Raw genomic sequence first — 115343 nt, forward strand, 5'->3', positions numbered from 1 at the left:
TCTCGGGGCAGCCGCATCTTTCGGTCACGCCAGATCGCGGAAAGGAATTCTCGAAACATGCTCAACTCAGCAAGGAACTGAAGCGTGTGACGTTCTACTTTCCTGCTCCGCACCATCCATGGGAGCGCGGGACCAACGAGAATACCAATGGGCTTCTGCGGGAGTTCTTCCCGAAAGGCAAGGACATCACGGATACGCCAGAGGATTACATCCAACGGAAGTACCATGAGTTGAACCTGCGCCCTAGGAAGTGCCTTGGCTACAAAACACCATATGAGGTCTATTTCTCAAAGGTGTTGCACTTAGCTTGACAATTCGCCAACAAAAGAAGCGGATCTGCTGGAAATGGAGTTTCCGGCTTATGACCTGGTGCCAGTGGAAGTGACAGACGAAATGGAACAGGCTCTTGGTTCCAGACCACTTGAAGCCTTCATGGGAAGGGATTTGCTTTGCGTGATGGAGGATGAAAAGACAGTACGAGAACTTACACCGGATCTGGAAAGAGTAAAACAGATAGCTGGCTTGCTTCTTCATGTTACTGCCGCGGGAATGGATACAGATTGTGTTTCTCGCAGTTTTGCTCCGAAACTGGGTGTTGCCGAAGACCCGGTTTGTGGATCGGGCCATTGTCATATCATCCCTTATTGGGCAGATTTGCTTGGTAAAGACAAGCTGATAGCATATCAGGCGTCCAAACGCGGTGGGACACTTTATTGTCGGCGTGAAGGAAAAAAGATCTATATGGCTGGTAAAGCAGCGCTTTACTCGGTCGATGAATTGTTTGTAGAGTAATTTCAGTGTATGCTTCGATATATTCGAATCAAATATTAAAAAAAACTGAAAGTAATAACGAACCTGTGCCAGAGATTCCAGGGAATAGACCGTATAAGGAATCCAGTGCAGGTCTGAGCCCAAAAGCAAATGCTTCATGCTCTGCATGTGGACTATGTGCAGATACATGTCCTGCAGGAGTGATTGACAGGAAAAATCCCAAAATGACAGATAAAAGTAAATGTATTTCATGTATGCGGTGCGTAGCTGTCTGTCCAAAGCATGCTCGGAAGGTAAGTGGCTTCATGACGGCAGTTGCGGGAATGGCAATTAAAAAGGCTTGTTCATTCCGAAAAGAATGTGAATTGTTCTTATAAATCGGGATTTAACAGACAGAATTCTGGACGTAAAGGAGCTGATTATATAGTAAAAATATAAAATTAACGACATAAAATACAAAGATGATTATATTAAAATATGTTATAATTATCTATAGAGGGAGGTGAGTTCCATATGTTTGCTAAAGATGTTCTTCGCATCTTGCAGGTTTCTAGGCCGCCGCTCACGAAGTATATCAAGACAGGATTATCCGTGTCCATGTCATGCCAAACGGCCATTACGACTACAACGAGGAAGATGTCTACAAGTTCCTCAAAAAAGATGTGAAGCGCAAAATCAAGAAGTTTCGAGGATATCGTGAGCCTGTTGCATTGCTACTCTATGAAGCTGTATTCCAATCGCAATAGGCTGCAGAAGATCAAGGAGGCGATAGAGGATGATGAAACGAGTGGAACACCATCGGCTTAAACCCTCGTCACCGTTCTACGCCATGCTGCGCGAATTCTGCCATCGTTCCAAGAACCTCTACAATCATGGGAACTTCCTGATCCGTCAGGCGTTCATCAAGGATAGCAAATGGCTGCGCTATGGCGAAGTCGACCGTTTGCTGAAGGGGGACGCAGACTACCCCGACTATCGGGAGATGCCGACTGCGCAGACGGCGCAGCAGACACTCCGCATTTTAGATAAGAACTGGACATCGTTCTTCGCGGCCCTCAAGGACTGGAAGGCCCATCCCGAGAAGTACAAGGGACGGCCAAAACTGCCGAAGTACAAGCCGAAGGACGGCTATTTCCCGCTGGTGCTGACGAACCAGAACTGCAAGCTCAAGGACGGAATCATCCGTTTTCCCAAGACCTTCCAAGGGTTCACGGTAAAGGCCATCTTTGTCAGTCAGCCTGATGCTGTCTTCAAACAGGCACGCATCATCCCGCATGGCGGGGAAATCGATCTGGAACTCGTCTATGAGATTCCAGAGGTCGAGGAGAAAGAGAACAATGGAAGATACGCCGCCATCGACATCGGCGTCGACAATCTCGCGGCACTGGCCTGGAACACAGGCGAGCGACCTGTCCTGCTCAAGGGGACGCCGCTCAAGTCAGTCAACCAGTACTACAACAAGCAGATGGCCAAGCGCAGGAGCATCTGTGAGCGGATGAATGGCGTCCATTCATCGAAGCGAATCGCGCGGCTCACAGCGAAGCGTAATCGCAAGGTCGAGGATTACCTGCACAAAGCGAGTCGCAAGGTCATCGACTTGTGCGCGGGGCAGGACGTGTCGGTACTGGTCATCGGCAAGAATAAGGGCTGGAAACAGGAAGCGAATCTTGGGCGCAAAGTCAACCAGAGCTTTGTGCAGCTGCCTTTCGCCCGCTTCATCCAGATGCTGCAGTACAAGGCCGAGTCAATCGGCATGAAGGTCGTGCTGACTGAGGAGAGCTATACGAGTGGCACTTCCTTCTTGGATGACGAGGCACCGATCAAAGCCTGCTATGACAAATCACGCCGGGTTCATCGCGGCCTGTTCTTGGCAAACGATGGCCAACGCATCAATGCCGATGTCAATGGTGCTTACCAGATCATGCGAAAAGTATTCCCGAATGTGAACGCAGACGGGATAGAGGGCGTAGCGTTGCGCCCAGCTGTAGTAACTCTTTCGATGAGCGCTCGCCGCGGCTCCGGCTGTGCCTGATGTGAGAAAGAGTGAACAGCGAAATTTATTAAAAATACGAATATCATTATTTGGTATTTATAATAAATATAACGTCGGCCAGCTGATCAAGATGTACGCATTCGCCATCGGCGACTGGTCCAAACTGCTCATTGCCGTGATCGCGTTCCTCTGCATGTTCGGCACGACGCTCACCGTTATCGATGGGTATTCCCGTGCCAATAATGAGGCGCTGCGCCTCCTGATGAAAAAGGATCAGAGCTCGGCTCGCAACCTCAATATCTGGATGACGGTCACGTCCCTTGTCGGCATTGTCATCATTGCCGGATTCATGAGCGATGTGGCAACGCTTCTCTACTTCGCGATGATCTGCTCCTTTGTTTCGACGCCGTTCTTTGCGCTGTTGAACTTCTCCCTCGTGCGGAGCGGAGCGCATAAAGTCACGGGCGGCCTGTTCTGGCTCGGTGTCTTCGGCTTCCTGTATCTTGCAGGCTTTACCATTCTCTTCATTGTCTACGAGGCAGGACTGCTCAAATAAAATGAACCGTCAAAGCTCCACTGCTCATGCAGCGGAGCTTTTTTGATGCACATTTTTGGCGCAAGATACTCTCATTGTTTACACCACGAGACGTTGTTGCAGGACTTTTGGCTATACATCTCGAATTTTTTGATTGTTAGAGTAGGTAGGGGTCGTTGTGTTAGGGGATGTGTTTTGTGAAGAATCAACAAGGTCCGATTGTTGTCCAAGGTGCGATGAGCGTGGAGACGCAGCATATCATCGACCAGATGACGGAAGTCCGGGAGGAGCCGTTTGGGCCATTCCGGTGTGCGCGTGGAGTATTTGAAGGACATGGGCTTGTAGTCTGTGAGACGCAGTGGGGCATGGCCAATGCGTCAGCTTTGGCGGCGCTTGCCATTGCACGGTATCATCCTCAGGCAATCATCAGCCAGGGAATGGCTGGCGCCCATGATGCATCGCTGTCTGTTTACGACATCGTGCTCGGGGCGCGGACAGCAAATTCTTCTGCCTGGCAGACGTATTATCGCGCGGCTGGCGCGGGAGTCGATTACCGCGGGCTGAAACAGCTCGGTGTCTTTGCTTGGGACAAGGATCGGAAGGAATTCCTGCAGGAGGTCTATCATGAGGGAAGCCCCACTCTGCTTGCTGCTGCCCGTCGTGCTGCTGCAAGGTACGAACATGGCAGGGTAGTCGAGGGAACCATCACGACGTGCGACAGCTGGAACTGTGAAGTGGATCGCATCGATTTCCTGCATGGATTCTATGGCTCATTGGCAGAGGAGATGGAGGGAGATGCTGTCGCGCAGGTCTGCCAATCATTCGATGTGCCATTTCTCGATGTGCGCATCATCTCGAATAGCATCTTGTTGAACCAAGATCCATGGGATCTTGGGACTGGACCTGTATGTCAAGAGTTTGTACTCGCGTTGCTGCGAGAATATTGGCTCGACGTGTCTTGCATTGGAGCACTTTAAGATGTTTTAGATTGGAGATGTTTTGCATGGGTATGGGTACGGTATTGCTTGTTGTGCTGGTTGTCGGTGCAGCTGTATTCTTGAGGAATCGACTGCAGAGGAGCAAGGCGTCGAAGCCGGTGGAAAGTGTCTCGGCTCGTCCGGAGGAGAAGCGGGATTTGTCGGCAGCACCCATGGAGAAGAAGGTGCATCCGCAGGGGGGATCGCGGACGGCTGTGGCTGGGCCGCGTTTGACGGCGGAGCAGTGTCGGGAACTGGCGAAAATCCATCGGCAGAATATGCTGAACCGGCAGCACGACAGCCGTATGGCGGCGGCAGCGGCGGTGGCCGGTGCTGTGGCTGGCGCGGCGCTGATGCATCATCACGATGCGGAGGCGCAGCAGGCGCAACTCGACCAGATGGCTGCGGCGCAGCGCGCACAGCAGCAGTTGGATGCAGATACATACGATGCGGATGACTATGATGCAGATGATATGGATGGTTACAGTGATGTTGCAGACGACTACGATGCAGATGATCAGGCCGATGCCACTGAGGATCCCGATGACCATGATGCGGATGACGATGGCCTGAGCGACGACGGTGTCGACTGGGATGCTGACTGGTCGGTCGACGATGACAACGATTATGGGAATGGTCAGTCGGATTACAGTGATTACGGCAATGACGACTACGGCAGCTATGGCGACTATTCCGGTTCTGACTATGATGATGACTATGGTGGCTACGGTGGAGATGACTGCAGTGGCGGCTATGATGGCGGCGATTATGGCGGTGGTGATGACTATGGCGGCGACGACGGCGGATTCTGATGGAGGTGAATCGCATGAATAAGGGTGGGTTCAGCTGGAAGACCTTGCTCGGCATCACGAATGCGAAGCGCCAGTTTGCGCGGCAGACGGGTATCCCGACGACGAAGTCGGGCGTCGAGCGCAAGGTCGGTCGCATGGTGCTCGACTTGCTGTTTGGCAAAAAGAAGAAGGGCTGAGGCAGGATTTCGCGGCTGTCTGGCGAATGTAACTGCAATACGAAATTTACAAATTTACATCGAAGCTAAAGTTCAGTCAGAAAGAAGAATCGCTATGTCAATCGAGAGAGTCCTGTCGTTTTTGGAGCAGAAGGGGATGGCGGACCGCGTCATCACGTTTGAGGCGTCGACGGCGACGGTGGAACTGGCGGCACAGGCGCTTGGCGTGGAGCCTGGGCACATTGCCAAGACGATGTCATTCCTCGTGGACGGCGCGCCGCTGCTCGTCGTCCTCGCGGGGGATGTGCGCGTAGACAACCACCGCTTCAAGGAGGCGTTCCATAAGAAAGGGCGCATGATCCCCTTCGACCAGGTGGAGTCATTCATCGGTCATGCGCCGGGCGGCGTCTGCCCGTTCGCAATCAAAGAGGGGGTGCCGGTCTACCTCGATGGATCGCTGCACCGCTTTGAGACGGTCTATCCCGCTGCGGGAAATGATCACAGTGCCGTGCGCCTGACACCGGAGGAGCTTTTTCGCATCATACCGGCAGAGGGATGGGTCGATGTTGCGAAGAGATGATGTTTGACGGCGAGACTTTTATGTCTGTCGAGTGGAAACGGGCGCCGTTTGCTGAAAAATGTTTCGTGAGGATGCGGATGGATGCCGCAGATTTGCTATGGATATCTCGGAATCTATGATATAATGGAAGGCATCACAGCTAAGAGAGGGGCAAGTTGAATGGAAATGCAAATGGAATTCATCCGTAAGTTACCGACACCGCAGGAGCTCATGGAGCAGTTTCCGATAGATGACCGTGTCAAGAAGATCAAGGTGCAGCGCGACAAGGAGATCGCGGACATCATCACGGGCAAGGACAACCGCTTCCTGCTCGTCATCGGTCCGTGCTCGGCAGATAACGAGGAAGCTGTACTCGACTACGTGCATCGCCTCGTGCCGGTTCAGGAGCAGGTCAAAGACAAGATCTTCATCGTGCCGCGCCTTTACACGAGCAAGCCGCGCACGATTGGCATCGGCTACAAGGGCATGCTGCATCAGCCGGATCCGGAGGGCAAGGAGGACATGCTCGGCGGCATCATCGCGATCCGCGAGATGAATGCGCGCGTCGTGCGTGAGACGGGCTTCACGTGTGCAGAGGAAATCCTCTACCCAGAGATCTACCGCTACTTGTCAGACCTGCTGTCGTACGCAGCTGTCGGCGCGCGCTCCGTCGAGGATCAGTTCCACCGCATGATTGCGAGCGGCATTGGCATCCCGGTCGGCATGAAGAACCCGACGTCGGGAGATATCTCGGTCATGCTCAACTCGATTGAAGCGGCACAGCACTCGCAGGAGTTCCTGTTCCGCGGCTGGGAAGTCCGCACGCAGGGCAACCCGCTGGCGCATGCCATCCTGCGCGGCTATGTCGACAGCTTCGGCAACAGTCTGCCGAACTACCACTACGAGAACCTGCGCTCGCTCTGCGAGGCATACCACAAGCGCAATCTCGTGAACCCGGCTGTCATTGTCGACACGAATCATGCGAACTCGGGCAAGAAGTATCTCGAGCAGATCCGCATCGCGAAGGATGTCGTCAACAGCTGCAAGATCTCGTCGGATATCCGCACGCTCGTCAAGGGCCTCATGATTGAGAGTTACATCGAGGACGGTGACCAGAAGATCTGCGAGGGCACGTACGGCAAGTCCATCACGGATCCGTGCCTCGGCTGGGACAAGACGCAGCAGCTCATCTTCGACCTCGCGGAGATGCTCTGATTGCGCTACTGGCCAATCAGATAACCGAATCAGAGTCAAAAGGAGCCTGCCACAGATTGTGTGGCAGGCTCCTTTTTCTGAGTGCTTGAACTGAATCAGAATTTGTCGACGAGCTTGTAGCCCTTGCCGCGCAGGAATGTCTCGGCCTCTGGCTCCTGCGTCTTGAAGATGACGACCGGCTGGCTGGCCTGGCGGTCATAGGAGATGTAGAGGTAGTCGAGCGAGACATTGGCCTCTTCAAGGTGTTTGAGAATCGCGTCGAGGCTGCCCGGCGTGTCGCCCATCTCGACGGCGATGACCTTGTCGATGTGGCACTGGTAGCCGGCTTTCTTGAGCTCGGCGAGTGCGCGCTCTGGGTCCGTCAGGACGAGGCGGATGATGCCGAACTCAGCGCTGTCGCTGGCGAGCATGGAGTAGATGTTGACGTCCGCTGCTGCGAGCACAGCCGTCATCTTGCGCAGAGCGCCTTTTGTGTTTTCGGCGAATACAGAAACTTGATTGAGCATAGAGTCGTGATCTCCTTTTGTGAATCTTGAAGTTGATGAACGATGAATATAGCGATTGCTACGATTGCTATGTCCATTCTATCATAACGCCTGCCAGAACGCAAAGGCCTTGCACAGATAAGGTGTAATGTTGTTACATGAAGCTGGCTCATCATTCAGGCGAGGAGGTTCAGCAGCACGGTCACGATGGAGGAGTTGACGAAGTCGACGATCAGGGCACCGATCAGCGGGATGACGAAGAAGGCGGTCGGGGCTGGGCCGAAGCGCTCGACCATGACGGACATGTTGGCGATGGCGTTCGGCGTGGCGCCGAGGCCGAAGCCACAGGTGCCCGCTGCCATGACGGCGGCCTCGTAGTTGCGGCCCATGACGCGGAAGATCAGGAACTTGGCGAAGAGCGCGAGGAAGAGCACCTGGCTCAGCAGCATGACCATCATCGGGATGGCGAGGTCGGAGAGCTGCCAGAGCTTGAGACTCATGAGGGCACACGAGAGGAAGATGGTCAGGCCGAGGTTGCCGAGGACTTCGCTCTCGCGCTGGTAGATCTTGTAGGCGTGCGTGTAGTCGGAGATGTTGCGGATGATGGCGGCTACGAGCATGGAGCCGATGTAGTTCGGGAAGACGAGGCCGGCGCTGATGAAGAGCTGGCTGATGACGGTGCCGAGGCCCATGGCAATGAGCAGGTGCGCGAGGGCGTTCATGAAGCGGTAGTTGTTGATGCTCTGCCCCGCGCGCTTCTCTTCGTCGATGGCCTTGCGCTCGCCGTGGGCGGCCTGCTCGAGCTTCTCGAGCTCGTCGCTCGTGTTGGCTGGGTCGAGGCGCTCCTCTTCGGCGACGCTCGTGAGGCCGTAGCGGCGCACGAGGAATTCGCCCATCGGGCCGCCGAGCAGGCTGCCGGAGACGAGGCCGAAGGTGGCAGCGGCAAAGGCAATCGTCGTCGCGTTGTCGAGGCCGACGCTCTCAAGGACAGGGCCGAAGGAACCGGATGTGCCGTGTCCGCCGACCATCGGGATGGAGCCCGTCGCGAGCCCCATGAGCGGGCTCAGGTCGAAGACGTGCGCCAGGGCGATGCCGATGGCGTTCTGGCACAGGATCAGGAGGGCGGTGAGCACGGCCATCTTGGCGACGAGCGAGCCGCCCTTGCGTATCAGGCTGATGCTGGCCGTGTAGCCGATGCTCGTGAAGAAGAGCATCATGAAGACGTTCTGCATGACGGTATCCTGGCGATACGTCCAGATGCCGTTGACGTAGAGGATGTCGTTGAGGATGGCGAAGAGGATGCCGCCAATGACAGGGGCCGGGATGCAGTAGCGGCGCAGGAAGGGAATCTTGAGGCGCAGGAGTACGCCGATGTAGTAGACCGCCGTGGCGGCAGCGAGTGTCTGGTAGATGTTGAGATCGATGTTCATGATGGGGACTTCCTTTGCTGAGTATTCTTGCCTACGTGTAAATCTGTAACGTGGCTATTATCATACCAAAAAATCATTGGAGATACAACACTTTTGTTATAGGTTGCACAAAAGTATTTTGCACGGCCGCGCGCGGCAGCCTTCGGAAATCTATTGCATTACGCGGGGAAAGCATGTATAATAAGTGAGTAATTTTAGTTTGCAAGTGAGGATACGACAGGTATCCCTTTTCTTTTATAGGAGGCAGATTACACAGAATGAGTATGATGACTAATGATAAGCTCCGCAATATCGCGATCATTGCACACGTCGACCACGGCAAGACGACGCTGGTCGATGCCATGCTGAAGCAGAGCCATGTATTCCGCTCGAATGAGCAGGTGGCTGAACGCGTCATGGACTCGGGCGATATCGAGCGCGAGCGCGGCATCACGATTCTTTCGAAGAACACGGCCATCATGTACAACGGCATCAAGATCAACATCGTCGACACCCCGGGCCACGCTGACTTCGGCGGCGAGGTCGAGCGTGTCCTCAACATGGTCGACGGCGTTCTCCTGCTCGTCGATGCATTCGAAGGCCCGATGCCGCAGACGAAGTACGTCCTGCGCAAGGCCCTGGAGCAGAAGCTGAAGCCGATTGTCGTCATCAACAAGATCGATAAGCCGAACCAGCGCGTGGACGATGTCTACGATGAGGTCCTCGAGCTCTTCATGGAACTCGATGCCGATGACGATCAGCTCGACTTCCCGGTCATCTACGCGACGGCTCGCGATGGTATTGCGAAGTACAGCATGGACGATGACAGCACGAACCTCGAGCCGCTGATGGAGACGATTGTCAAGGAAATCCCGGCTCCGCACGGCGATCCGGACGGCCCGCTGCAGATGATGGTCACGACGCTCGAGGCAGATGCCTTCGTCGGCCGCGTCGCTGTCGGCCGCATCAGCCGCGGCACGGCTCGCACAAATCAGAATGTCGTGCTCATCAACGGCGATCAGGAGATCCGCGCGAAGATTGGCAAGGTCTTTGTCTATCAGGGCATGCAACGCATCGAAGTGCCGGAAGCCAAGATGGGCGAGATCGTCGCACTGACGGGTCTCGGTGATGTCAGCATCGGCTACACGGTCGCTGACGCTGAGAAGCCGGAGGCACTGCCGGCCATCCGCATCGACGAGCCGACACTCTCTATGACGTTCGGTGTCAACACGAGCCCGTTCGCCGGCCGTGAAGGCCAGTTCGTCACGAGCCGCCATCTGCGCGACCGCCTGTTCAAGGAAGTTGAGACGAACGTCGCCATGAAGGTCGAAGAGACGGATTCGCCGGATGTCTTCAAGGTATCGGGTCGCGGCGAGTTGCATCTCTCGATCCTCATCGAGGAGATGCGCCGCGAGGGCTACGAGCTGCAGGTCGGCAAACCGGAAGTCGTCTACAAGACGATCAATGGCCAGCTCTGCGAGCCAATCGAGAACCTGACGGTCGAGGTACCGCAGGAGTACATGGGCGCTGTCATGGAAGGCCTCGGCACGCGCAAGGCTGAGCTCACGAACATGACGGAGACGGCTGGCTACATGCGCCTCGAGTTCACGATCCCGGCGCGCGGCCTCATCGGTTTCCGCTCCGAGCTCCTGACGAGCACGAAGGGCAACGGCATCATGAACCACGTCTTCCACGGCTATGCACCGTACAAGGGTGACATCCCGGGCCGTACACGCGGCTCCCTCGTCGCCTTCGAGCAGGGTGAGACGACGGGCTACGGCATCTACACGCTGCAGGATCGCGGCACGATGTTCATCGGACCGAACGAGCAGGTCTACGAAGGCATGATTGTCGGCGAGAACTCCCGCGAGAACGATATCGACATCAATCCGTGCAAGAAGAAGAACGTCTCCAACATGCGTACGTCTTCTTCGGATGAGGCCATCCGCCTGACGCCGCCGCGCATCCTTTCGCTCGAGCAGGCCATCGAGTACATCAACAGCGATGAGCTCGTCGAAGTCACGCCAGAGCACATCCGCCTGCGCAAGGCTATCCTCGACCGCACGATCCGCGGCCGCAACGCCAAGAACGCGCGCAAGGGCTGATTCGGCACTTCGCAATAAGAATAAAAATGAGAGAAAACCTGTCGGAAATGAAATTTTTCGGCAGGTTTTTTGCAATTTCTGTCGAAATGTGTTATCATGTTGATAGTTAAATCCAGTTTTATACACATGTGTGTGTGGATAATATGAATTCAGGTGGAAGGACGAGATGTTATGAGTGGGATGGAGACGATCAAAGGCAAGTTCCAGGGCCTCATCGATGTATTGATGCCGTGGGAAGACGTAGAGGTAGAGGATAGCAAGGAAGCTGCTGGCGAGAAGAAACAGCAGCAGGTTTCGGCTAGGCAGTCTCATGCGGCAGCACAGGAGTACAAAGTCTCGGGCGGCGACTCGATCTATGTCGAGCGCACGGAGGCACAGGAGCCTGCACCGTCTCTCCGCACCCGCGCGCGCGTGCAGCACCCGCAGCTGACGGTCCACACGACGAAGATCCCGGAGCTGCGCGTCCAGATCTACGTGCCGGAGAACTTTGACCAGGTCACGGACATCGCGGACAATCTCAAGGCCGGCAAGGCTGCTGTTGTCAACTACGAGCGCGTTGCCGCTGAAGAGCAGCGTCGCATCTGTGACTTCGTCAACGGTGCCTGCTATATCGTCAACGGCTGCGCAAAGCGCATCTCGGAGCAGATCGTGCTCTACGCACCGGAAGGCGTCGATGTCGCAGAAGCGATGCCGGCAGAACTCAAGGACTGATACTTGATCCAATAGAACCACGGATTCATGCCAGCCTGCCTCAAGGGGCAGGCTGTTTTATGTTGCAGTAGATAAAAGAGAACCAGAACACCAGAAAAGGGGAATTTTGATGAACAAGAACCATGAAGGACAGAACGAGGTGCTCGAGGGCGTGCTCGCGGAGTTTGCCAAGCTGGCTGCTATCCCGCGCAAATCCGGTCACGAGCAGGCTGTCAGCGATTTCCTGAAGTCGTATCTCAGCGAGCTCGGCTTTACGGTCATGCAGGACGAGGCGAACAACATCATCGCGGACAAGAAGGCGACGGCTGGCTTCGAGAAGGCGCCGCTGACCATCCTGCAGGGCCACATGGACATGGTCTGCGTGGCGGAAGAAGGCTATGATTACGATCCGCTCAAGGATCCCATCAAGCTCGTGCGCACGGAGGAGTACCTCTCGGCTGAGGGCACGAGCCTCGGCGCGGACGATGGCATCGGCGTGGCAGAGGCCATCTACATCATGAAGACGGCGAAGGACCACGGCCCGCTGCGCCTGATCGTCACGACAGATGAGGAGCAGAGCATGAAGGGGGCCATCCGCCTCTCGGCAGAGCATCTCAAGGATGCCTCGTTCCTCATCAACTGCGACAGCGAGAATTACGATGAGCTGACAGTCGGCAGCGCGGGCAGCGTCGACCTCGACTTCACGCGTGCGCTAAAGCGCGTGGAGCCTGAGACGCCTTTCGCCTGGAAGATCGAGGTCAAGGGGCTGCTCGGCGGCCATTCCGGCGAGCGCATCGGCGACGGCCGCGGCAATGCCATCCGCACGCTCGCGATGATTCTGACAGCACTGCAGGCGAAAGGCGAGGTCGAGCTCGCATCCTTTGATGGCGGCAAGGCGCGCAACGCCATCCCGAACGATGCGGCGGCCGTCTTTGTCACGGATCTCCCGAAAGAAGAGATTGAGGCGGTCATCAAAGACCAGCAGGAGCGCTTCAAGAAGATGTACGGCAATGTCGAGCCGCAGATCCTCGTGCCGCTGACGAGCGTCGAGGCGCCGCAGCAGGTCCTGACGGCGGGCGATGCAAAGCGCCTGCTGAACCTCCTGACGATCCTGCACACGGGTGTCTACGCAATGTCGACGGTCATCCCGGGGCTCGTCGAGACGAGCGCCAACCTCGGCGTCGTCAACATGACGGCGGACGAGGTGGAAGTCCAGTTCTTCCCGCGTTCGGCCGTCGACCAGAAGCTCGACGAGTTCCGTCAGTACGCTGAGACGGTCGCAGAGCTCACGGGCTTCACGGCGCACATCGGCACGCAGTCGCCGGGCTGGAAGGAGAACAAGGATAGCCGCCTCGCCAAGATTGTGGCAGAGACGTTTGCTGAGCAGAACGGCAAGCCGATGAAGGTCGAGACGATCCACGCTGGACTCGAGTGCGGCTGGCACTTCCGCAAGAACCCGCAGCTCGACATGGTCTCGATTGGTGTGACGACGAAGGACATCCACAGCCCGAAGGAGCATCTTGTGCTCGCGACGGTCAAGCCGCAGGTCGACCTCATCGTCGAGACACTGCACAAGATTGCCGTGCTTTGAGCCGGTATCTGCCAGCGCTGTGAGACAGATCTGACAGAGATAGACCACATATAGTTGATGCCGCATGGGGAAAGCTCCTCCGTGCGGCATCTTTGTATTGCCGTTCCTCTATGGCCTGTGTCATGGACAAGCGAGCCCATTTTTGATACAATAAAGCATTGATTATGAGATAGACAGCAAAGAAAAGGACGGAAAAGAACGTATGAACATGATAGATGGCAAGCTGCACCGCTATGCGTACCTCCTGGTCTATGGATGCCAGATGAACCAGAGCGATGCAGAGCGCATGATGGGACAGCTCCGCACGATCGGCTATGAGCGGACGGAGTCGATGGAGGAGGCTGACCTCATCCTCATCAACACGTGCTGCGTGCGCGAGACGGCGGAGGACCGCGTCTACGGCAAGATCGGTGAGATCAAGCGCCTCAAGCGCGAGCGCCCGGAGCTGATTTTCGGCATCACGGGCTGCATGGCGCAGAAGGAGGGCGATGCGCTCATCAAGCGCGCACCGCACATCAACTTCGTGCTCGGCACCAACAAGGTCCACGAGCTCACACGCGTCGTGCAGGAGATCCAGGCGGAGCGCGGCCACGTCGTCGATGTCCAGCTCGGCGAGACGGAACTGCCGGACGATGTGCCGGTCGCACGTGCGGGCAGCCTCTCGGCCTGGGTGCCGATCATGTACGGCTGCAACAACTTCTGCACGTACTGCATCGTGCCGTACGTGCGCGGCCGCGAGCGCAGCCGCCTGCCGGAGGACATCGTGCGCGAGGTCGAGGAAGCCGTGAAGAACGGCTATGAGGAAGTCACGCTGCTCGGCCAGAATGTCAACTCCTATGGCAAGGACCACAAGCTTGCGGACTTCGCGGATCTTCTGAAGATGGTCGATGAAGTGCCGGGCATCCGCCGCGTGCGCTTCATGACGTCGCATCCGAAGGACCTCTCCGACAAGGTCATCGCAGCCATACGCGACGGCGAGCATCTCTGTGAGCACATCCACCTGCCGGTCCAGTACGGCAGCAACCGCATCCTCAAGGCGATGAACCGCGTCTACACGGTGGAGTCGTACCGCGACCTCGTGCGCCGCATCCGCGCGGCCATCCCTGAGGTGAGCCTGACGACGGATCTCATCGTCGGCTTCCCGGGCGAGACAGACGAGGACTTCCAGCAGATGCTCGACTTCCTGCGCGAGATCCGCTACGATTCGGCCTACACCTTCATCTACTCGAAGCGGTCGGGCACTCCCGCGGCGACGATGGAGAACCAGGTCGAGGAGTCGGTCAAGAAGGAGCGTTTGAATGCGCTCATGGCCGTGCAGAACGAGATCAGCCTCGCCATCAACGAGAAACTGCTCGGCAGGACACTGGAGGTCATGGTCGAAGGCCCAAGCAAGAACGATGCATCCGTCTGGATGGGCCGCACGCGCACCAACAAGATTGTCTTGTTCGCGCATGCGGGCGAGAAGCCGGGCGACTTCATCGACGTTCGCATCACGCACCCGCAGACCTGGGTCCTCAAGGGCGAGCGCGTATAGTAAAACGATAAGAGAAATGACAGGCGTGCTGGCATCGTGTCAGCACGTCTTTTATCCAGGAGGTGTACGTATCGATGGAAATGACGCCGATGATGCAGCAGTATCTCGCGACAAAGGAACAGAATCCGGGCGCGATCCTGTTTTTCCGCTTAGGCGATTTTTATGAGATGTTCTTTGAAGATGCCAAGCTCGTCTCGAAGGAGCTTGGCCTGACGCTGACGAGCCGCAGCAAAGGACAGGATGCGCCGATGTGCGGCGTGCCGTATCATGCAGCCGAGACGTATGTCAACAAGCTCGTCAAGCGCGGCTACAAGGTGGCCATCGCCGAGCAGATCGGCGACCCGAAGGCGAAGGGCCTGACGAAGCGCGAGGTCATCAAGGTCGTGACGCCGGGCACGATCCTCTCGGAGTCGGCCCTGCAGGCGACGCAGAACAACTACATCGCGCTCATCTATGAAGCGGGCGAGAAGATCGTGCTCGCCGGTGCCGACATCTCGACGGGCGAGTGCTTCTACGGCATCTACGAGGGCGGCAACCGCCTGCAGATGCTCCTCGATGAACTCTACCGCCTGATGATGCCGGAGCTCCTCGTTGTCGGCGAGCCGTCATTTGCAGATGCGCTCAAGGAGTTCGCTGCTCTGCGCCTGCCGCACTGTTCGTTCACGCCGATTGCGGAGATCTCGCACAACGTCGAGGACCGCATCGTCGAGCACTTCGAGGCGGCGCAGCGACCGGCGCAGGAAGAGGCGCAGGAGGCAGTGGCGACGCTGCTCGACTACCTGCACGAGACGGTCCGCACAGACCTCACGCAGCTCAACCAGCTGGCGTACCTCGATGCCTCGGAGAATCTCGTCGTCGACACGTACACGCTGCGCAATCTCGAGATCACGCGCAACCTGCGCGACGGCGGCAAGAAGAACACGCTCTTAGACGTCCTCGACTTCACGGAGACGGCGATGGGTAGCCGCCTCCTGAAGAAGTGGCTCGAGTACCCGCTTTTGAGCATCGCGGGCATCACGCAGCGCCTCGATGCCGTCGAGGAACTCGTCCGTGATTTCTCGCTGCGCGGCGGCGTGCGCGACGGCTGCCGCGAGATCCACGACTTCGAGCGCCTCCTGACGCGCATCGAGGTCGGCACGGCCAATGCGCGCGACCTCATCGCGCTCAAGGTCTCTCTGCGCTGTCTGCCAGGGATCCGCGAGAAGCTGAAGGGGGCAAAGTCTTCGATGCTCAAGCAGGCCGAGGCGAAGGTGGAGACCTTCGATGATCTCGTCGACCTCTTGGAGCGCGCGATTGTCGAGGACCCGGGCATCAGCCTGCGCGAGGGCGGCATCATCAAGACGGGCTACAACGAGGAGCTCGACGAGTACCGCCGCATCTCGCACGACAGCAAGGCGATGCTGCAGGAGATTGAGGAGCGCGAGAAGGAGCAGACGGGCATCAAGGCGCTGAAGATCGGCTACAACAAGGTCTTCGGCTACTACATCGAGGTGCGCCACAGCGGTGCGGACCGCGTGCCGGACCGCTACATCCGCAAGCAGACGCTCGCGAATGCTGAGCGCTACATCACGGAGGAGCTCAAGGAATTCGAGACGAAGATCCTCGGCGCGCAGGAGAAGATCGTCCACATCGAGTACAATCTCTTCACCGATGTGCGCGAAGAAGTCAAGGCGCACCTGACGGAGATCCAGCAGACGGCGCATGAGATCGCGCTCGTCGATGTGCTCGCGAGCCTCGCGGAGGCGGCCAGCACCTACAACTACGTGCGCCCCTCGATGCGGACGGACGGCGTCATCGACATCAAGGACGGCCGCCATCCGCTCGTCGAGCGCATCCTGACGCGCGACCTCTTCGTGCCGAACGACGCGCATCTCGACCACAAGGACTGCGAGATCATGCTGATCACGGGACCGAACATGGCGGGTAAGTCGACGTACATGCGCCAGGTGGCTCTCTTGACGCTCATGGCGCAGATCGGCAGCTTCATCCCCGCGCGCGAGGCCGCCATCTCGCCGGTCGACCGCATCTTCACGCGCATTGGCGCGAGCGACGACCTCGTCAGCGGTCAGAGCACCTTCATGGTCGAGATGAATGAAGTCGCGCAGATCCTCAAGTACGCGACGAAGGACAGCCTTGTCATCCTCGATGAGATTGGCCGCGGCACGAGCACGTTCGACGGCATGAGCATCGCGCGCGCCGTCATCGAGCACATCGAGAAGAAGGTCCACGCCAAGACGCTCTTCGCGACGCACTATCACGAGCTCACGGACCTCGAGGATGATAAGATCAAGAATTTCTGCGTGGCCGTCAAGGAGCGCGGCAACCAGGTCGCCTTCCTGCGGCGTATCGTGCGCGGTGCGGCCGACAAGTCGTACGGCATCCATGTCGCGCGGCTCGCGGGCCTGCCGAAGTCGGTCACGAGCCGCGCCGAGGAGATTCTCGCGATGCTCGAGGCGGAGGCGCCGGACGCAACGGCCGCTGCCAGAGCGGAGCAGGCGGAAGGCCGTGCGGCAAAGGCCGAGCCTGCTGCACAGGATATGGGCTCTCTCTTTGCCTCGAGCCTCAGCGACACCTTGCTCGCGCTCGATGTCATGACGATGACGCCGCTCGAGGCGATGAATGAGCTCTACCGCCTGCAGGAGCAGGCCAAGAGGGAGGCTGGTAAAGCATGACGATGATCCATGTACTTGACGACAATACCATCAACAAGATTGCGGCTGGCGAAGTCGTGGAGCGGCCGGCGTCTGTCATCAAGGAGCTCGTCGAGAATGCGATGGATGCGGGCGCGACTCGCATCGAAGTCGAGATCATGGCGGGCGGTACGAGCTTCATGCGCGTGACGGACAACGGCCGGGGCATGAGTGCGGAGGACGCGCACCTCGCGATCCTGCGCCATGCGACGAGCAAGATCCGCGAAGTCGGTGACCTCAATACCGTCGGTACGCTGGGCTTCCGCGGCGAGGCCCTGCCGACGATCGCGTCCGTCTCGCGCTTCACGCTCTTGACGCGCCGCGAGGGTGACGACCTCGGCACGCGCGTGACCATCACGGGCGGCAAGGAGCCGGACTTCATCGAGGCGGGCTGCAATATCGGCACGACGGTCAAGGTAGAGGACCTCTTCTTCAATACGCCGGCGCGCAAGAAATTCCTCAAGACGAATCACACGGAGGGCTCGCGCATCAACGATTTCATCGTCAAGCTCGCGCTCTCGCGTCCCGACATCGAGTTCCACTTCATCAACAACAACAAGATGTCCGTCGTGACGCCTGGCACGGGCAACCTCTACGACACGATACAGGCCATCTATGGCGGAAAGACAGCTGACTCTCTCCTGGGGCTCACGCTTGAGGACGAGGACATCAAGATCTCCGGCTACATCACAAAGCCGTCGATGCTCAAGAGCAGCCGCGCCTGGCAGACGTACATCGTCAATTCGCGCATCATCCAGAACCGCGCAATCGCCAAGGCCATCGACAATGCCTACAAGTCTCTGATCCCGAAGAGCGGCTTCCCACTGGCGGTCCTCTGCATTGAGGTGCCGCAACGCACGATCGATGTCAACGTGCACCCGCAGAAGAGTGAGCTCAAATTCGAGGACGAGAGCCGCGTCTTCAAGGCCGTCTACAAGGCCGTGCTCGACGCCATCCGCCCGGCAGGGCGGGGCCTTGGCGAAGTGGCTGCCGTCGTGGAGAAGCCGGAGCAGCACGTGACGATGGAGCCCATGCAGTTCGTGCCGGCGACAGAGCCGCTCGCTGAGCCCATCATCCCGCAGTGGCCGCAGGCTGAGGCGCGCCCTGCAGGGCAGCCAGCGGTGCAGCGAGCTCAGCCCAAAACAATCTATGAGGCCGTGCATCGCACGGCGCCCATCTCTGCTCGTACTATGGCGGGCTTCTCGGCCGCGCAGCAAAGCCTGCGCGAGGAGCGCGGGGCGGCAGCGATGCCTGACTCAAGCGTTCTTGATCACCCGGGCATGGTGGCGGAATCGTCGGCCCCGGCCATGAAGTCCGGTGTCGACGCAGAGGCTTCGCCATGCCAGGAAGGGGAGGTCCTCCAGTACGATGGCTCGGTCGTGCCAATCGGCCAGGTTGACCTGACCTACATCATCGCGCAGGACGCCAAGGGGCTCTACATCGTCGACCAGCACGCGGCGCACGAGCGCATCCTGTTCGACAAGTTCTCGGCGATGGCGGGCGACATCCCGTCGCAGCAGTTGCTTGTCCACCAGATCTTGAGCTTTGACCGCAAGGAGGCGGAGCTCGTTGCGTCGCATCAGGAGCTCTTTGCATCGCTCGGCTTCCATATGGAGATGAGCGGCAATCAGGAATTCCGCCTCATCGAGGTGCCCGCCGATGTGCCCGTCAGTGAGGCAGAGGATATCATCCGCGAGATCCTGACGAATCTCATGGACATGCACGAGACGACGGCGAAGGAAATCCGCCAGGCCTGCCTCGCGACGACGGCCTGCCGTGCGGCCATCAAGGCCGGCGAGGAATTGAGCTTCCGCCAGATGCAGATCATCCTCGATGCGCTCGCGCACACGGCGTTCCCCTACACCTGCCCGCACGGCCGCCCGACCATCCTGAAGTTCAGCAGTGAAGAGCTGGCCAAGATGTTCAAGCGCACGGGCTTTGGCTTTTGAGTTTATATATTTGGAGGATGATACGATGGTTCAGGCAATCGCAACGACGGGCCGCAAGTGCACGGATGATGCCGTCTCCCTGGCAAAATGGGCGGCGGAGCACGCGAAGATCCCCTATGTGCCGCGCGCGAATCTCTCGGGCCAAGCCCTGCGCGAGCGCTACGGGGTCGACTTCATCCTGATCGCGAAGCAGGGGCTGCTGACGCTCTCGACACCGGCAGGCGATCTCTTCTTCCACCCGAATATGGCGCATCTGCGCCTCAAGAACCTGCGCTTCGGCAGCGCGGGCACGGGCGACCGCATGGTCGAGGCCATGGGCCTTTCGCACGGCATGAGCGTGCTCGACTGCACGCTCGGCTTCGGCGCCGATGCAATCGTCGCGAGCTTTGCCGTGGGCCCGGAGGGAAAGGTCACGGGCATCGAGTCGCAGCCGCTCATCGAGACGGTCGTCGGCTACGGCCTCGCGCACTTCAAGGCGGAGAACTGGCCGATACAGGAGGCCATGCGCGGCATCGAGACGGTCTGCGCAGATGCCTTCTCGTACCTGAAGCAGCAGGAGGATGACTCGGTCGACGTCGTCTACTTCGATCCGATGTTCCGGCATCCGCTGCTCGAGAGCCGCAGTCTCTCGCCGCTGCGCACGGTGGCCAACCACGCACCCGTCTCGCCGGCGATGATCGAGGAGGCCTGCCGTGTCGCAAGGCGCCGTGTCGTCTTCAAGGAGAACGCGCGCAGCCTGGAGTTCGAGCGGCTCGGCTTCACGCAGATCATGGGCGGCCGCTACAGCAAGGTCCACTACGGCGTGCGCATCCTCTGAGCATCCTTCTGAGGATGTTTCCCGATACACTTTTTTGAGGCACTTCCTGCGGGAAGTGTCTTTTTACATTGATTTATGTGCTTCTTGATGATACAATAAAAAAGAATGATTTGATCGGATAAAAACTTCATACTACCATTCCTGCGCGACGTTCATCATGACAGATGCCTTGCATCGTTCGAGGCAGCACGGATTTCTTGTCATGTTCAGGGGAGCGTCCCCTTAGCGCGTCATAAGAGTTGGAATGAGACGATAGGGGATTTCTATCCAGCAACTATACACGACGTATATCAAAATAAAGATGTATCATAAATTTGGCATTTGCATTCTGCTATGAGATGCAGCAAACACTTTGGAGGTGTACTTTTTGGCTAAAGGAGCACAGAAATTACAGATCATCCCTCTCGGAGGCCTGGGGGAGATCGGCAAGAATATGACAGTCATCCGCGTGGATGACGAGATTCTCGTCATTGATTCGGGCCTGATGTTCCCGGATGAGGACATGCTCGGCATCGACCTCGTCATCCCGGACATCAGCTACCTCATCGAGAACAAGGATAAGATCAAGGCCATCGTGCTGACGCACGGCCACGAGGATCACATCGGCGCACTGCCGTACGTCCTCAAGAAAATCAATGTGCCGGTCTACGGCACGCGCCTGACGCTCGGCATCCTCGAGGGCCGCCTCAAGGAGAACGGCGTTGACTCGAGCAACCTGCACTCGGTCATGCAGGGCGACATCATCAATGTCGGCTGCTTCAGTGTCGGCTTCATCCGCGTCAATCACTCGATCCCTGACGCCGTCGGCCTCTCCATCAAGACGCCGGTCGGCATGATCGTGCACACGGGCGACTTCAAGCTCGACTACACGCCGATTGACGGCAAGATGACGGACTTCCGCCGCTTCTCCGACCTCGGCAACCGCGGTGTCCTCGTGCTCATGGCGGATTCGACGAATTCGGAGCGCGAGGGCCATACGCCGTCGGAGCGCACGGTCGGTGCGGCATTTGACCGCGCTTTCCACAATGCGCGCGGTCGCATCATCGTCGCGACGTTCTCGTCGAACGTCCACCGCATCCAGCAGGTCATCGACACGGCTGTGCGCTACAAGCGCCACGTCGCCGTGCTCGGCCGCAGCATGGTCAACGTCGTCAACATCTCACTCGAGCTCGGCTACATCACGGCGCCTGAAGGCACGATTGTCGATATCGACGAGATCCACAACTACCGCATGGAGCAGATGGTCATCATCACGACGGGCAGCCAGGGCGAGCCGATGTCGGCTCTGACGCGCATGTCGATGTCCGACCACCGCAAGGTCGGCATCGTGCCGGGCGACACGGTCATCATCTCGGCTACGCCGATTCCGGGCAACGAGAAGCTCGTTTCGAAGACGATCGACAACCTCATGAAGCTCGGCGCCAACGTCATCTACGGCCGCAATCAGGGCATCCACGTCTCGGGCCATGCGAGCCGCGAGGAGCTCAAGCTCATGCACAATCTCGTGCGCCCGAAGTTCTTCATCCCGGTCCACGGCGAGTACCATCACCTCGTGCAGCACGCCCGCCTCGCGCGCGAGCTCGGCATGCCGAAGGAGAATATCTTCATCAGCGAGAACGGTCAGATCCTGGAGTTCACGCGCGATAAGGGCCAGGTGGCCGGCAAGGTCACGGCTGGCATGGTCATGGTCGATGGCCTCGGCGTCGGCGATGTCGGCAACATCGTGCTGCGCGACCGCCGCCAGCTCTCGCAGGACGGCATCCTGATCGTCGTCGTCACGATGAACAAGCAGACGCACCGCGTCGTCGCAGGGCCGGACATCGTCTCGCGCGGCTTTGTCTATGTGCGCGAGTCTGAAGCGCTGATGGACGAGGCCACGGCACGCGTGCAGCAGGCACTCGACCGCTGCGAGGACGAGAAGGTCAAGGAGTGGGCCGCCATCAAGTCGAATGTGCGCGATGCGCTGGGCCGCTACCTCTTCGAGAAGACGCGCCGCCGCCCGATGATCCTGCCAATCATCATGGAAGTCTGAGCGTACCATCGTACCATATGGAATCTGAGCCGGAGCTGCGTCTCCGGCTTTTCTGCTGATTGTATCACATAGACCGTATCACAAGAGGAAAACGGGAAGGAGTGAAAGCATGCCGTTTACCCACCTCCATGTCCACACGGAATACAGCCTGCTCGACGGTGCGAGCCGCATCAAGGAGCTCATCAAGACGACGAAAGAGCTCGGCATGGACAGCATCGCCATCACCGACCACGGCGCCATGTACGGCGTCATCGACTTCTACAAGGAAGCCAAGAAGCAGGGCGTGAAGCCCATCATCGGCTGCGAGGTCTACGTAGCCCCGGGCGCGCGCCAGGAACACCGCGAGGTCAATGGTGTGCGCTATTACCACCTGATCCTGCTCGCGGAGAACCAGACGGGCTACCGCAATCTCGTTAAGCTCGTCTCGCTGGCCAACATCGAGGGCATGTACTACAAGCCGCGCGTCGACAAGGATCTCCTGCGCCAGTACCATGAGGGCATCATCTGCCTGTCGGCCTGCATCGCCGGTGAGATCCCGCGCGCCATCCTGCAGGACAACCTCGAGCATGCCGATGCGCTCGTGCGCGAGTACCTCGAGATCTTCGGCCGCGAGAACTTCTTCCTCGAGATCCAGAACCACGGCCTGCCGGAGGAGCGCAAGGCAAACGCCGCACTCGTCGAGCTTGCGAAGAAGTACGATGTCGGGCTCGTCGCGACGAACGACCTGCATTACGTGCACCGCGAGGACAGCGAGTTCCACGACATCCTGCTCTGCATCCAGATGAACAAGACGTTCGACGACCCCGACCGCATGCGCTTCCCGAGCGACGACTACTATCTGAAATCGCCGGAGGAGATGGCGGCGCTCTTCCCGGACCTTCCGGAGGCCATCGCCAACACCGAGAAGATTGCCGCGCGCTGTGAGGTCGACTTCACCTTCGGCCAGCTGCAGTTGCCGTACTACCCAATCCCCGCGCCGTATGCCGACGATGAAGCGTATCTGCGCCACCTCTGTGAGGAGAACTTGCCGCGCCGCTATGGGGCGGTCACGGAAAGGATCCGTGAGCGCCTCGAGTACGAGCTCGGCATCATCCACCGCATGGGCTACGACAGCTACTTCCTCATTGTCTGGGACTTCATCAACTACTCGCGCGAGCACGGCATCGGCGTCGGTCCGGGGCGCGGTTCGGCCGCAGGCAGCATCGTCGCCTACCTGCTCGGCATCACGGACCTCGACCCGCTGCAGTACGACCTGCTCTTTGAGCGCTTCCTGAATCCGGAGCGCGTGACGATGCCGGATATCGATGTCGACTTCGACTACATCCAGCGCGGCAAGGTCATCGACTACGTCAAGGAGCGCTACGGCTACGATCACGTCGCGCAGATTGTCACCTTCGGCACGATGGCGGCGAAGGGCGCTATCCGCGATGTCGGGCGCGTGCTCAACCTGCCGTACGCCGAGGTCGCAGAGATCGCGAAGCTTGTGCCGAACGAGCTCAAGATCACGCTCGACAAGGCGATGCAGGAGTCAGCCGACTTCCGCAAAGCGTACGAGAGTAGCGAGGACATCCGCCGCCTCATCGACCTGGCGCGCAAGATTGAGGGCCTGCCGCGTCACTCATCGACGCATGCCGCCGGTGTCGTGATTGCGCGCCACCCGCTGACGGACTACGTGCCGGTCTCCATCTCGGAGGGCACGCTCGTCACGGAGTACGACAAGGACCACGTCGAGGAGCTCGGCCTCCTCAAGATGGACTTCCTCGGCCTGCGCACGCTGACGGTCATCAGCGATACGATCGCGAACATCGAGAAGAGCCGCCACGAGACGGTCGACATCGAGAAGATCCCATTGACGGACGAGCTGACCTCGAAAATGCTCTGCGAGGGTAAGACGGGGGCGGTGTTCCAGATGGAGTCGGCCGGCATGACGCAGCTCGTGCGCGATCTCGCACCGGAGAACTTCGCCGACCTCATCCCGCTCGTCGCCCTCTACCGCCCGGGCCCGCTCGGCAGCGGCATGGTCGAGGATTTCATCAAGGGACGCCACGGGGAAAAGGAAGTCACCTACATGCACCCACTCTTAGAGCCCATCCTCAAGGAGACGTTCGGTGTCGTGCTCTACCAGGAGCAGGTCATGCAGATCGTGCAGGTGCTCGCGGGCTTCACGCTCGGCCAGGCAGACCTCCTGCGCCGCGCGATGGGCAAGAAGAAGCACGAGATCCTGATGGCGCAGAAAGAGAACTTCCTCGCCGGCTGCGAGAAGAACCACATCGAGGCAGGGCTTGCCAACACGATCTTCGATCTCTTGACGCACTTTGCCGACTACGGCTTCAATAAGTCGCACAGTGCGGCGTATGCGCTCGTCGCCTGGCAGACGGCTTATCTCAAGGCGCACTACCCGGCAGAGTTCATGGCGGCGATGCTCACGAGCATCATGGACACGCCGAAGGTTGCGACGTACATCGAGCTCTGCCGCCGCATGGGCATCAAGATCCTGCCGCCGGACATCAATGCGAGCTCTGCGTACTTCAGCGTCGACGGGGCAGCCATTCGCTTTGGCCTCGCTGCCGTGCGCAATGTCGGCGAGACGGCCATCGAGAACGTCGCGCGCATCCGCGAGGACGGCGGCCCGTTCAGCTCGCTCTCCGACTTCTGCCGCCGCGTCGACATGCGCGTTGTCAACCGCCGCGTCATCGAGAGTCTCATCAAGTGCGGCGCGTTCGACTCGTTCGGCGCGAAGCGCAGCCAGCTCCTGGCCATCTTGCCGCAGACTGTCATGGAAGCAGCCCAGCAGCAGAAGGACGCGGTGAGCGGCCAGATGGGACTGTTCTCCGACGAGACGATCGAGGAGACAGGCATGCTGCAGCTGCCGGACATCGATGAGGTGCCGAAGGCGGAGCTGCTGAACTGGGAGAAGGAGGCGACGGGCTTCTACATCACGGGCCATCCCTTGGACCAGTACGCCGCGAAGCTTGAGAATCTGCCGCACATCGGCAGCCTGCAGCCGGATGCCGTGCGCGACAAACAGGTCGTGCGCATCGGCGGCATGCTGACGGAGGCGAAGCGCATCACGACGAAGAAGGGGGACACAATGTGCTTTGCGACGGTCGAGGATTTTACCGACTCCGTCGAAGTCACCGTCTTCCCGCGCACGTTCTACCAGAACATGAACCTGCTCGTGCCAGATACGCCTGTCGTCGTGCAGGGCCGCATCGACATGACGGACGAGTCGGTCAAGATCATCGCTGATTCTGTCTGGGCGCTCAAGGACTACCGCTTTGCCTATTACATCGAGCTGCCACCGGGCGGCCTTCCGGAGACGAAGCGTGAGGAGATGAAGCAACTCATCGTTGCGCACCACGGCGCATACGCGACATTCTTCCACTCGGGCGGCCACTGGCAGAAGGCCCGCGAGAATTTCTGGCTCGATGACGCGGCGGAGACATTCCAGCGGCTCGAGTCCATCGTCGGTGCGAGCAAAGTCCGGAAGCGCTGAGCGCGCCTTGTTGCGGGAAGCGGAAATGGATGATAGAATAAGGATGATTTGTCCTTCTCTTGAGGGAAAATGAGGGAACATAAGGAGTTTGAAACGATATTGAAACAGAGGACTATCGGCCGTCTCCTGCTCGCGGGCGGGCTTGCGCTGGCACTCATCGTGCCGCAGCTCACCGCCACGCCTGCTCAGGCAGAGGCTGTCTATGATATCAAAGAGATGCCGCGCCCGGATATCCCGGGGCTCGTCATCAGCCCCGATGACCCGCTGCAGAACCTGACGGCGCGCTCGGCCGTCGTCATCGACGCCGCGTCGGGCCAGGTGATCTACGAGCGCAACAAGGACGAGCGCCGCTTCCCGGCGAGCACGACGAAGATCATGACGCTCATCCTGGCGCTCGAGCACTCGAACATGGATGACATGGTGACCGTCAGCAGCAATGCGGCCGGCACGGAGGGCTCCACGCTCTGGCTCGAAGCGGGCGAGAAGATCCGCATGGGCGACCTGCTCTACGGCATGATGATGCACTCCGGCAACGATGCGACCGTCGCTGTCGCCGAGCACATCGCGGGCTCTGTCGACAAGTTCGCCGTGATGATGACGGAGAAGGCGCACGAGATTGGCGCCGTCAACACGAACTTTGCCAATGCCAATGGCCTGCCGCGCGACGACCACTACACGACGGCCTACGACCTCGCGAAGATCACGGCTTACGGCTACCGCGTGCCGGGTTTCGAGAAAATCGTCAGTACGAAGGAGATCGACTTCGACTGGGTCAAGGACTCGTCGCATCACCTGCGCAACGAGAACCAGATGCTCTGGCTCTACCGCGGTGCGAACGGCGTCAAGACGGGCTACACGGATGCCGCCGGCCGCTGCCTCGTCTCGGGCGCGAAGAAGGACGGCCTGCAGCTCGTCGCCGTCGTGCTCGACTCGGTCTACATGTGGAACGACTCTATCAAGCTGCTCGACTACGGCTTCGCGCATGTGGAGCCGGATACGATCGTCCATGAGGGCGATGTAGCGGGCTATGCAAGTGTCGCGGGCGGCACGGGCCGCAAGCTGCCACTCATGGCCGCTGAGACGCTGACGCTTGCCAAGCTCAAGGGCGAGGGCGAAGCCTACAAGACGCGCATCGAGGCCGATGGCCTGCGCGCCCCCATCAAGGAAGGCGATACCGTCGGACGTCTCGTCGTGGAACTCGACGGCAAGGAAGTCGCTTCGACCGATCTGCTCGCCGGAGCGGACGTCACGCGCCGCTCGTTCTTCCTGACCGTCTGGAACTTCCTGCGGTCACTGGTGAAAGGATGATGGCGATGGCAGAAGAACGCTTGCAGAAGATCATCAGCCAGGCCGGCATCGCCTCAAGGCGCGCGGCGGAGAAGATGATCTTGGAGGGCCGCGTCAGAGTTGACGGCAAAGTCGTGCGCGAGCTCGGCACGAAGGTCGATTCCGCAGCACATGCCATCACGGTCGATGGCAGGGCAATCGGCGGGGTGGAGCATCATGTCTACCTGCTCTTGAACAAGCCGAAGGGCTATCTCTCGACGGCGAAGGATGACCGCGGCCGCCGCACGGTGCTCGACCTCCTGCCGGAAGTGAAGGAGCGCGTCTACCCGGTCGGCCGCCTCGACAACAACACGGAAGGGCTCTTGCTCATCACGAATGACGGCACCTTGATGAACGGCCTCCTGCATCCGCGCTTTGAGGTCGAGAAGACGTACCATGCGGGCGTGACTGGGCAGCTGACGGAGGAAAAGCTTCAGATGCTCCGGGATGGACTGCTGCTCGAGGACGGTATGACGGCTCCAGCGAAGGTCAGCCTGCTCCCTGAGCGCGAGCTCAGTGAGCGCGAGCGCGGTTTCACGCGCGTGTCTATCGCGATACACGAGGGGCGCAATCGCCAGGTCCGCCGCATGTTCGCAGCCGTCGGCTGTGATGTCAAGGCCTTAAAGCGCGTGCGCTTTGCCGACCTGACGCTGAAGGGCGTCGCGCGCGGCCATCACCGCACCCTGACGCAGGAAGAAGTCAGCAGGCTCTACAGATTGGCGGGGTTAACGAGATGAAACAGATTCTAGTCATAGGAGCCGGCCCAGCCGGCATGATGGCCGCCATCCGCGCGGCCGAGAACGGTGCGGCGGTCACTCTGCTCGAGAAGATGAAGCGGCCTGGCCGCAAGATGATGATCACGGGCAAGGGGCGCTGCAACATCACGAATGCCGCCGATGTGCCAGAGATCATCCGCAACATCCACGGCAACGGCGCCTTCCTCAACAGCTCGATGCGCGCCTTCGATAATCAGGATGTCATGGAGTTCTTCCGGCAGCAGGGCGTGCCCGTGAAGGTCGAGCGCGGTAATCGCGTCTTCCCCGTCAGCGACAAAGCACAGGACGTCGTCGACGCGATGGTGCATCGGCTGCATGAGCTCGGCGTCCGCATCGAGCTCGAGATGCCCGTCGCGGACATCCTGTTGCAGGAGGGGCGCGTGGCGGGCGTGCGCACGAAGTCGGGCGCGCACTACAAGGCCGATGCCGTGATCCTTGCGGTGGGCGGTGCCTCGTATCCGGGCACGGGCTCGACGGGCGATGGCTACGAGATGGCAAGGAAGCTCGGCCACACGGTCGTGCCGCTGCGCCCGTCGCTCGTGCCGCTCGAGACAGAAGAAGAGTGGGTCAAAGATGTCCAGGGCCTATCGCTTCGCAATGTCCGCGCGACACTTCTCGCTGGCGGCGAGAAAGTGCAGGAGATGTTCGGCGAGATGATGTTCACGCACTTCGGTGTGACGGGCCCCATCATCCTCTCGATGAGCCGCAGGGCGGCCAAGTGCCTTGCCGAGGGGAAGTTCGTCGAGCTCGAGCTCAACCTCAAGCCGGCGCTGACGCCGGAGAAGCTCGATGCGCGCATCCAGCGCGACTTCGGGCAGCACATCCGCAAGTCGCTGAAGAACGGTCTCTTGGACCTCCTGCCGCATAAGCTCATCGAGCCGGTGCTTGACTGCGCCTACCTCGACCCGGAAAAGCCGGTCCACCAGGTCACGGCGGAGGAGCGCCACCGCCTCGCGGAGACGCTGCAGCACTTGACGCTGACCATCACGAAGACGCGGCCGCTCGCTGAGGCCATCGTGACGGCTGGCGGCGTTTCCGTGCGGGAGATCAATCCGAAGACGATGGAGTCGAAGCTCGTGCCGGGCCTCTACTTCGCCGGCGAGGTCGTCGATGTCGATGCCTACACGGGCGGCTACAACCTGCAGGCGGCCTTCTCCATGGGCAATGCGGCCGGCTGCTGGAGTGTCTGGAACGACGATTGATGCGCTATTGAAGTATGATTGATGAATGGAGTGGAGGAACCTCTATGGAAAACACGAAGACGATTGCAAAGGCAAGGCAGGGGTTGCGCGGCACGATCGAGATCCCCGGCGACAAGTCCATCTCGCACCGCAGTGTCATGTTCTCGGCGCTCGGCTCGACGCCCGTGCACATCACGAACTTCCTGCACGCGCAGGACTGCCTCTCGACGGCGGCCTGCATGAAGGCGCTGGGCGCCTCTGTCGAGTTCGAGTCGGAGACGTCTCTTGTGGTCTGCGGCCACGGCCTGCACGGCCTCCGCGAAGCTTCCACAATCATCGATGCGGGCAACTCGGGCACGACACTGCGCCTCATGATGGGCATCCTTGCGCCGCAGCCGTTCTTGACGACCTTCACGGGCGATGCCTCGCTGCACAAGCGCCCGATGGGCCGCGTCATCAAGCCGCTCTCGGCGATGGGCGCAAAGATCTACGGCCGCGAGAAGAACACGAAGCTGCCCATCACGATCGTGCCGGCTGAAGGGAAGTTGCATGGCATGCTCTACGAGAGCCCTGTCGCGAGCGCACAGGTCAAGTCGGCCATCCTGCTTTCCGGCATGTACGCGGACAGTCCGACGACTGTCGTCGAGCCCTTCACCTCGCGCGACCACACGGAGCGCATGCTCGAGGCCTTCGGCGTCGAGACGAAGAAGGATGGCACGGCTGTGACGATTGAGCCCGTCGAATCGTTCCATGCGCCGTCATCCATCGAGGTCCCGGGCGACATCAGCTCGGCGGCCTACTGGCTCGTCGCGGGATCCGTCGTGCCGGGAAGCCACCTGCTCCTCAAGAACGTCGGCGTCAATCCGACGCGCACGGGCATCCTCGATGTCCTCGAGGCGATGGGCGCCAAGATTACGCTGGAGAACGAGCGCGTGAGCGGCGGCGAGGCGGCAGCTGACATTCGCGTCGAGGCGGCGAAGCTCCATGGCACATCGTTCGGCGCCGAGATCATGCCGCGCCTCATCGATGAGATCCCGGTCCTCGCAGTGGCCGCGCTCTTTGCAGAGGGCGACACGGTCATCACGGGGGCCGGTGAGCTCCGCGTCAAGGAGACGGACCGCCTGCAGGCTGTCACGGACGAGTTCAACAAGCTCGCGCCGGGTGCTGTCGAGGCGAGCAAAGATGGTCTCGTCATCCACGGCGGAACGAAGGTGCGGGCGGCAACCTGCTTCTCGTACGATGACCATCGCATGGCGATGTCGCTTGCTATCCTCGGCGCGGCCGGAGAGGGCGCCGAGATCGAGCGCCCCGAGTGCGTGACGATCTCGTACCCGGCCTTCTACGATACGCTGGCCCGCCTGCAGGCATGAGTGCAGTACATATCAATTTGATTTGGGGGAATCTGTCTTGAAGAAACTCGTAGTAGCAATCGACGGGCCGGCGGGCGCCGGCAAGAGCACGGTCGCACAGCTCGCAGCCAAGGAACTGGGTTATACCTACATTGACACGGGGGCCATGTACCGCGCCGTGGCTTGGAAGGTCCTGCAGCAGGGCGGTGAGGTCACGGATGAGAAGATCCTCGCTGTCGTCCCCGACATCGACGTGGACCTCTCGTATGAGAACGGCAAGACGACGGTGCGCGTCGACGGCCAGGACGTCACGAGTGAGATCCGCACGCCGGAGGTCAGCCACATTGTCTCGAAGGTAGCTGCGCTCGGCCCCGTGCGCGAGAAGATGGTCGACCTGCAGCGCAAGATGGCAGAGCGCGGCGGCGTGCTCATGGACGGCCGCGACATCGCGACGAATGTGCTGCCGGGCGCTGATGTCAAGATCTACCTGACGGCCTCTATCGCGGAGCGCGCAAACCGCCGCTACAAGGAATTGCGAGAGAAAGGTCTCGCTGTTGACCTCGCGGATATCGAGCACGACATCGCCGCGCGCGATAAGGCCGACATGGAGCGCGAGATTTCGCCGCTCGTCCAGGCAGATGATGCGACGCTCCTCGATACGACGGGCATGACGATCCCGGAGGTCGTCGCGCGCATCATCGGAATGTGCAGGTGATACGATGCTTTACACGACACTCCGCATCATCTTTGCCGTCATCTTTCAACTGCTGTTCCGCGCCAAGACGTACGGCAAGGAGAACCTGCCCGCAGAAGGGCCCGTCATCCTCGCAGCCAACCACATGAGCAACTGGGACCCGCCGCTCCTCGCGACGTTCCTGCCGCGCCCCGTCTCGTACATGGCGAAAATCGAGCTCTTCGAGCACCCGATCTTCGGCGCGGCCATTCGCCGCTGCCATGCCTTCCCCGTGAAGCGCGGCGCGGCAGACCGCGGCGCCATCAAGGCGGCCGTCAATGTGCTCAGGCAGGGCCGTGTGCTCGGCCTCTTCCCAGAGGGCACGCGCAGCAAGGACGGGAAACTCCACAAGGCCGAGGCCGGCGTCGGCCTGCTCGCCGCGATGAGCGGTGCTCCTGTCGTGCCGGCCTGTATCGTCGGTACGGACCGCATCATGCAGAAAGGCGGCTTCCTGCCAAAGCTCTCCATCATGTACGGCGAGCCGATGCATTTCACGGGCGATAAACGCGACAAGGAGCAGCTTGAGGCCTTTTCGCAAGAAATCATGGCTCATATCGCGGTCATGCGCGAAGAAATTGAAAAAATTTCCTAAAACCATTTGCCTGACGCCCCCATGCATGATATACTAGGCTATAGATTGTAAAAAAGCCTTCTGGGCGTCTTTGCAATAATATGATTTATGGTGGTAGATGTATGGAAGTCATCTTAGCAGATTATCTTGGCTTTTGCTATGGCGTCAAGCGCGCCATCAAGATTGCCAGGGAGAATGCTTCTGCTGACGGGACTGCCTGTACGCTCGGACCCATCATCCACAATCCGCAGATGGTCGACAGGTTGCGCCGCGAGGGCGTCGGCTCGGTAGACAGTCTCGAGGAGATGGAGAAGGGGACCGTCATCATCCGCTCGCACGGCGTGGGCCCCGCGGTCTACGACGAGGCGAAGGCCCGCGGACTCGAGCTCGTGGACGCGACATGCCCGCATGTCAAGAAAGCGCAGCTCTCGGCCAAGGAGCTCGTGGATGAAGGGTACAGTGTGGTCATCATCGGAGAGAAGAACCATCCGGAGGTCAAGAGCATCTTCGAGTGGTCATCCGGAAGAGCACAGATCATCGAGACCGAGGAAGAAGCCGATGGGATAGAGCCCTGCGGCAAGCTCGGCATCGTATGCCAGACGACGTTTTCTGGAGCGCGCTTCCGTCAGATTGTCATGCGCCTTCTTGAGAAGTCCAGGGACATCAAGATCCTGCGAACCATCTGTACGGCGACAGACCAGCGACAGGCCGCTGCCATAGATCTTGCCAGCAAGGTTGACCTCATGCTGGTCATCGGCGGCAAGAACAGTGCCAACACGACAAGGCTCGCACAGCTTTGTTCCGAGAAGTGCCTGACTTACCACATCGAGACTGCAGCGGAGCTGCACGACGAGTGGTTTGACAAAATAAAGAAAATTGGTATTACAGCTGGTGCTTCTACACCGGACTGGATTATCAAGGAGGTATATAAAAAGTGTCAGAACAGATGAACATGGAAGAGTTATTAGCACAGGAGTCCCTGCCGGATATCCAGGAGCGCACCACTGTAAAAGGTAAGGTCATCCAGGTAAACCGCGACGAGGCTTATGTCGATATCGGATACAAGCAGGAGATCGCAATCCCGAAGCGCGAGCTGGCTTACCCGGCTCCGGAGTCCGCTGAGGACGTCGTCAAAGTCGGCGATGTCATCGATGTCTATGTCGTTTCCCTCGGTGGCGACAACGGCGGCATCCTCTCCAAGGTAAAGGCTGACCGCATGGTCGCTTGGACGGAGATGGAGAAGAAGAAGGAAGCTGGCGAGACGGTCCAGGCGAACATCACGCAGGTCGTCAAGGGCGGCCTCGTGGCATCCGTCGATGGCCTGCGCGGCTTCATCCCGGCATCCCAGATGGAACTCCACTTTGTCAAGGACCTCTCCATCTATGTCGGCCAGACGGTCGAGGCGGAGATCATCGAGATCGATGTCCACAAGCAGCGTCTCGTCCTCTCCCGTCGTGCTCTCCTCGAGGCTGAGCGCGAGAAGAAGGAAGCGGAAGTATTCTCCACGCTCGAGGCTGGCCAGACGGTACGCGGCACGGTCAAGCGCCTCGTCGACTACGGTGCATTCATCGATATCGGCGGCGTAGACGGCCTTGCACACATCTCCGACCTCGCTTGGCACCGCGTCAAGCATCCGTCGGATGTCCTCGAAGTCGGCCAGGAGCTCGACGTCTATGTCAAGAGCGTTGATCCGGAGAGCAAGCGCATCTCCCTGTCCGTCAAGGACACGATGCGTGATCCGTGGTACGACTCCGCTGAGAAGTACAGCGAAGGCCAGATCATCGAAGGCAAAGTCATCAAGCTGACGGACTTCGGTGCATTCATGGAGATCGAGCCGGGCTTCGATGGCCTGATCCCGATGGGCGAGCTCGCAGACAAGCGCATCGAGCGCGCCGATGAAGCCGTTCATGTCGGCGACATCGTCCGCGTCAAGATCCTCCGCATCGACACGAAGCGCAAGCGCATCTCGCTGTCCATCACGAAGGCTCGCGACTGAGCGATTGGGACTTGCGTCTAAAATAAGATAAGACATTCTGAGGAGTGATGATTTATGCATCACTCCTTTGTTTGTAGTGCAAGAGAGTAAGAATATGAGCAAATATTATCCAGGTATCATCCTGCGCGTCTATCCGGGCAGCCTCGCAGAAGAGCTCGAACTCGTGCCGGGCGACAAGATTCTCGAGATCAACGGGCAGGGACTGCGCGACATCATCGATCTGAGCTTCGCGATGGCGGACGAGGAGATCGACATGCTCGTCGAGCATGCAGATGGTGAGCAGGAGATGATCTCATTCGAGAAGGAAATCGACGAAGAGCTCGGTGTCGAGTTCGAGTCGGCCGTCTTTGACGGCATCCGCAACTGCGCGAATCACTGCTACTTCTGCTTCGTCGATATGATCGCGCCGAACATGCGCCAGAGCCTCTCCATCAAGGATGACGACTACCGCCTGTCGTTCCTCTACGGCAACTTCGTCACGATGACGAACATGGGGCCGAATGACTTCCGGCGCATCAAGCAGTTCCATCTCTCGCCGCTCTTTGTCTCCGTGCAGTGCATGAACCCCGAATTGCGCGCGCAGATGCTGCGCTGCCCCGGTGCGGCGAAGATCGCGGAGCAACTCGACCATCTCGAGGAGGCGGGGGCCGACTACCATACGCAGGTCGTGCTCTGCGCTGGCCTCAATGACGGCGCAGAGCTCGAGCGCACGATACGCGAGGTTGTCGCGCGCCGCCCGCACGCGCTGTCGCTGGCCATCGTCCCCGTTGGCATCACGAAGTACCGTACAGATCCCTTCCCCTTGCACCAGTTCGATGCAGAGGGAGCGGCGCGCGTCATCGACGAAGTCGAGAAGTGGCAGAAGAAGATCCAGCAGGAGGAGGGGCGCACCTTCATCTACCTCGGCGATGAGTTCTACTTCCTCGCGGGCCGCCCTGTGCCGCCGACTTCGTTCTACGACGGCTTCCCACAGCTCGACAACGGCATCGGACTCACGCGCAACTTCATCAACGACTGGGATAAGGAGTCCAATGCGCACGAGGAAATCGCATCGTATGAAGAGCCTGTCTATCTCGATGTCGTCACGGGCACGGCCGTCGCGCCTGTCATGCAGGAGCTCGCGAAGAAGGCGGAAGATGCGCATGCAAATCTTCATGTGCGCATTGTGCCGGTCAAGAACGAGCACTTCGGCACGACAGTTAACGTCTCTGGCCTCTTGACAGCGCATGACATCATGGCGGCCCTGAAGCGCCTCGATGGTCCGCGCGCGGGCATCCTGATCCCTGAGCCCGCCCTGCGCTCGGGCGAGGACATCTTCCTCGACGACGTGAGCCTCTCATCCATGCGCGAGGCGTTCCCCGAAAGCCGCATCGAGCCCGTGCAGACGGGCGCGGATTATTACCGCGCCCTGATGGACTGGCCGCACTACGCGAAGCGCCGTGCGGGTGAGACGGCCTATATGTGGCAGAGCAACGCGGGCTACACCAAGAATATCCAGTATTGATTCATATTTTTATTTTATAGAGAAAGAGGGATGAATATGAGCAAACCAATCGTGGCGATTGTCGGCCGCCCGAACGTCGGCAAGTCCACGCTCTTCAATCAGATCGGCAAGAAGCGCGTCTCCATCGTCGACGACATGCCGGGCGTCACGCGCGACCGCATCTATCTCGACGCGGAGTGGCTCAACCAGCACTTCACGATGATCGACACCGGCGGCATCGAGTTCGATGAGAGCAACCACATCCTCAAGTCGATGCGCCAGCAGGCACAGCTGGCCATGGAGGAGGCCGACGTCATCCTGTTCCTCGTCGACGGCCGCTCCGGCCTGACGACGGCAGATGAAGAGGTCGCGCGCCTGCTGCGCAGCACGAAGAAGCCGGTCATCCTCGCGGTCAATAAGATTGACAGCCCGCAGCGCGCGATGGACGTCTACGAGTTCTACAATCTGGGCCTCGGCGATCCGATCCCCATCTCGGCATCGAATGCGATGAATCTCGGCGATCTGCTCGACGCAATCGTCGCGGCCTTCCCGAAGAAGGTCGAGGAGAGCAAGGATGAGGATGAGATCCGCATCGCCGTCATCGGCCGCCCGAATGTCGGCAAATCCTCCATCGTCAACGCGATCCTCGGCGAGGACCGCGTCATCGTCAGCGACGTGCCGGGCACGACGCGTGACGCCATCGACACGCACTTCACGAAGGACGGCATGAAGTTCACGCTGATCGACACGGCAGGCATGCGCCGCCGCGGCAAGATCGAGGAGGCCGTCGAGCGCTACAGTGTCATGCGCTCGCTGCGCGCCATCGACCGCGCCGATGTCGTGCTCATGATGATCAACGCCTTCGAGGGCATCACGGAGCAGGACAAGAAGATCGCGGGCTATGCACACGAGTCGGGCAAGGGCGTCGTCATCGTCGTCAACAAGTGGGATATCTACCCGGATAAGGACGATAAGTCGACGCTGCGCTTCACCGAGGAACTGCGCGACAAGCTCGGCTTCCTGCAGTACGCGCCGGTGCTCTATACCTCGGCTCTGACGGGCCAGCGCGTCGCGCGCGTGACGGACCTCGTGCGCTACGTGGCCGAGCAGCAGGCGATGCGCATCAAGACGAGCGTCCTCAACGAGCTCATCCGCGATGCCGTTTCCATCAACCCGCCGCCGATGCACCGCGGCCGCCAGCTCAAGATTCTCTTCATGACGCAGACGGACATCTGCCCCCCGAAGTTCATTATCTTCGTCAACGATCCGGAGCTCATGCACTTCTCGTATCTGCGCTTCATCGAGAACCGTCTGCGCGAGCAGTTCGGCTTTGAGGGTACGCCGCTGCGCCTCATCGTGCGCGCGCGCAAAGAGGAGGAGGATTACTGATGGCATCGGTCCTCCTCGTCTGCCTCGCGAGCTACCTTTTGGGCTCCATCCCGAACGGCCTCGTCTTCGGCAAGCTCATCTGGCACGTCGACCTGCGCGAGCACGGCAGCCACAACATCGGGGCGACGAATGCCTGGCGCACGCTCGGCAAGGGGCCGGGCTTCCTGATCTTCCTGCTCGACTTCCTCAAGGGCGCCCTTAGCGTCGGAATAGCGGAAGTGTTTGCGCCTCTGCCGCTCGTCATGGTCATCGCAGGCATCCTGGCCATCGTCGGCCACTCGTGCTCGCTCTTCCTGCACTTCAAGGGCGGCAAGGGCGTGGCGACGGGCCTCGGCGTCATCGCGATGCTCATGCCGCTGCCGAGCCTCATCGTCTTCCTCGTCTGGCTCGCCATCGTCATGGTCACGAAGTACGTCTCGCTCGGCTCGTGCATCGCGGCGGCACTCGTGCCGATCCTCTCGTATGCCTGGGGCTATCCGGGTGTCTACACGGCCTTCGGCGTGCTCGCAGCGGCCTTCATCATCATCCGCCACAAGGCCAATATCGTCCGCTTGATGAATGGCACCGAGAACAAGATCCACGCCGGTCACCGCGACTGACCTGAAAAGTGTCATGTGACCGTATCTAGTTTTGCTACAGATGTTTACAGCCTGCGCATGCAGGCTGTTTTTTTGCACAAAATGGTGAGAAAGTTAACATTTTGTGAAATCCATCCATATGATTTGGACAAATCCGGAAATTTCATTGGCATTTGTGCACATCTTATGGTATACTATCCTTTGTCAAAAGAATAGTATCCATTGGAGGCGTAATATATGAACAAGGAGAAAAGCGGATTCTTCCTCGTCCGCGAGGAGATCCTGCCAGAGGCAATCAAGAAGACCATCCGTGTCAAAGAGATGCTCAAGCGTGGCGATGCGCGCACGATCAACGAGGCCGTCGAGAAGATGGAACTCTCGCGCAGTGCCTACTACAAGTACAAGGACTATGTTTTCCCGTTCTACGAGGCGAGTCGCAACAAGATCGTCACGCTGACGCTGCTCCTTGAGCACAAGAAGGGCGTCCTCTCGAGCGTGCTCAACACGATCTCGGCAGACTCGGGCAGTGTCATGACGATCAACCAGGGCATCCCGCTGCAGGGTGTCGCCAATGCCACAGTCTCCATTGAGACGGCCAACCTCTCGGTCGATCTCGAAGCTCTGCTTGATAAGCTCCGTATGGTCGATGGCGTCAAGCGCCTCGAAGTCCTCGGACAGTCGTAAGGAAAGAAGGTGTGTCGGATGGAAAAAGTCATTAAAATCGGTTTGCTCGGGTCCGGTACGGTGGGCTCTGGTGTTATCCAGGTGCTCGAGATGAATCGGCCGCAGATTACGGAACGCGTCGGCACACCGATCGAGATCAAGACGGTGCTCGTGCGCGATGTCAAGAAGCCGCGCCCGCAGCTCGGGCATCTGCATCTCACAGACAAGATCGAGGATATCCTCGAGGATCCGGAGATCGATGTCGTCGTGGAGCTCATGGGCGGCATCCACCCCGCGCGTGAGTACATGCTGCGCGCGATGGAGGCAGGCAAGAGTGTCGTGACGGCCAACAAGGATGTCGTCGCACAGTTCGGCAAGGACATGTTCGCGATGGCAGAGGAAAAAGACGTCGACTTCCGCTTCGAGGCGAGCGTCGGCGGCGGCATCCCCATCATCACGCCGCTCAAGCAATGCCTGACGGCCAACCGCATCACGGAGATTCTCGGCATCGTCAACGGCACGACGAACTACATGCTGACAAAGATGACGGAGTGCGGTGCCGACTATGACACCGTCCTCAAGGAGGCACAGGCCAAGGGTTACGCCGAGGCGAACCCGTCAGCAGACGTCGACGGACTCGACGCGGCGCGCAAGGCGGCCATCCTCTCGTCGCTGGCGTTCAACACGCGCGTGCAGCTCGAGGATGTCTCGGTCGAGGGCATCACGAAGATCACGCCGGACGACATCGAGTACGCGAAGGACCTCGGCTATGTCATCAAGCTGCTGGCTGTCGGCAAGGATTCCGATGAGAACGGCGTCGATGTGCGCGTCCATCCGGTCTTCCTGCCGAAGACGCATCCACTGGCTTCGGTCAACGGCGTCTACAATGCCATCTTCGTGCGCGGCAACGCCATCGGCGAGGCGATGTTCTACGGCCAGGGCGCCGGCTCGCTGCCGACGGCCTCCGCTGTCATCTCCGACATCATCGACGTCGCGCGCGACATCCTCAACCGCACCTTCGGCCATGTTCGCTGCACGTGCTATGAGCAGAAGAAGCTCTGCCCGCTCGAGGCGACTTCTTCTTCCTACTACGTGCGCCTGCTCGTCGACGATAAGCCGGGCGTGCTCGGTGCCATCGCGACGGCTTTCGGCGATGCCGGCGTGAGCCTCAAGTCGGTCATCCAGACGCGCCGCAATGTCGTTGACCACGCGGAGATCGTCGCCATCACGCATCTCGTCGAGCACGAGCGCATCGAGAAGGCGCTGAAGACCCTGCGCGAGCTGCCTGTCGTCGATGAGGTCCGCAATGTGATCCGTGTCGAGAATGAAGAACGGGGGTAAGAGTATGGCAGAGAAATGTGTCCGCGTCCGTGTCCCTGGTACGAGCGCCAACTGCGGCCCAGGCTTTGACTGCCTCGGCCTCGCCTGCACGGTCTACAATGACCTGGAGCTGCGCCTGACGCGCGAGCCGGGCCTGTCCATCACGATGACGGGCGAGGGGGCGACGAACATCCCGTGCGACAATCGCAACATCGTCTGGCGGTCGGCGCAGTACCTCTTAGAGAAGGCCGGCAAGGACAAGGAATACCGCGGCGCCGTCATCCACATGGAGAACCGCGTGCCGCTCTCGCGCGGCCTCGGCAGCTCGGCGACGGCCATCGTCGCCGGATTGACGGCGGCGAATGCCCTGATCGGCAATCCCTTCAACCGCCGCGAGATCCTGCAGTTCGCGACGAACATCGAGGGTCATCCCGACAATGTGGCACCGGCCATTTTCGGCGGTTTTACCGTCAATGCGGTCACGAACGGCCGCGTCGACTGCTTCAGCTTCCTGCCGCGTTTCCGCATGAAGTTCGTCGTCGCTGTGCCGAATTTCCCGCTCTCAACGCGCATGGCCCGCAAGGTCCTGCCGACGGAAGTGCCGATGAAGGACGCCATCTTCAATATCGGCCGCGCCTCGATGCTTGTCGCCGCCCTGACGCGCGGCAATGAGCGCTACTTGCGGCTTGGCCTCGACGATGCCCTGCATCAGCCGTACCGCGCGGAGCTCATCCCGGGCATGTACGATGTCTTCAAGGCCGCGCGCCGAGCGGGCGCTGCCGGCGCGACGCTCAGCGGTGCCGGCCCGTGCCTCATCGCCTACGTGCTGGAGCGCCGCCATGCGGAGGAAGCTGTCGGCAAGGCCATGCTCGAGGCATTCCGCAAGCATGACGTCGATGCGCGCATCCTGACGCTCGACCTCGACACGCACGGTGCACAGATCCTGAAGTGAGGATAAGTGTATGACGGAAGAGGCATTTGCAGAGCTCCTGCGCGCAAATGGTGCGCGCGTCTTCATCGTCGGCGGCTGGGTGCGCGACGCTCTGCGCCACGTGCGGCCGCACGACAAGGACTACATGGTATCGGGCATTGCTGAGGCAGACTTCCAGCAGCTCTTCCCAGCGGCGCAGAAAGTCGGCCACGGGTTCCCGGTCTACCTCGTCTCCATCGACGGCTCTCTCTCGGAGGTCGCCTTCGCGCGCAAGGAGAAGAAGGAGGGGCGGGGCTACCGCGGCTTCCGCGTCTCGTACGACCCATCGGTCACGGTGGAGGAGGACCTCTACAGACGGGACACGACGATGAACAGCATGGCGCTGGAGCTCCCGGGAAAGCAGCTCATTGACCCGTACCACGGTGCCCAGGATGTGGCGGACAAGGTCATCCGCGCCGTCTCGCATCACTTCACCGAAGATCCTGTGCGCGCCCTGCGCGCAGCGCGCCAGGCAGCGGAGTTCGGCTTCTCCATCACGGAGGAGACAATCCGTTACATGAACGCCTGCCGCGCAGAGCTCCAGCATGAGCCGCAGGAGCGCATCGTCGCTGAATTGCGGCGCGCCCTGCAGTCGCCGAGGCCTTCGGTATTCTTCCGCGCGCTCGAGCAGGCGGATATCCTCGCCGTGACCTTTCCTGAACTCTCGCTGCTCATCGGCAAGACGCAGCCGCCCGAGTACCATCCCGAGGGTGATGCCTGGCAGCACACGATGCAGGTCGTCGACCGTGCTGCCGAGAGGACGCCAAATGTCGCCGCGCGCTTTGCCGCGCTCGTCCACGACATCGGCAAGGGCACGACGCCAAAGGAGATGGAGCCACATCACTATGGGCACGAACTGCGCGGGCTCGAACAGCTTGCCTCGTGGAACCGGCGCGTGACGCTGCCGAAGGACTGGTTGCGCGCGGGCCGCTTCCTCATTGAGCAGCACATGCGGGCGCCTCTTTTAGAGCGTCCCGGCAAGATTGCCGCACTGCTGCTGCTCGTCGACAAGCAGCGGCCTGTCCTTAGCCTTGCGGACTTCAACGCGGTCATCGAAGCCGATCATCAGAGCCTGCCCGACTACCTCGTGTACGGCGAGGCGCTGCTCGCAGCCATGCATGGCGTCAGCGGCAAGGATGCACCAAGTGGCCTTGCGGGCCGTGCCGTCGGACAGTGGCTCGCCGAGCGTCAGACTGCCGTTCTTGTGAAGGCACTCGCGGCTGTGCGTGCCCGGGCATGATATTGCAAGCAAAGAAGAAATCTTCCTGCTCAAGGCAGGAAGATTTCTTTTTTTCGCGAATCTATTATAAGTAGACGAACAATTAAAAGAAAATCCTGCGCAAGGGGGAATCTGTATGGCAATCATCATGCCCTATAAATCCGCCGCTCCGAAGATTGACGAGAGCGTATACTTGGCACCGACAGCCGTCGTTACCGGCGATGTCACGATTGAGGAGGGCACGAGCATCTGGTTCGGCGCCGTCGTCCGCGGTGACTTCCAGCCCATCAAGATCGGCAAGAACACGAACATCCAGGAGAATGCGACCATACACGTGATGCACGATCATCCGACGACGATTGGCGAGGGTGTCAGCATCGGGCACAATGCCGTCATCCACAGCAAGAGCATCGGCGACCACACGCTCATCGGCATGGGCTCCATCATCATGGGGGATACGGTCATCGGCGAGAACGTCGTCATCGGTGCCGGCACGATGATCGAGCAGGGTCGCAAGATCCCGTCGAACTCCCTGGTCTACGGGAATCCGGCGCAGATCATCCGCGGCCTGCGCGATGATGAGATCGAGGCACTGAAGGAATCTTCGCTGCGCTACCGCAAGGTGGCCGAGCACTACAAGGAAGCAGCAGAACGTCTCTAAAGCAGCTGCTGCAATCCGTCAATATCAGGAATAAGGGGATCATCAGAAATGGAAAAGACACTTGTACTAATCAAACCAGACGCATTCGCAAGACATCATGCAGGCGATATCATTAAACGATATGAGAGTGAGGGCTTCCGCATCCTGGCCATGAAGCTGCTGAAGATGGATGAGCGCCTGGCGTCCATCCACTATGCCGAGCATATCGGCCGTCCGTACTACAAGGACCTCGTTGGCTTCATGACATCGGGCCCGCTCATCGCGATGGTCCTCGAGGGCGAAGACGCGATTGCCCGCGTGCGCAAGATCAACGGCAAGACGAACCCGAAGGATGCCGAGGAAGGCACCATCCGCAAGGAATTCGCGACTTCTGGCCGCCGCAATGCCGTGCACGCCTCGGACAGCCCGGAGAGTGCGGCGCGCGAGATCGCGATCTTCTTCAATCAGACGGAAATCTACGATGGCACCTACCATGTGGAAGCCGATGATTGATAGATTGATCAATAATCAGTGCTAGGAGGGATTATCATGTCAATCACGACAAAGACAGGAGATAACGGCGAGACGAGCCTCTTGACAGGCGAGCGCGTCAAGAAGAGCGGTCTGCGCGTCGATACGTACGGCACGCTCGATGAAGTTGATTCGGCACTGGGCTTGGCACGCGCCTTTTCCGACAAGGACGATGTCGCCGAGCGCATCCTGAAGCTCCAGCGCAAGCTGCCCGCGCTCATGGCCGACTTTGCGAGCTGCGGCACGGAATCGCGCATCACGATGGAAGATGTCCGCGAGATCGAATCCTGGTGCGACGATGTGGAGTCGGACCTTCCCGAGGAGCACGCCTTCATCATCCCGGGCGGCTCGCAGAGCGGCGCCATGCTGGACCTCGCGCGCACGACGGCCCGTCGCGCTGAGCGCTGTGCTTGCCGTCTGGCCGAGGCAGAAGAAGTCGCTGCAAGCGACCGCATCTACCTCAACCGCCTCTCGGATTACTGCTACCTGCTCATGCGCCTCGAAGAGGACATCTACGAGGACGACTGAGCCTTCGAAGAAGAACCTGTGTCCCTGCCGACAACGGACAATCGTCCATTGTCGGCAGGGACATTTTTGCATGAGGACTCATGATTTCTTTTTTATCAGGCAGGAAAATTCTGACTTCTAGCGAATATAGAACACATAAGCAAAAATAGGAAGCACTAGGAGGGATTGCGATGAAATCTTACAAGAGTTCCAACCTGCGCAACGTTGCCGTCATCGGCCATGGCAAGACGGGCAAGACGAGCCTGCTCGATGCCTGCCTGTTCAATGCGGGTGCTGTCAAGCGCCTCGGCAGTGTGGAAGAGCACACGAGTGTGCTCGACTGCGAGCCGGAGGAAGAGAGCCGCGGCATGACGATCAACCTGAAGCTTGCCGCCTGCGAATGGCGTGACTATAAGATCAATTTCATCGATACGCCGGGCTATCCGGACTTCGTCGGCGAAGTCAAGGGCGCGCTGACGGCAGCGGACAGTGCCCTCATCGTGATCTCGGCCCCGTCTGGCATCGAGGTCGAGACGGAGAAGGCATGGCGCTATGCCGAGGAAGCGGAGCTGCCGCGCGCGTTCTTCATCAACAAGATGGACCGCGAGCACGCCGACTTCCAGCAAGTCGTCGAAGAGCTGCGCGTGCGCTTTGGCGCGGGTGTCGTGCCCGTGCAGTTGCCGATTGGCCAGGAAGCGGCCTTCCAGGGTGTCGTCGACCTCTTGGCCCTGCACATGAAGATCGTCACGCATGACGAGGAAGACCTCATCGCCGACATCCCGGAATACATCCAGGGCGACGTCGAGGAGGCGCGCCAGAAGCTCATCGAGTCTGTCGCGGAGTTCAACAACGAATTGCTCGAGAAGTACATCGAAGGTACGGAGATCACGGAGGTCGAAGTGGCGGCCGCTCTGATTGAGGGCATCCAGGCCGGCAAGATCTTCCCGGTCTTCTGCGGCTCGGCGAAGCAGAATATCGGCGTCAAGAAGCTCATGAACGGCATCGTCGAGTACCTGCCGACGCCGTACTTCCACGTCGCCATCGGCATGGATCCGCAGGACGGGGACCTCAAGGAGCGTCATACGGAGGATGCGTTCTCGGCACAGGTATTCAAGACGGTTGTCGACCCGTTCGTCGGCCGCATGAGTTACCTGCGCATCTTCTCTGGCACGATGAAGGGCGATGCCACTTACATGCATCCCAACAAGGAGAATGCGGAGCGCGTCGGTACGATCTTCTCCTTGCAGGGCAAGCGCCAGGAGCATCTGAATGCTGCGGAGGCCGGCGATATCGTCGCGACGACGAAGCTGCAGTCGGTCAGGACGGGCGATACGCTCTGCGATAGCGCCGACCCCATCGTCTACGAGGAGATCGCCTACCCGGCCCCGATGCTCGCGATGGCAGCTTCCGCCCACAAGAAGGGCGAGGAGGACAAGGTTTTCGGCGCGCTTGCCAAGCAGCAGGATGAAGACCCGACCATCGTCGTGGAGAAGAATCCGGAGACGCATGAGACAATCCTGCGCGGCATCGGCGAGGTTCACCTCGAGGTCCTGCGCGACAAGCTTCAGCGCAAGTTCGGCGTCGAGCTCGAACTGCATGAGCCGCGCGTCGCATACCGCGAGACAATCCGCAAGAGCGTCAAGGTGCAGGGCAAGCACAAGAAGCAGAGCGGCGGCCACGGCCAGTACGGCGATGTCTGGCTGGAGATCAGCCCGCAGGAGGCCGGCGCCGGCAATGCATTCACCGAGACAATCTTCGGTGGCAGTGTGCCGCGCCAGTACATCCCGGCCGTTGAGAAGGGCACGGCCGAGACGCTCTCTGGCGGCGTGCTGGCGGGCTACCCTGTCGTCGATGTCAAGGTCAACCTCTACGACGGCTCGTACCACACGGTCGACTCCTCGGAGGCAGCCTTCAAGACAGCGACGGCCCTCGCCATCCGCAAGGGCGTCATGGAGGCGAGCCCTATCCTGCTCGAGCCAATCGATGACATCCGCATCACCGCGCCGGAGTATTACATGGGCGATGTCATGGGACGCCTGAATTCCAAACGTGCGCGCATCCTCGGCATCGAGGGCAAGGGCAAGGACATGAGCGAGATCCATGCCGAGATCCCTGAGTCGCAGCTCTACCGTTTCGCGACGGAGCTTCGCTCCCTGACCCAGGGCCGCGGTAGCTACACGCTCGCCTTCGCCCGCTACGAGCCAGTCCCCGAGAAAAACGCAGAGGAGATCATCCGCGCCGCAAAGGACTGAGGCACCATGCAGCATGATGTGGTAGAATAGGATAGAGGGGAGCGCCCCGCTGACATGGGGAATCCATGCCAGTGGGGCGTTTCTATTGTAAGAATAAGTGATATTCTGTATATCATATAGAGAAGGGATGTGTTGTATTGGCCATTCGCATTCGCAGTTTGGACATCATCAAAGATATCATTCAGGCCTGGTGCCAGAGCAGGCTCTGGCAGCTCTGGACCATCGTGTCGGTCGCGCTCGTCACTATCGTTGCCTATGCGGCTAACGAGAATCAGGAAATCCCCTATGTGCAGTACGTCCTACTCGTCGTGTTCTGGGCGTACCCTGTCGGGATGTTCCGGAGCATCCGCCGGCTGAGCTTTTCGGTGAAGATGACGGCGTTCCTGCTCGCTTTCCTACTCGCAGGGGCGACCTGGTACTTCTTCAGTTTCACGACGTTCTACAACGGCGCGAAGTTCTCGAAAGCAGAGGAGGGGCTCGTCCTCTACAACAGCGTACAGAGCATCCTCTCGATGGATGCGCCGCAGGCTGAGAAAGACAAGTGCATCGACGACCTGCTGCGCCATCAGATCTGGCAGCTCGGGGACGGCAAGATTGCGAGCCGCGTGGGCATCACCATCCTGAAGAACGGCAAGGCCTACAAGAGCTGCCCCATCACGGAGGACTACACGCGCTATTATCACGTCGAGCGCATCCCGTACCTTGTGCGCTTCCGCGAGAAGTACCCGGGTGGCTACCCCGACGACGATGACAGCAAGTTTGTGCCGTTTGATGATTTCACAATCGGTTCCAACACATATTCCTTCTCGTACTCGTATGCGAACCGCCCGTATTGGAGCGATGGCTTCAGCCGGGCCATCCTCTTCTCCATCAACGACTGGAAGTCAGATACGAGCTTCATCCGCAAGAAGAACTACCAGCGCTCGTACGACTTTGCCATCTACTTCTACTGCTTCTTCACCGCGCTGATCTTTCTGTTCTACTACGGCGAGAAGCAGAATAAAGATAAGGCGGAGCTTGAACGACGGAGAAAGGAACTTGAACACAAAAATCAGGAGCTTAAGGAATCCAATAATAAATTGGAACGTTATAAGCTCGTCCACAACCAACTGGAGAAGGGCATCATCAAGACGACGCGGTACGACCCGGCGCAGACACTCCAGAACATGGAATTCTCCTGGCGTGATTTTGTGGAGCAGGAGCTCCACAGCGGCGGCCACAGTCTGCGCAATGAAGTGACGGGCCGCAAGGCATCGCAGGAGGAGACGGTGGCTTTCGAGAACCACCTCTACGAGGCCTTCATCCATCCGGCTGTCGAGCGCATCATCAAGCAGCTCTACGCGACGTCCGACATCATCACGACAGAGCCAGCGGTCTACGATACGGCAGAGCTGACGGAATTGCTCATTGCGCACTTCCAGAAGGACTGCCTGTCCGATGACCTCTCGCGCGAGCGCCTGACGATCACCTATGCGCGCGAGAACCTCGCTGGCCATCATGTCAACCTCAATGCGTGCCGCATCGAGAGCATCCTCGACAACCTCTCGTACAACACGGGGCAGGAGCTCGACCGTGTTCTCGAAGCGCTCGATGACTGCGATGACTTCGAGGGATATGATGCCTTCCACGCCGATGTGCAGCTGCAGTTCGCCGTGGTGTCGAAGGATGGGGCGGACTGGTACCGCATCCGCTATCGTGACAATGTCGCGGGCTTCCCCGCCACCATCGTCAACAAGATCTACCATGAACCGGTGCCGAGCTCGAAGGAAGAGGGACGCAAGGGCGAGGGAACGATGTACATCTCGCTGTTCGTCGACCTTCTCAATGGTCAGATAGAGGCCTACAACAGGGAATGGCCCGAGCGCCCGAGCGGCTCGGACCGCAAATATGCCGTGACCGATATCTACATCCCGCTCTGCCAGGCAGATGAAGCAGGACATGCAAGTCGTAAATCGTCTAAGACTTCTGCAGCAGTGTGATAAGGAGGAATTTTATGCTGATCATCATCGTAGACGATGAAAAGGAGCTCCACGAGAGCATGAAGCACATCATCGTAAAGAGATACCCCGAGGTGACCTTTGAGGATTACTACAGCCCGCGTGTCTTTTTAGACCGCCTGCGCAAGCGGCGCATCGCGCACACGGTTGGCGAGATTGCGCTGATCATCCTCGACAACCTATTCCAAGCAGGGCCGGGCGGCGAGACAGGCATCCAAGCACTGCCACGGATCCGCAAGCAGGCACCACAGACGCCCATCCTCTTCCTGACGGCGAATGACAATGCGGAGGAACTCGAGTCCATCACGCAGTATGACATGGTCCATTACCAGCACAAGCCGATGGAAGAGACGCAGTTCTACTTCAAGCTCAAGGAAATCCTGCGGGAGCGGTCGAAGACGCAGCTACTCGGTGTCAAGGAAGAGGAGATTCGCAACCTGCGCCATTCGCTGCAGAGCGAGAAGGACGACGATGTCAAGGCGCAGAAACTCTACGAAGCCTATGCGCCGGCAACGGAGCAAGCTGTTGCTTCGGCCGATGTCCACGAAGATTTAACGACGCTGGAGCGCACGCTCAAGGCGGACTATGAGAATCTCGACGCCAAGGCTATCAAGTTTCTGGCATCGGCAGATGTCCTTTTTCGCCACATCACGGACAAGGAGATGGACTATTCGCCCGTGGCCATCGGCTACGCGAAGGGCGTGGAGTACATCATGCTGAAGCTCTTCCGTCACAAGGGCCTTGTCGACAAGCAGACGAAAGTTATGATGGGCGAGATGGTCACACATGTTTACCGCGACAAGAACAGCTGGCCGCAGGGGTTCGTCAGGCTGATCTCTTCGGTCAAGGAAAAGCGCAACAGTGTGGCGCATACGAACGGCATCAGCCGCCAGGAGGTGGAATTCCTTCGCAAGCTGCTGTTTGAGACGCCATTAGGGGAGTATCGCAATCTGCTCGCCTACTTCTCGGAGGCGATGATCGCTTGAGAGACTTGTCAAGCAAAAGTACTTGCAGGGGTCCGTCATTTGTGGTAGAATACTTATATTGTGTTTGGGGGTCATCATGCCCCTGAGTATGAAGGAGGTGTAACACATGGCAAATGTTTGCGAGTTTTGTGCAAAAGGCGAGCTGTCCGGCAACAACGTCAGCCACTCCCACCTGAAGACGAAACGTTCCTGGAAGCCGAACATCCAGCGTGTCCGCGCTGTTGTTGACGGTGAGGTCAAACGTGTCAACGTCTGCACGCGCTGCCTGCGTTCTGGCAAGGTCCAGCGTGCCCTTTGATTTGCGCATAATATCAAAGCTGATATATCATAAATAGAGCAGATAAGAGAGAATCTTATCTGCTCTATTTATTTGCGTTCGAGAAGGCAAGGCGTCAAAAAGAGGGTATCTAACGCTTCACACAGCAGGCTGAAGTTGCGCTTATAGATACCCTCTTTTTGACTTACGTTAGTGAGAGGCAAGGCAAGGCGAGGCGTCAAAAAACAGGTGTCCAACGCTCCGCGCGGCAGGCCGAAGCTTCGCTTATGGACACCTGTTTTTTGACTTATGTGAGTGCAAGGTGAGGCGCCGAAAGCCATTATCCAACGCTCCGCGCAGCAGGCTGAAGCTTCGCTTATGGATAATGGCTTTTGGCTTAGGGAATCGCAGATGAGATGAGGTTATTCGGTCAGCGTTTCGAGTTCGTTGAGGCAGTCGGTGAATTTCTGGAAGGTGATCTGGAAGGGCTCGGGGGTGGTCATGTCGACGCCCGCACGCTGGAGAAGGGTGATGGAATAGTTGCTGCCGCCGCTGGCGAGGTAGTGGAGATAGGCTTTCTGGGCGGGCTCGCCTTTTGTGCGCAGGTTGTGGGAGAGGGTCATGGCGGCAGCGTAGCCTGTTGCGTACTGGTAGACGTAGAAGGGGCGGTAGAAGTGGGGGATGCGGCTCCATTCGGCGGCGAGCTCGGTATCGAGGACGACGTCTTCGCCGTAGTAGGTGCGGTTGAGCTTCATCCAGATGGATTCGAGTTTGTCGGCGGTCAGGGCCTCGCCTTTCTCGACGGCGGCGTGTGTCAGGAGTTCGAACTCAGCGAAGAGCATCTGGCGGAAGACTGTCGTGCGGATCTGCTCGAGGTAGAGGTTGAGATAGTAGAGGCGCTCGCGCCCTTTTGCATGCTGGAGCATGTACTCGAGCAGCAGGTTCTCGTTCGTCGTGGAGGCGACTTCGGCGCAGAAGATGGTGTATTCGGAGTTGACGAAGTCCTGCTCCTGGCTGCTGTACCAGCTGTGCATGGAGTGGCCCATCTCGTGGGCGAGGGTGCTCATGGATTCGTAGGTGTCGTTCCAGCTCATGAGCACGAAGGGATGGACGCCGTAGACGCCCCAGGAGTAGGCGCCGCTGCGCTTGCCCTGGTTCTCGCAGCGGTCGACCCAGCCTGACTCGAGGCCCTGGAAGAGGTCATGCTCATAGGTGCTGCCGAGCGGCGCGAGGGCTTCTTTGAGGATGGCTGTGGCTTGCTCGTAAGTGTAGGCGGCAGCTGGCTTTTCAATGACGGGCACGTAGAGGTCGTACATGTGGACCTTATCGAGCTTGAGCAGGCGCTTCTTGACCGCCATGTAGCGGTGGAGCGCGGGAAGGGCGGCGTGTGTCGCTTCGATGGCGCTGTCGTAGACGGAGAGCGGGATGTTGCTGACATCGAGCGCCGCTGCGCGCATCGTCTCGTAGTGGCGCATGGAGGCCGTGAACTGGCTGCTCTTGACGGAGGCGCTGTAGAGCGAGGCGAAGGTGTTGCGGAAGGCGTGGTACGTCTGGAAAAGCTTCGTGAACGCATCCTGGCGGACTTCTCGCTTCTCGCTGCGCAGGAAGTTCATATAGCGGCTCTCGGAGAGCGGCGTGAGCCTGCCGTCCTCTGAGAGTGTGTCAGGGAATTTGAGGTCGGCATTGGCCATGACGGTGTAGGTGTTGCGCGGAGCGCTGCGGAGCTCACCCGTGCGCGCGAGGAAGGCTTCCTGCTCCGGCGTCAGGATGTGCGCTTTCATGCGCAGCAGCTCCTGCAGGCGGAAACGGTATTTCGCAAGGCCGGGCAGGGCATCGGGCAGGCTCTTGAGCGTTTCCTCTGGCAGGGCCAGCAGCTCCGGTTCGATGAAGGCCGTCGCGGCGCCGGTCTGGTCGAGCAGCGGCATGACGCTTGCGGCATCGGCCTGATACTGTTGGTTGCCCGTGTCGGTGTCAGCCATCATGCGCGCCCAGGCAAAGACGGAAGAGAGCGTGATCTCCATCTCGTCCTGCTTCGTCAGGCAGTTGAGCAGCTGCTGCGGGTCCTTCAGCCTTCCGCGGAACGACTGGATATCATCGAGTTGTCCCGGTATGCTGTCGCGTGCGTCCTGCCAGTCTTCTCGTGTCGCATAGATGTCGGACAGATGCCATTTCTCTGTGGCAGGGCAGTCTTTTCGTGCGGGAATCGTCTTATTTGTCATATCGGTCATCCTTTCCTGGTTTGTTCATGTTTTCCTTGCGGGTGATGCTGCTGTCCCTATTATAGCATAGCCGGGCATGATTCTGTCATTTTGCGGATTTTTGGGGCGCATGCTACAATAGGGGACATAGAATGAGAAGAAGGGGAGCGTTGGATATCGTGAAAAACGGAGAGTGGAAAGAACGGGGACAGGAGGGCATCCTTTGGCTGGCAATCAACGCGAAGTACTCGCATACATCGCTGGCCGTGCGCTACCTGCGCGAATGCGTGCCAGGCTCGGAGATCTTGGAGCTCACGATCAACCATCAGCTGCTCGCGGCGCTCGGGGAGATCTATGAGCGGCGGCCGCGTGTCTTGGGCATTGCCTGCTACATCTGGAATATCGAGATGGTCAAGGACTTGCTGCGGCTCCTGCCGGCGGCGCTGCCCGATACCATCATCGTCTGCGGCGGCCCGGAGGTCTCATACGATACGGCAGCGTTTTTCAGGGAGTTCCCGATGGTCGACTTTGTCGTGCGCGGCGAGGGGGAGGAAGCTGTCGTGCAGCTCATTGAGCGGCTGCGCGCGGTGAAGCTCGATAAGGCGCGGGCTGCTGAGGTCAGCCGTCTGGTGAGTCTGCCGGGCGTCGCCATGCGTCGGGAGGACGGCAGCATCGACGAGAGCACGGCTGTGACCGTAGCGGATTTCTCACAGGTGCCCTTTGCTTACCGCGAGGCGGAGATGGAGCCCATCAAGGAACGCATTCTCTATTATGAGACATCGCGTGGCTGTCCGTTCTCCTGTGCTTACTGCCTGTCGTGTGCGACGGCCGGAGTGCGCTTTTTGCCGCTCGCGCGCGTCTTTGGCGAGCTCGATTTCTTCGTGCGCCACGACGTGCGTCAGGTCAAGTTTGTCGACCGGACGTTCAATGCCAAGAAGTCGCATTTCCTGCCCATCCTGCAGTACATCCTGGCCCTTCCTCAGACGGTGCGCACGAACTTTCACTTCGAGGTGGCCATCGATTACCTCGATGAAGACGTCCTAGAGACGCTGGCGCAGATGCCGCGCGGCCGCGTCCAGCTCGAGATCGGCATCCAGTCGACGAATGAGAAGACATTGCAGGCTGTCTCGCGCTGCAATCACTGGGAACAGATTGCCGCGCACATCCGGCGCATCCTCTCGTTCCACAACATGCACCTGCATGTCGACCTCATCATCGGCCTGCCGGGCGAGGGCATGGATTCGTTCGCGCGGTCGTTCAACGATGTCTACGAGCTGCACGCCGACATGCTGCAGCTCGGCTTCCTGAAGTTCCTCAAGGGCGCTTCGATGATGCAGCTCGTCGAGCCATACCGCTATGCGTACATGGCCATGGCACCGTACGAAGTGCTTCGGTCCGACGCCCTGACGTACGGAGAGATCCGCTGGTTCCACAGCTTCGAGGACGTCTTTGAGACGTACTACAATGCGGGCCGCTGCCGCCATACGGCCGACTTCTTGATAAAGGCGCAGGAGCACGGTGATGCCTTTGCGTTCTGGAAGCGCTTTACCGACTGGTGGGAGAATCATGGCTATCATAAGGTTGGCCATGCGACAAAAGACCTCTACGGCTTATTGCGCGATTTTGCAGGGGATGCGTATGGCACGGCGGCAGTTCTTCTCGACAACCTGCTGCGCTTTGATGCCCTGATGGCCGACGGCGGCCGCATCCGTCCCGTTTATCTCGACTGGGATATGGAAAAGCATCAAGATAAGACGGCACCCTTCTGGCGCAGCGAGAGGCCGCGCGCCTATCTGCCCGGCTTCGTCTTCGAGAACTGGCGTGCCGTGCGCGGCCGCTACCATATCGAGTTCTTTGCCTGCGATGTGCGAAAGGCTGCCGAAGGCATTGCCGAGCCGCGCGAGACGGTGTTGCTCTTCGACTTCACAGGCCCTGATGTGACATGCCAGGAAATCGTGCTATAATAGCTTTATCGTGCTATAATAGCTTTATTGATGAAAATAAGAGCGCAGCTGCAAGTGCCGCGCTGTAGAAATGAGGATGTGTGAACAATGAAATTAGCTGCAACTGATTTTGACGGGACGTTCGCGCCACACCGCCAGCCCGTCCCCGCGTCAAATATCGAAGCCGTCGCCAAGTGGCAGGCTGCTGGCAATAAATTCGGCATCTGCACGGGCAGGGGGCTGAGTCTCATCGAGTTCGAGCTGCGCAAGTACCCGGCGCTCCATCCCGACTACCTCGTCTGCAACAACGGTGCCGTCATCGTCAACGACAAGAGGGAGTTCCTGTCCAGCCTGTGTTTCGCGGAGACGCTCGTCAAGGGCATGCTCCGTCTGCCACTCATCCGCCAGACCAAGAACCCGATGCGATTGCTGACCGAGACGGATATGTATCTGCTCGATACCGGCTCGTCCATCGAGTTCGGCCTGGTCATCCCGATGGAGACGCTGACGTTTGAGCGCGCAGCGTCGATGGAGAAGGTCGTCCAGCTCAGCATGCGCTGCGGATCGGTGGAGGAGGCGGAAGCCGTGACGGCAGAAGTCGCGAAAGCCTTCCCAGAGGTCATCGGCAACATCAACCGCAACTACATTGACTTCAATCTCAAGGACGCCAACAAGCGCGACGGCCTGCGCCGCTTGCTGAAAGTGAGCGGCTGGCAGCCAGAAGAGACGCTCTTCATCGGCGACGACCAGAACGATCTGCCGGCGGTCAAATACTTTCACGGCTGCACCGTTGAAACGGCAGAGCCTTTCATGAAAGAAGCCGCTGTAGCTGTCTATCCTAGTGTAGGAGATATGCTGCTGGCCCATCTTTGATAACGGAGGGGCAGAAGTTGAACACCCGTCAAGCTCAGGCGGGAGGGATGCCTGAGCGCCTCTTACGCCAAGATGTCTGCAATAAAATAAAAAAGACTGTGCTGAAACACAGTCTTTTTTGTTGCCATTTGGTGAATCCTAGGATTACTTGTTGGCGTTAACGAGCTCCATGACACCAGCAGCGCTGCCCTCAGAACCGAGAACCTCTTTGATCTTGTGCTCAACGAGTTCCTTGATGTAGGAGCGGCCGTCAGCGCAGTACTGACGCGGGTCGAAGTGCTCCGGATGAGCGAAGAAGTGCTCGCGGATACCAGCCGTCATAGCGAGGCGCAGGTCGGAGTCGATGTTGATCTTGCAGACAGCGGATTTAGCAGCCTTGCGGAGCTGATCTTCCGGGATGCCTACAGCGTCATCGAGCTTGCCGCCGTTCTCGTTGATGATCTTGACGTACTTCGGGATGACGGAGGAAGCACCGTGCAGGACGATCGGGAACTCAGGGATCTTCTTCTCGATCTCAGCGAGGATGTCGAAGCGGAGCTCAGGCGGTACGAGAACGCCGTCAGCATTGCGCGTGCACTGCTCCGGTTTGAACTTGAATGCGCCATGGCTCGTGCCGATTGCGATAGCGAGGGAGTCAACGCCCGTCTCACGAACGAATTCCTCAACCTCTTCCGGCTGCGTGTAAGCTGCCTCGTGAGCAGCGACCTTTACATCATCTTCGATGCCGGCGAGTTTGCCGAGCTCAGCTTCGACAACGACGCCATGCTCATGTGCATAAGCAACGACTTCCTGCGTGCGCTTGATGTTCTCTTTGAACTCGTACTTGGAGCCATCGAACATTACGGACGTGAAGCCATCATCGATGCAGGCCTTGCAGGTCTCGAAATCCGGACCATGATCGAGGTGCAGAGCGATAGGAATATCGTTGACCTCGAGGGCTGCCTCGACGAGGTGACGGAGATACGGGCCCTTAGCGTACTTGCGTGCGCCAGCGGAAGCCTGGAGGATAACCGGGGAATTCAGCTCTGCAGCTGCTTCCGTGATACCCTGTACAATCTCCATGTTGTTGATGTTGAAAGCACCGATAGCGAAGCCGCCTTCGTAAGCTTTCTTGAACATTTCTTTCGTTCCAACTAATGGCATTTTTCATTACCCCCTAATGAAATCATGTTCACTTATACGAACTGACTTCATTATAGCATAGAACAGGCCCTTGGTGTATAGGCGAAAGTCAATTTTTATGAAAATATCGTCATTCGCGCGTAAATAATAGGAATTATCGTTTCGGATGATGGAAATCCGAGACAATCTGTTCCATATCGGACGGCAGGGGGGAGCGGACATCGATCATCTCGTTTGTCAGTGGATGGCGGAAGTGGAGCCGCGCGGCGTGCAAGGCCTGCCTCTTTATGCGCGTGAGGCTGCCGCCGTAGAGGTCGTCGCCGAGGAGCGGATGGCCGAGGTGCGCGAGGTGGACGCGGATCTGATGCGTGCGGCCCGTGTCAAGCATGAGGTGGACGAGCGAGAGATGCCCGTCTGTCTGCACGGTGTCGTAATGCGTGCGGGCGGCCTGTCCGTCGGGCGAGACTTTGCGCAGGATGATGCTCGGCAGCGCGCGGGCAATCGGCGCGTCGATGAGCCCCTCAGGCGGTGTGAGCTCGCCCTCAATCAATGCGAGGTACTCGCGGTGGAAGAGCTTGCCTTCGCCGCGGCGCGGCGTCAGCTTGTACTGAACCTGCGGGACCTTGGCGATGAGGACGAGGCCGGATGTGTTGCGGTCGAGCCGGTGCACGGGATGGTAGGCGTGGTGCTCGCCGTGCGCTCTGTACCAATATAATACAGCGTTGCCGAGCGTGCCATGCGCCTCTTTTGTCGTCGGGTGAACGAGCTGCCCCGCCGGCTTGTTGACGACCATCAGGTAGTCGTCCTCGTAGCGGATGTCGAGCGGCAGGTCTTCTGGCTCGATGTCCGACGGCCGCACGATGTCAAACGTTATGATATCGCCCGACCTGACTTCGGTGCGGGCGGCATTGCAGAGGATGCCATTCACACGGAAGGTGCCGGAGTGCTTGATGCGCTTCCACTGGGTGGAGGATATGCCTTCTTTCTGCGTCAGAAAAGCCTTGACGGGCATTCTCGTCAAGGCTTCTGGCAGTTCGACGCGGATCTGCGTCATTCTTTTGTCGTGTCCTTCGAAGAGGCCTGGCCGGTGAGCGGCGCCTTGTCGCCGCGTGCGATGGCGATGAGCCGGAAGGCGAGGGAGAGGATGATGGCGACGACCGTGGCGAGCGACATGCCCTTGAAGCTCACGGTGCCGATCGTCAGGCTGGCCGTCGAGACGCCGATGCCCATGACGATGGACGTCAAGAGGAGGTTCATCGGGTTGTTGTAGTCGACCTTGGCCTCGACGAGGATGCGGATGCCCGAGGCGGCGATGACGCCGAAGAGCAGCATGGAGACGCCGCCCATGACAGGCGTCGGGATGCTCTGGATGAGCGCAGCGAGCTTGCCGAGGCACGAGAGCAGGATGGCGAAGACGGCCGCGCCGCCAATGACCCAGGTCGAGAAGACCTTCGTGATGGCGAGGACGCCGATGTTCTCGCCGTACGTCGTGTTCGGCGTCGAGCCGAAGAAGCCCGAGATGATGGTCGAGAGGCCGTTGCCGAAGATGGAGCGGTCGAGACCGGGATCCTTCGTGAGGTCGTGGCCGACGATGTTGCCCGTGACGATCAGGTGGCCGATGTGCTCGACGATGACGACGAGCGAGGCGGGCAGGATGATGAGGATGGCGCCGAGGTCGAACTTCGGCGTGTAGAACGTCGGCAGGGCGAACCAAGGCGCGCTCTCGACAAGCGTCCAGTCGACGATGCCGCAGATGGCCGCGATGATGTAGCCACTGACGACGCCGATGAGGATCGGGATGATGGAGAGGAAGCCCTTGAAGGCGACGGAGGCGAAGATGGTGATGGCCAGCGTCGCGAGCGAGACGAACATCGCCGTGCTGTCCGCCTTGTCGCCCGTGAGGCCGGCCATGCCCGCGGCTGTCGGCATGAGCTCGAGGCCGATGACGGCGACGATGGCACCCATCGAGGCGGGCGGGAAGATCACATCGATCCAGCCCGTGCCGACGGCGCGCACGAGCAGGCCGACGAGGCAGAAGACGATGCCGACGCAGATGAAGCCGCCGAGGGCTGCCTCATAGCTGTACTGCGCGAGCACGAGGAAGACAGGCGAGAGGAAGGCAAAGCTCGAGCCGAGGTAGGCCGGGATCTTCCCCTTGCAGAGCACGAGGTAGAGGATCGTGCCGATGCCGTTGAACAGGAGGACCGTGGCCGGGTTGATCTTGAAGAGGATCGGTACGAGCACGGTGGAGCCGAACATCGCGAAGAGATGCTGCAGCGAGAGTGGGATCGTCTCGAGAAGCGGCAGCTTCTCTTCGACACCAATGGGACGTTTTTGCAAGATGAGACACTCCTTTCGATTACTATGACTGCTCTTGCGCGTCTAGTCTTATGGATCAATTCATTCCGTATCCAATTTATCATAGGATGGGACAGCTGTCCACTTTTCTTGTTTTCCCTTGAAAAAGCGGAAAATCTTATCATTTACAGGATAATATCTTCTGTTTTTTGCTGAGAATGTAACATGATGACTTTCATATGTGCTTCCCTAGAAAACATTTTTACGCAAAAATCGTGAAAGACGGTAGACAGGCCGCTGAAATTCTTGTATAATATGTCTCGATTAAACACTTTAACAAACAAAACGCCTGCGCTGTCCGTTTATGGCGGATGTGCCGGCAGATGTTTAGGGGGAGAAACATGGCGCTTATTGTAAAGAAATTCGGTGGCAGCTCGGTCGCTACCACAGAGAAAATCATGAATGTAGCGAAGAGAGTGCTCAGCGAGAAGCAGCCGGGCGACCAGATTGTCATGGTCGTATCTGCGATGGGCGACACGACGGATGATCTCATCACCCTGGCCAATGGCATCACGAAGGACCCGTACCAGTACGCGCGAGAGATGGACATGCTGCTGACGACGGGTGAGCAGGTTTCCATCGCGCTGCTCGCGATGGCCTTCAAGTCGCTCGGCCAGCCGGCCATTTCCCTGACGGGGCCGATGGCGGGCATGCGCACGGACTCTGTGCACACGAAGGGCCGCATCAAGGACATCCAGCCGAAGCGCGTCCATGAGGAACTCGACAAGGGCAACATCGTCGTCGTCGCTGGTTTCCAGGGCTCGGACGAGATCGGCGATTTCGTGACGCTCGGCCGCGGTGGCTCGGACACGTCGGCTGTCGCACTGGCCGGTGCACTCAAGGCCGACAGCTGCGAGATCTACACGGACGTCGACGGCGTCTACTCGGCTGACCCTCGCATCGTCAAGAATGCGCGCAAGATGAAGGAGATCACGTATTACGAGATGCTCGAGATGGCGCGCCTCGGCGCCGGCGTCATGCAGCCGCGTTCCGTCGAGATGGGCAAGTATTTCAACATCCCGATTCACGTTCGTTCGACGTTCACGAACAAACCGGGCACGATCATTAGGGAGGATTATACAATGGAAGATAAGGATTTTGTGATCCGCGGTGTCGCACACGATGAGAAGGTAGCAAAGATTGCCGTCCTGGGCATCCCGAACACGCCGGGCATCGCCCATGAGATTTTCTCGGCTCTCGCTGAGGCCAACATCGATGTCGACATGATCGTGCAGAGCATCCGCAACATCGAGAAGAATGTCACGGACATGGTCTTCACGGTGGCGACGGATGACCTGGCGCAGGCCAAGAAGGTCGTCGACAAGGTTGCCGATAAGCTCAACGCCATCGCCGTCCTCATCGAGGAGGATGTCGCGAAAGTCTCGATTGTCGGCGCCGGCATGCTCGGCAACCCGGGCATCGCAGCGCGCATGTTCGGCGCTCTGTCGAAGGCCCAGATCAACATCGATATCATCAGCACGTCGGAGATCAGCATTTCCTGCCTCGTCAAGGGCTCGCAGCTCAAGGATGCAGTCAATGCAATCCACGACGAGTTCTTCCCGGCTAAGGCATAAACATGAGGGAGCCGCTCTTTCGGGGGTGGCTCTTTCTTGTTGACCGCGCGCTGAGATCTTCCGATGCGCGGGGGAATCGAGATGCTGAGAAATATTGTATACGTTTTTTCGGTATATGGACATATGGGTGGAAAACGTTTATGATATACTCATTATATGGATATTGGTTTGTATGGAAGGAAGTTATTTTATGATGACGAGTATGGCGGCTTCGCATGCAGCGAGCAAGAGATTGAAGGATGCGATTTTTGGTGCGAGCGCAGCATGCCGCGAGGCAGCAGAGAAGTATGGCGCCGACAAGGTCACGAATGCGACGATGGGCGTCATGATGGACGAGGACGGCAAGTTCGCGAGCATCCCGACGATGGAGCGCGTCTTCCGCTCGCTGTCCATCGAGGATTACGCGCGCTATGCGCCAATCCCGGGGCTTCCTGAGTACCTCGACGCTGTCATTGACCTGACGTTTGCTGACCAGAAGCCGGAGGGCTACTTCGGTGCCATCGCGACGGCGGGCGGCACGGGTGCCATCCATCACGCTGTGGCTAACTATGCGGAGCGTGGCGATGAAGTCTTGACGGCCGACTGGTTCTGGGGCACCTACAACGTCATCTGCAACGAGTGCGGCTCGCATCTGACGAACTACAAGCTCTTCGATGCGGACAACAATTTCAACATCGAGGACTTCACGGCGAAGGTCGACGCGATCATGGCGAAGCAGGACAGCCTGCTGACGATCATCAACACGCCGGCCCATAACCCGACGGGCTTCAGCCTGACGGAGGAGGACTGGGACAATGTCCTCGACCTCACGAAGAAGTATGCAGCTAAGGGCAAGAAGATGAGCATCCTCGTCGACATCGCCTACATCGATTTCGCCGGCGAGAAGAACGAGACGCGCCGCTTCATGAAGAAGTTCGGCAATCTGCCGAGCAACATTCTCGTCATGTTCGCCTTCTCGATGTCGAAGGGCTACACGGCTTACGGCCAGCGCACGGGTGCACTCGTCGCCGTCTCCTCGAGCCAGGAAGTCATCACGGAGTTCAAGGAAGTCAACAAGTACACGAGCCGCGCGACGTGGTCGAACATCAACCGTGGCGCGATGACGCTGCTCGCCCGCATCCAGCAGGACAAGAGCGCGCTCGCACAGTTCGAGAAAGAGCGCGATGATTACTACAAGATGATCCAGCATCGCGGCAACCTCTTCATGGAAGAGGCGAAGGCATGCGGCCTCAATGCCCTTCCGTACAAGGGCGGCTTCTTCCTCGCCGTGCCGGCGAAGGACCCGCAGGCCGTCTGCGACAAGTTGCACGATGACCTGATCTTCGCAGTACCGCTGAAGCTCGGCGTCCGCATCGCCGCCTGCTCCGTCTCGGCCGAGAAGATGAAGGGCATCGCTCCGAAGGTCCTCAAGGCTCTGCAGGCCGTCGAAGGCTAATTTTCCCGATACGACCGAAAGGCCCGCATCCGCTTTTTGCGGCGGATGTCGGGCCTTTTTTCGCGCGCTTTTTTGTATGCGCTGAAATTTTTTTATTGATGTGTGCCGTGATTGATGTTATAGTTTAATTGTTAAGGTTTGTTAACACTGCACTACAATGCAATAGGTTCGTTTTCGTTCATGATCTAGGAGGACGCAGAAGAAGATGTTTAAGTTCAAGCAGAAGGACAGCGAGTTCTTTGACTTGTTCGTAGAAAGCGCCCAGTATTTCTACCAGGGTGCACTCATGATGGACGAAGTCATGCTGGATTACAGCAAGGCCGCTGACAAGGTGAAGGAAGTTGTTGACCTCGAGCACGCAGCCGATGCCGTAAACGATAAGATCATCGATAAGCTGAATCTGACCTTCATCACGCCGATTGACCGCGAGGATATCTACGCGCTGGCCAATGGCCTCGATGATGGTGTGGACAATCTGCAGGGGACCTTGCAGCGCATCGTGATGTACCGGACGGGCAAGGCGATGAGCGGCGCGGTCACGCTGACGAAGCTGCTTATCGAGAGCACCGAGGAGATTATCCGTGCGTTCTCGCTCTTGAAGAACATCCGCAAGAATCAGGCGCAGATCCTCGAGGCAACCCACAAGATTGGCCGCCTCGAGAGCGAGGGTGACCGCGTCTATCGCCATGAAGTCGCCTACCTCTTCGACAAAGAGAAAGATCCGATCGAGCTCATCAAGTGGAAGGACATCCTCGAGAACCTCGAGAACACGCTCGACCACTGCGAGAAGATTGCAGATATGCTCCGAGGAGTGGTAATGAAGTATGCCTGAACTCCAGCTCTTGATCTTTACAGTCATCGGGCTCGCACTGCTGTTTGACTTCATCAATGGCTTCCACGATACAGCCAATGCCATTGCAACGTCCGTCTCCACGCGAGCTCTCCATCCGAGCCACGCCATCATCATGGCGGCGTTCCTCAACTTTCTCGGTGCCATGTACAGCACGGGCGTCGCGAAGACCATCGGCGCGGACATCGTCAAGTCGGCCCAGCATGTCGACGAACACGTGATCATCGCGGCGCTCATCGGCGCGGTCGTCTGGAACCTCATTACCTGGTGGTTCGCTGTGCCGTCGAGCTCGTCGCATGCGCTCGTCGGCGGTGTCATCGGTGCGGTGCTCGTCTCCGTCGGCTCGGACGGCCTGAACTTCTACGGCATCGGCAAGATCGTGCTCTCGCTGATCGCCTCGCCGATCATCGCCATCGTGACGGGCTGTCTCGTCATGACCGTGCTCTTCCGCATCTTCGGGCGCTTCAGCCCGTCGGCCATCAACGGCAAATTCAAGAAGATGCAGATCCTCTCGGCTGCGATGATGGCCTTCTCGCACGGCTCGAACGATGCGCAGAAGTCGATGGGTATCATCACGCTGGCCCTGCTCTCGGGCGGCTACATCGACGTCTTCGAGGTTCCGACGTACGTCAAGGTCCTCGCGGCGACGGCGATGGCCTGCGGCACGGCCGTCGGCGGCTGGCGCATCATCAAGACGATCGGCGGCAAGATCTTCAAGCTCGAGCCGATTTCGGGCTTCGCTGCTGACCTCAACTCATCGATGGTCATCTTCTCGGCAACGCTCTTGCACCTGCCTGTCTCGACGACGCACGTCGTCTCGGGCTCCATCATGGGCGTCGGCACGGCCAAGCGCGTCAATGCCGTCCGCTGGGGCGTCGCACAGCAGATGGTCACGGCCTGGGTGCTGACAATCCCGTGCACGGCCGTGATGGGCGCCGTTGCCTACCAGTTCGTACTTTGGATCTTCAAATGAGAAATATGAAACCACGTTCCCGATGTTTGGACTGACATTTGAACCGGAACATGTGCTACAATAAGAGTAACACATGTTCCGGTTTTTGTTTCAGAAAGGGTTCAAGAAGGGGGCATTGACATGTTTGTCACGATACGGAAAGAGAGGAATATCCTGCCGGAAGTCATGCCGCGCGACCTCGCAGCGGATTACCAGCAGGAATACGCGAGCCGCATTGTTGCCGTCAAGCTCGACAACACGCTGCACGACCTGCAGACGCCGGTGGGCAAGTCGCGTTCTGTCGAATTTGTCGAGCTCGAGAGCGAAGAGGGCTGGATCATCTACCGGCGTACGGTCGAGTTCCTGTTGATCATGGCCGTGCATGAGCTCTATCCAGAGGCGGAAGTCGCGGCGATGTTCCGCGCCAACAACGGCCTTTACTGCGAGATCAGCGTGCCGGGGAAGCCGCTGACGCCAGAGATGGTCACGGCAATCGAGCGAGAGATGCGCGTCATCGTTCAGGAAAACCGCCCCATCGTCAAGGAGGTCTTCAGCCGCGACGAAGCGGTCAAGCTCTTCAAGGAGACGAAGCAGGTCGAGAAGGCCAATCTCATCGCTTCGCTCAAGCTGCCGAACGTCAGCATCTACCGCTGCGGCGGATACTGCGACTACCTCTACGGTGCGATGATCGGCTCGACGGGCCATCTTGGCAAGTTTGCGCTTGATATTTTTGAGTCCGGCGTCCTCCTGCGCACGCCAGACCTCAAGAGCCGCGGCAGCGTGCCGAAAACCATGCCGCAGCCAAAGCTCTCGGAGGTCTTGACCGAGGCGAAGAACTGGGCCGACATCCTGCGCTGCCGCTATGTCACAGACCTCAACCGGGCCATCCGCACGGGCCGCATCAGCGAGGTCATCCGCGTCTCGGAGGCCCTGCAGGAGAAGCACATCGCCGAGATTGCCGACTACATCGCCAAGCACTGCCGGAAGCTGCGCCTGATCCTCATCGCGGGGCCTTCCTCGTCGGGCAAGACGTCCTTCGCGCAGCGTCTGCGCGTGCAGATGCAGGTCATGGGGTTGCGGCCCGTATCCATCTCGCTCGACAATTACTTTGTCAACCGCGAGGAGACGCCGAAGACACCAGCAGGGGCCTACGATTACGAGTGCCTGGAGGCGCTCGACGTCGGCCTCTTCAACAAGGACATGCTCGCACTGCTCAAGGGGGAGAGCGTCGTGCTGCCGCGTTACAACTTCAAGACGGGTGAACGCGAGTGGGAGGGGCAGGAGCCGCTGACACTCGAGAAGAGCCAGCCCATCATCGTCGAGGGCATTCACGGCCTCAACGAGAAGCTCACGGCGGCCATCCCGCGTGACTACAAGTTCAAGATCTACGTCAGCGCGCTGACGCAGCTCAACATCGATGCCCATAACCGCATTCCGACGACAGATGCGCGCCTCATCCGCCGCCTCGTGCGCGACTACCAGTTCCGCGGCGCGAGCGCGCTGAAGACCCTCAAGCAGTGGCCGGATGTGCGCCAGGGGGAGGAGAAGTACATCTTCCCGTATCAGGAAGAGGCGGACGTCATGTTCAACTCCGCGATGATCTATGAGCTTGCAGCGCTGCGCCGCTACGCCGTGCCGATGCTCGAGGCCGTGACGCCGGATGTGCCGGAGTACACGAAGGCAAGGCGCCTGCTCGACTTCTGCCAGTACTTCCTCGATTTGCCCGATGAGGACGATGTGCCGAATAACTCCATCCTGCGCGAGTTCATCGGCAAGTCTGTGTTCTTCAAGGGAGAAGATCAGGTGTGAATGACAAGAAAGCTGCCCATTGTTCTGGGCAGCTTTTTGTTATCTGATATTTGATGTTGGGGGAGGGGATTATTTGATCTTGTCTACGCCCCAGGCGTGGATGCCGTGCTCGTCGCCGAGGATGGCGGGGTCGAAGGCCGGTTCCTCGTGGCCTTCTTTCTTCTGCTTGACATAGTCGAACAGGGCGATGCGCGCGTACTTGGAGAGGCGGATGACAGCGTAGAGGTTGGTCAGGCACAGGAAGCCCATGAAGAGGTCGGCGAGGTTCCAGACGAGGGAGAGCTCAGCCAGGCAGCCGAAGAAGACCATGATCACGACACCTGCGCGGAAGACGAGCAGGTATTTCCTGGTATTGCCTTCAAAGAAGGCGATGTTGATTTCTCCGTAGTAGTAGTTGCCGACGATGGAACTGAAGGCAAACATCAAAATGAGGATGGAGACAGCTGCCGGTGCCAGCGGCCCGAAGATGCTCGCGAGCGATGCCTGGGCGAGGGCGATGCCGGTGAGCTCGCCGCCGATCGTGTACTGGCCCGTCAAGAGAACGATGAAGGCTGTGGCAGAGCAGACGATCCAGGTGTCAACGTAGACGCCGAAGGCCTGGACGAGGCCCTGCTTGATCGGGTGGGTGACATCGGCCGTCGCTGCGGCATTCGGCACGGAGCCTTCACCGGCCTCGTTGGAGAACAGGCCGCGCTTGACGCCGGTGATGACAGCTGTGCCGAGTCCGCCGCCGACAGCCGCCTGCGGCGAGAAGGCATCGTGGAGGATCAAGGCGAACATCGCCGGGACTTTATCGATGTTGAGCAGGATGATGGCAAAGGCCGTCAAGAGGTAGATGCCAGCCATGATGGGCACGAGGAATTCCGTGAACTTCGCGATGCGCGACATGCCGCCGAAGATGACGAGCGCCGTCAGCACGCAGAGGAAGGCAGCGGAATAGATCGGGGCAATGCCGAAGGCCGTCTGGGCGGACAGCGCAATCGTGTTGGCCTGTACGGATACGTAGATGAGACCGAACGTCACCGAGATCAGGAAGGCGAAGAGCTTGGCTACGCCGGGCTGGCGCAGCGCATTCTTGATGTAGTAGGCCGGGCCGCCGTGGAACTTGCCGTTGCCGCGCGGCAGCTTGTAGATCTGGGCGAGCGTACTCTCAACGAAGCCCGTCGCACAGCCGAGGAAGGCGATGGCCCACATCCAGAAGACGGCGCCGGGGCCGCCCGTGACGATGGCAATCGCGACGCCTGCGATGTTGCCGACGCCGACGCGCGAAGCCGTGCTGACGCAGAAGGCCTGGAAGGAGCTTATCGCATCGCCTTCCGTCTTGTGGCCGATGCCCTCCGTCAGCAGCCGGATCATCTCTGGCAGCATGCGCAGCTGTACGAACCGCGTGGAGAGCGTGAACCAGATGCCGCAGCCGACGAGCACGACGATGAGCACGTAGGACCACAGCACGTTGTTGATGGCGGAGACCACCGCATTCAATGCATCCATAAATCATACCTCACTTTTCTTGATGGATAGATAAATAAAATAAATTCTAATCCATATCATAAATATATACTTATTATAAAGAAATTTTCTACGAGAGTCAAGAAAGAACGAGAATCAGCAAGAAAAAGAGCGAAAGTGTAACAGAAGTCACGGCGGGGGAAACATGTTGCAGGTAGAATATCAAGCATAGCATTCATTCCCCCTTTTTTTACATGGATGAAACCTTGACATAACAGATCTTAACAAACGATTGCCGGGCCATTGTATATGGTATATGCGCCGTTGCATGACTGAGATACAGGAGGACTTTTTATGAGCATGTTTTTAGCCCCCATCCACTTTATGGTATACGGGAAGAATCAGCTGCAGGAGCAGCTCATCGCAGAGATCGCCAAGCGCGCTGCTGCGGAGGGCTGGGCCGAGGCGAGTGCACTTGATGCGTACTGCAGCCGCGAGGACCGCCCGCTCGATGCGATCATCGACGTCTCGAATATCCACGGCTGGCTCTCAAAGAGCATCGCGGATGTCGAGCATCGCCTGGCGGCACTCGTCACGGAGCTCTTGTTCGGCCATCCGGAGCGTCTCGCTGTGCTCGAGGAGCTGGCGTACGAAGTGGGCAGGGAGCAGGCTGCGCCGGCCGATGCTGGGGCGGGCGAGCTCTTCCAGTATTTGACGACACACCTCGTCGACGGCATGCCGTGTGATGGCGTCAACATGATGCGCGACCAGACGGCCGAGACGTTCCGCTGGGATAAGACGGCGGATGTGCACAGCCACTACTGGACGGAAGTCGAAGGCAGCCCCGCCGTCTACCAGGCATTGCGCAGCAGATTCGTCGCGGGCATACTTTCTTCGACCGATTACGAAGTCAGCACGGCCGATGGGATAAGCTTCGTCCTGCAGAAGGCTTGAACGGATGAGCCGCAGCGCATGCTGCGGTTTATTGGTTTAAATGCGCGAAAATAGAGAAACTTTTTAAGAAAACTTCTTCTTTTTGCTGTATTGACGTGGAATTTGTGTTGTGTTATGGTAATCATATCATCAGATCCCGGGTGAAACCGCGAAAAGATAGGAGGTTTTTCCATGAAGAAGATTATCAAGCGCGTATTCAAGTCCTATGCAAACGTAGAGGCTCTGGGCAAAGTCATCAGCTGGAATGCATGATTCTGCCAGATAAAGCGCATATGAAAGAATAGTACGAAATGAGACGGAGAACACGGCGTTCTTCGCCTTTTTTGTATACAATTTATCTACACAAGGTGCAAAGCGTCGAGAAATTTCACGACATCTATTGGTTTTTTCATCAAGCCTTGCTATAATGAAAGAAATAGTTTGTGTGGGGACATTGTTCCACCTGTTACAAACGGTGTTATACTTTTGGACAGTAAACAGTAAGGAGAATGTGTAAATGAAACTCGTAGTAACTGTTGTTGGTAAGGACCGCGTCGGCATCATCGCGATGGTCAGCCAGATCCTTGCCGAGAATAATGTCAACATCCTCAATATCAATCAGAATATCATGGATGGTTTCTTCAACATGGTCATGATTGCGGAGATCAGCGCGAGCAAGATCAATCTCGTAGAGCTGCAGAAGACGCTCAAGGAGAAGGGCAAGGAGATCAATGTCGACATCAAGGCACAGCATGAAGACATCTTCAATGTCATGCACAATGTCTGAGCGGCGTCACTTGTTCCGGATTGGCTTTTTATGACGTTTAGGAGGAAAAGAGCCCTGTGATAACGATAGATGATATTTTAGAAACAAACCGCATGATTACGGAAAACAAGCTCGATGTCCGCACGATCACGATGGGCATCTCGCTGCGCGACTGTGCGCATCCGAATATCGATAAGTTCTGCCAGAACGTGTACGACAAGATCACGAAGTCGGCGGAATTCCTCGTGAAGACGGGCGAGGACATCGAGACGGAGTACGGCATCCCTATCATCCACAAGCGCGTCTCGGTCACGCCGATTGCCATCGCGGCCGATGCCTGCAAGACTGACTCGTACGTGCCGGTCGCTGAGGCGATGGACCGCGCCGCCAAGGAAATCGGCATCAACTTCATCGGCGGCTTCTCGGCACTCGTCGAGAAGGGCTTCACGCACGGCGACCGCGTGCTCATCAACTCGATTCCTCAGGCCCTCGCGACGACGGACCTCGTCTGCTCCTCGGTGAACCTCGGTTCGACGAAGACGGGCATCAACATGGACTGCGTGCGCGAGATGGGCGAAGTCGTCAAGCGCACGGCAGAGCTCACGCGTGACCAGCAGGCGCTCGGCTGCGCGAAACTCGTCATCTTCTGCAACGCGCCGGGAGACAACCCGTTCATGGCGGGCGCCTTCCACGGCGTCAGTGAGGCGGATAAGGTCGTCAGCGTCGGCGTATCGGGGCCAGGCGTCGTCAAGCACGCTCTCGAGGACCTCAAGGGCGCGGACTTCACGGAGATCGCGGAGACGATCAAGCGCACGGCCTTCAAGATCACGCGCGTCGGCCAGCTCGTCGCGCGCGAGGCGTCGAAGCGCCTCGGCGTGCCGTTCGGCATCATCGACCTCTCGCTCGCACCGACGCCGGCTGTCGGCGACAGTGTCGCGCGCATCATCGAGGAGATGGGCATCGAGAGCTGCGGCGCACCGGGCACGACGGCAGCCCTCGCACTGCTCAACGATGCGGTCAAGAAGGGCGGCCTCATGGCCTCCTCGCACGTCGGCGGCCTCTCGGGTGCCTTCATCCCGGTCAGCGAGGACGAGGGCATGATCCATGCAGTCTCTGAGGGCAGCCTCTCCATCGAGAAGCTCGAGGCGATGACCTGCGTCTGCTCGGTCGGCCTCGACATGATCGCCATCGAGGGCGATACGTCGGCTGCGACGATCTCGGGCATCATCGCCGACGAGGCGGCTATCGGCATGATCAACAACAAGACGACGGCTGTCCGCGTCATCCCTGTGCCGGGCAAGAAGGTCGGCGACATGGTCGAGTTCGGCGGACTGCTCGGCTACTGCCCGATCGTGCCGGTGCGCAATCAGTACAGCTCCGAGGCCTTCATCGCGCGCGGCGGTCGCATCCCCGCACCGATCCGCAGCCTGACGAACTGATGCCAGCTGCCGGGCGCTTGTCACTTGCCAGACGCCTGGAATCTGCTATAATAGAATAAATCGTGAAACTCAGAAAGGGCTCAATTCATGGATTGGGCCCTTCCTTTTGCCATTTTTGCCATTTTGCAGAACAGGAAGTGGATTGCATGCGTGTAACGAAGAAGATACGGGAAGAGCAGCTGGCCATCCTCGAGGAGACATACCGCGGGGCAAAGCCGGAACTCATCTTCCATAACCCATTCGAGCTCCTGATTGCCGTCATCCTCTCGGCGCAGTGCACCGACAAGCGTGTCAATGTCACGACGAAGCGTCTTTTCTCGAAAGTAAAGTCGCCGGAGGACATCATGGCGATGGGCCTCGCGGCACTCGAGAATGAGATCCGCGACTGCGGGCTCTTCCGCAACAAGGCCAAGAACATCCTCGCGGCCTGCCAGATGCTCTGCACGGAGTTCGGCGGCCAGGTGCCGGATGATTTTGACGCACTGCAGCGGCTGCCGGGCGTCGGCCGCAAGACAGCCAATGTCGTCATGAGCGTGGCCTTCCATCATCCGGCCATCGCTGTGGACACGCATGTCTTCCGCATCGCGAACCGCCTGCAGCTCGCGACGGGCACGACGCCGCTGGCCGTGGAGCAGGGCCTCATGAAGAACATCCCGAAGGAGAAGTGGTCGGATGCGCATCACTGGCTCATCTGGCACGGCCGCAAGATCTGCAAGGCGAGGAAGCCCGCCTGTGACATCTGCCCGCTCGCGCCCGTCTGCCCGAGCGCAGAGCCGCTCGCCGGCAGCGACACCAAGACCAAGTAAAGGAGAGAGAATATGGAGTACAGGAAGGCAACCTTTGCCGATATTGAGGAGATATACCATCTCGTGAACGACTATGCGACGGACGGTGTCATGCTCGCGCGCTCGCGCAATACGCTCTATGAGACGCTGCGCGACATGATTGTCGCTATCGATGACGAGGGCAAGGTCGTCGGTGTCGGCGGGCTCCACATCATCTGGGACCGCCTTGCCGAGATCCGCACGATGGCCGTGGCGCCTGACATGACGCGCCAGGGCATCGGTGCGGAGATCGTGCGCCGCCTCATCGAGGAAGGCGATGTGTTCGGCGTCGAGAAGTACTTCACGCTGACCTACAAGCCAGGTTTTTTCCAGAAGCTCGGCTTCCAGACGATCACGAAAGAAGAACTGCCGCACAAGGTCTGGAAGGAATGCATCGACTGCCCGAAGTTCCCGAACTGCGATGAGATCGCGATGGTCCGCGTCTGATTGCCGTCTGTGCGATACGCGTAATCGGTGCAATACATGTTTGCGGGGATTGCCTTGATTGTACAATTTTGGGCAATCCTGGCGAGAATGCATTGACATTCTGTAACAAATCTGGTATGGTAGTATACATCAAGTGAAATGCAGAGAATGAGAGAAGTAATCCCATGACTTCCTTGAAGAGAGCGCTGGGCTGGTGTGACAGCGCAGGGAGAGGGGATGAAATACGCTCAGGAGCAGCAGGCTGAAGAGAGTAGGTCCCGCCGGAGCGCCACCGTTACCAGAGGCTAGGGTATGTCAGTATCCGAAGTGAGAGGCTTGCATCGGCAAGCAGGGTGGTACCACGGGTATATCAGCTCGTCCCTGTAGAGGGGCGGGCTTTTTCTATTCTTCGGGGGATTGTCAGGAGGAAATCATTATGATCATTGTCATGAAACCAGATGCCACGAAAGAGAACATCCAGAAAGTCGAGGAGCGCCTGCATCAGGTCGGCCTCAAGGCACATCTGTCGACCGGTGAGGACTGCACGATCATCGGCGTCATCGGCGACCGCAAGAAGATCGCCAACCTCGAGGTCAGCATGCTCGAGGGCGTCGAGAAGACGGTGCGCATCACCGAGAAATACAAGCTCGTCAGCCGTCACTTCCATCCGGAGGACACGATTGTCGATGTCGACGGCGTCAAGATCGGCGGCAAGGAAGTCGTCGTCATGGCCGGCCCGTGCTCGGTCGAGAGCATCGAGCAGCTGCGTGAAGCTGCCAAGGCTGTCAAGGCCGGCGGGGCGAAGTTCCTGCGCGGCGGTGCGTTCAAGCCGCGCACGAGCCCGTACGACTTCCAGGGCCTTGCCGAAGAAGGCCTCAAGATGCTGCGCGAGGTAGCTGATGAAGAAGGCCTCAAGGTCGTCACGGAGATCGTCGACAAGGACGACATCGAGCTCGTCGGCAAGTACGCCGATGTCTACCAGGTCGGCGCGCGCAACATGCAGAACTTCCAGCTCCTCAAAGCGCTCGGCAAGGCCAAGAAGCCGGTCATGCTCAAGCGCGGCCTCGCAGCGACCATCAGCGAGTGGCTCAATGCTGCAGAGTACATCATGGCGGGCGGCAATGATCAGGTCATCTTCTGCGAGCGCGGCATCCGCACCTACGAGACATTCACGCGCAACACGCTGGATCTCAGCGCCGTCGCGGCCATCAAGGAACTCTCGCACCTGCCAATCATCGTCGACCCGAGCCACGGCACGGGCCGCTGGGAGATGGTCCGCCCGATGGCGCGCGCCGCTGTCGCCGCTGGCTGCGACGGCCTGATTATCGAGGTGCACCCGCATCCAGAAGTCGCGCTCTCCGATGGCGACCAGAGCCTCACGCCGAAGAACTTCAATGCCCTGATGGGTGAGCTCGGCAAGATTTGCACAGTCATGGGGCGTACGTTATGAGCCGTCTGAAACTCGCCATCATCGGCGTCGGCCTCATTGGCGGCTCGCTCGGTCTCTGCCTCAAGGACAAGCTCGGCGAGGATATCTACATCACGGGGCTCTGCCGCCATCAGGCCTCGATGGACCGCGCCGTCGCGCTCGGTGCCGTCGACTATGCCTCGGCCGATATCGAGTCGGTCGTTTCCGATGCTGACATCGTCTTTTTGAGCCCGCCTGTCCTGCAGATCGTGCCGATGGTGGAAAAGATCCTGCCGTACCTCAAGAAAGGTTGCATCCTGACGGATGCGGGCAGCACGAAGGGTTACATCTGGCAGCACTTGCAGAAGATCCTGCCAGATGATATCTACTACATCGCCGGCCATCCGATGACGGGCCGCGAGAAGAGCGGTGTCGATGCCGCGATGAAGGACCTCTTTGTTGGCAAGGCATATGTCATCGTCGAGGACACGGGCGCTCCGCCTGAGGCCCACAAGAAGCTCATGAGCGTGCTCAAGTACACGGGCGCGAATTTCACGACGCTCGACATCGCCAAGCACGATCGCTGTGCTTCTGTCATCAGCCACGTGCCGCATGTCACGGCTGCTGCGCTCGTCACTCTGCTCAACCGCTCTGGCGATGACCGCGACTCCTGCATCAAGCTCATCGGCGGCGGCTTCCGCGACACGACGCGCATCGCTTCGTCGAATGCTGACATGTGGGCCGATATCTGCATGACGAACGGCGAGGCCATCGCGAGCGACCTGCGTGAGTTGCAGGCCATCCTCGGCGAGGTCATCACGGCTGTCGAGCATCACGACCGTCAGGCCGTTCACGATTACTTTGCGGCTTCCAAGCAGCTGCGCGATCACCTCCTGCAGGATGCCAGCAAGAAATTCGATCCCAACTGATTTTTCTGCCCATGTGCCGGGATGAGACGCATCCCAGCGCATGGGTATTTCTCTTGCTGACATTATTGTGTTAGCATAGTATAATAAAAATAAACGCATAAGACAGAAGGTGACACACTTAATGAAAGTCGATTTAAAGGAATTAGCAGCGGCCTTTGCTCAGTCCGATGTGCGTCAAGGCTATGTCGACACCGCGGCGGGCAAAGTCATCATGATGGCAGATGACCTCGCCGAGCGCGATGCTATGCACTATGCCATGGTGATGGAAGAGGATTGGGAGCGCTATATCCCCATCCCGAATATCATGGACGGGGATGAGGCGGCGATGATGCGTGCGTTCGCGGAATCGCGCCCGCGCGAAGCGGTCAAAGAGCGCCTGCTCACTGCCCTGCAGGGAGCAGGCGCCGTGACGCGCTTCCGCCATCAGGTCCGCCATCTGCTGCTGAAGCCCGCATGGGAAGCGTTCAAACAGGAGTACCTGATGAAGGCAGCGCGCGACTGGTGTGAGGAAAATGCTGTCGAGTACCGGGAGCCGTGATGGCGTCCCGGTACCCGGTGCGCATAAATAAATGGTAAGTTGTGTAGAATTAGGAGGTCTTTTCTATGTCATTGATCAAGGGATTGCATCATGCGGCACTCAAGTGCAGCTGCCAGGCAGAATTCCAGGAAGCCATCCATTTCTATCGGGATGTCCTCGGGCTGCCCGTCAAGCGCAGCTGGGGTGAGGGCGATGAGGCCGGCATCATGTTTGATACAGGCGCCGGCCTCATCGAGATCTTCGCCCAGGGCGGCGAGAACCATGTTGAGGGATCCGTGCGCCATTTCGCACTCGCTACGGACGATCCGGACGCCTGCGTCAAGGCCGTCCGCGAGGCAGGCTATAAGATTACCGTTGAGCCGAATGATCTGACCATCCCTGCAGAGACGCCGTTCCCTGTCCGCATCGCCTTTGCTGTCGGGCCGTGCGGTGAGACCATCGAGTTCTTCAAGGAATGCTGAGGGAATGGGCGACAATGCGTATCTTTGTCGACACGGATGGCAATAGGCCTGCGCAGGGGGGCGATAAATTCCGGCAAGCGCTCTGCCTGTCTGTATTGCTGATGACCTGCTTGTACACAGGAGCATCCTCGTCAGCTGCTGCGGCACAGGCGATACAGCCGACGAGCCCTGCTCAGAATGCTGCTGCATCTGTGATAGCGGATGAGCGTGACAATGGCCTGAGCCGGGCCGTCCGCGCCCGAGCGGGCCTGAAGAACCGCATCTTCCTCAAGTACCGCGAGATGGCGGTCATCAGCGACGATCAGTACAGGATCACGCAGGCGGCCATCCGCGACAACCGCGCCCATCAGACGCCGCTCCGCACGAGTGAACTGCTCTTCAACAAGTGCATGCACGACGGGCGCTACAGCGAAGCGGCCATCACGGCTTCGCTAGCCGTGCTCGACAGCAGCACACCGGTCGACCGCGCCCGCTTCACGCTCCTGCAGGCAGAGGCGTGCCTTTTGCGCCAGGATGACCTTCATGCCATCATGCCGCTCCTGCAGCAGGCCAGTCGTGAACTCGCCGTTGCGGGCATGCATGATGCGGATTGGCAGCAGGCACAGGCGATGCTCGATGAGATGCAGGCTGACCTGCTGCCAAATTGAACAGTTGGATAATTCTATAGAAGTCGTCATATGCCTTTATGTCTTGCATATGGCGGCTTTTACATTCTGTAGGGAAGATATATCCATCAAGGAGGCGTATGTTTTTGAAGATTTTTGTCGATGCAGATGCCTGTCCGGTCGTGCATCAGATTGAGACTGTAGCGCGGAAATACAATGTGCCCGTTGTGCTGCTCTGCGATACGAATCACATCCTATCATCGGATTACAGCGAGGTCAGGGTTGTCGGGGCTGGTGCGGATGCAGTCGATCTTGCGCTGATCAATCTCTGCCGCGCGGGCGACATCGTGGTGACGCAGGATTATGGCGTGGCAGCGCTTGCGCTCGGCAAGCGGGCCTATGCCGTGCATCAGAACGGTTGGCAGTACACAGAGGAGAACATCGACCGCCTGCTCATGGAACGCCACGTCATGAAGAAGGCGCGGCGCGCTTCGGCAAAGTTCCACGGCAAAGGACCGCACAAGCGCACCGCGGCGGATGACGAGAAGTTTGCGCAGAAATTCGAACGGCTCTTGCAGCTGGTGGCGGCAGCCCGGGCAACGGCTGCAGCCATTGCGGGAAATGCCGTGCGTGAAGATGGTTTGCAAGATGATGCAGATGGTCTATAATGGGAAGAAATGTATTTTGCAAAGGAAACAGGTGAGCATATCATGGAAATGAACGATAAGGCTGAAAAGGCCGTGGCGTATAAACACAAGGACTGCAATTGCGCACAGGCGGTGCTGCTGGCTTTCGCCGATGAGCTCGAAAGGCCGGAGGAGGAGCTCCGGGCGCTCGGCTCGGGCTTTGGCATGGGCATGGGCTGTACGGAGGCGACGTGCGGGGCGCTCTGCGGCGCGAGCATGGTCATGGGCCTCTGCAACAAGAGCGGCAAGCCGACGGCGGCCATCATGCGCGAACTCCTGCACGAGTTCCAGGAAAAAGCCGGTGCCACGATCTGCAAGGACCTCAAGGGCATCGAGACGGGCAGGATGCTCTGCTCCTGTGACGACTGCGTGCGCTATGCCGTGCGCGCGGCAGAGCAGCGTCTTAGATGAGATTTCCTGCTGCGGCAGATTGACAATAGGGACGTCGGTCTGCTATACTGATGTTACAAGCGAATAGCGAAGGGGAGTAACCTCTTTGGTCTGCCGTCAACAAGCATGCCGCGCGAGCGGCTGGTGGTAGCGTTACGGATGTAATAGGTGAGACTTTCGCATGATACCCGGTTCACGGATACCATGCGGAAGTCTCTTTTTGTTTATGGATACCTGGAGAAAGGAATCAATCACATGGAAATCTTATCGATGCAATTCCTCATGGCCCTCGGCACGATCGTCCTGATGGACCTGCTGCTCGGCGGCGACAATGCTGTCGTCATCGCGATGGCGGCGAACAAACTGCCGGAGAATCTGCGCAAGAAGGCGATCCTCATCGGCACGGCCGGTGCCGTCATCATCCGCCTCGTCATGACGCTCGTGGCCGTATGGCTCTTGACCATCCCGTACCTGCAGGCCATCGGCGGCCTGATCCTCTTGCCGATTGCGGTGAAGTTGCTCGTGCCGGAGAAGAAGGACGAGCATGTTGAGGCGTCGGACAGCCTCATGGGTGCCGTGAAGACGATCATCATCGCCGATGCTGCGATGGGTGTCGACAACGTGCTGGCCATCGCCGGTGCGTCGCATGGCAGCTTCGTGCTTGTCGTCTTCGGCTTCCTCGTCAGCATCCCGATCATCGTGGGCGGCAGCACGCTCATCGGCAAGATCATGGACCGCTTTCCCGTCGTGCTCTACGCGGGTGCAGGCCTCTTAGGCTGGACGGCTGGCTCTATGATCGCCCACGACAAGATCCTCGGCACGATGATCACGAGCGCCGTCGGCGACTGGGCAGCCATTGCCATCCAGGCCGTCCTCGCCGTAGGCGTCATCCTCACCGGCTTCTGCATGAGCCGCCGCGCCAAGAGCCAGACGGCTTGAGCCTAGAGAAAAAACCTGCCCTCACCTTGATGGTGAAGGCAGGTTTTTTTATGGCCAGGCGATGCCGTCGCCGTAGAAGTCACTGGGATGATCTGCAGTCTGGACGGTCATGAGGACGGGCATATCGACCTGTGCGGCAATCCACTTCTGCAAGCGGTCGGCTTCTTCTGGGCGGAGCGGCTCTTTGACGATGACTTCGACCATGAAGCGCTTGTGGTCCACTTTGTTCTCCGTTTTTGGCTGATCCTTCTGGGGCGTTACGGATGTCAATGTGCCGCCCTGGATGGACAGGACCTCGGGGAAGAGAAGGGGGGCCTGCTGGGTGAGGAGCTCGATGGTCTGCTGGTCTGCGCTCGCGCGCTTGTAGGCCGGGTAATACTGCGCGGAGAGGTTCTTGTAGGAGACTTCCTTTTCGGAAGTACTCTGCTTCTCGAGCCGCGCATTGATGAGGTTCTGGACTTGCTCGCGGTCGAGTTCGCGCTGCCCCTGAATGACGACGAGCTCGAGGTCTTGGAGCCTGTTGCGCGCGTGCAGTTCGTCCTGAAGGGCATCAATCTCTTTCTCGGTCAGCAGTGTGCCCACGAGATCGACGGTGAGGACGTGGCCCTTTACGGTGTAGGAGACAACGCTCGTTGTCTGGAAGTCCATGTCCTCGCTGATGAAGCTCTTGACCTGCATGTCGCGCAGATTCTCCTCGACCATCTGATAGGCGAGATAGATGCTCGGCGCCGTGATCAAGATGCCGAGAGCCGCCAGGATGATTCGCTGCCGCTGGAATTGTGAGGCTGCGACATCACCATGCGATGGGACGCCGAGGACTTTGAAGACGAGGAAGGCTGCGAGTGCGATGAAGAAGGCATTGATGAAAAAGAGGTACATCGCGCCGAGGAAGAAGGGGTAATGGCCAGATGCCAGCCCGTATCCGGCTGTGCAGAGCGGAGGCATCAGAGCGGTAGCGATGGCTACGCCGGGGATGACATTGCTCTTTTCCTGACGCGTATTGCCGACGGCCCCTGCAATGCCGCCGCACAGGGCGACGATGACATCCCAGATGGTAGGCGAGGTGCGTGCCAGAAGCTCGTCCGTCGAGTAGGCCAGCGGCGAGATGGCAAAGTAGAGGGAGGCCGTCAGGATGGCGAATCCCACCTGGAAGGCGAGCTTGATCATGGACTGACGGATGAAGTGCACATCGTATGTGGCCATGCCGTACCCGATGGCCACGATCCCACCCATGAGCGGGGAGATCAGCATGGCGCCGATGATGACGGCGACGCTGTTCATGTTCAGGCCGACACAGGCAATCATGATGGCCATGACGAGGACGATGAGATTCGTCCCCGATACCGTCGCATCCGCAAGGATGCGCTGGTTGATTTCTTGGATGGAGGCGGCGCCTCCCTTTAGATTGAATAGATCACGCCACATCATTTCATCTCACATCACCTTTCACAGGAGAGATTACGTCTCATCATTCTTCTTGTCGAATAGGTACAGATTATGCTTGCTGTTGGCAATCATGCGGATATAGCGCTCGTACTGGTGCAGGACATCGGTCAGCAGTTCCTCGCGGCGCATGTACTTGAGGCTGTAGCCGCGCCTGCCGTCGGCAAAGTAGCAGACCGGCTCGAAGTCATCTACCGTATCCATCTTCGGGAGGAGGCTGGAGGAGACGACCATCTTGGAGACGGCGTGTTCCTTGCAGCCGACACCGTAAAGGAAGTCGCGGAGACGGCCGCTCTCGACGATGAGTTCGCAGTACGGGAGCCCGTCTTCTTCACCGCTGCGGACCTGCGCCGCAATCCCGTTCTTCGCGAATTCCGCCTGTAGTCCACCAGGCCCAGTACATGATGGTCCAGCTCGTGAACCACTCTTCCTTGGTGCTCTCATAGGCAAAGGTGCGGAAGGACAGCTCTACGATGTGCGTCAAGTAGTAGCCGATGTTCTCGGTAAAAGAAGGCCACGCTGAGGATGTAGATCCAGCTGAAGGAATTGAACAGTTCCTGCTTGAGGAAGGTCATGACGGCCTTCGCGCCCTCAGGCACCACGATGCATCCCAGTGCAACTGATGCAATGATGATAAGACTCGGTATAACGACGTTATATTTATTATAAATAACAAATAATAATATTTTTATTTTTAATAAATTTCGCTGTTCACTCTTTCTCACATCAGGCGCAGCCTGAGCTGCGACGAGCGCTCATCGAAAGAGTTACTACAGCTGGGCGTAACGCTACGCCCTCTATCCCGTCTGCGTTCACATTCGGGAATACTTTTCGCATGATCTGGTAGGCACCATTGACATCGGCATTGATGCGTTGGCCATCGTTTGCCAAGAACAGGCCGCGATGAACCCGGCGTGATTTGTCATAGCAGGCTTTGATCGGGGCCTCGCCATCCAAGAAGGAAGTGCCACTCGTATAGTTCTCCTCAGTCAGCACGACCTTCATGCCGATTGACTCGGCCTTGTACTGCAGCATCTGGATGAAGCGGGCGAAAGGCAGCTGCACAAAGCTCTGGTTGACCCTGTGGCCGAGGTTCGCTTCCTGTTTCCAGCCCTTGTTCTTGCCGATGACCAGCACCGACACATCCTGTTCTGTGCACAAGTCGATGACCTTGCGGCTTGCCTTATGCAAGTAATCCTCAACCTTGCGATTCCGCTTCGCTGTGAGCCGCGCGATTCGCTTCGATGAATGGCATCCATTCATCCGCTCACAGATGCTCCTGCGCTTGGCCATCTGCTTGTTGTAGTACTGGTTGACTGACTTGAGAGGCGTCCCCTTGAAAAGGACAGGGCGTTTGCCTGTATTCCATGCCAGCGCCACGAGATTGTCGATGCCGATGTCGATAGCGGCATATTTTCCATTGTCCGCTTTCTCATCGACCTCTGGAATCTCATAGACGAGTTCCAGATCGATTTCCCCGCCATGCGGGATGATGCGTGCCTGCTTGAACACAGCATCTGGCTGACTAGAGAAGATGGTCTTTACCGTGAATCCTTGAAAGACTCTTGGAAAGCGAATGACTCCGTCCTTGAGCTTGCAGTTCTGGTTCGTCAGGACCAACGGGAAATAGCCGTCCTTCGGTTTGTACTTCGGCAGTTTAGGACGTCCCTTGTACTTCTCGGGATGGGCCTTCCAGTCCTTGATGGCCGCGAAGAACGATGCCCAGTTCTTGTCCAAGATACGCAGCGTCTGCTGTGCCGTCTGTGCAGTCGGCATTTCCCGATAGTCGGGGTACTTTACGTCAGCCTTCAGCAAGCGGTCGACTTCGCCATAGCGCAGCCATTTGCTATCCTCGAGGAACGCCTGACGGATCAGGAAGTTTCCATGATTGTAGAGGTTCTTGGAACGATGGCAGAATTCGCGCAGCATGGCGTAGAACGGCGACGATGGTTTAAGCCGGTGGTGTTCCACTCGTTTCATCATCCGCTATCGCCTCCTTGATTGATGGTATAGCCATTTGCAAAGCAGAACTGCTTGAGCAGCTGGATCTGGTTTTTGAGGTCAGCCTTCTGCTTTGGCGTAGAGACACTGGCATAGATGTAGGTTTTGCGCTGCATGTCTTTGTTGAGGAACTTGTAGACATCTTCCTCGTTGTAGTCGTAGTGGCTGTTCGGCATGACATGGACACGGATAATCCCTGTCTTGACATACTTCGTGAGCGTCGGCCTAGAAACCTGCAAGATGTGAAGAACATCTTTAGCAAACATATGGAAATCACCTTTTTCTATAGATAATTATAACGTGTTTTAATATAATAACCTATATATTTTGTGAGGTTGATTTTATATTTTTACTATATTTTTCTGTAAATTTGTCCGATACAATAAAAAGCCCCCTTATAAAGAAATAGACGGAGCCTGTCGGTGAACAGACTCCGCCTTGTAATCCAATATGTTTTTTCTATTATATCAGATTTACAGTTTAAATGCAAATTCTCACATCCATCGGATACACTGTACTGGTTTGATGTCTTGGTTTTTTATCCCCGATGTGATAGACTTCGGTATGAGATAGATCCAAGTGATCGTATTTTGGGAGGGTGACGATGAAAAAGGTGCGGATTACGGTGATGCGCAAGGCCTGCTATGAGGATCTCATGGCGAAGTACGAGAATCCGATGGAGGATGCCTGCGCGATGGAGGAAGGGCAGGTATTCATCGCGAATGGCTGGCAGCGGCCGGAAGGGCTCTGCGAGAGTGCCTGGGAGACGATGTCGCCGTTCGTCATGGGACTCGCGCACGGTGCGGAAGATTTCTATGAGGGATGGATGAAGAATCCCCGTTCCGCGATGCTTTCGTGCAACGATGGCTTTCGCCCGGTGAGCTTCCTGTTGGAAGCATTGGATGAAGACGCTGAGAAATGAGGGATAGATATATGGAACATCTTTCCTGGCCGGACGGCAGGCAGCGCTGCTTCTGGGCCAATCCAAAGAATGAACGCTATGTCCGCTATCACGACGAGGAATGGGGCAGGCCTGTGCATGACGATGGAAAGCTCTTTGAGATGCTGCTCTTAGAATGCTTCCAGGCCGGTCTTTCGTGGGAATGCGTCCTAAACAAGCGCGAGGGGTTCCGACGCGCTTTCGCAGACTTCCATCTGGAAAAGGTCTGTGCATTTACGGCAATGGATGTCGAGCGACTGATGCAAGATGATGCCATCATCCGCCATCGCCGCAAGATCGAGGCGGCCGTAGGGAATGCGCGCGTTTTCCGGGAAATCCAGCGGGAGTATGGCAGCTTTGACTGCTATCTCTGGCGGTGGACGGAAGGAAAAACTGTGCACGAGTGCGGCCTGACTACCTCGCCGCTATCCGATGCCTTGGCCAAAGACCTAAAGAAGCGCGGCATGAAGTTCGTCGGCTCGACCACGATCTGCTCGTACCTGCAGGCCGTCGGCGTCATCGAGTCACATGAACCCGGCTGCTTTCTTTCTGGAACCTGTCTTTCGGTATGAGCTGCATGACGGGGAGAGAATTTTGCATGAGGATGGAGATTGTTCTCCGGGTGTGGTAGAATCTATAGGTAATCCATACAATGTCATGTATTTGTGAAGGGGAATCATCATGAAGAAAATCAGTACATGCTTACTGGCGCTGCTCCTGCTGGTGGCGTCGATCTCGGTCACGCAGGCGGCGGGGCTCAATGAATTGACGGAGACAAAGGTGCAGCTGGAGGACAGCCTGGATGCGGACGGCTTCGCTGCGGCCTACAACAAGATCAGTGCCTACCCGATCGCGGGCGACTTGACGAAGCGCGTGCAGGGGAACTACATCTCGTACTTTGCCGGGATCGATGCGGGCACGGTCATGATTCTCAATGCGAACCAGGCCGGCCGCCTCTCGAACATCGTCATCGCGCATCACGGTGCCATCAATGCGGCGGAGCAGGAGAAGCTGCGCGTCGTCTTTGACTGCACGCTGACGGCACTGGGACTCAAGGCCGACGAGAACAATCTCTTCTTTGCGAATCAGGCCTTCGACCGCCTCGCCCTGACGAATGACACTCTGCTGGCCGCCCGCCTACCGCGTGAGGAGACGCAGCGCACGTGGACGTTCCTCAAGGCGGTCAATCCGGAGAAGCAGGTCACGACGATCCTGATTGAAGCCGTTGTGGACCAGAATCCATGAGCAGCATGCATAGGGGAGAGGAGAAAGAAGCGATGCAGGTGGACTGGTCGCACTTCACGCTGGCCGACTTTCTGGAGCTGCGCTGGCGCCTGCTGAATGACTGGCAGGCTGTCCTTCCGGGCGGCGAGTACTTCGGCCAGGTGCGCATCGGCGATGTCTGCTACGATATCCAGATCGAGTGGCTGACTGAAGATGAGCCGGATACAGGCGATGCATCGGGTGATAAAGCAGCGGTCAGCCCTGAGCAAGACGATGATACTGAGGAAGCGGATATCGATGACCTGGAAGACTGGAATGAACTCGGCGATAGCGTCAACGGCATGGAGCTCATGGTCACGATGAGCCCGTTCTTCCCGCATGATGAAGATGAGGCTGAACCGCCCTACGATGAGCTTGTACCCGGCATGCCCTACGACACGCAGCACGGCGCGAGCCTTATCGACAGCCGCAGGCATTTCCTGCAGCTGACCTACGAGAGCTTCGTCGAGCTTGCCGAGCGCAGCATACTGGAGATTATCGCCAGCTTCCCGCGCCTCCAAGCCGCGGCCATGCAGCAGACCGGCTTCTGGGACCGCCATGACGCCATCCTCTGCAAGCTGTGGGAACGCGATGAGGAAGGGCGGTGAGCGCCTAAAAGATCCGCGTGCCACAGTATGAAAAAGAAAAGAGCTTGCTGCTCGACTGATGCAGCAAGCAAAAAAGCTCCTGGCATATGCCGGGAGCTTTTTGATTGGGAAAGAGTCGGAGTGAGAACAGGAGGAACGAGGATCAGGCGAAGGGGTTCTCGCTCGGGTAGAGCATGCCTTTCGGCTGGTTGAAGGAGACATCGCCGACACCGAGGTACTTGAGGATGGAGAAGATCGTCTTGCCGAAGTGGCCGAAGGCGACGGCGCCGTGATGCGGGAAGCGCTTCTCGATGAGGACGTGACGGTAGAAGCGGCCCATCTCCGGGATGGCGAAGATGCCGATGCCGCCGAAGGAATTCGTGGCAGCTGGCAGGACTTCGCCCTCAGCGATGTAGGCGCGCAGCTGGCCGTCAGCCGTGCTCTGCAGGCGGAAGAAGGTGATGTCGCCGTCGGCGATGTCGCCCTCGAGCGTGCCGCGCGTGATGTCCGGCGTATTGCCGTCCTCGAGCAGGCGGTTCTGGATCAGCTGGTACTTGACGCCGCCCTTGCGGAGCTTGCAGAGCGGGGTGTTGCCGCAGTGGAAGCCCATGAAGGTATCCTGGAGCGTGTAGTCCTTCGTGCCCTTGATATTTGCTTCGAAGAGATCTTTCGGCACGGAGTTGTTGATGTCGAGCAGCGTGACGGCATCCTGCGAGACGCAGAGTCCGATGTACTCGGAGAGGGCACCGTAGATGTCGACTTCGCAGGCGACGGGGATGCCGCGCGAGACGAGGCGGCTGTTGACGTAGCACGGCTCGAAGCGGAACTCCGTCGGGAAAGCTGGCCAGCACTTGTTGGCAAACGCGACGTACTTGCGCGCGCCCTTGTGCTCTTCCATCCAGTCCATGAGCGTCAATTCATACTGTGCCATGCGCGGCAGGAGATCCGGATACGGGTTGCCGCCCTCCGTGCCGAGCTCTGCCGTCATGTCGGCGACGACGTCCTTGATGCGTGGGTCGTTCTCGTGGGCGCGGTAGGCGACGAGCAGGTCGAGCTCGGAGTTCTCCTCAATCTCGACGCCGAGGTCGTAGAGCGGCTGGATCGGGGCGTTGCAGGCGAAGAAGTCCTGCGGGCGCGGGCCGAATGTGATGATCTTGAGGTCCTTGAGGCCGAGCAGCGTTCGTGCGACCGGCTGGAACTCGGCGATCATATCGGCGAGCTCTTCCGCCGTGCCGACCGGATACTCGGGGATGAATGCCTTGAGGTGGCGCAGGCCGAGGTTGTAGGAGCAGTTGAGCATGCCGCAGTAAGCATCGCCGCGGCCGTTGATGAGGTTCTTGCCTGTCTCTTCAGCTGCTGCCACGTACATGACCGGGCCGTCGAACTCGCGCGCGATCAGCGTCTCCGGCGTCTCCGGACCGAAGTTGCCGAGGAAGACGACGAGGGCATTGCAGCCGGCGTCCTTGGCTTCTTTGACAGCGGCCAGCATGTCCTTCTCGTTCTCGACGGTCTTCTTCACTTCATAGAGGTCGCCGTATTTCTTCTCGTAGGCCGAGACGATGGCCTGGCGGCGGTTCTCCGAGAGGGAGATGATGAAGCAGTCGCGGCTGACCGAGATGATGCCGCATTTGAGATCCGGGATGTTGCTCATGTTCATGGTGAAACGCTCCTTTGATACAGATTGGGCTGCGGTGGCTCTGGGGAGTGCCCCGCGCCGTTGCTTGTCGTTTTATTGGCGTGCATGTGCACGCTCATCACGGTTATTAGAATAGCACCTCTTTTCTGGTTTGTCAATTGTTTGATTCGATTTTTATTTTATTTTTGCCAGATTTGCAGCTGAAATGCGTTTTTCTTCCATATAAGCGCCAATATAGAGCGGCGAAATCATGAATTTGAGAGGTATAACGAATGGATATGCGAGGAAATTACACACATTGCGATGAAATAAAAATTGAATTATCGTATTGACGACTGGTTTTTCTTGTGCTATATTGAGTACATGAAAAGCGTTCATGTGCACGCAAAACAAAGGCGGGCACCAAGGAGGAAGGAATCATGCGTTATCTGATCGGTATTGACATCGGCACTTCGGCGACGAAGACGGTCTTATTTGATGAACGGTGTCATGTCGTCACGTCGGCTTCTCAGGAATATCCACTCTACCAGCCACAGAATGGCTGGGCAGAGCAGGAGCCGCTCGACTGGTACAATGCGGTGCTGGTGACGATCCGCAAGGTCGTCAAGGACTCAGGTGTTGCGTCGGAGGACATCAAGGGCATCGGCCTCTCGGGGCAGATGCATGGCCTCGTCATGCTCGACGAGAAGAACGAGGTCATCCGCCCGTCCATCATATGGTGCGACCAGCGCACGGGCAAGGAATGCGAGGAAATCACGGAGCGCGTCGGCCGCAAGCGCCTCATCGAGATCACGGCGAATCCGGCGTTGACGGGTTTCACGGCCTCGAAGATTCTCTGGGTCCGCAACCACGAGGCGGAGAACTACCGCCGCTGCCGTCACATCCTCTTGCCGAAGGATTACATCCGCTTCCGCATGACGGGCGAGTACGCGACGGAGGTCTCCGACGCGAGCGGCATGCAGCTCCTCGATATCCCACATCGCTGCTGGTCGGATGAAGTGCTTGAGAAGCTCGAGATCGACAAGGCTCTCTTGCCGAAAGTCTATGAGTCCCCGGAAGTCACGGGCACCATCAGCAAAGAATTTTCGGAAAAGACGGGCTTGTCAGTAGATACTGTCGTTGTCGGCGGTGCCGGTGACAACGCAGCGGCAGCTGTCGGCACGGGCATCGTCTTTGACGGGCGGGCCTTCACGACAATCGGCACGAGCGGCGTCGTCTTCGCGCATACGAGCGAGCCGCGCATCGACCCGCAGGGCCGCGTGCACACCTTCTGCTGCGCCGTGCCGGGCTGCTGGCACGTCATGGGCGTCACGCAGGCGGCGGGCCTCTCGCTGCGCTGGTTCCGTGACAATCTCGCAGAAGCCTACAAAGACAAGGCCGTGCGCCTCGGCTGCGACTCCTACGACCTCATCAACCAGGATGTCGAGAAGGTGCCAATCGGCAGCCGCCGCCTGATCTACCTGCCGTACCTGATGGGCGAGCGCACGCCGCACCTCAACCCGAACTGCCGCGGCGTCTTCTTTGGCCTCTCGGCCATCCACACGAAGGCCGACATGCTGCGCGCCGTCATGGAAGGCGTCAGCTACTCGCTGCTCGACTGCTTCGACATCCTGCGCGAGATGAAGGTCAATGTCAAGGAGATGATGGCCTGCGGCGGCGGCGGCAAGAGCCGCGTCTGGCGCCAGATGCTCGCAGACATGTACGGCTGCGAAGTCAAGACGATCAAGGCGCAGGAAGGCCCGGCACTCGGCGTTGCCATCCTCGCAGGCGTAGGAGCAGGCATCTTCCCCGATGTGCAGACGGCCTGCAAGGAGTTCATCGAGCAGGACACCTGGTGCCAGCCCGATGCCGCAGCGCATGCCTACTACGAGAAGGGTCACGCGCTCTATCAGAAGCTCTATCAGAAGCTCAAGGATTGCTACGAGGATTTGGCTGCTCTATGAGATAGATGGTGTATAGGATAAAGGAGTGTATAGAATGACGGAGGGAATCATGGATAACAAGATGGAAACCGATGCACAGAAGCGCGCATCATGGGTTCGCAAATGCATTTACTTCGCGGCTGGCATGGCCGGCCTGCTCTTCGGCCTTGACCAAGGCGTCATCTCGGGCGCACTGCCGTTCATCAGCCAGGAATGGGGGCTCTCGAGCCAGGAACAGGAATGGGTCGTCAGCTCGATGATGGTCGGCGCTGCGACAGGTGCAATCATTGCTTCGTTCCTTGCCCGCGGCATCGGCCGCAAGAAGAGCCTGATCATCGGCGCTTCTCTGTTCATCGTCGGCTGCATCGGCTCTGGCATGGCGGCAAATGCCTCGATGCTCATCGGCTTCCGTCTGATCCTCGGCCTCTCGGTCGGCATCGCCTCCTACACGGCACCGCTGTACCTCGCGGAGATGTCGGATAAGGATGCGCGCGGCAAGGTCATCTCGGGCTATCAGCTCATGGTCACGGTCGGCATCCTGGCCGCCTTCCTCTCGGATACGGCCTTCAGCTATACGGGCGACTGGCGCATGATGCTGACGGTCATCGCCATCCCGGCTATCATCCTCATCCTGACCGTTTCGCGCCTGCCGGATAGCCCGCGCTGGCTCGCGACGAAAGGCCGCTTCGCAGAAGCCTCGAAAGTCCTCAACTCGCTGCACGCCAGTGCCAAGGTCGCAGAAGAAGAACTCGCTGATATCAAGGATGCCCTCAAGGTCAAGCAGGCTGGTTGGCATCTCTTCAAGACCAACAAGAATGTCCGCCGCGCCGTATTCCTCGGCGTACTCCTGCAGGCCATGCAGCAGTTTACAGGCTTCAATGTCATCATGTACTATTCGCCGAAGATCCTGAGCCTTGCGGGCTTCTCGAGCACGGAAGACCAGATGATCGGCACGGTCCTCAACGGTATCGTCTTCACGCTCTCCACGTTCATCGCCATCGGCATGGTCGATAAATCCGGCCGCAAGCCGGCGTTGAAGATTGGCTTTGGTGTCATGGCACTCTCGATGGCTGCTGTCGGCATCTGCATGTCCATGCTGGAATCCGGCACGGCACCGGCTTGGGTATCGTACTTCGCTGCCGTCATGACGATGGTCAGCATCGCAGGCTTCGGCATGAGCGCAGGCCCGATTGTCTGGGTCCTCTGCTCTGAGATTCAGCCGCTTAAGAGCCGCGAGTTCGGCATTGCCTGCTCGACGATGACGAACTGGATCACCTGCGCTATCGTCGGTGCGACGTTCCTCTCGCTCGTCGATACGCTCGGCTCGGCACATACCTTCTGGCTCTACGCCTTCCTCAACGGCTTCTTCATCGTCCTGACGATGGCCTTTGTCCCGGAGACGAAGAACGTCACGCTCGAGCAGATTGAGAAGAACCTCATGTCTGGCAAGAAGCTGCGCGATATCGGCTGCTGAGTGCCTGAAAGCGATTAGGGACAGATGTCCTTTTGTGGAGACGCATTGTCCTATAAAATGAATGATATGACGATACGTTCTAGTGAATATATTCAGAGGAGAGATACTATGAAATCTGTAACGGAAGAAGCATTCCGTCCGTATGGACGCGTCCTGCCGCTTGAGACGAAGGAGTTCTGCGAGGCGCTGAAGAAGATCGATATCCCGGCTGAGGGGACGGTCTACGAGCCGTCTGTCGCATCGTTCGAGGAGCTGCCGCTCTTCAAGGAGCTGACGGAGAAGACGTACGGCGAGATGCCGACGGAGCTTGGCCACTGCAGCGGCCACAACGAGGCCCTCAATGCGCTCGAGTACCACCGCTCGTCGGAGATCGACATCGCGGCGACGGACCTCGTGCTGATGGTTGGCCGCCAGCAGGACATTGATCCGGAGACGCTGACGTACGATACGAGCAAGGTCGAGTGTTTCTTTGTGCCGGCTGGCACAGCTGTCGAGCTCTACGCGACGACGCTCCACTTCGCTCCGTGCGGCATCGATGGCGAGGAATTCCGCTGCGGTGTCGCCCTGCCGCGCGGCACGAATGAGGCACTCAAGAACCCCATTGACAAAGAGGGGGAGGACCGCCTACTGTTCGCGGTCAACAAGTGGCTGATCGCTCACGCAGAGAGTGGCCTCGATAAGGACGGCGCCTTCATCGGCCTAAAGGGCGAGAATCTCACGCTCTGATCCTCTACAGAACGGTACAGAATGGTTGAATGAACCCCGGGAAGCTGCATCGCATGGCGATGCGGCTTTTCTTTTTGTCTGGTACCATCGCCATCCATGTGTAAATCTGCTACAATAGAGGAAGTGAATTATTGGAGGAAAAAACATGGTTACCATGAAAAAGATAGCAGAACTCTGCGGTGTCTCGCGCGGAACGGTGGACCGCGCCCTGAATGGCCGCGGCAGGGTCAATGCGGAGACGGCGGCGATGATCAAGAAGATGGCGGAGCAGCTCGGCTACGAGCCGAATCCTGCGGGCAAGGCGCTGGCGGCGCGGAAGAATCACCCCGTCATCGGCGTTCTGCTGCCGTCGGAGGGCAATGCCTTCTTCAACGATGTCATTCATGGCATGGACCGCGCGGCATCTTCGTATGCCATCTACGGCCTGACCGTCCGCTACTACCCGATGAAGGGCTACGATGTCGACAAGCAGCTGCACCTCATGGAGCAGATGAAGGGAAAGGTCAATGCGCTGATCATCAGCCCCATCGACGATGCGCGCATCGCCAAGGCCATCGATGAATTCGTCGATGCGGGCATCTTCGTCGTGACGGTCGTTAATGACATCAAGAGTTCCAAGCGCCACTGCTACGTCGGCAGCGATTACTTCAACGGCGGCGAGACAGCCTGCGCCTTGCTCGACGCTCTGCTCGGCGGCAAGGCGAAAGTCGGCATCGTCATGGGCAGCCGCCAGGTCCTCGGTCACTGCGAGAGGCTGGAGGGCTTCCAGCACCGCATGGAAAAGGCCCCGGGCTTCTCGATCGTAGACATCATCGAGAACGGCGATGATGAGATCTGCTCGTATGAGCGGACGAAGCACCTGCTCGACGACCACCAAGACATATCGGCGATGTTCCTGCTCGCGGGCGGTGTCTACGGCGCCTGCCGCGCCATCATGCAGCTGCCGGAGCAGGAACGCCCACTGACGATTGCCTTCGATAGTGTGCCCTCGACGGTCGAGATGATGCGCAAGGGCATCGTCAAGGCCATCCTTTACCAGCATCCGACGCGCCAGGGGCGTATGGCCATCAGCATCGCCTTTGAGTATCTCGTCAACGGCAGGATGCCGGACAAGAAGAACTACATCATGAAGAACGAGATCCGGCTGCTCGAGAACCTCTGAGCCCCCGTCTCTTCTGACAGACAGGTCTGTGCTTGCGCAGGCCTGTTTTCTATTATCTTTGACATATCCGCTCTGACTTTGACAAAAACACTTACATATGTTAATATTGAAACATGAGTTTTACATTTGTCAAAGATAAAGGCGGGGCGTCTTGCGCGCACTGCCTGTCGATAGGGGGTCTTCTTCATGCATATCTTATCCAGAAGGATCGGGCGCCTGCCCTTTGTCTTGGTGAGTATCCTGCTCTACCTTTCGGTGCCGCTCTACTATGCGGCCTGGGAGTATGAGACTGTCTCGTCGTACGTCATGGAACCGACGGGGCTCATCATGGGGCTTTTTGCCATACTCGGCAGCGGCATCCCGTTCTGCTTTGGCCACCAGATTGGCGTGCTGGACTCCCTGGAGTTCACGGCGCCGTTTGCGCTCCTCTTGCTGCTCGTCACGCTCTGGCGCTGCAATGACTGCCGCGCGAGCAGGCTGCTGCTCATCGGCCAGTGCCTGCCGCTCGTGAACCTTCTGACACTCGTCTACCTGACGGTCAGGGAGCGCGCGGTGCGTCCGGCCAGCCGCTATGCCGACCATCGGCCGGTGGAGCGCAATCAGGATCCGGTCACTGTCCGCTGGTCTGAAGCGCATCGCCACATTGCCTGAGAAGGCTTTTGCTGAGCGCTGCGCTTGCCCGCAAAACGGACCGATGTTAAAATGAAGATGACGATTTACGATGATACGATGGAAAAGAGAGGGAACGATCGTGAAATTCTGTGATAGACTGCTGCAGCTGCGCCGGGCGCGCAAGCTCACGCAGAAGGATGTGGCAGCGGCCTGCGGCATCACGCGCCAGACGTACAGCGGCTATGAGTCGGGGGAGCGCTACCCAAAGAAGAAGGAGATGTACCAGGTCCTCGCGGACTTCTTCGAGGTCGATGTCGCATATCTCTATACGGACCGGGAGATGTTCCTCGATGCGGCGCACGAGCAGTACGGCAGCCGCGGCATGGCGCAGGCACAGGAACTCGTGAGCCAGCTGGCGGGCATGTTCGCGGGCGGCGAGCTCTCCGACCAGGACCGCGAGGCCGTTATGCGCTCGCTTGAGAAGGCCTACTGGCTGGCCAAGGAAGACAACCAGAAATACACGCCGAAGAAGTACAGGAAGTGATGGGATGGATTCGATACAGCTCTATGAGGCCGTGCGGCGCATCCAGCCGAGTGCCAGCCACGCGATGATGGCGCTCGCGCAGGAGCTCGGCATCCATGTCGAATTCGCCGATGACTACAAGAACCTGCTCGGCATGTACTTCAACCGCTGGCACCACCGCTTCATCTTCCTCAATAGCCGCCTTGACGAGGACTGGCTGCCGATGGTGCTCGCGCATGAGATCGGCCACGACCAGCTGCACCGCGAGCTCGCGAAGACTGGCCTGCAGGAGTTCGAGCTCTTCCGCATGAGCAGCCGCACGGAGTACGAGGCGAACGCCTTTGCCTCGCATCTCCTGCTCGACAACGATGAGGTCTACCGCCTCGTGCGGGCGGGCGAGGATATGGAGACCATCTCGAAGCGCTTGCGCTGCAACATCAACCTCATGCTCATCAAGATGCGCGAGATGGTCGCGCTCGGCTACGACCTGCGGCTGACCGACACGGCAGACAGCCAGTTCTTCAAGAAGGTCCGCGCCTGAAGCAGTATCCAGATAGAAAAATCCTGCCCACATCGCGGCTTGCGGTGTGGACAGGATTTTTTGCTTGCTTGTCATTTCTTGCGCGGGTAGACGCCGATGGTCCATTCGTTGAGGATGGGCAGGCGCTCGCCGAGCTTACGGCAGATGGCCGCTGCCGCCATGGAGAGCCCGAGGATCGCGAAGTAGAAGAGGATCGCGACGGGGGCCGTCATGAGGTGGCCGCTCTTCTGGAGCAGCGTGGCCGCGTAGGTGATGAAGAGCGGGTGGACGAGGTAGGCGAAGTAGGAGTGGCGTCCGAGCTGGTGCAGGACAGGATTGAGCCAGGAGGGGTACTTCTGGTACGTGAAGATCGTGAAGAAGAAGACCGAGCTGGCCAGTGTGTAGAAGAGGCCCGCCGGGCTCAGCTGATGGGCCGTGTTGATGGCCTCGAGCGGCGTGTAGCCCGTCTCGACGATCAGCTGGTAGTAGTAGGCTAGGAGCCAGATGAGCGATGCCCAGAAGAACACCGTGATGGCGCGCCTGTTCTCCTGCATGAAGCGCTGGAATCTCTTGATGTGCACCGCGAGATAGCCGCCGAGCACGAAGATGAAGACGTAGTGCACGACCCAGTAGTTCAGGCGGTACATGAGGAACGGCTTGAGAAAGGAATGGTCGGGCAGCGCGTAGACGAACGTGTTGAACGCGACGGAGAAGCTCGACCAGTAGTCGAAGCCCAGCTGCGCGACGAAGAGCAGGATCAGGCTGGCCTTGCCCGCACGCCGTACGATGGCAATCCAGAGCGGCATGAGCAGGTAGAACCAGATCAGAATCACGAGGAAGTAGAGCTGGTATTTCGCCGTGCCGAAGAACAGGATGCTCAGGAGGTGCAGCGGGTCGGGGAAGCCGACGCCGTAGAAGAGGCCATCATGCAGGAGGTAGAAGGCGGACCAGACGAGGTACGGCACGAGGACCGTGCGGAAGCGCTTCTTCATGAAGGCCCTGTAATCGAGCGGTTCATCGATGTTGAGGTTGTAGAAGAGCCCGAAGGCCGAGATGAAGAAGAAAATGGGCACGCTGAAGCGCGAGGCCACCTCCAGCAGGGCAATCAGATGGATGTTGGCCGTCTGGTTCATGAGGTACTGCGAACCGACGTGGATGGCGATGACACCCATCATCGCGATGCCGCGGATGTATTCGATGGCAGGCAGGCGTGGCTTCCTCTTTTTCGCGGGGGCCGCTGCCCGGGATTCTTGCTCAGTCAAAAGAAAAACTCCTTACTTCTTGTGTTGCGGGCTGAACTGGCTTTGTCAGCTTGTTCAGTCGCTGAGGATGAAGTCGATGTGGACGTTGGCCGTCAGGGAGAGGCTGCCCGGCGCGATCGGCGTGGCGGCGTCCTTAGCAACGGCCATGAGCATGTTGCCACCGAAGCGGCGCGTCTCGATGTAGCCCGTGCTCTCGCTGACATTCTGGATGCCGACGATGCGCTTGCCGAGGCCCTTGGCGATGATGTCCGCTTTGTCGCGCGCATCCTGGACGGCGTTCAGCAGGGCGACCTTGCGGACAGCCTTTGTGTCGCTTGCTGAGAAGTCGAGCGAGTTGATCTCGTTGGCACCGTTATTCAGGGCAGCGTCGATGACCTTGCCCGTCAGCTTGATGTCGCGCACGACGACAATGACGGAGTTGTTGACCGTGTAGCCCGTGACTTCATTGCGGCGGTCTTTGTCCGTGCTGTAGTTCGGGTAGAAGGAGTAGTTGCGCGTCTGGATGTCCTTCTCTGCGATGCCGAGGCCGCGGACGGCGGCCTGGATCTGGTTCGACACCCAGGCATTGTCGTTCTGCGCCTTGGCTGCATCCTTGCCCTGCGTCGTCACGCCAATCGTGACGGTCGCCATGTCCGGCGCCGCCGTGCCCGTGCCCTGGCCGTCGACCGAGAGCGTCGGGCGCGGCGTTTCCTGCTGCGGTGCGGCAAAGGCTGCGCTGCAGCTCATCAGGAAGAGCGCGCAGACGAGCGTGAGGATGTGAACTGTCTTTTTCATGGTGAAACCTCCAATCATTTGGTAAAGATGGCTCTATTCTAGCACATTTTCCACGCTGGCGCATGAAAATTCGCGGGAATGTCCGTGAATCGTGGACAGCAGCGGGGCGGAGGAGTGTGTGCTTTCTGTTTTTTTTCGCAAATAGCGGCAGGATTATCGGGGCAGAGGGGAGAATATAGAAAGCAAGGTAAATGCATATGATGTGTATAATGTATTATAGATGAGAATTTCAGATAGGAGATGCTTTATCATGATGGCGTTGAATTTCCAGGCGGCCAAGCACAAGAAGATGATCATGGAGCGCACGAAGAACTGCACCGTGCGCCTCGGCGATGTCAGCAAGCTCTATCCGGAGGGCTCCATTGTCTGGATCACCTCGGGCAAGAAGGGCGAGCCGAAGCACCGTATCTACACGGCCTACCTCGACAAGGTCCGCGTCAAGACGATGGGCACGCTGACGAGCGCCGACCTCGGCCACCAGAACCCCGAGATCAATTCGCGCGAAGAGCTCATCGCCGACTTCGAGCGCATCTACAAGCGCCGCATCCTCATGGAGGATACGGTGACAGTCATCTACTTCTCGGAGGTGCACAATGACCTCAACGAGGAGAAGGACGACTCGGCGGAGTGACTTTTGGGCAGAACGAAAGGGATGGGCGGGGATTTTCCCCGTCCAAAACTTTTTTTCAAAAAGGTGTTGACAATGTGCGGCATCGTCCGTATAATAATACATGTCGCTGAAACACAGCGGCACAAAAGAAGAACGGCCCGGTAGTTTAGTTGGTTAGAATGCCGCCCTGTCACGGCGGAGGTCATGGGTTCAAGTCCCATTCGGGTCGCCATTCATGCGGAAATAGCTCAGTGGTAGAGCACCACCTTGCCAAGGTGGGGGTCGCGAGTTCGAGCCTCGTTTTCCGCTCCATTTTATTTTGGCGACATAGCCAAGTGGTAAGGCCGAGGTCTGCAAAACCTTTATCCCCAGTTCGATTCTGGGTGTCGCCTCCAAGATGAAATGCAGCCTGGAAGGTTTCCTTCCAGGCTTTTTGTTTATGTCATATTCATGTATCAAGATAGGAGTGTCACTGCATGGCCAATGAACCATCCCGCATTACGGACAATCTGCTCAACATCTTCAATTATTCCTTCGTGGAGACTGTTCCCTACGAGTTCTTCAAGCCGCGCCCGGAGCGCGACATCGCGGTCAAGCTCGTGGACAAGGAATACCATTGCGCGGGCTGTGGCAAGGTCACGCATGTCGATTACCAGGAGCGCCCGTTGACGTATTTCTCGAAGGGAAAGCTCAAAGAGCAGCGCGCAATCTACGAGAAGCTCGGCAAGCGCTTCCCGACCATGGAGGAAATCGCGGAAGGGCAGCCGTTCACGAACGAGGCCATCGGCTACTGCCGCGACTGTGCGGAGAAGGAGATCCTGCACGACGATGCGGCCGGTCAGCGCGTCTGCAACCTCGCACTGCAGCTCCACGGCGAGGATGAGCTCGTCGTCGCGAAGGCGCGCGCCGCGATGGAAGAGGCGTTGAAGAAGTGGCTCGTGGGTATCGAGAGCGCCGATGAATTCCTCCAGTACGGCCTCGGCGACTTCAACGCCGTCCGCGACCTCATCTGCGCCGTCATGCTGCAGGACACGTCTGCCGAGGAAGCGCTGCTCGCCGCCTACGGGGATACGGTCGCAGCCATCAAGGGCGAGGTCACTGCCTTGCTTGCCTCCCTGCCGGACACGTGGCAGGCGTATGCCGCTCGCTCGACGGGCGTCTACGAGTCCATGAACGACAAGATGTACCACGAGTACACGGTCATCTTCCCGAAGCCGGGCATGATCCCCGAGGATTACTACATCTACCGCAGCATCGAGAAGAGCCGCGTGCGGATGTTCCTCGACCAGCCGCGCATCGAGTCGCTCGAGGAGCTCTTGACGGAAGTCGGCTTCCACGGCGAGTGGATCGACCTCGTGAATCAGCGCTTGCAGGAACTCGTGCAGCGCGCCTGAGGCGTTCTCCGCTCCACAGACTTTTCGGGATGGAGGAGAAGGAGAGGATCGTCTGCAAAGATGGGGGAATCACAATGGAATTTCGGCAGTTGGAATATTTTTGTACGATCAGTGAGCTGGAGAACTTCACGCGCACGGCGAAGGTGCTACACGTCTCGCAGCCTTCCGTCACGAAGGCCATCAAGGCCCTCGAGGCGGAGCTCGGGCTCACGCTGATCGACCGGAGCCAGAAGCACGTCACGCTGACGGATGCGGGCCGCGCCTTCCTGATTCACGCGCGGCGCATCATGCAGGACGCAGAGATCGCGAAGCAGGACATGATGCGCTTCTGCGTCGGCAGTGCGGGCACGGTCCACTTCGGCGTGCCGCCGATGTTCGAGGCGTATCTTTTCCCGGAGTTCTTCAAGGAGTTCCGCGAGGCGTTCCCGAATACGCTGCTCGATGTGCAGGAATTCGGCGACTCCGATGAAGTGCGCGAGCACGTGGAGATCGGCGATCTCGACTTCGGCGTGATCTTCGGCAAGCCGGAAACGTCCTTTGCCAATGAGTTGCTCATCATGCACGATGCGATGAGCCTCTGCCTGCCGCAGGGCCATCCGCTCGCGGAGAAGGAAGAAGTCGCCTTCGAGAGCCTGCGGCGCGAGCGCTTCATCCTGCAGCAGCCGCGCACGTACCAGTACCGGGCCATCTTCGCGCGCTGCATCGAGGCAGGCTTCACGCCGGACGTCATGCTGACGACGATGCAGCTCAAGACGATCAAGCAGCTCGTGGCCAACGGCACGGGCATTTCCATCCTGCCGGACTTCGTGCTCAAGGGGGAGCACTCGTTCGTCAGGCGGCCGCTCACGCCGCGCCTGACGGCGCGCACGGCGCTCTACTGGAGCAGCCATAAGGTATTCTCCTCGCTCGACAAGGATTTTCTGACGTTCATGAAGCAGTATGTAGCGGCGGGCAAGTTCCAGGACCCGGGTGCCGCAGACAGGCAGGTGTGACGATTGCAGCTAAAACGCCTTGAGGCATATGGATTCAAGTCCTTTGCCGATAAGATCACGATAGAATTCGACCACGGCATCACGGCGATTGTCGGCCCCAACGGCAGCGGCAAGAGCAACATCACGGATGCCGTGCGCTGGGTGCTCGGCGAGCAGAACATCCGCAACCTGCGCGGCACGCGCTCGGAGGACATCATCTTCGCGGGCTCGGCGCAGAGGCGCCCGCTCAACATTGCGGAAGTCTCGCTGATCTTCGACAACGACGGCACGCTGCCCGTCGATTTCCGCGAGGTGGCGGTGACGCGCCGCCTCTACCGCAGTGGCGAGAGCGAGTACTTCATCAACCGTTCGCGCTGCCGCCTCAAGGATATCTACCAGCTCTTCGCCGACACGGGCATCGGCCACGACGGCATGAGCATCATCGGCCAGAACCGCATGGAGGATATCCTCAACAGCCGTCCGGAGGATCGCCGCGCCTTCTTCGAGGAGACGGCCGGCATCACGAAGTTCCGCGACCGCAAGCGCGAGACGGTGAGGAAGCTCACGGATACCGAGAACAACCTGCTGCGCGTGCAGGACATCATGCAGGAGATCGAGACGCAGCTCGAGCCGCTCGCGCGCCATGCGGAGAAGACGCGCCAGTACAATGCCCTGCACGAGGAGTACCGCCGCTGCCAGCTCACGAAGTTCGCGCGCAGCGCAAAGCGCGAAGCGGAGCGCAAAGCCGCCAACGAGGAGAAGCTCGGGAAGGCCCGCGACGAGGCGCTTGCGCTCGAGACGGCGGCCAAGCAGGCGGGAGCAGCGCGCGAGGCTCTGCAGAAGGAGATCCTCGAGCTCGAGCAGCGCATGAAAGACGGCGCGGAAGAGAGCGAGAAGCTGCGCCAGAAGCTTGAGGCTGCCAGCCGCGAGATTGCGACGCTCGAGGAGCGCCAGGGCCAGAGCGGTGCGGCGAGGGAGCGCATCCAGTCGCGGCGCGCGGAGCTGCAGGAAGCCCTCGTGCAGTCGGTCCGCGAGATCGGCCGTCTCTCGGGTGAAGCCGCTGAGAAGAAGAGGAAGCTAGGCGAGGCTGAGGCGAGGGAGAAGAGCCAGCAGGAGCGCGCGGCAAAGATTGCGGCCATCGTCGCAGAGCGCAAGAAGGCTGCCGAAGCATCCGGCAAGCAGCGCGAGGCGAAGCAGGAAGAGCTCTCCGCGGCCAAGCAGGCGCTCGCCATCCTCGACCGCGATATCGAAGCGGGCAGCGAGGGGCAGGCGGAGCGCCAGGCGGCCATTGCCGCGGCACAGCGGAAGCAGTCCACCCTGCGCGTGCAGCAGTCGGAGATGACGGCCGCGCTCGCCAAGAAGGAAAGCGAGCTCCAGGCGGCCGTCAAAGCCCAGCAGGCTGCGCGCCATGCGCAGCAGCAGGCGCAGGCCAAGCAGTCGGCTCTCCGCGAACAGCAGGAGAAGCGCGTGCAGCGCGCGAGCAGTCTGCACGAGAAGATCGACTTCCTGCAGCACATGCAGGAGGAGTACGAGGGATTCGGCAAGGCGCCGAAGGCCGTGCTGCAGAGCCAGGAGCCCTGGCATGAGGGCATCTCTGGCGCTATCGCGGAGCTCCTGACGATCCCGCAGCCCTACATGACGGCCATCGAGGTCGCCCTGGGCGGCAACCAGCAGAACATCGTGACGCAGGACACGGAGACGGCTAAGGCAGCCATCGCCTTCCTCAAGCGCAAGCACCTCGGCCGCGTGACCTTCCTGCCGCTCTCGACGCTCTCCGTGCAGTATCCGAAGGAGCGCGAGAAGGAGGCCGAGAACGGCGAGGGCGCAATCGGCTGGGCCAATGAGCTCGTCGAGATCGACGATTCCTGCCGCAAGGCGGCCGACTTCCTGCTCGCTCGCATCCTCGTCGTCGACACGCTCGACCACGCGCTCGCCCTCGCCAAGAAGCAGGACTACCGCCTGCGCATCGTGACGCTGACGGGCGAATTCCTCGCGCCGGGCGGTTCGCTGTCGGGCGGCGGCCGCGCGCGCAAAGAGGCGAGCTTCCTCAATCGCAGCGGCGAGATCGAGGCTCTGCGCGAGAAGCTCATCGCCTGCCAGCAGGAGCTCGATGATGGGAAACAGGCCGTCAGAAAAGCCGCCGCGCGTGCAGCCGTGGCGGAGAAGGGCCAGGCAGACGCACTTGCCCTCGTGCAGCAGAAGAGCGTCGAACGCGCGGAACTGCGCGTGAGCCTTGAGCGGCTGCAGGAGAACTTCGCTGCGCAGGAGCAGTCCGTGCAGGAACTCCTCGCGGCTGACGCCGAGCGCCAGGCGACCTTTGCCGAGAACCAGAACAAGCGCGTCCTGCAGGCGCGCTCGGTCAAGGCATTGGCAGACGCGCTCGAAGCGGCGAAGAAAGAGGCCGAGGAGAGCCGCCTTGACCTCGAGGATGCCGAGCAGGACGCCGCAGCGCTCGGCAAGTGCATGCAGGAAGAAGCCCTGCAGCGCGCCGTGCTCGAGCAGGAGTGGAAGCGCAGTGCCGAGCAGATGGCGCTCTACCGCCAGGAGAAGCAGCGCGGCGAGCAGTCGCTCGCGGAGCTCGAGCAGGAAGAGCAGCAGCTCGAGGCGCGCGCTGAGGAAAGCCAAAAGCGCCTGCAGGAGCTCGAGCATACCTCGCAGGACTGGCAGGATTCCTTCGATGCAGCGCAGAAGGCGCAGCGCGGGCTCTATGGCATGCGCATGGAGAAGATGGCCGCAGGCCAGGAGCTCGAGGCGAAGGGGCGCGAGCTTGCGCGCAGGCGCAGCCGGAAGCAGGAGGAGGTCCACCAGCTCGACGTGCTGGCCGCCAAGATCCAGATGGCCCTACAGGACAGCCAGCAGGCCATCCTGCGCGAATTCGGCCTGACGCCGGAGCGCGCCCTAGAAGAGGCGCTCGATATCGAGCCGCAGGACCTGCGCAGCCGCATGCAGTCCCTGAAGAAAGAGATGGACGCTCTCGGCCCGGTCAACCCCAATGCCGTCGAGGAGTACGAGAACCTGCAGAAGCGTCACGACTTCATGAAGAAGCAGTCGGCCGACCTCATCGAGGCAAAGGAAAACCTCGGGCGCATCCTCGCGGAGATGGATGAAGCCATGACGAAGCAGTTCAAAGAAGCGTTTGCGGACATCCAGCGCTATTTCGGCGAGATCTTCGTGCGACTCTTCGGCGGCGGCAAGGCAGAGCTCAAGATGCTCGATGAGCACGATGTGCTCCACACGGGCATCGACATCCTCGTGACCCTGCCGCAGAAAAAGCGGCAGAGCCTCGCCGCGCTCTCGGGCGGCGAGCGCGCGCTGACCGTCATCGCACTGCTCTTCGCCTTCCTGCGCTACCGGCCGTCGCCCTTCTCGGTGCTCGACGAGATCGACGCGCCGCTCGACGAGGCGAATGTCATGCGCTTCGGCCGCTTCCTGCAGGAATTCGCGGAGCAGACGCAGTTCATCGTCGTCACGCACCGCAAGGGGACGATGGAGGTTGCCGACACGATGTACGGCGTGACCGTCGAGGAGACGGGCGTCTCGCGGCTGCTGTCCGTGCGGCTCGATGAGCTCGACACTGCCTCCCTCGAGAAGTGAGGCAGCCCGTCAACAGGAATCATGAATCATAGATCATAGAGATAGGAGGAATCATCATGGGATTTTTTGACCGCCTCAAGAAGGGGCTCAACAAGACCCGCGAGAACCTGACCAACAAGATCGAGAAGATCATCGTCGGCTATGCCGACATCGACGAGGACCTGCTCGACGAGCTTGAGGAGACGCTCATCATGGCGGATGTCGGCGTCAAGACGACAGACAAGCTCATGACGGCCGTGCGCAAGGGCATCAAGAAGAAGGAGATCAACACGCCGGAGGACCTCAAGCCCTTCCTGCAGAACGAGATCGTCAAGATTCTGACAGCCGGCGAGGACACGACGCGCATCGCTGAGAACGGCCCGACTGTCCTGCTCGTCATCGGCGTCAACGGTGCGGGCAAGACGACGACAATCGGCAAGCTGGCCGCTTACTACAAAGGGCAGGGCAAATCAGTCCTGCTCGCCGCGGCCGACACCTTCCGCGCGGCGGCAATCGACCAGCTCGAGGTCTGGGGCCAGCGCACGGGCGTGCCCGTCATCAAGCACGAAGAGGGCTCTGATCCGGCGGCCGTTGCCTTCGACGCCGTCAAGGCGGCCGTCGCACGCAAGGTCGATATGCTGATCATCGACACGGCGGGCCGTCTGCAGACGAAGTCGAACCTCATGCAGGAGCTCGAGAAGATCAACCGCGTCATCGGCCGCGAGATCCCGGGCGCGCCGCATGAGACACTGCTCGTCCTCGATGCGACGACGGGCCAGAACGCCATCAGCCAGGCCGAACTCTTCACGAAGGCCGCACCAATCACGGGCGTCGTGCTGACGAAGCTCGACGGCACGGCCAAGGGCGGCGTCGTCATCGGCATCAAGAGCCAGCTCTCCATGCCGGTCAAGTGGATCGGCGTCGGCGAGGGCGTCGAGGACCTGCGCCCGTTCAACGCCGAGGATTTTGCCAAGGCGCTCTTCGGGAATTGAGAACCACGAAACATCACAGAGATAAAAAGCGAGGCCACATGCTGTGCATGTGACCTCGCTTTTTGTTGTTTGGCTGATGGTTGGGTGAAGGGGAATCAGTAGCTTCCGCACCCATCCGCAAAGCTGATGTCGGCGGCAGCAGCTTGATGGCTGAAGCTGGCTGGAAGCTTGAAGCAACGCCGGAAAATCCGTGGGCAGAATAGCCCGCCTCAGTTGCATGCCGATGACGGACTATTATCTATAAGTGAGCGGAAACTGGGGAGTGAAAGATAGGCTAGCCAATTGATGGCTAGCCTATCTTTCGATTGATTTGCTATTTTGGGAAAGCCAATCAGAATTTCAGCTTGGCGAAGCGGGCGACGGCGCGCTCCGTGTTCTCGCGGCTGCCGAAGGCCGTGAGGCGGAAGTAGCCCTCGCCGCACGGACCGAAGCCTGCGCCCGGCGTGCCGACGATGTTGACTTCGTGCAGGAGCTTGTCGAAGAAGTCCCACGAGCTCATGTTGTCCGGCGTCTTGAGCCAGATGTACGGGGCATTGACGCCGCCGTAGGCCTTGATGCCGACTGCCTTGAGGCCCTCGCGGATGATGCGGGCGTTCTCCATATAATAGGAAACGAGTTCTTTGACCTGCTTCTGGCCCTCTTCCGTGTAGATGGCCGCAGCGCCGCGCTGGACGATGTAGGCCGTGCCGTTGAACTTCGTCGTGTGACGGCGGTTCCAGAGCTTGTTGAACGGCACGCGCGAGCCATCTGCTGCGCGGCCCGTGACCGTCTTCGGGACAATCGTGTAGCCGCAGCGCGTGCCCGTGAAGCCCGCCGTCTTGGAGAAGGAGCGGAACTCGATGGCGACGTCCTTGGCGCCCGGGATCTCGTAGATGGAGCGCGGTACATCGTCTTCCGTGATGTAGGCGGCATAAGCGGCATCGAAGAGGATGACGGCGTCATTTTCCTTGGCGTAGTTGACCCACTTCGTCAGCTCGGCGCGCGAGAGCGTCGTGCCCGTCGGGTTGTTCGGGCAGCAGAGGTAGATCATGTCGACTTTTTCCGTCGGCAGCGACGGCGCGAAGTTGTTCTCGGCCGTACAGGGCAGGTAGACGACGCCCTCGAAGTGGCCGTCCTCCTGCAGCGTGCCCGTGCGGCCAGCCATGACATTCGTGTCGAGGTAGACCGGGTATACCGGGTCCGTGATGGCGACCTTGTTGGCCGTGCCGAAGATCTCCTGGATGTTGCCGCAGTCGCTCTTGGAGCCGTCGCTGACGAAAATCTCGTCCGGCGCGATCTCGATGCCGCGGTCCGTGTAGTTGTTCTTGATGATGGCTTCCGTCAGGAACGAGTAGCCCTGCTCCGGGCCGTAGCCGTGGAACGTCTCAGCCTTCGCCTGATCGTCGACCGCCTTGTGCATGGCCTCGATGCAGACCTGCGGCAGCGGCTGCGTGACATCGCCGATGCCGAGGCGGATGATGTCGGCATCCGGGTTCGCTTCCTTGTAGGCGGCGACACGGCGCGCGATCTCCGCGAAGAGATAGCTGCCCGGCAGCTTCAGATAGTTATCGTTAATGGTAGCCATAGAATGAAATCCTCCTCATAGAATTATTATCAATATAACTTTTTAGCATATTATACCACAACGTTATGCATATGGCTACATAAAATCAATGCTCTTAACGGAAAATATTGCTCAGAGCTGTCGCATGATTCATTTCGAGCATGACGATGATTCTATGCATGAATGATTCTGCCGCTCTGTGAAGAAGGGACTCTTTGTGATGAATCTGATTTACCAAAGAATAAGTGATATATATCATTAAAATATTTTATGATAAATAATATTTACTTATTCTTTTCTTTTATTGTATAATAAAGCGTAGATTCTCGGACGCTTCGCTTTGCTGCCCGCACAGCTGTCCTCATCTGTCCAACCTGCATCATATGGTCCTGCTATCGGATTCATGAATTTTATGGATGAAACGCATTCTTCAGCAGGATTTTGAACAGATTGCGCGAAAATAAGAGAGCAGGGGAAATTGTTTCTCTTTGATTCCGCGCAGTATGAAGAGAGGAGGGGTGGCACGGCGGATCTAAGGAATAGGATTTCTGTCTTTATTTAATAGGAAGGGGAGTTTCACTTGGAAATGTTGCTTGGTCTCATCGTACTGCTGGCCTGCCTTGTCTTTGGCGTGCGTCACGGCGGTATTGGTCTGGCTGTCATCAGCGGCATCGGCCTCGTCATCTTCACATTCGTCTTTGGCTATAAGCCCGGCACGCCGCCGATCGGCGTCATGCTCACGATCCTCGCGGTCGTCACCTGCGCCGGCTTCCTGCAGACGTCGGGCGGCCTCACGGTCATGCTCAAGTATGCAGAGAAGTTCCTGCGCAACAACCCGAAGCAGGTCACGATCCTCGCTCCGCTGACGACCTGGTTCCTCACGGTCCTCTGCGGCACGGGTCACGTCGTCTACACGATGTTCCCGATCATCTATGATATCGCCATCAAGCAGAACATCCGCCCGGAGCGCCCGATGGCTGTCGCTTCGGTCGCTTCGCAGATGGCTATCTGCGCTTCGCCTGTCTCGGTTGCCGTCGTCTCGATTGTCGGCTTCATGGCTGCAGCAGGCTATGAGTACACGGTCCTCCAGATTCTCGCCGTCTCGATCCCGGCTACGTTCACGGGCGTCTTCTGCGCCGCTCTCTGGTCTTACCGCCGCGGCAAAGACCTCGACAAGGATCCGCGCTTCCAGGAGTTCATCAAGGACCCGGAGAACAAGGAATACGTCTACGGTGACTCGGAGACGCTGCAGGGCAAGGAACTGCCGAAATCGTACTACCATGCGATGTACATCTTCTTCCTCGGCATCCTCGTCATCGCCTGCCTCGGCAACTTCCCGCAGCTTCTGCCGCACTTCCCGAACGCGAAGGGCGTCATGAAGGCAATCTCGATGACGGACGTCATCCAGATGGTCATGCTCTTCGTTGCCGCCATGATCCTGGTCTTCTGCAAGATCAAGGCGAAGGATGTCGGCAACAGCCAGGTATTCCGCTCTGGTATCGTTGCACTCGTCTCGGTCTATGGCGTCGCCTGGATGGCCGACACGTATTTCGCAAACCACATGACCATCCTCAAGCAGTGGCTCGGTGCCGCTGTCCAGGCATATCCGTGGGCTTATGCGATCTTCGCGTTCCTGACGTCGAAGCTCGTTAACTCGCAGGCTGCGGCCATCGCGATCGTCATGCCGCTGGCACTCAATGTCGGCATGGATCCTGTGCTGATCATGTCCTTCATCTCGGCCTGCTACGGCTACTTCTTCCTGCCGACGTACCCGTCTGACCTCGCCTGCATCGGTTTTGACCGCTCGGGCACGACGCGCATCGGCAAGTACATCCTCAATCACAGCTTCATGATCCCGGGCCTCATCGGCGTCTTCACGGGCTGCTGCGCTGGCTTTGTCATGGCGCATATCGTCCTGTAACATACCTTGCGTATGGAGCGGTTTCCTCCGGGAAACCGCTTTTTCATTATCTGCTGATTGCATTATTTTCAGAAAGGAAGCATTGCTATGAAGAAATTCAAGATTGCAGTCATCGCCGGCGACGGCATCGGTCCTGAGGTCATCGCGGAGGGCAAGAAGGTCCTCTCTGGCATCGCAGCCCTCGACGGCACGTTCGCTGTCGAGTTCACGGACTTCCCCTGGGGCTGTGAGTACTACTTGAAGACGGGCGAGATGATGCCGGAGGACGGCCTCGATACGCTCAAGGCGTTCGATGCAATCTACCTCGGTGCTGTCGGCTATCCGGGCGTTCCAGACAATGTCTCGCTGGGGCAGTTGCTCTTGAAGATCCGCCGCGGCTTCGATGAATACGTCAACCTGCGCCCCGTCAAGCTGCTCGAGGGCGCACCGTGTCCGCTCGCCGGTGTCAAGCGCGAGGACATCGACATGGTCGTCATCCGCGAGAACAGCGAGGGCGAGTACGCCGATGTCGGTGCGCGCCTCTATCCGGGCACGCCGCAGGAAATCGCGCTTCAGACGGGCGTCTTCTCGCGCAAGGGCTGCGAGCGCATCATGCGCTACGCCTACGAGCTCGCGCGCCGCGAGCACAAGACGCTGACTTCCATCTCGAAGGGCAATGCGCTCGGCTACTCGATGGTGTTCTGGGATGAGATTTTCGCCGAGCTCGGCAAGGAGTACCCGGATGTCAAGACGCAGAAGCTGCTCGTCGACGCGGCGAGCATGATGTTCGTCAAGAACCCGAAGCGCTTTGAGGTCGTCGTCACGAGCAACCTCTTCGGCGATATCCTGACGGACCTCGGCGCGGCCATCGCGGGCGGCATGGGCCTCGCGGCCGGTGCCAACCTCAACCCGGAGCGCAAGTATCCCTCGATGTTCGAGCCCATCCACGGCAGCGCGCCGGATATCGCTGGCAAGGGCATCGCAAACCCGCTGGCCAGCATCTGGTCGGTCAGCCAGATGCTCGACTTCTTCGGCAAGGAGGACTGGGGCAAGCGCGTCATCGCGGCCATCGAGACGCTGCTCGTTGAGAAGAATACCCTGACGCCGGACCTTGGCGGCGCGGCCAAGACGCAGGACATCGGCGAGGCCATCCTCGAGATCCTGCGCCGCTGAACCCCTGCTATTCCATGAAAAAATGCCATCTCACGCAGTCGGTGAGATGGCATTTCTGCTGTTTGTTGACTTAGTTGGTTTATTCCTGGGTAGGCGAGGCAGCGTCGGTCTTGTTGCTGTGGTCTTTCTTGAGCAGGTCCTTGCAGAAGTCGATGAAGGACTGTGCGGCTTTCGAGATGTAGCGGTCCTTCTTCCAGGCAAGGCCGACGTCGACGAAGATGGGATCGGCGAGCGGCAGGGTCTTGAGGCCGGGCGTTTCGTCGGCGACCATGTCGAGGAGAAAGGTGATGCCGACGCCGTTGGAGACGAGGCCCTTCAAGGTGTTGATCTGGTTGGACTCGAGCACGATGTTCGGCGTGATGCCCTCGGCCTTCATGCGGCCGAGGATGGTCTGGCGCAGGAAGGAGCCTTCCTTGAGCATGACGATTTTCGTGTCGGCCACGTCATCCATGGTGATGGCCTTCTTCTTGGCGAGCGGGCTGCTCTCGGGCACGCAGCAGACGATCTGGTTCTTGGACATGGGCAGCAGCTGCAGGCGATTCGAGGCGCCGGAGAGGATGATGATGCCGAAATCGAGCTCGTCGCGCTCAAGCTGCTCGCGGATCGACATCGAGGCCTCTTCGTGCATGAAGATGTCGAGGTGGGAGTAGCGGCGCTGGAAGCTCGAGAAGATGCGCGGGAAGAGGTAGGCGCCCATCATCGGCGGCACGCCGATCTTGATGGTGCCCTTCTGGAGCTGCTTGTAGTCGTTGACCTCCAGCACGGCGTCCTGGATGTTGCGCAGCGCGAGCTCGACCCGGTTGAGGAAGACGGCGCCCTCAGGCGTCAGTGCGAGCTGTTTCTGGCTGCGGTCGAAGAGCTGGATGCCGAGCTCGGCCTCGAGCTTCTTGATGGCGACCGTGATATTCGGTTGGGAAACACGCAGGCGTTCCGCAGCGCGGGTGATATTTCGCAGACGGCTGGCCATCTGGAAATATTCGAGTTGTCTGAGTTCCATTCAAATCGCTTCTTTCTGTTCCATTTTATCTGTATAAATTCGCTTTATTTAATGCCATTATACCATACTTTTAGTGAATGTATGATAGTATAATCGAAAATTATCAAAAATATTTTCGGGAACAGTCCCAGCTGCGCCGCAGGCCTTGGCAGGAAAATAGGCGGGGGATGGGGAATCTAATCCAGGATAGAGAAAATGAACCAGAATGAAACACGGAAAGCAGGTGGATGTCTTGATCGTAGGTATCGGGACGGATATTGTGGAGATTGCGCGCGTGAAGAGGGCAGCAGCCCGCGAGGCCTTCCTCATGCGCGTCTACACGGAGGCGGAGCGCGCGTACTGCGAGAGCCGCGGCGTGCAGAGGATGGCGAGCTATGCGGCGCGCTTCGCGGGCAAGGAAGCCGTCATGAAGGCGCTCGGCACAGGGCTGCGCGGCGGCACGCTGCACGACATCGAGATTTTGCCGGATGCGCTCGGGGCACCTCGGGTTCATCTTTCGGGGTATTTCGCGCAGCTGGCCCGCAGCCGGTCGGTTTCAAAGGTATGGGTCTCGCTGAGCCACTCGCGTGCGTACGCGACGGCACAATGTGTGATGGAGGGATGACGATGAAGGTATCACTTGTCAAGGAGATGCGCGCTGTCGACCGGCGCGCGGGAGAGGAGTACGGCCTGCCGGAGGTCGTGCTGATGGAGAATGCCGGGCGGCAGACGGCTGCAGAGATGATCGCGCTGCTCGGCTCTGTGCGCGGCAAGACGATCTGCGTCCTCGCGGGCAGCGGCAACAATGGCGGCGATGCGTTCGCGGCGGCGCGCTATCTCGCCAACGAGGGGGCGGACCTCAAGGTATTCCTGACGGGCAATCCTGACCACCTCAAGGCGTCGCCTTCCATCATGAAGCAGGCCTTGACGGCGATGGGCATCGCTGTGCACGACCTGACGGGTGACCGCGACATGGACCGGCTGCGCCTCGCGTTGCGCTTCGCGGACGGCGTGCTCGACGGCATCCTCGGCACGGGCTTCCGCGGCACGCTGCGCCCCGTCGTCCGCCAGGCAGTGGAGCTCGTCAATGCGGCGCACTGCCCGGTGCTCGCCATCGACATCCCGAGCGGCGTCGAGGCCGATACGGGCGAGGTCGGCGATGCGGCCGTGCAGGCAACGCGGACGCTCGCGCTCGGACTGCCGAAGCCGGGCCACCTGCTCGGCCTCGGCGCGACCTGCACAGGCGAGCTCTGCGTCGACTCCATCGGCATCCCGCACGAACTCCTGGAGGACGAGGCGATGCAGCAGGCCTGCATCGACGGCCGGATGGCCGCCGCTCTGCTGCCCGCGCGTCCGCGCACGGCCCACAAGGGGACCTGCGGCCGCATCCTCGTCGTTGCGGGCTCGCGCGGCATGACGGGCGCGGCGGCGCTCTGCACCTCGGCCTGCCTGCGAGTGGGCTGCGGCATCGCGACGCTCGCCGTGCCGGACAGCCAGCAGCCCATCCTCGCCGCGAAGCTCACGGAGGCGATGACGGTGCCCGTGCCCGAAGAGCAGGCAGGCGTCCTCGGCGGCGATGAGGCCCTCAAGCTGCTCGTGCCGCTGACGGAAGGGTACGATACCGTCCTTATTGGCCCGGGACTCGGGCGCGCCAAGGTGACGGGCGAGCTCGTCAGGGCGCTCGTGCGCGAGACGGACAGGCCGCTCGTGCTCGACGCCGATGCCATCTACGCCCTGCGCGACAATCCCGAGATCCTGCGCGAGGCAAAGCACGTGCCGATCCTCACGCCGCATCTCGGCGAGATGGCGGGCCTCCTGGGGCTCTCTGTCGAGGACCTGCGCGAAGATATCGTCGGCATCGCGCGCGACGCGGCGGCCGAATACCATGCCGTCTTCGTGCTCAAGAGCGAGTGCACGCTCGTGGCCTTCCCGGATGGCCGCGTCTTCTTCACGACGAAGGGCAATGCGGGCATGGCGACGGCCGGCGCGGGCGATGTGCTCGCCGGCACGATTGCGGGCCTCATGGAGCAGGCCGCAGACGGCATGGCCCCCGTTCTCGGCGTCTACCTGCACGGGCTCGCCGGTGACCTTGCCTACGGAGAGCGGGCGGAAGGCCTTATCGCCGGGGACATCCTCGCGAAGCTGCCAGAGGCGCGCCGCTTGCTGCAAGCGGGAGAGTGATTTCTTTCTATAATAAAAAGCACGATAAAAGCGGACAAAAGCGCATGTAGGCGGATGAAAGACAAAGATACATATTCTGTGTAAAATTACATCATTTTCTTGCCTAGGCTATTGACAAACTGTACAGCCGGGACTATGATATAACTACTTTAACGGAAAGAAAAGAGGAGTTTTCAATGGCAAAAGTAAATGTGGATTGGAATAACCTGGGTTTCGCGTATCAGCCAATCTCCCAGCGTTACGTCGCAAACTTCAAAGACGGCAAGTGGGGCGAAGGTCATCTGACGGATGACGCCAACGTCACGATCAATGAGTGCGCCGGCATCCTGCAGTACTGCCAGGAAGTCTTCGAGGGCCTCAAGGCCTACAAGACGAAGGACGGCCGCGTCGTCACGTTCCGTCCGGACATGAACGCAAAGCGCATGATCGACTCGGCTAAGCGCCTCGAGATGCCGCCAGTCTCGGAGGAGATGTTCCTCGAGGCTGTCGATCAGGTTGTTGCAGCCAACAAGGATTGGATTCCTCCTTTCGAGTCGGGCGGTGCCCTCTACCTGCGCCCGTACCTCTTTGCCACGGGCCCGGTCATCGGTGTCAAGCCGTCTGACGAATATCAGTTCCGTCTCTTCGGCACGCCGGTCGGCTCCTACTTCAAGAACGGCGTGAAGCCGATCACGATCTGCGTCAGTGACTATGACCGCGCTGCCCCGCACGGTACAGGCAACATCAAGGCCGGCCTGAACTACGCGATGAGCCTCTATCCGTACATCCTCGCACACCAGAAGGGCTTCGACGAGAACATGTACCTCGATGCTGCTACGCGCACGTACGTCGAGGAGACGGGCGGTGCAAACTTCCTGTTCGTCACGAAGGACGGCAAGCTCGTCACGCCGAAATCCGACAGCATCCTGCCGTCGATCACGCGCCGTTCGCTCGTCACGATTGCCGAGCATCTCGGCTACACGGTCGAGCATCGTCCGGTCAAGTTCACGGAGCTCAAGGACTTCGCCGAGGCTGGCCTCTGCGGCACGGCTGCCGTCATCTGCCCGGTCGGCAAGGTTGTCGGCAACGGCGAGACGATCGAGTTCCCGAGCGGCATGAAGGAAATGGGCCCTGTCCTCACGAAACTCTACAACACGCTGCGTGGTATCCAGCTCGGCACGGTCGAAGCACCGGAAGAGGGATGGATCCGCGAGATCAAGTAAGCAAAACAGGAATATCCTGTTCACGGCTCGGCTGCCCTTTGGCAGCCGGGCTTTTTGCTTTCCCTTGGCAGCGGCGTATACAGGAGGGATTCAGGAAGCCTTCAGGACTTAGGAGTAAAATTTTTTGACAGTCACAAGGATTTCCTGTATCATGGCGAGAATAGCTTTATATATAATACGATAAATATCGGATTCATCTTGATCCACATACATTTAGGAGTTTTGCTTATGCCATTTGAGCTGCCATATCCACTACAATTCCACGGTATCATCTCGACAATCGGGCCGATGGACATCCTCGACATCCTGATCGTGGCCGTCATCCTCTATAAGGTCTACGTCATGCTGCAGGACACGCGCGCCATCACGCTCGTCAAGGGCATCCTCGTGCTCTTGGGCGTGACGATGGTCTGCAGCTGGCTTGAACTGCACGTCATCTCCTGGCTCTTGCAGAAAGCGGTGACGCTGCTCTTCGTCGCCCTGCCGATTGTCTTCCAGCCAGAGCTGCGGCGCGCGCTCGAGCACCTCGGCCAGGGCAAGTTCCTCGGCCCGTCGGTGCTTTTAGACGACGAGGAAGCGCAGTCTGTCGTGCGCGAGCTCGCCAAGGCCGTCAAGGTCATGTCGGCCAACAAGACGGGTGCGCTCATCGTCATTGAGCGCAACATGGGCCTCAACGACATCAGCGCGACGGGCATCCAGATCGACGGCCTCATCACCGCAGACTTCCTGCTCAATGTATTCATCCCGAACACGCCGCTGCACGACGGCGCAGCCATCGTGCGCGGCAAACGCCTCATTGCGGCCGGCTGCCTCCTGCCCTTGACGGAGAACCGCTCGCTCTCGACGGAGCTCGGTACACGCCACCGCGCGGCCATCGGCCTCTCGGAGCAGTGCGATGCGCTCGTCGTCGTCGTCAGTGAGGAGACGGGCACAATCTCGGTCGCGGAGAACGGGCGCATGGTCCGCCACCTCGACACGGAGAAGCTCAAGAATATCCTGCGGCCGGCATTCACTTCCCCGCAGAAGGGTCTCAAGGACCTCATCAGGAACTGGAGGAAGAGAAAATGATCTCAAGAATGCGCAATATCGTGCAGCACAATCTGCCGGCCAAGATCCTGGCGCTCGTCATCGCGGTCATCCTCTGGGGCTATGTCATGAACGACCAGAACCCGTCCATCGAGAGCACCTACACCGTGCAACTCGACGTCGTCAACGCGCCGGAGGGCTACAAGATCACGAAGGACGCCGCAAGCGTCAAGCTCCGCGTACGCGGGCCGCGCTCGCTCTTCGTCTCGGCGAGCGAGAACGACTTCAAGGCATACGTCGACCTCTCGAAGGTGGAGGAGGGCAAGCATGCCGTCAAGGTGCAGACCGTCCTGCCGCAGGGCTTCGAGCTCGTCGAGGCCAAGCCGGATACGGTGACCTTCACGCTCGACCGCATCGTGCAGAAGAAGATGAAGGCGGAGTTCATCGTGACGGGCTCGACAGCGCCGGGCACGACGGTGGCGCACATCGAGCCGTCCGTGGAGACGGTCACGATTGAGGGCGCTGCCTCGGACATCAAGGAAGTCACGCGCGTCATCGGCTACGTCGGCCTCGCGGGCAATGGCGATGACTTCAGCCTCAAGGTGCCGCTGACGGCCATCAATGCGGACGGCCGCGAAGTCGCTGGCGTCACCGTCAAGCCAGCCTCGGCTGAGGTCAGCGTGCAGCTCGCGCGCGGCCTCATGAAGAAGATCGTCACCGTCAAGCCGGTCCTCGGCGACGGCCTTGCCAGTGGCTATGAGGTCAGCTCCGTCAAGACCGACCCCGTGAAGATCGAGGTCGCCGGCCCGGAGAACATCTTGTCGAAGCTCACGAGCATCGAGACGCAGAAGATCTCGCTCGACGGCCTGACGAAGACGACGGATGAGAATGTCCAGCTCGCGCCGCCCGACGGTGTCACCGTGACGAACAACAGCGTGACGGTCCACATCGAGATCAAGGCCAAGAAGAAGGCGGCGTCCGGCACGGCCAGCCCGTGAGAAATGAATCCGCAAGACTACCCGATACCATAAACCGATAGGAGGACTGCAATGATCCGCATCCGCAATCTGGCTGTGCCGTTCACAGAACGGACCAGCCTCGAAGATCTTGCAGCCAAGCGCCTCATGTTACCACCTCAGCAGATCGCTGGGGTGGTAATTGTGCGTAAGGCTGTCGACGCGCGCCGCTACCACGGTGCGCCCATCCAATTCGTCTACATCCTCGACGTCAAGCTCGAGGGGAAGGTCGAGAAGAAGGTGCTGCAGAAGCTGCGCCGCGACCGCAATGTCGAAGAGGCCCCTGTGCCGCAGGCACCGGCACCCATTCCTGCGCCGCACCTCGAGAGGCGGCCCGTCGTCGTCGGCTTCGGCCCGGCGGGCATGTTCGCTGCGCTGACGCTCGCGCGCCACGGCTGCGAGCCGCTCGTGCTCGAGCGCGGCAACGACGTCGACACGCGCCATGAGGACATCGAGCGCTTCTGGCGGGGCGGCGCCCTCAACCCGCAGTCGAACGTGCAGTTCGGCGAGGGCGGTGCCGGCACGTTCTCGGACGGCAAGCTCACGACGCGCATCAACGATGCGCACATGAAGGACGTCATCGAGGCGTTTGTCGCGGCGGGCGCGCCCGAGGAGATCCGCTATCTGCACAAGCCGCACATCGGCACGGACATCCTGCGCGAGGTCGTGCGCAACATCCGCAAGGAGATCATACGCCTCGGCGGCACGGTGCGCTTCGGCGCGCAGGTCACGGACGTCGAGCTCGGCGAAGAGGGCGTCGAGGCCGTCATCGTCAACGACGAGGAGCGCATCGAAGCCGATGTCGTATTCTTCGGCATCGGCCACTCGGCGCGTGACACCTACCGCATGCTCCTCAGCCGCGGCGTCGCGATGGGGGCCAAGCCCTTCGCGATGGGCGTGCGCATCGAGCACCCGCAGGAGTTCATCGACCGCGCGCAGTACGGCGAGGACGCGGGCCATCCGCTGCTGCCCGTCGCTGACTACGCGCTGACCTACAAGGACCCCGCGACGGGGCGCGGTGCCTACTCCTTCTGCATGTGCCCGGGCGGCTATGTCGTCGCCGCGGCCTCGGAGAAGGAGCGCGTCGTCACGAACGGCATGAGCAACTACCGCCGCGACTCGGGCATCGCCAACAGCGCGCTCTTGGTGCAGGTCGCGCCTGCGGACTTCGGGCAGGAAGTCCTCTCGGGCATGGCCCTGCAGCAGGAGCTCGAGGGGCTGGCCTTTGCGCTTGGCGGCCGGGATTACTTCGCGCCCGTGCAGACTGTCGGCGACTTCCTCGCGGGCAGGAGCGGCTCGACGGACTTCTTGACGAAGCCGACGTATGCGCCGGGTGTCAGGGCAGCCGACCTGCACCGTTGCCTGCCGGACTTCATCACGAAGACGCTTACAGGCGCCCTGCCGTACTTTGACCGCAAGATCCCGGGCTTTGCCGACGCCGGTGCCGTCATGACGGGCGTTGAGACGCGCTCGTCGGCGCCGTGCCGCATCCGCCGCGACCGCGAAACGTTTGTCGCTGAGGCGACGCCGGGACTCTATCCGATGGGCGAGGGTGCGGGCTATGCGGGCGGCATCATGAGCGCTGCCGTCGATGGCATGAAAGCGGCACTTGCATTCCTGCACCAAAATGTGCAATACTAATAAGGATATCAAACCTTTAAGACGCGAAAACGCATCTGAGTATCAGGGGGAAAGAAATATGGCAAGATTATTCGGTACGGACGGTGTCCGTGGAGAGGCAAACGTCACGCTGCTGCCGGAGATGGCATACCGTCTCGGCCGCGCCGCTACGATCTACTTCGGCAAAGAGTCGGAAGAGCAGCCGCTCATCATCATCGGCCGCGATACGCGCATCTCGGGCGAGATGTTCGAGTCGGCGCTGACGGCCGGCATCTGCTCGGCGGGCGGCCGCGCGATGCTCGCCGGCATCATCCCGACGCCGGCCATCGCGTACCTCGCGCGCAAGCACAAGGCTAAGGCCGGCATCGTCATCTCGGCCTCGCACAATCCGTTCCACGACAACGGCATCAAGTTCTTCGGCGGCGACGGCTACAAGCTGCCGGATTCCGTCGAGGATGAGCTCGAGGCCATCGTGCATCAGCTCGAGACGGACGACAACTACCCGCGCCCGACGGCAGAGCACATCGGCCACATCGAGTACCGCACGGACCTCCTGAATCAGTACATGGAGTTCGTGATCTCGACGTGCAAGGAGCGCTTCGAGGGCGTCAAGGTCGTGCTCGACTGCGCGAATGGCGCCGCCTATGAGGCGATGCCGAAGATCCTGCGCCACCTCGGCGCCACGGTTAAGGTCATTCACGCGCTGCCGAACGGCACGAACATCAACGACGGCTGCGGCTCGACGCACCTCGAGTCCCTGCAGAAGGCCGTCCTCGAGAACGGCGCGGACTTCGGCATCGCGCACGACGGCGATGCGGACCGCTGCCTCTGCGTCGACGAGAAAGGCCAGATCATCGACGGCGACCACATCCTCGTCATGTGCGCGATGGACATGATGAAGGATGGCAAGCTGCCCTACAACACAGTCGTCACGACGGTCATGGCAAACATCGGCTTCCATCAGGCCATCAAGAAGGCCGGCGGCCGCGCCGAGATCACGAAGGTCGGCGACCGCTACGTCCTCGAGAACATGCTCAAGAACGGCTACAAGATCGGCGGCGAGCAGTCCGGCCACATCATCTTCACCGACTTCAGCACGACGGGCGACGGCCTCATCACGGCCCTGCAGGTGCTCTCTTCGCTCAAGCGCAGCGGCCGCAAGGCATCCGACCTCACGGCGCTGATGACGACGTACCCGCAGCTGCTCGTCAACGTCAAGGTTGCGACGAAAGAGGGCTGGGAGACGAATGAGGCCATCAAGAAGGCCATCGCCGCAGGCGACGAGGAGCTCGGCGAGAACGGCCGCATCCTCGTGCGCCCGTCCGGCACGGAGCCTCTGATCCGCGTCATGGCAGAAGGCCCTGACCAGGAGCAGCTCGACCGCATCTGCCACGCCATCGCCGACATCGTCAAGAAGGAACAGGGCTGATGAAGCAGGCAATCGTGCTCACGAGCTTCGGCGCGATGGGCGATGATTCGCGCAAGCTCTGTCTCGACGCGCTCGAGGCGGATTTTCGTGCGGAGTTCCCCGGAGCCGTCATCGTGCAGGCCTTCACCTCGAAGTTCATCCGCGCGGCACTCGAGAAGCGCGGCCTCCACCGCGATTCCCTCGAAGAAGCCCTGGAGCGCCTTGCGAAAGAGGATGTCACGCACGTGCTCGTGCAGCCGACGTACATGACGCCTGGCGAAGAGTACGAGAAGAAGGTGCTCGATGTCGTGCCGGTTTACACCGCGCGCTACGAGGCGCTCACCGTCGGCGAGCCGGCCTTCTTCGAAGAGGCGGATTACATGCGGAATCTCATCGCGCTCTGCCGCAGCATCTTCGTGCCGCGCGATGCGGAGCTCGTGCTCCTCGGCCACGGTTCGCCGCACCGCCACAATCCCGTCTACGAGCGGTTGCAGGCCGAGATTGATGCGCAGCAATTGCCCATCCACGTCGGCGTGCTCGAGTCGACGGACACGCCCGACTTCCCGATGGTGCTCAAGCGCCTGCAGAAGAGACAGGTGCGCGAAGTCCTGCTCGCACCGCTCTTACTGACGAGCGGCATGCACGTAGCGCGCGATATGGCAGGTGAGGGGGAAGCTTCCTGGAAGGCGCGCCTTGAAAAGGCAGGCTTCTCGGTCACTCCAATCCTCGAAGGGCTCGGCGAATCGCCGCTCTTCCGCCAGATTTACATCGAGAAGGCACGAAAGGCGCTGCGCACAGAGTGATAGCAGGATGCCTCTGCTTATCGAGAATAACGAGTCCAAGGCGGCTCCTGTCCAGATCACCTGGATGGGGGCTGCCTTTTTTTGAACCAGTCTCACTGCATCGCTGTGAAACGCCAGTTGACAGTGATTCTCTGAGACGTTACCATGAAAATAAGAAGATATTTGCTTTTGTAGTTATGTTAGAAAGGATTGGTTGTCATGTTAGGAGGATATTTGCGATGAAGAACGGGATTTTTTTTGGTATCGGAGTCGGGCCCGGTGATCCGGAGCTCCTGACCGTCAAGGCCATCCACGCCATACGGCAGGCGGATGTGCTGATTGCGCCGAAGACAGAGAAGAAGGACGGCAGTGTCGCGCTGTCAATCGCGCGGCCGTACCTCAAGCCGGATGTAGAGATCGTCTATCAGGTCTTCCCGATGGTCCGCGACTTCGCGGCGGACACATCGGCCTGGCAGGAGAACAAGGAGGAGATCCTCGCGCTCCTCAGGCAGGGCAGGAACGTCGCCTTCCTGACGCTCGGCGATCCGATGTTCTTCAGCACCTACATCTACATCTACCGGCTGCTGCAGCACGAGGATATCGCGATTGAGACGATTCCCGGCGTGCCGGCCTTTGCCGCCATCGCGAGCAAGAGCGGCCGCCCGATTGTCGAGGGCGATGACATC

The 115343-nt window shown here is 59.1% G+C and carries 104 protein-coding genes, 3 tRNA genes, 2 pseudogenes and 1 other annotated feature (1 of these 110 running past the window's edge); of the genes and pseudogenes, 92 read left to right on the forward strand and 17 right to left on the reverse strand.

What is annotated here, in order from left to right:
- The 11 genes and pseudogenes from T518_RS03265 to T518_RS03300 all read left to right on the forward strand — a co-directional run.
- The coding region (locus tag T518_RS03265) for an IS30 family transposase (protein WP_036375150.1) at window positions 1-311 on the forward strand (311 nt) is incomplete at its 5' end.
- A 25-nt stretch (window positions 312-336) separates the two neighbouring features.
- Window positions 337-792, forward strand: coding sequence for a PhzF family phenazine biosynthesis protein (locus tag T518_RS03270; protein ID WP_282723381.1), 456 nt, complete (start codon window positions 337-339; stop codon window positions 790-792).
- A 65-nt stretch (window positions 793-857) separates the two neighbouring features.
- Window positions 858-1148: a 4Fe-4S binding protein gene (locus T518_RS12430; RefSeq protein ID WP_072003564.1), complete on the forward strand. Its 291-nt coding sequence runs from the start codon at window positions 858-860 to the stop codon at window positions 1146-1148.
- A gap of 136 nt (window positions 1149-1284) precedes the next feature.
- Window positions 1285-1445: pseudogene (locus T518_RS12305) on the forward strand (MerR family transcriptional regulator); the annotation flags it as partial.
- Window positions 1446-1546: 101 nt separating this feature from the next.
- Window positions 1547-2803, forward strand: coding sequence for an RNA-guided endonuclease InsQ/TnpB family protein (locus T518_RS03275; protein WP_036375153.1), 1257 nt, complete (start codon window positions 1547-1549; stop codon window positions 2801-2803).
- Window positions 2804-2894: 91 nt separating this feature from the next.
- On the forward strand, window positions 2895-3320 hold the full coding sequence (locus T518_RS03280) for a hypothetical protein (protein WP_051652177.1): 426 nt from the start codon (window positions 2895-2897) through the stop codon (window positions 3318-3320).
- A 176-nt stretch (window positions 3321-3496) separates the two neighbouring features.
- Window positions 3497-4276, forward strand: coding sequence for a 5'-methylthioadenosine/S-adenosylhomocysteine nucleosidase (locus tag T518_RS03285; RefSeq protein ID WP_248617146.1), 780 nt, complete (start codon window positions 3497-3499; stop codon window positions 4274-4276).
- Between the two features lie 173 nt (window positions 4277-4449).
- Complete coding sequence (locus tag T518_RS11340; protein WP_162177195.1) at window positions 4450-5088, forward strand: hypothetical protein; 639 nt, start codon at window positions 4450-4452, stop codon at window positions 5086-5088.
- Window positions 5089-5102: 14 nt separating this feature from the next.
- Window positions 5103-5264, forward strand: coding sequence for a hypothetical protein (locus T518_RS12160; protein WP_169737570.1), 162 nt, complete (start codon window positions 5103-5105; stop codon window positions 5262-5264).
- Window positions 5265-5358: 94 nt separating this feature from the next.
- Window positions 5359-5823, forward strand: coding sequence for a YbaK/EbsC family protein (locus T518_RS03295; protein WP_036375159.1), 465 nt, complete (start codon window positions 5359-5361; stop codon window positions 5821-5823).
- Window positions 5824-5994: 171 nt separating this feature from the next.
- Window positions 5995-7017 carry a 3-deoxy-7-phosphoheptulonate synthase gene (locus tag T518_RS03300; protein WP_248617147.1) on the forward strand — a complete coding sequence of 341 codons (1023 nt, stop codon included), beginning with the start codon at window positions 5995-5997 and terminating at the stop codon, window positions 7015-7017.
- A 95-nt stretch (window positions 7018-7112) separates the two neighbouring features.
- Here the strand turns inward: T518_RS03300 and T518_RS03305 are convergent, their stop codons facing one another.
- Both T518_RS03305 and gltS read right to left on the reverse strand, forming a co-directional pair.
- A complete protein-coding gene (locus tag T518_RS03305; RefSeq protein ID WP_036375165.1) occupies window positions 7113-7523 on the reverse strand; it encodes an amino acid-binding protein in 411 nt (136 codons plus the stop codon).
- A gap of 155 nt (window positions 7524-7678) precedes the next feature.
- Entirely contained in the window at window positions 7679-8932 is a 1254-nt protein-coding gene (gltS, locus tag T518_RS03310) for a sodium/glutamate symporter (protein ID WP_036375168.1), read from the reverse strand.
- Between the two features lie 263 nt (window positions 8933-9195).
- Between gltS and typA the strand changes: the two genes are divergently transcribed.
- The 31 genes from typA to rpmB all read left to right on the forward strand — a co-directional run bounded on the left by typA (window position 9196) and on the right by rpmB (window position 48580).
- Window positions 9196-11016, forward strand: coding sequence for a translational GTPase TypA (typA, locus tag T518_RS03315; RefSeq protein ID WP_036375170.1), 1821 nt, complete (start codon window positions 9196-9198; stop codon window positions 11014-11016).
- A gap of 171 nt (window positions 11017-11187) precedes the next feature.
- A complete protein-coding gene (locus T518_RS03320) occupies window positions 11188-11727 on the forward strand; it encodes a cell division protein SepF (protein WP_051652179.1) in 540 nt (179 codons plus the stop codon).
- 109 nt (window positions 11728-11836) lie between these two features.
- The gene (pepD, locus tag T518_RS03325; RefSeq protein ID WP_036375176.1) at window positions 11837-13297 is read left to right on the forward strand and encodes a beta-Ala-His dipeptidase; all 1461 of its coding nucleotides are present in this window, start codon (window positions 11837-11839) and stop codon (window positions 13295-13297) included.
- A 202-nt stretch (window positions 13298-13499) separates the two neighbouring features.
- The gene (miaB, locus tag T518_RS03330) at window positions 13500-14831 is read left to right on the forward strand and encodes a tRNA (N6-isopentenyl adenosine(37)-C2)-methylthiotransferase MiaB (protein ID WP_172674695.1); all 1332 of its coding nucleotides are present in this window, start codon (window positions 13500-13502) and stop codon (window positions 14829-14831) included.
- Between the two features lie 74 nt (window positions 14832-14905).
- Complete coding sequence (gene mutS / locus T518_RS03335) at window positions 14906-17503, forward strand: DNA mismatch repair protein MutS (protein WP_036375178.1); 2598 nt, start codon at window positions 14906-14908, stop codon at window positions 17501-17503.
- Entirely contained in the window at window positions 17500-19470 is a 1971-nt protein-coding gene (gene mutL, locus T518_RS03340; protein ID WP_036375181.1) for a DNA mismatch repair endonuclease MutL, read from the forward strand. Before mutS ends, mutL begins: the two co-directional genes overlap by 4 nt.
- Before the next feature lie 25 nt (window positions 19471-19495).
- Window positions 19496-20287: a class I SAM-dependent methyltransferase gene (locus tag T518_RS03345; RefSeq protein WP_081828404.1), complete on the forward strand. Its 792-nt coding sequence runs from the start codon at window positions 19496-19498 to the stop codon at window positions 20285-20287.
- 433 nt (window positions 20288-20720) lie between these two features.
- Window positions 20721-22319: a ribonuclease J gene (locus tag T518_RS03350; RefSeq protein WP_244881921.1), complete on the forward strand. Its 1599-nt coding sequence runs from the start codon at window positions 20721-20723 to the stop codon at window positions 22317-22319.
- A 109-nt stretch (window positions 22320-22428) separates the two neighbouring features.
- Window positions 22429-25815, forward strand: a complete 3387-nt coding sequence (locus T518_RS03355; RefSeq protein ID WP_036375188.1) for a DNA polymerase III subunit alpha — start codon at window positions 22429-22431, stop codon at window positions 25813-25815.
- Between the two features lie 99 nt (window positions 25816-25914).
- Window positions 25915-27123, forward strand: coding sequence for a D-alanyl-D-alanine carboxypeptidase family protein (locus T518_RS03360; RefSeq protein WP_244881919.1), 1209 nt, complete (start codon window positions 25915-25917; stop codon window positions 27121-27123).
- 5 nt (window positions 27124-27128) lie between these two features.
- The gene (locus T518_RS03365) at window positions 27129-27878 is read left to right on the forward strand and encodes a pseudouridine synthase (protein WP_036375473.1); all 750 of its coding nucleotides are present in this window, start codon (window positions 27129-27131) and stop codon (window positions 27876-27878) included.
- Window positions 27875-29119 (forward strand): BaiN/RdsA family NAD(P)/FAD-dependent oxidoreductase, encoded by a 1245-nt coding sequence (locus T518_RS03370; protein ID WP_036375193.1) that lies wholly within the window; start codon window positions 27875-27877, stop codon window positions 29117-29119. The genes T518_RS03365 and T518_RS03370 overlap by 4 nt, the downstream gene beginning before the upstream one ends.
- Window positions 29120-29163: 44 nt before the next feature.
- Window positions 29164-30468 (forward strand): 3-phosphoshikimate 1-carboxyvinyltransferase, encoded by a 1305-nt coding sequence (gene aroA, locus T518_RS03375; protein ID WP_036375196.1) that lies wholly within the window; start codon window positions 29164-29166, stop codon window positions 30466-30468.
- Window positions 30469-30505: 37 nt separating this feature from the next.
- Window positions 30506-31162, forward strand: a complete 657-nt coding sequence (cmk, locus tag T518_RS03380; protein ID WP_036375199.1) for a (d)CMP kinase — start codon at window positions 30506-30508, stop codon at window positions 31160-31162.
- Between the two features lie 4 nt (window positions 31163-31166).
- Window positions 31167-31772, forward strand: a complete 606-nt coding sequence (locus tag T518_RS03385) for a lysophospholipid acyltransferase family protein (RefSeq protein WP_036375201.1) — start codon at window positions 31167-31169, stop codon at window positions 31770-31772.
- A 101-nt stretch (window positions 31773-31873) separates the two neighbouring features.
- Window positions 31874-32701: a 4-hydroxy-3-methylbut-2-enyl diphosphate reductase gene (gene ispH / locus T518_RS03390; RefSeq protein ID WP_036375204.1), complete on the forward strand. Its 828-nt coding sequence runs from the start codon at window positions 31874-31876 to the stop codon at window positions 32699-32701.
- 2 nt (window positions 32702-32703) lie between these two features.
- Window positions 32704-33747 (forward strand): 30S ribosomal protein S1, encoded by a 1044-nt coding sequence (gene rpsA / locus T518_RS03395; protein WP_244881918.1) that lies wholly within the window; start codon window positions 32704-32706, stop codon window positions 33745-33747.
- A 94-nt stretch (window positions 33748-33841) separates the two neighbouring features.
- Complete coding sequence (locus tag T518_RS03400) at window positions 33842-35251, forward strand: DUF512 domain-containing protein (protein WP_036375206.1); 1410 nt, start codon at window positions 33842-33844, stop codon at window positions 35249-35251.
- Window positions 35252-35287: 36 nt separating this feature from the next.
- Entirely contained in the window at window positions 35288-36619 is a 1332-nt protein-coding gene (gene der / locus T518_RS03405) for a ribosome biogenesis GTPase Der (protein WP_036375208.1), read from the forward strand.
- A complete protein-coding gene (plsY, locus tag T518_RS03410) occupies window positions 36619-37218 on the forward strand; it encodes a glycerol-3-phosphate 1-O-acyltransferase PlsY (RefSeq protein WP_036375211.1) in 600 nt (199 codons plus the stop codon). The genes der and plsY overlap by 1 nt, the downstream gene beginning before the upstream one ends.
- Window positions 37219-37434: 216 nt before the next feature.
- The gene (locus T518_RS03415; protein ID WP_036375213.1) at window positions 37435-37881 is read left to right on the forward strand and encodes an ACT domain-containing protein; all 447 of its coding nucleotides are present in this window, start codon (window positions 37435-37437) and stop codon (window positions 37879-37881) included.
- Window positions 37882-37899: 18 nt separating this feature from the next.
- The gene (locus T518_RS03420) at window positions 37900-39201 is read left to right on the forward strand and encodes a homoserine dehydrogenase (RefSeq protein WP_036375215.1); all 1302 of its coding nucleotides are present in this window, start codon (window positions 37900-37902) and stop codon (window positions 39199-39201) included.
- A gap of 4 nt (window positions 39202-39205) precedes the next feature.
- Window positions 39206-40132 (forward strand): homoserine kinase, encoded by a 927-nt coding sequence (thrB, locus tag T518_RS03425; RefSeq protein ID WP_036375219.1) that lies wholly within the window; start codon window positions 39206-39208, stop codon window positions 40130-40132.
- 10 nt (window positions 40133-40142) lie between these two features.
- The gene (locus T518_RS03430) at window positions 40143-41390 is read left to right on the forward strand and encodes a tRNA nucleotidyltransferase/poly(A) polymerase-related protein (RefSeq protein WP_036375222.1); all 1248 of its coding nucleotides are present in this window, start codon (window positions 40143-40145) and stop codon (window positions 41388-41390) included.
- A gap of 115 nt (window positions 41391-41505) precedes the next feature.
- Window positions 41506-42030, forward strand: coding sequence for a gamma carbonic anhydrase family protein (locus T518_RS03435; protein ID WP_036375224.1), 525 nt, complete (start codon window positions 41506-41508; stop codon window positions 42028-42030).
- A gap of 48 nt (window positions 42031-42078) precedes the next feature.
- The gene (gene ndk / locus T518_RS03440) at window positions 42079-42522 is read left to right on the forward strand and encodes a nucleoside-diphosphate kinase (RefSeq protein WP_036375227.1); all 444 of its coding nucleotides are present in this window, start codon (window positions 42079-42081) and stop codon (window positions 42520-42522) included.
- A gap of 36 nt (window positions 42523-42558) precedes the next feature.
- The gene (locus T518_RS03445) at window positions 42559-43068 is read left to right on the forward strand and encodes a cob(I)yrinic acid a,c-diamide adenosyltransferase (RefSeq protein WP_036375230.1); all 510 of its coding nucleotides are present in this window, start codon (window positions 42559-42561) and stop codon (window positions 43066-43068) included.
- 170 nt (window positions 43069-43238) lie between these two features.
- Window positions 43239-45299, forward strand: a complete 2061-nt coding sequence (gene fusA / locus T518_RS03450) for an elongation factor G (RefSeq protein WP_036375233.1) — start codon at window positions 43239-43241, stop codon at window positions 45297-45299.
- Window positions 45300-45457: 158 nt separating this feature from the next.
- Window positions 45458-47278, forward strand: coding sequence for an ATP-binding protein (locus tag T518_RS03455; RefSeq protein WP_036375236.1), 1821 nt, complete (start codon window positions 45458-45460; stop codon window positions 47276-47278).
- 14 nt (window positions 47279-47292) lie between these two features.
- A complete protein-coding gene (locus T518_RS03460) occupies window positions 47293-48282 on the forward strand; it encodes a response regulator (RefSeq protein ID WP_036375238.1) in 990 nt (329 codons plus the stop codon).
- Window positions 48283-48388: 106 nt separating this feature from the next.
- Window positions 48389-48580: a 50S ribosomal protein L28 gene (gene rpmB / locus T518_RS03465; protein ID WP_036375242.1), complete on the forward strand. Its 192-nt coding sequence runs from the start codon at window positions 48389-48391 to the stop codon at window positions 48578-48580.
- Window positions 48581-48960: 380 nt separating this feature from the next.
- Here the strand turns inward: rpmB and pepF are convergent, their stop codons facing one another.
- Entirely contained in the window at window positions 48961-50757 is a 1797-nt protein-coding gene (pepF, locus tag T518_RS03470; RefSeq protein ID WP_248617148.1) for an oligoendopeptidase F, read from the reverse strand.
- Window positions 50758-50915: 158 nt separating this feature from the next.
- Here pepF and T518_RS03475 point away from each other — a divergent pair, with 158 nt between their 5' ends.
- Window positions 50916-52700 carry a B12-binding domain-containing radical SAM protein gene (locus T518_RS03475; RefSeq protein ID WP_244881928.1) on the forward strand — a complete coding sequence of 595 codons (1785 nt, stop codon included), beginning with the start codon at window positions 50916-50918 and terminating at the stop codon, window positions 52698-52700.
- Between the two features lie 87 nt (window positions 52701-52787).
- Window positions 52788-53552: an HAD family hydrolase gene (locus tag T518_RS03480; protein ID WP_036375248.1), complete on the forward strand. Its 765-nt coding sequence runs from the start codon at window positions 52788-52790 to the stop codon at window positions 53550-53552.
- 144 nt (window positions 53553-53696) lie between these two features.
- Here T518_RS03480 and fba read toward each other — a convergent pair whose 3' ends face one another.
- The 3 genes from fba to uraA all read right to left on the reverse strand — a co-directional run bounded on the left by fba (window position 53697) and on the right by uraA (window position 57014).
- Window positions 53697-54695, reverse strand: coding sequence for a class II fructose-1,6-bisphosphate aldolase (fba, locus tag T518_RS03485; RefSeq protein WP_036375251.1), 999 nt, complete (start codon window positions 54693-54695; stop codon window positions 53697-53699).
- Between the two features lie 133 nt (window positions 54696-54828).
- Window positions 54829-55728: an RluA family pseudouridine synthase gene (locus T518_RS03490; RefSeq protein WP_036375254.1), complete on the reverse strand. Its 900-nt coding sequence runs from the start codon at window positions 55726-55728 to the stop codon at window positions 54829-54831.
- Entirely contained in the window at window positions 55725-57014 is a 1290-nt protein-coding gene (uraA, locus tag T518_RS03495) for a uracil permease (protein ID WP_036375257.1), read from the reverse strand. Before uraA ends, T518_RS03490 begins: the two co-directional genes overlap by 4 nt.
- A gap of 359 nt (window positions 57015-57373) precedes the next feature.
- On the opposite strand from uraA, the gene T518_RS03500 reads away from it, so the two are divergent.
- The 5 genes from T518_RS03500 to T518_RS03520 all read left to right on the forward strand — a co-directional run bounded on the left by T518_RS03500 (window position 57374) and on the right by T518_RS03520 (window position 63652).
- Window positions 57374-58606, forward strand: coding sequence for an aspartate kinase (locus tag T518_RS03500; protein WP_036375260.1), 1233 nt, complete (start codon window positions 57374-57376; stop codon window positions 58604-58606).
- 190 nt (window positions 58607-58796) lie between these two features.
- Window positions 58797-60041 carry an aminotransferase class I/II-fold pyridoxal phosphate-dependent enzyme gene (locus T518_RS03505; protein ID WP_036375263.1) on the forward strand — a complete coding sequence of 415 codons (1245 nt, stop codon included), beginning with the start codon at window positions 58797-58799 and terminating at the stop codon, window positions 60039-60041.
- A gap of 205 nt (window positions 60042-60246) precedes the next feature.
- Entirely contained in the window at window positions 60247-60873 is a 627-nt protein-coding gene (locus T518_RS03510; protein ID WP_005839353.1) for a DUF47 domain-containing protein, read from the forward strand.
- Window positions 60866-61864: an inorganic phosphate transporter gene (locus T518_RS03515; protein WP_036375275.1), complete on the forward strand. Its 999-nt coding sequence runs from the start codon at window positions 60866-60868 to the stop codon at window positions 61862-61864. Before T518_RS03510 ends, T518_RS03515 begins: the two co-directional genes overlap by 8 nt.
- A gap of 120 nt (window positions 61865-61984) precedes the next feature.
- Window positions 61985-63652, forward strand: coding sequence for a nucleoside kinase (locus tag T518_RS03520; RefSeq protein WP_036375278.1), 1668 nt, complete (start codon window positions 61985-61987; stop codon window positions 63650-63652).
- Between the two features lie 69 nt (window positions 63653-63721).
- Here T518_RS03520 and T518_RS03525 read toward each other — a convergent pair whose 3' ends face one another.
- Window positions 63722-65143, reverse strand: coding sequence for an alanine/glycine:cation symporter family protein (locus T518_RS03525; RefSeq protein WP_036375281.1), 1422 nt, complete (start codon window positions 65141-65143; stop codon window positions 63722-63724).
- A 312-nt stretch (window positions 65144-65455) separates the two neighbouring features.
- On the opposite strand from T518_RS03525, the gene T518_RS03530 reads away from it, so the two are divergent.
- From T518_RS03530 to T518_RS03590, 13 genes are all read left to right on the forward strand, one after another.
- The gene (locus T518_RS03530) at window positions 65456-66055 is read left to right on the forward strand and encodes a hypothetical protein (RefSeq protein ID WP_036375283.1); all 600 of its coding nucleotides are present in this window, start codon (window positions 65456-65458) and stop codon (window positions 66053-66055) included.
- Window positions 66056-66551: 496 nt separating this feature from the next.
- Window positions 66552-66821 (forward strand): ACT domain-containing protein, encoded by a 270-nt coding sequence (locus tag T518_RS03535; protein WP_036375285.1) that lies wholly within the window; start codon window positions 66552-66554, stop codon window positions 66819-66821.
- Between the two features lie 56 nt (window positions 66822-66877).
- Window positions 66878-68239: a PFL family protein gene (locus tag T518_RS03540; RefSeq protein WP_036375288.1), complete on the forward strand. Its 1362-nt coding sequence runs from the start codon at window positions 66878-66880 to the stop codon at window positions 68237-68239.
- A gap of 146 nt (window positions 68240-68385) precedes the next feature.
- The gene (gene nth, locus T518_RS03545) at window positions 68386-69045 is read left to right on the forward strand and encodes an endonuclease III (RefSeq protein WP_036375291.1); all 660 of its coding nucleotides are present in this window, start codon (window positions 68386-68388) and stop codon (window positions 69043-69045) included.
- Window positions 69046-69057: 12 nt separating this feature from the next.
- Complete coding sequence (locus tag T518_RS03550; RefSeq protein WP_036375293.1) at window positions 69058-69510, forward strand: N-acetyltransferase; 453 nt, start codon at window positions 69058-69060, stop codon at window positions 69508-69510.
- A 134-nt stretch (window positions 69511-69644) separates the two neighbouring features.
- Window positions 69645-69875 (forward strand) — a binding site (T-box leader).
- A gap of 50 nt (window positions 69876-69925) precedes the next feature.
- Window positions 69926-70939 carry a 3-deoxy-7-phosphoheptulonate synthase gene (aroF, locus tag T518_RS03555; protein WP_036375295.1) on the forward strand — a complete coding sequence of 338 codons (1014 nt, stop codon included), beginning with the start codon at window positions 69926-69928 and terminating at the stop codon, window positions 70937-70939.
- The gene (locus T518_RS03560; RefSeq protein ID WP_036375297.1) at window positions 70936-71826 is read left to right on the forward strand and encodes a prephenate dehydrogenase; all 891 of its coding nucleotides are present in this window, start codon (window positions 70936-70938) and stop codon (window positions 71824-71826) included. Before aroF ends, T518_RS03560 begins: the two co-directional genes overlap by 4 nt.
- A gap of 121 nt (window positions 71827-71947) precedes the next feature.
- Window positions 71948-72364, forward strand: a complete 417-nt coding sequence (locus T518_RS03565) for a UPF0158 family protein (protein ID WP_036375299.1) — start codon at window positions 71948-71950, stop codon at window positions 72362-72364.
- A 65-nt stretch (window positions 72365-72429) separates the two neighbouring features.
- Window positions 72430-72825 (forward strand): VOC family protein, encoded by a 396-nt coding sequence (locus T518_RS03570; RefSeq protein WP_036375301.1) that lies wholly within the window; start codon window positions 72430-72432, stop codon window positions 72823-72825.
- A gap of 101 nt (window positions 72826-72926) precedes the next feature.
- Window positions 72927-73472, forward strand: a complete 546-nt coding sequence (locus T518_RS03575; RefSeq protein ID WP_162177197.1) for a hypothetical protein — start codon at window positions 72927-72929, stop codon at window positions 73470-73472.
- 104 nt (window positions 73473-73576) lie between these two features.
- Window positions 73577-74098: a YaiI/YqxD family protein gene (locus tag T518_RS03580; protein ID WP_081828405.1), complete on the forward strand. Its 522-nt coding sequence runs from the start codon at window positions 73577-73579 to the stop codon at window positions 74096-74098.
- A 42-nt stretch (window positions 74099-74140) separates the two neighbouring features.
- Complete coding sequence (locus tag T518_RS03585) at window positions 74141-74527, forward strand: C-GCAxxG-C-C family protein (RefSeq protein WP_036375304.1); 387 nt, start codon at window positions 74141-74143, stop codon at window positions 74525-74527.
- 234 nt (window positions 74528-74761) lie between these two features.
- Complete coding sequence (locus T518_RS03590; RefSeq protein WP_036375308.1) at window positions 74762-75445, forward strand: TerC family protein; 684 nt, start codon at window positions 74762-74764, stop codon at window positions 75443-75445.
- A 48-nt stretch (window positions 75446-75493) separates the two neighbouring features.
- Here the strand turns inward: T518_RS03590 and T518_RS03595 are convergent, their stop codons facing one another.
- The 5 genes and pseudogenes from T518_RS03595 to T518_RS03615 all read right to left on the reverse strand — a co-directional run.
- A complete protein-coding gene (locus tag T518_RS03595; protein WP_036375310.1) occupies window positions 75494-76873 on the reverse strand; it encodes a DUF389 domain-containing protein in 1380 nt (459 codons plus the stop codon).
- A 30-nt stretch (window positions 76874-76903) separates the two neighbouring features.
- The gene (locus tag T518_RS12435; RefSeq protein WP_278741924.1) at window positions 76904-77092 is read right to left on the reverse strand and encodes a hypothetical protein; all 189 of its coding nucleotides are present in this window, start codon (window positions 77090-77092) and stop codon (window positions 76904-76906) included.
- A gap of 127 nt (window positions 77093-77219) precedes the next feature.
- Window positions 77220-77372 carry a hypothetical protein gene (locus T518_RS12440; RefSeq protein WP_353936033.1) on the reverse strand — a complete coding sequence of 51 codons (153 nt, stop codon included), beginning with the start codon at window positions 77370-77372 and terminating at the stop codon, window positions 77220-77222.
- Between the two features lie 242 nt (window positions 77373-77614).
- Complete coding sequence (locus T518_RS03610) at window positions 77615-78871, reverse strand: RNA-guided endonuclease InsQ/TnpB family protein (protein ID WP_036375318.1); 1257 nt, start codon at window positions 78869-78871, stop codon at window positions 77615-77617.
- A 17-nt stretch (window positions 78872-78888) separates the two neighbouring features.
- Window positions 78889-79155, reverse strand: a pseudogene (locus tag T518_RS03615) (IS607 family transposase); the annotation flags it as partial.
- Window positions 79156-79493: 338 nt separating this feature from the next.
- On the opposite strand from T518_RS03615, the gene T518_RS03620 reads away from it, so the two are divergent.
- From T518_RS03620 to T518_RS03635, 4 genes are all read left to right on the forward strand, one after another.
- Complete coding sequence (locus T518_RS03620; protein ID WP_036375321.1) at window positions 79494-79811, forward strand: TIGR04076 family protein; 318 nt, start codon at window positions 79494-79496, stop codon at window positions 79809-79811.
- An 11-nt stretch (window positions 79812-79822) separates the two neighbouring features.
- Window positions 79823-80401: a DNA-3-methyladenine glycosylase I gene (locus T518_RS03625; RefSeq protein ID WP_036375487.1), complete on the forward strand. Its 579-nt coding sequence runs from the start codon at window positions 79823-79825 to the stop codon at window positions 80399-80401.
- A gap of 109 nt (window positions 80402-80510) precedes the next feature.
- Entirely contained in the window at window positions 80511-81074 is a 564-nt protein-coding gene (locus T518_RS03630) for a hypothetical protein (RefSeq protein WP_036375323.1), read from the forward strand.
- A gap of 5 nt (window positions 81075-81079) precedes the next feature.
- Window positions 81080-81700: a hypothetical protein gene (locus T518_RS03635; RefSeq protein ID WP_162177199.1), complete on the forward strand. Its 621-nt coding sequence runs from the start codon at window positions 81080-81082 to the stop codon at window positions 81698-81700.
- Window positions 81701-81842: 142 nt separating this feature from the next.
- Here T518_RS03635 and T518_RS03640 read toward each other — a convergent pair whose 3' ends face one another.
- Complete coding sequence (locus T518_RS03640) at window positions 81843-83336, reverse strand: L-fucose/L-arabinose isomerase family protein (protein WP_036375329.1); 1494 nt, start codon at window positions 83334-83336, stop codon at window positions 81843-81845.
- A 398-nt stretch (window positions 83337-83734) separates the two neighbouring features.
- Between T518_RS03640 and xylB the strand changes: the two genes are divergently transcribed.
- The 7 genes from xylB to T518_RS03675 all read left to right on the forward strand — a co-directional run bounded on the left by xylB (window position 83735) and on the right by T518_RS03675 (window position 90275).
- A complete protein-coding gene (xylB, locus tag T518_RS03645) occupies window positions 83735-85258 on the forward strand; it encodes a xylulokinase (protein ID WP_248617149.1) in 1524 nt (507 codons plus the stop codon).
- A gap of 61 nt (window positions 85259-85319) precedes the next feature.
- On the forward strand, window positions 85320-86711 hold the full coding sequence (locus T518_RS03650; protein WP_211248175.1) for a sugar porter family MFS transporter: 1392 nt from the start codon (window positions 85320-85322) through the stop codon (window positions 86709-86711).
- A gap of 108 nt (window positions 86712-86819) precedes the next feature.
- On the forward strand, window positions 86820-87437 hold the full coding sequence (locus T518_RS03655; protein WP_036375338.1) for a DUF4867 family protein: 618 nt from the start codon (window positions 86820-86822) through the stop codon (window positions 87435-87437).
- A gap of 154 nt (window positions 87438-87591) precedes the next feature.
- Window positions 87592-88599, forward strand: a complete 1008-nt coding sequence (locus T518_RS03660; RefSeq protein ID WP_248617150.1) for a LacI family DNA-binding transcriptional regulator — start codon at window positions 87592-87594, stop codon at window positions 88597-88599.
- Window positions 88600-88785: 186 nt separating this feature from the next.
- Window positions 88786-89250, forward strand: coding sequence for a hypothetical protein (locus T518_RS03665; protein ID WP_148485473.1), 465 nt, complete (start codon window positions 88786-88788; stop codon window positions 89248-89250).
- A gap of 100 nt (window positions 89251-89350) precedes the next feature.
- A complete protein-coding gene (locus T518_RS03670; RefSeq protein WP_036375347.1) occupies window positions 89351-89755 on the forward strand; it encodes a helix-turn-helix domain-containing protein in 405 nt (134 codons plus the stop codon).
- A 4-nt stretch (window positions 89756-89759) separates the two neighbouring features.
- On the forward strand, window positions 89760-90275 hold the full coding sequence (locus tag T518_RS03675; protein ID WP_036375350.1) for an ImmA/IrrE family metallo-endopeptidase: 516 nt from the start codon (window positions 89760-89762) through the stop codon (window positions 90273-90275).
- Between the two features lie 71 nt (window positions 90276-90346).
- On the opposite strand, the gene T518_RS03680 is transcribed toward T518_RS03675, so the two are convergent.
- The gene (locus tag T518_RS03680) at window positions 90347-91516 is read right to left on the reverse strand and encodes an acyltransferase (protein WP_072003565.1); all 1170 of its coding nucleotides are present in this window, start codon (window positions 91514-91516) and stop codon (window positions 90347-90349) included.
- A 54-nt stretch (window positions 91517-91570) separates the two neighbouring features.
- Complete coding sequence (locus tag T518_RS03685) at window positions 91571-92290, reverse strand: SIMPL domain-containing protein (protein WP_036375353.1); 720 nt, start codon at window positions 92288-92290, stop codon at window positions 91571-91573.
- A 250-nt stretch (window positions 92291-92540) separates the two neighbouring features.
- Between T518_RS03685 and T518_RS03690 the strand changes: the two genes are divergently transcribed.
- The 8 genes from T518_RS03690 (at window position 92541) to ftsY (ending at window position 99830) form a co-directional block, all read left to right on the forward strand.
- A complete protein-coding gene (locus T518_RS03690) occupies window positions 92541-92921 on the forward strand; it encodes an ASCH domain-containing protein (protein ID WP_036375355.1) in 381 nt (126 codons plus the stop codon).
- Between the two features lie 134 nt (window positions 92922-93055).
- Window positions 93056-93132: transfer RNA gene (locus T518_RS03695), tRNA-Asp, on the forward strand.
- A 5-nt stretch (window positions 93133-93137) separates the two neighbouring features.
- Window positions 93138-93212, forward strand: a tRNA-Gly gene (locus tag T518_RS03700).
- 9 nt (window positions 93213-93221) lie between these two features.
- Window positions 93222-93295: transfer RNA gene (locus T518_RS03705), tRNA-Cys, on the forward strand.
- A gap of 81 nt (window positions 93296-93376) precedes the next feature.
- Complete coding sequence (locus T518_RS03710; protein ID WP_036375358.1) at window positions 93377-94294, forward strand: hypothetical protein; 918 nt, start codon at window positions 93377-93379, stop codon at window positions 94292-94294.
- Window positions 94295-94368: 74 nt separating this feature from the next.
- Complete coding sequence (locus T518_RS03715; protein ID WP_036375361.1) at window positions 94369-95286, forward strand: LysR family transcriptional regulator; 918 nt, start codon at window positions 94369-94371, stop codon at window positions 95284-95286.
- A 3-nt stretch (window positions 95287-95289) separates the two neighbouring features.
- On the forward strand, window positions 95290-98859 hold the full coding sequence (gene smc, locus T518_RS03720) for a chromosome segregation protein SMC (RefSeq protein ID WP_036375365.1): 3570 nt from the start codon (window positions 95290-95292) through the stop codon (window positions 98857-98859).
- 56 nt (window positions 98860-98915) lie between these two features.
- Window positions 98916-99830, forward strand: coding sequence for a signal recognition particle-docking protein FtsY (gene ftsY, locus T518_RS03725; protein WP_036375368.1), 915 nt, complete (start codon window positions 98916-98918; stop codon window positions 99828-99830).
- Window positions 99831-100161: 331 nt separating this feature from the next.
- On the opposite strand, the gene T518_RS03730 is transcribed toward ftsY, so the two are convergent.
- Window positions 100162-101394, reverse strand: coding sequence for an LL-diaminopimelate aminotransferase (locus T518_RS03730; protein ID WP_036375371.1), 1233 nt, complete (start codon window positions 101392-101394; stop codon window positions 100162-100164).
- A 559-nt stretch (window positions 101395-101953) separates the two neighbouring features.
- Here T518_RS03730 and T518_RS03735 point away from each other — a divergent pair.
- Together T518_RS03735 and T518_RS03740 are read left to right on the forward strand one after the other, a co-directional pair.
- The gene (locus T518_RS03735; protein WP_036375374.1) at window positions 101954-103294 is read left to right on the forward strand and encodes an anaerobic C4-dicarboxylate transporter; all 1341 of its coding nucleotides are present in this window, start codon (window positions 101954-101956) and stop codon (window positions 103292-103294) included.
- Between the two features lie 87 nt (window positions 103295-103381).
- The gene (locus tag T518_RS03740) at window positions 103382-104446 is read left to right on the forward strand and encodes a tartrate dehydrogenase (protein WP_036375377.1); all 1065 of its coding nucleotides are present in this window, start codon (window positions 103382-103384) and stop codon (window positions 104444-104446) included.
- Window positions 104447-104525: 79 nt separating this feature from the next.
- Here the strand turns inward: T518_RS03740 and T518_RS03745 are convergent, their stop codons facing one another.
- A complete protein-coding gene (locus tag T518_RS03745) occupies window positions 104526-105443 on the reverse strand; it encodes a LysR family transcriptional regulator (protein ID WP_036375380.1) in 918 nt (305 codons plus the stop codon).
- A 232-nt stretch (window positions 105444-105675) separates the two neighbouring features.
- Between T518_RS03745 and acpS the strand changes: the two genes are divergently transcribed.
- From acpS to cobI, 9 genes are all read left to right on the forward strand, one after another.
- A complete protein-coding gene (acpS, locus tag T518_RS03750) occupies window positions 105676-106047 on the forward strand; it encodes a holo-ACP synthase (protein ID WP_226867578.1) in 372 nt (123 codons plus the stop codon).
- A 2-nt stretch (window positions 106048-106049) separates the two neighbouring features.
- Window positions 106050-107603: a bifunctional ADP-dependent NAD(P)H-hydrate dehydratase/NAD(P)H-hydrate epimerase gene (locus tag T518_RS03755; RefSeq protein WP_036375386.1), complete on the forward strand. Its 1554-nt coding sequence runs from the start codon at window positions 106050-106052 to the stop codon at window positions 107601-107603.
- A 140-nt stretch (window positions 107604-107743) separates the two neighbouring features.
- Window positions 107744-108805 (forward strand): branched-chain amino acid aminotransferase, encoded by a 1062-nt coding sequence (locus T518_RS03760; protein WP_255240820.1) that lies wholly within the window; start codon window positions 107744-107746, stop codon window positions 108803-108805.
- 228 nt (window positions 108806-109033) lie between these two features.
- Window positions 109034-109873 carry a diadenylate cyclase CdaA gene (cdaA, locus tag T518_RS03765; RefSeq protein ID WP_036375392.1) on the forward strand — a complete coding sequence of 280 codons (840 nt, stop codon included), beginning with the start codon at window positions 109034-109036 and terminating at the stop codon, window positions 109871-109873.
- Window positions 109870-110829, forward strand: coding sequence for a CdaR family protein (locus T518_RS03770; RefSeq protein WP_036375395.1), 960 nt, complete (start codon window positions 109870-109872; stop codon window positions 110827-110829). Before cdaA ends, T518_RS03770 begins: the two co-directional genes overlap by 4 nt.
- Before the next feature lie 51 nt (window positions 110830-110880).
- The gene (locus tag T518_RS03775; RefSeq protein WP_036375398.1) at window positions 110881-112488 is read left to right on the forward strand and encodes an NAD(P)/FAD-dependent oxidoreductase; all 1608 of its coding nucleotides are present in this window, start codon (window positions 110881-110883) and stop codon (window positions 112486-112488) included.
- Window positions 112489-112546: 58 nt separating this feature from the next.
- A complete protein-coding gene (gene glmM, locus T518_RS03780; protein ID WP_036375401.1) occupies window positions 112547-113896 on the forward strand; it encodes a phosphoglucosamine mutase in 1350 nt (449 codons plus the stop codon).
- The gene (locus tag T518_RS03785; protein WP_036375404.1) at window positions 113896-114678 is read left to right on the forward strand and encodes a sirohydrochlorin cobaltochelatase; all 783 of its coding nucleotides are present in this window, start codon (window positions 113896-113898) and stop codon (window positions 114676-114678) included. The genes glmM and T518_RS03785 overlap by 1 nt, the downstream gene beginning before the upstream one ends.
- A 218-nt stretch (window positions 114679-114896) precedes the next feature.
- Window positions 114897-115343, forward strand: partial view of a precorrin-2 C(20)-methyltransferase gene (gene cobI / locus T518_RS03790; RefSeq protein ID WP_036375406.1) — the 5' portion only. The gene runs 291 nt beyond the window's last position; only the first 447 of its 738 coding nucleotides appear in the window; its start codon is at window positions 114897-114899; its stop codon lies off the right edge, out of view.

This window comes from Mitsuokella jalaludinii DSM 13811 (assembly GCF_000702905.1).
Lineage (GTDB): Bacteria > Bacillota > Negativicutes > Selenomonadales > Selenomonadaceae > Mitsuokella > Mitsuokella jalaludinii.

Coding starts and splice junctions, on each gene's coding strand:
- T518_RS03275 (WP_036375153.1), top strand. CDS start 1,547: ATGATGAAACGAGTGGAACACCATCGGCTTAAACCCTCGTCACCGTTC.
- T518_RS03280 (WP_051652177.1), top strand. CDS start 2,895: ATGTACGCATTCGCCATCGGCGACTGGTCCAAACTGCTCATTGCCGTG.
- T518_RS11340 (WP_162177195.1), top strand. CDS start 4,450: ATGGAGAAGAAGGTGCATCCGCAGGGGGGATCGCGGACGGCTGTGGCT.
- T518_RS12160 (WP_169737570.1), top strand. CDS start 5,103: ATGAATAAGGGTGGGTTCAGCTGGAAGACCTTGCTCGGCATCACGAAT.
- T518_RS03295 (WP_036375159.1), top strand. CDS start 5,359: ATGTCAATCGAGAGAGTCCTGTCGTTTTTGGAGCAGAAGGGGATGGCG.
- T518_RS03300 (WP_248617147.1), top strand. CDS start 5,995: ATGGAATTCATCCGTAAGTTACCGACACCGCAGGAGCTCATGGAGCAG.
- T518_RS03305 (WP_036375165.1), bottom strand. CDS start 7,523: ATGCTCAATCAAGTTTCTGTATTCGCCGAAAACACAAAAGGCGCTCTG.
- gltS (WP_036375168.1), bottom strand. CDS start 8,932: ATGAACATCGATCTCAACATCTACCAGACACTCGCTGCCGCCACGGCG.
- typA (WP_036375170.1), top strand. CDS start 9,196: ATGATGACTAATGATAAGCTCCGCAATATCGCGATCATTGCACACGTC.
- T518_RS03320 (WP_051652179.1), top strand. CDS start 11,188: ATGAGTGGGATGGAGACGATCAAAGGCAAGTTCCAGGGCCTCATCGAT.
- pepD (WP_036375176.1), top strand. CDS start 11,837: ATGAACAAGAACCATGAAGGACAGAACGAGGTGCTCGAGGGCGTGCTC.
- miaB (WP_172674695.1), top strand. CDS start 13,500: ATGAACATGATAGATGGCAAGCTGCACCGCTATGCGTACCTCCTGGTC.
- mutS (WP_036375178.1), top strand. CDS start 14,906: ATGGAAATGACGCCGATGATGCAGCAGTATCTCGCGACAAAGGAACAG.
- mutL (WP_036375181.1), top strand. CDS start 17,500: ATGACGATGATCCATGTACTTGACGACAATACCATCAACAAGATTGCG.
- T518_RS03345 (WP_081828404.1), top strand. CDS start 19,496: ATGGTTCAGGCAATCGCAACGACGGGCCGCAAGTGCACGGATGATGCC.
- T518_RS03350 (WP_244881921.1), top strand. CDS start 20,721: ATGACAGTCATCCGCGTGGATGACGAGATTCTCGTCATTGATTCGGGC.
- T518_RS03355 (WP_036375188.1), top strand. CDS start 22,429: ATGCCGTTTACCCACCTCCATGTCCACACGGAATACAGCCTGCTCGAC.
- T518_RS03365 (WP_036375473.1), top strand. CDS start 27,129: ATGGCAGAAGAACGCTTGCAGAAGATCATCAGCCAGGCCGGCATCGCC.
- T518_RS03370 (WP_036375193.1), top strand. CDS start 27,875: ATGAAACAGATTCTAGTCATAGGAGCCGGCCCAGCCGGCATGATGGCC.
- aroA (WP_036375196.1), top strand. CDS start 29,164: ATGGAAAACACGAAGACGATTGCAAAGGCAAGGCAGGGGTTGCGCGGC.
- T518_RS03385 (WP_036375201.1), top strand. CDS start 31,167: ATGCTTTACACGACACTCCGCATCATCTTTGCCGTCATCTTTCAACTG.
- ispH (WP_036375204.1), top strand. CDS start 31,874: ATGGAAGTCATCTTAGCAGATTATCTTGGCTTTTGCTATGGCGTCAAG.
- rpsA (WP_244881918.1), top strand. CDS start 32,704: ATGGAAGAGTTATTAGCACAGGAGTCCCTGCCGGATATCCAGGAGCGC.
- T518_RS03400 (WP_036375206.1), top strand. CDS start 33,842: ATGAGCAAATATTATCCAGGTATCATCCTGCGCGTCTATCCGGGCAGC.
- der (WP_036375208.1), top strand. CDS start 35,288: ATGAGCAAACCAATCGTGGCGATTGTCGGCCGCCCGAACGTCGGCAAG.
- plsY (WP_036375211.1), top strand. CDS start 36,619: ATGGCATCGGTCCTCCTCGTCTGCCTCGCGAGCTACCTTTTGGGCTCC.
- T518_RS03415 (WP_036375213.1), top strand. CDS start 37,435: ATGAACAAGGAGAAAAGCGGATTCTTCCTCGTCCGCGAGGAGATCCTG.
- T518_RS03420 (WP_036375215.1), top strand. CDS start 37,900: ATGGAAAAAGTCATTAAAATCGGTTTGCTCGGGTCCGGTACGGTGGGC.
- thrB (WP_036375219.1), top strand. CDS start 39,206: ATGGCAGAGAAATGTGTCCGCGTCCGTGTCCCTGGTACGAGCGCCAAC.
- T518_RS03430 (WP_036375222.1), top strand. CDS start 40,143: ATGACGGAAGAGGCATTTGCAGAGCTCCTGCGCGCAAATGGTGCGCGC.
- T518_RS03435 (WP_036375224.1), top strand. CDS start 41,506: ATGGCAATCATCATGCCCTATAAATCCGCCGCTCCGAAGATTGACGAG.
- ndk (WP_036375227.1), top strand. CDS start 42,079: ATGGAAAAGACACTTGTACTAATCAAACCAGACGCATTCGCAAGACAT.
- T518_RS03445 (WP_036375230.1), top strand. CDS start 42,559: ATGTCAATCACGACAAAGACAGGAGATAACGGCGAGACGAGCCTCTTG.
- fusA (WP_036375233.1), top strand. CDS start 43,239: ATGAAATCTTACAAGAGTTCCAACCTGCGCAACGTTGCCGTCATCGGC.
- T518_RS03460 (WP_036375238.1), top strand. CDS start 47,293: ATGCTGATCATCATCGTAGACGATGAAAAGGAGCTCCACGAGAGCATG.
- rpmB (WP_036375242.1), top strand. CDS start 48,389: ATGGCAAATGTTTGCGAGTTTTGTGCAAAAGGCGAGCTGTCCGGCAAC.
- pepF (WP_248617148.1), bottom strand. CDS start 50,757: ATGACAAATAAGACGATTCCCGCACGAAAAGACTGCCCTGCCACAGAG.
- T518_RS03480 (WP_036375248.1), top strand. CDS start 52,788: ATGAAATTAGCTGCAACTGATTTTGACGGGACGTTCGCGCCACACCGC.
- fba (WP_036375251.1), bottom strand. CDS start 54,695: ATGCCATTAGTTGGAACGAAAGAAATGTTCAAGAAAGCTTACGAAGGC.
- T518_RS03490 (WP_036375254.1), bottom strand. CDS start 55,728: ATGACGCAGATCCGCGTCGAACTGCCAGAAGCCTTGACGAGAATGCCC.
- T518_RS03500 (WP_036375260.1), top strand. CDS start 57,374: ATGGCGCTTATTGTAAAGAAATTCGGTGGCAGCTCGGTCGCTACCACA.
- T518_RS03505 (WP_036375263.1), top strand. CDS start 58,797: ATGATGACGAGTATGGCGGCTTCGCATGCAGCGAGCAAGAGATTGAAG.
- T518_RS03510 (WP_005839353.1), top strand. CDS start 60,247: ATGTTTAAGTTCAAGCAGAAGGACAGCGAGTTCTTTGACTTGTTCGTA.
- T518_RS03515 (WP_036375275.1), top strand. CDS start 60,866: ATGCCTGAACTCCAGCTCTTGATCTTTACAGTCATCGGGCTCGCACTG.
- T518_RS03520 (WP_036375278.1), top strand. CDS start 61,985: ATGTTTGTCACGATACGGAAAGAGAGGAATATCCTGCCGGAAGTCATG.
- T518_RS03525 (WP_036375281.1), bottom strand. CDS start 65,143: ATGGATGCATTGAATGCGGTGGTCTCCGCCATCAACAACGTGCTGTGG.
- T518_RS03530 (WP_036375283.1), top strand. CDS start 65,456: ATGAGCATGTTTTTAGCCCCCATCCACTTTATGGTATACGGGAAGAAT.
- T518_RS03535 (WP_036375285.1), top strand. CDS start 66,552: ATGAAACTCGTAGTAACTGTTGTTGGTAAGGACCGCGTCGGCATCATC.
- nth (WP_036375291.1), top strand. CDS start 68,386: ATGCGTGTAACGAAGAAGATACGGGAAGAGCAGCTGGCCATCCTCGAG.
- T518_RS03550 (WP_036375293.1), top strand. CDS start 69,058: ATGGAGTACAGGAAGGCAACCTTTGCCGATATTGAGGAGATATACCAT.
- aroF (WP_036375295.1), top strand. CDS start 69,926: ATGATCATTGTCATGAAACCAGATGCCACGAAAGAGAACATCCAGAAA.
- T518_RS03560 (WP_036375297.1), top strand. CDS start 70,936: ATGAGCCGTCTGAAACTCGCCATCATCGGCGTCGGCCTCATTGGCGGC.
- T518_RS03565 (WP_036375299.1), top strand. CDS start 71,948: ATGAAAGTCGATTTAAAGGAATTAGCAGCGGCCTTTGCTCAGTCCGAT.
- T518_RS03570 (WP_036375301.1), top strand. CDS start 72,430: ATGTCATTGATCAAGGGATTGCATCATGCGGCACTCAAGTGCAGCTGC.
- T518_RS03575 (WP_162177197.1), top strand. CDS start 72,927: ATGACCTGCTTGTACACAGGAGCATCCTCGTCAGCTGCTGCGGCACAG.
- T518_RS03585 (WP_036375304.1), top strand. CDS start 74,141: ATGGAAATGAACGATAAGGCTGAAAAGGCCGTGGCGTATAAACACAAG.
- T518_RS03590 (WP_036375308.1), top strand. CDS start 74,762: ATGGAAATCTTATCGATGCAATTCCTCATGGCCCTCGGCACGATCGTC.
- T518_RS03595 (WP_036375310.1), bottom strand. CDS start 76,873: ATGATGTGGCGTGATCTATTCAATCTAAAGGGAGGCGCCGCCTCCATC.
- T518_RS12435 (WP_278741924.1), bottom strand. CDS start 77,092: ATGGATACGGTAGATGACTTCGAGCCGGTCTGCTACTTTGCCGACGGC.
- T518_RS03610 (WP_036375318.1), bottom strand. CDS start 78,871: ATGATGAAACGAGTGGAACACCACCGGCTTAAACCATCGTCGCCGTTC.
- T518_RS03620 (WP_036375321.1), top strand. CDS start 79,494: ATGAAAAAGGTGCGGATTACGGTGATGCGCAAGGCCTGCTATGAGGAT.
- T518_RS03625 (WP_036375487.1), top strand. CDS start 79,823: ATGGAACATCTTTCCTGGCCGGACGGCAGGCAGCGCTGCTTCTGGGCC.
- T518_RS03630 (WP_036375323.1), top strand. CDS start 80,511: ATGAAGAAAATCAGTACATGCTTACTGGCGCTGCTCCTGCTGGTGGCG.
- T518_RS03635 (WP_162177199.1), top strand. CDS start 81,080: ATGCATAGGGGAGAGGAGAAAGAAGCGATGCAGGTGGACTGGTCGCAC.
- T518_RS03640 (WP_036375329.1), bottom strand. CDS start 83,336: ATGAACATGAGCAACATCCCGGATCTCAAATGCGGCATCATCTCGGTC.
- xylB (WP_248617149.1), top strand. CDS start 83,735: ATGCGTTATCTGATCGGTATTGACATCGGCACTTCGGCGACGAAGACG.
- T518_RS03650 (WP_211248175.1), top strand. CDS start 85,320: ATGGAAACCGATGCACAGAAGCGCGCATCATGGGTTCGCAAATGCATT.
- T518_RS03655 (WP_036375338.1), top strand. CDS start 86,820: ATGAAATCTGTAACGGAAGAAGCATTCCGTCCGTATGGACGCGTCCTG.
- T518_RS03660 (WP_248617150.1), top strand. CDS start 87,592: ATGAAAAAGATAGCAGAACTCTGCGGTGTCTCGCGCGGAACGGTGGAC.
- T518_RS03665 (WP_148485473.1), top strand. CDS start 88,786: ATGCATATCTTATCCAGAAGGATCGGGCGCCTGCCCTTTGTCTTGGTG.
- T518_RS03675 (WP_036375350.1), top strand. CDS start 89,760: ATGGATTCGATACAGCTCTATGAGGCCGTGCGGCGCATCCAGCCGAGT.
- T518_RS03685 (WP_036375353.1), bottom strand. CDS start 92,290: ATGAAAAAGACAGTTCACATCCTCACGCTCGTCTGCGCGCTCTTCCTG.
- T518_RS03690 (WP_036375355.1), top strand. CDS start 92,541: ATGATGGCGTTGAATTTCCAGGCGGCCAAGCACAAGAAGATGATCATG.
- T518_RS03710 (WP_036375358.1), top strand. CDS start 93,377: ATGGCCAATGAACCATCCCGCATTACGGACAATCTGCTCAACATCTTC.
- T518_RS03715 (WP_036375361.1), top strand. CDS start 94,369: ATGGAATTTCGGCAGTTGGAATATTTTTGTACGATCAGTGAGCTGGAG.
- ftsY (WP_036375368.1), top strand. CDS start 98,916: ATGGGATTTTTTGACCGCCTCAAGAAGGGGCTCAACAAGACCCGCGAG.
- T518_RS03730 (WP_036375371.1), bottom strand. CDS start 101,394: ATGGCTACCATTAACGATAACTATCTGAAGCTGCCGGGCAGCTATCTC.
- T518_RS03740 (WP_036375377.1), top strand. CDS start 103,382: ATGAAGAAATTCAAGATTGCAGTCATCGCCGGCGACGGCATCGGTCCT.
- T518_RS03745 (WP_036375380.1), bottom strand. CDS start 105,443: ATGGAACTCAGACAACTCGAATATTTCCAGATGGCCAGCCGTCTGCGA.
- T518_RS03755 (WP_036375386.1), top strand. CDS start 106,050: ATGAAGGTATCACTTGTCAAGGAGATGCGCGCTGTCGACCGGCGCGCG.
- cdaA (WP_036375392.1), top strand. CDS start 109,034: ATGCCATTTGAGCTGCCATATCCACTACAATTCCACGGTATCATCTCG.
- T518_RS03770 (WP_036375395.1), top strand. CDS start 109,870: ATGATCTCAAGAATGCGCAATATCGTGCAGCACAATCTGCCGGCCAAG.
- T518_RS03775 (WP_036375398.1), top strand. CDS start 110,881: ATGATCCGCATCCGCAATCTGGCTGTGCCGTTCACAGAACGGACCAGC.
- glmM (WP_036375401.1), top strand. CDS start 112,547: ATGGCAAGATTATTCGGTACGGACGGTGTCCGTGGAGAGGCAAACGTC.
- T518_RS03785 (WP_036375404.1), top strand. CDS start 113,896: ATGAAGCAGGCAATCGTGCTCACGAGCTTCGGCGCGATGGGCGATGAT.